We start from the raw sequence: 112,647 nt of genomic DNA on the forward strand, positions 1-112,647 counted from the left end.
CTGGCGGGACCAGGTGGCCTGGGTCCCGCAACGACCCCATCTCTTCGCCGGGACCATCGCCGAGAACGTCCGGCTGGCCCGGCCCGGCGCCACGGACGCACAGGTGCGGGAGGCACTGCGCGCGGCCGGGGCGCTCGAGTTCGTCTCCATGTTGCCGCAGGGCACTGACACTCGCCTCGGCGAGGACGGGAGCGGGCTGTCCGCCGGGCAGCGGCAACGCCTCGCGCTCGCCCGGGCGTTCCTGGCCGACCGGCCGGTACTGCTGCTCGACGAGCCCACGGCCGCGCTGGACGGCGAGACCGAGGCGGCGGTGGTCGAGGCGGTACGACGGCTGTCCGCCGGACGCACGGTCGTCCTGGTCGTCCACCGCCCGGCCCTGCTGGCGGTGGCGGACCGGGTGGTGCGGTTGGAGGCACAACGGTCTTCCGGACCGGATGTTGTCCCCGCCCACACGCCCGTTCGCCTGGAGACGCAGGCTGCGACAGACCTGCCCCATGAGGTTTCGGTCAACGGGCGTGCGGGTGGGCATGACCCCGCGCGCAGCGCGGGGGTTCTGACCCGAGTCCGGGCAGCCGGACGCCCGTACACGAGCCGGTTCGCGCTGGCCCTGCTGCTGGGCGCCCTGGCCCTTGGCAGTGCCGTCGGCCTGATGGCCGTCTCCGGATGGCTGATCTCCCGCGCCTCGGAACAACCCCCCGTGCTGTACCTGATGGTGGCCGTCACGGCGACGCGGGCCTTCGGCATCGGCCGTTCCGTCTTCCGCTACGCCGAGCGGCTGGTCTCCCACGACGCCGCCCTGCGCGTCCTCGCGGAGTTGCGCGTGTCGGTCTATCGGCGGCTGGAGCGGCTGGCTCCGGCGGGGCTGCGGGACACCCGGCGCGGTGACCTGCTCTCGCGGCTGGTCGCCGACGTGGACGCGTTGCAGGACTACTTCCTGCGCTGGCTGCTGCCGCTCGGCGGGGCCGTGCTCGTTAGCGCTGTGTCGGTCGGGTTCACCGCGTGGCTGCTGCCCGAGGCCGGGATGGCGCTGGCAGTGGGGCTGCTGGTGGCCGGTCCGGTCGCGGCCGCGCTGTCCGGGGCGGTCGCCCGGCGCGCGGAGCGCCGGCTGGCGCCCGCGCGCGGGGAGTTGTCCACCCATGTGGTCGAGGTGCTGAACGGCACCGCCGAGCTGACGGTCGCCGGTGCCCTGCCCGGCCGGCTGGAGCGGCTGCGGGGCGCCGACGCCGCGCTCACCCGGATCGCCCGGCGGGCCTCCGCCGCGACGGCCCTCGGCTCCGGCCTGTCGGCCCTGGCCTGTGGACTGACTGTGGCCGCCTCGGCGTGGGCGGGAGTGAACGCCGTGCACGAGGGCCGGCTCGGCGGGGTGTGGCTGGCCGTGGTGGTGCTCACTCCGCTGGCCGCCTTCGAGGCGGTCGCGGGGCTGCCGCTCGCGGTGCAGTACCGCCAGCGCGTCCGGCGCTCGGCGGAGCGGGTGTACGAGGTGCTGGACGCGCCCGTGCCCGTGCGGGACGGTTCGGGGGCGGCGCCGGAGTCGCCGTTCCCGCTGCGCGTGACGGGGCTGACGGCACGCCATCCGGGGCAGTCCGTCCCGGCCTTGGACGGCTTCGAGCTGGAGCTCACGGCGGGTCGTCGTGTCGCCGTGGTGGGGGAGTCCGGTTCGGGCAAGACCACGCTCGCGCGGGTGCTGCTGCGCTTCCTGGACGCGGAGGCCGGCTCGTACACCCTCGGCGGGCGGGAGGCGGCGGGGACGGACGGGGACGCGGTGCGACGGCTCGTGGGCATGTGCGAGCAGGACGCCCACATCTTCGACAGCTCGGTCCGTGAGAACCTGCGGCTCGCGCGGCCCGGCGCGGACGACGGAGAGCTCCGCGAGGCGCTGCGGGCGGCACGGCTCCTGGAGTGGATCGACGGTCTTCCCCAGGGGCTGGACACGCTGGTGGGCGAGCACGGCGCGCGGATGTCCGGAGGCCAGCGACAGCGGCTGGCCCTGGCCCGGGCCCTGCTGGCGGACTTCCCGGTCCTGGTGCTGGACGAGCCCGCCGAGCACCTCGACCTGGCGACCGCCGACGCCCTGACGGCCGACCTGCTGACGGCCACGGAAGGCCGGACGACGGTGCTGATCACGCACAGGCTCGCGGGGTTGGCGGCCGTCGACGAGATAGTCGTGCTGGAACGGGGGCGCGTGGTGCAGCGGGGGGCGTACGAAGAGCTCGCGGCGGCGCCCGGGCCGTTCCGCCGGGCGCTGGCAAGGGAAGCGGCGGCGGACACCAGCCTCACGGCGCTTTCTCCGGCAATTGGTGCTCATTAGGCTCGGCCCCATGGCAGCGACGGCGCACCCCTCCGACCCGCAGGACCGGGACCCGCGGGACGGTGTGCCCGAACGGGGGCCGATGGACTCGCTGGACGTCGCCACGGAGGCCACTCGCAGCCTCCAGGGCCTGTCCACGGCGCTCACCGGGCGCGTTCCGCAACTGCTGGAGGCCATGCGCTCGGTCGGCACCGGCATGGAGCTCCACACCACGCTCGACCGCATCTGCCGGACCGCCGCCGAACTCGCCGACGCCCGGTGCGCCGCCATCGGCGTGCTCGACGCCGGTGGCGAGGGGATGTCGGACTTCGTCACCTACGGGGTCGCCGAGGACGAGTACGAGCGCGTCGCGGCCCCTCCCGACGGCCGGCACGCCCTGGGCGTGCCGATCCGGGTCGGTGGCGAGATCTTCGGCAACCTCTACCTCACCGAGAAGCGCGACGGAGGCGAGTTCGGCGTCGCGGATCTGCACATGGTGAAGATCCTCGCGACCGAGGCGGGCATCGCGATCGGCAACGCGCGCGTGCACGAGGAGCGCGGTCAGCGCATGCGCTGGATCGACGGTTCGGTCGCGGTGACGACGGCCCTGCTGTCGGGCAGTGACGCCGAGGACGCGCTCGCGGTCGTCGCCGAACAGGCACGCAGACTCGCGGACTCGTCCGCCGGCATCGTGCTGCTGCCGGACGGCGAGGGCGGGCTGGAGATGGTGGTCGTCTCCGCCGAGGACCCCGCCGGCCTCCTGGGGACGGTGATACCGCCGCACAGCCCGGTCGTCTCCCAGCTCCTCGCCGGGGAGCCGGTGTTCGTCGACGACTCGGCCACCGACCCGCGCATGATCACGGAGGTCGCCCCGCGGTTCGGCCCGAGCATGCTGCTGCCGCTCAAGAGCGGCGACCGGGTGCTCGGCACGCTCGCCATCCCCCGGCGCCGCGGTGCCCGCAAGTACACGGCCACCGAGCGGGTCCTGGCCACCCAGTTCGCCGCGCAGGCCGCCCTCGCGCTCGTCCTGGCCGAGGCCCAGCGCGACCGCGAGAGGCTGGCCGTCTACGAGGACCGCGACCGTATCGCCCGCGATCTGCACGACCTGGTCATCCAGCGGCTGTTCGCCACCGGGCTGCTGCTGGAGGGCGCCCAGCGGCTCGCCGCCGAGGCCGAGGTGCGCAAGAAGGTCGGACAGGCCGTCGACGAGCTGGACGTGACCATCCAGGAGATCCGCACGGCCATCTTCGCGTTGCAGCAGGAGCCCACGGAGGCGCCCGCCGGGCTGCGGACGCGCGTGCTGCGCGAGCTGGGGACGGCGGCCGTGCCGCTCGGCTTCCAGCCCTCCGCGAACTTCGTCGGCCCGGTCGACGCGAAGGTCGGCGAGCTCACCGGCAAGAACCTCATCGCCGCGCTGCGCGAGGCGCTCTCCAACGCCTTCCGGCACGCCCAGGCGTCCCGCATCGAGGTGCTGGTCGATGCCACGATCACCTTGCCGGACGGCCGGGAAGGAGTCCGGCTGACCGTCTCCGACGACGGGGTGGGCATCCCGGAGGGCGGCCGCCGCAGCGGACTGCGCAACCTCGCCAAGCGCGCCGAGTCGCTGGGCGGGTCCAGCTCGTACGGGCCCGGTCTGGGCGAGGACGGGGGCGGTACGCGGGTGGTGTGGGAAGCGCCCCTATAGGACGCCGTCTGCGGCCCTGTGGGTGGCTGAGTTCCTCCGAACGGTCTTCCGCGGGCGCGCCCGGGCGGTACGCCAGTGAAGATCGCGAGCATGCTGCTGCGTTCATATCGCACATGTCGCACTCGCCGTTCGAGTCGTTCGAGCGGTTCGTACGGGTGGGCGCACAAGGGCGCGGCGCTGTGCGCGCTCTGCGTGCTGACCCTCCCGCTTGTCGCCGCCGAGCCGTCCTCCGCCGTCCACGCCCCCGAGCGGCTGGTGCGCGTCGGCACGGAGGTCGTCCGGCTGGCACGGGAGGCCGGGCGGCTCCGGCAGCGCTACGAGCTCCGGGTGCGCGCGGCGAAGGATCAGCGGGCCCGGGACGTGTGGCTCACCCGGCAGTGGGCGGGCCAGCGGTTCTTCACCGTCGCCCTGCGCCGGGACGCGGGGGCCGTGGCCCGGGCGCAGTACCGGACCGGGGGCTTCACCGCCCCGGGCAGCGCCGCGCTCGCCGAGGAGCCCCTGGAGCTGCTGGAGCTCCAGTACCAGGAGACCGACCGGCGCGAGAGGCTCGCGCGGATGCTCATCGAGGCCGACGGCAGGAGCCGCGCGCTGACGGCGGACCGGCTGTCGACGACGGCCTCCCTGCAGGCCCTCAACGAGGAGGCCGCCCGGCTGCGGGTGGAGAAGGCCGCCATGGAGGAGCGGCTGGCGAAGGCGCGGAGCGAGCTGAACACCATGGCGGACATGGCCATCCGCAGCGGCCGCTGCACGCCCGTCGACCTCGACGGGCTGCAGAGCGAGCAGGAGGACACCCAGGACGCCGCCAACCGCCCTCCTGAGGTCTCACGGAGCGGCTGGACGCGTCCCCTGGTCTCCTACGAGCTCACGGCGGGTTTCGGCGGCACCGGCGCCCACTGGGCCAACGGGCACACCGGGCAGGACTTCGCCGTCCCCACCGGCACCCCCGTCCGGGCGGTGGGCGGCGGGACGGTGGTCGCCACGGGGTGCGGGGGGTCGTTCGGGATCAGCGTGGTCATCCGGCACGACGGCGGCTGGTACTCGCAGTACGCGCATCTGTCGGCGCCGCTCATGACCCCGGGACGGCAGGTCCGCGCGGGCGAGTGGATCGGGCTGACCGGGACCACCGGGAACTCCACCGGGCCGCATCTGCACTTCGAGGTCCGTACGACGGCGAACTTCGGTTCGGCCGTCGACCCGGTGCGGTGGCTGCGGGCGCGCGGCGTCGAACTGTAGACGGGGCCCGTAGGCCGCGGTCCGTAGGCCGCGGTCCGGGGTTCAAACCCGCCGTCCGGGTGATCCGTCGGCCGGAACCGGAACCGGGTACCGACGAGGGTTACGGCAGGCCGTGCAGGATCTGCTCGATGACCGCCGCCACGCCGTCCTCGGTGTTGGCGGCCGTGCGGAGCGTGGTGGTGGCCAGCACCTCGGGGTGGGCGTTGGCCATGGCGTAGGCGGTGCCCGCCCAGCCGAGCATCTCCAGGTCGTTCGGCATGTCACCGAACGCCACGACCTCGTCGGGGGATATGCCGCGCTCCGCGCAGCACTGGGCCAGCGTGCTGGCCTTGCTCACGCCGGGGCCGCTGATCTCCAGCAGCGCCGTCGGGCTGGAGCGGGTGAACACACCGTGCTCGCCGGCCACGGCCCGGGCCAGCTCCAGGAACTCGTCCGGGGCCAGCTCGGGATGGAAGGCGAGCAGCTTGACGACGGGACCGTGGTCGTCGTCGCTGCTCAGCAGCTCCTCCGCCGGGGCGATCGACGCGTACGGGTCGGTCTGGAAGGGCGGGTAACGCGGCTCGTAGTGGATGCCCGAGGTGCGCTCGACCGCGAACGAGGCACCGGGGGCGGCGGCGCGCACCGCGTGGACGACCGCGAGGGCGGCGTCGGGCTCCAGCGGACGGACCTTGACGAACCGGCCGCCGTCGTGAAGATCGACGACCACCGCGCCGTTGGCGCAGATCGCCAGCCCGTGACCGTGCACGTGGTCCCGGACGACGTCCATCCAGCGGGCCGGGCGCCCGGTGACGAAGAAGACCTCGATGCCCGCCTCCTCGGCGGCCGCCAGGGCCGCCACCGTGCGGTCGGAGACCGTCTTGTCGTCCCGCAGCAGGGTGCCGTCCAGATCGGTGGCGATCAGCCGGGGCGTGGCGGTGGTCCGGCGCGTGGCCGGGGTCTCGGGCTGCTCGGTAGCGGAAGTCACATTCTCATTCTCGGGCACGTGCCGCCGACATGAGTACAAGCCTGCGCACGAGGTGCCCTCTTGAGCCGGGCGCCGGCGGCAGGTCTCCCCCGCGGTCCGGTTGTCGGACCCAGCGCCTACGCTCGGTGCCATGCGACTGAGCACCGTGATCCTTCCCGACCGCCGCTGGTCCGAGGGCGGCCGTGAGTCCTGGCAGCGAGCCGAGGAACTGGGCTTCCACACGGCGTACACCTACGACCACCTGTCGTGGCGGACCTTCCGCGACGGCCCGTGGTTCGGCGCGATACCGACCCTGACGGCGGCGGCGGGCGTCACGTCCAGGATGCGCCTGGGCACACTCGTCACCTCCCCGAACTTCCGGCACCCGGTCACGCTCGCCAAGGAGCTCATCTCCCTGGACGACATCTCGGGCGGGCGGATCACCCTCGGCGTCGGCGCGGGCGGCTCCGGCTTCGACGCCACGGCCCTGCTGCGGGACGGGCAGGCGCCGTGGACGCCGCGCGAGCGCGCCGACCGCTTCGCCGAGTTCGTACCGCTGCTGGACCGGCTGCTCACCGAGGACGTGGTCACCGCCGAGGGCGAGCACTACGCGGCGCACGAGGTCCGCAACATCCCGGGCTGTGTGCAGCGCCCCCGGCTGCCCTTCGCGGTCGCCGCGACCGGCCCGCGCGGGATGCGGCTCGCCGCGCGCCACGGTCAGGCCTGGGTGACCACGGGCGACCCGAAGATCTACGAGACGGGCACCCCGGAGCAGTCCCGGGCGGCCATCGCCGGGCAGATCGAGCGGCTGGGTGCGATCTGCGCCGAAGCCGGGCGGGACGTCGCCGAGCTGCCCAAGGTGATGCTCACCGGCTTCACCCCCGACCGGCCGCTGGACTCCTTCGACGCCTTCGTTGACTTCGCGGGCTCGCACGCGGAGCTGGGCATCGACGAGATCGTGGTGCACTGGCCCATCGCCGATTCGATCTTCGCGGCGGACGTCGCCGTCTTCGAGAAGATCGCGGCGGAGGGGCTCGCACAGCTCTCCTGATCTCCTGGCCGGTCTCGTGATCTCCTGGCCGGGGAGCCCCTTCATGACGCGGTGGAGCCTGTCCGGGACGCGGTGAAGAGGGAGAATCGGGTCAGAGGCACCTACTGGGGGGCATGCTCCACTACGGGGGCGTGCTCGCGGAGCCTTGGAGGTCTGCCGTGCAAGGGACCCGATTCGCCCCCGACCGGGGGCTGACCACCCGCATGGTCGGCACGATGTTCCTCATCGGGCTGCTCTACGTGGTCTTCGTGGGCGTGCTGGTGGCGCTGCTGCGCGGGGCCTGGCCGTTCGTCCTGGTCGTCGCGGGCGGCCTGTTCGTCGCCCAGTTCTGGTTCAGCGACCGGATCGCCGCCTTCGGCATGGGCGCCCGGGAGGTCTCCCCGCAGGAGGCGCCCGAGCTGCACGGCGCCGTCGACCGCCTCTGCGCGCTCGCCGACATGCCCAAGCCGCGCGTGGCGATAGCGGACAGCGACGTGCCGAACGCCTTCGCCACCGGACGCGATCAGCGCAACGCCCTGGTCTGCGCGACGACGGGGCTGCTGCGACGGCTGGAGCCGGAGGAGCTGGAAGGCGTCCTGGCCCATGAGCTCTCCCATGTCGCGCACCGCGACGTCGCCGTGATGACCATCGCGTCCTTCCTGGGCGTCCTGGCCGGGATCATCACGCGGATCGGGCTGTGGGGCGGCCTGCGCCGGGTGGGCGGCCGGGACGCCAACACGGCTCTGATCATGGTGTTGGTGCCGCTGGTCAGCGCTGTCGTCTACGCGATCAGCTTCCTCCTCACCCGGATGCTGTCGCGCTACCGCGAGCTCTCCGCCGACCGGGCGGGCGCCCTGCTCACGGGCCGGCCCTCGGCGCTGGCGTCCGCACTGACCAAGGTCACGGGGCAGATCGCCCGCATTCCGACGCGCGATCTGCGGCAGGCCGAGCCCTTCAACGCCTTCTACTTCGCGCCCGCTGTCAGCAGGGACAGCCTGAGCCGGCTGCTGTCCTCGCACCCGACGCTGGAACAGCGGCTCGATCAGCTGGGGCGGCTCTCGACCCAGCTCGGCCGCCCGTGACCTGCTTTCTGACTTGTCGGCATCCCTGCCCAGTGACCACTCGTGAACCGTGACCGTCCGACGCGGAGGGAGATGCCGCCCGTGGGCTTCCTGGATGTGATTCTCGGCCGCAGCAAACCGGTCCGCCCCGACCTCGACCAGCTCTTCGCCCTGCCCTCCGCCGCCGTGACACTGCGGGCAGGAGCCGGGTTCGTCCCGACCGGGCTGGGCTCGGTGTGCTTCGCGAGCGTCGAGGGAGGAGCGTTCGACCGGATCCGGCGGGACGTCGGGGAACTCCTGGACGCCGATACCGAACGGGGCGGCGCACCCGTGGAGTTCAGCAGGGACTCCTACGGGTACACCTGGCTGCTGGCGCGACGGCCCGTGGACGACACGGCCGCCCTGGTCAACGACCTGCACGCGGTGAACACCCTGCTCCAGGAGGGCGGGTTCGGCCCTCAGCTGCTCTGCTCGCTGATGGGCTTCCGCGATGAGGGGCGGCGCCCGCTCGCCCTGGTCTACCTCTACAAGCGGGGCACCTTCTACCCCTTCGCGCCGGTGGCCGGCGGGGGCGGGGCCGATGTGGCGGGCAAGCGGGACAACGAGCTGGAACTACAGGTCAGGGCTCTGCTCGCCGACGACCTCCGGATCGAGGAGGACCTGGGCCGCTGGTTCCCGGTGTGGGGCGCCCCCGGGCTCTGAGCGCGTCAGGTCCTGCCCGGAGCGGGCCTCGACCTGCGCCGCGGCCCAACGTGCCCACTCCTCGTACATGGCGGTGAAGCGCAGGCCGTACTCAAGGGCGAGGCGGCCGTTGACCGACAGCGGGCCCTCATCCCATTCGACGGACTTCTCCAGCCGCTCCAGGGCCTCGTGCCGGCCGGCGGCCCGCTCGGCCTCGGTGGAGAGATAGGTGAAGGCCTCCACCGGGGTGAGCTGGTCGAGGAAGAACACCCGCAGCATCGCCTCGCTGCGGCGCATCCGCTCCGGCTGGGTCTCGGTGAGCCAGCGGTGCAGCTCGACGAGGCCCTCGTCGGTGATGGCGTACTCCTTGCGGCCGCGCGGGCCCTCCGCCGCCACCTCGAGCAGCCCGCCCTTGGCGAGCTTGCCCAACTCGCCGTAGACCTGGCTCTGGGTGGCCGGCCACACGTTGGAGAGCGAGGTATCGAAGCGCCTCATCAGGTCGTACCCACTGGCGGGGCGGTCGGAGAGGAGTCCCAGCAGCGCGTGTCTCAGGCTCATGACCCCACCCTACATTCCACTCTTGACACGTCAAGGCAGGACCTTCTAGCTTTGACATGTCGAAGTTGGAATGTCGGTCGCCGGGGCCGACGCACGGGCGGGCCGGCCAAGGGCCTGGCCGGATCGTCTGAGGGAGATCTCCATGAACTATCTGCGCGGCTTCACCCCCTGGATCGCCTTCGCGGCCGTCTCCCCCTTCGGCTGGCAGTGGGCGGCGGTCACCGCTCTGGTGGTGGCGGTGGCGCTGCTGGTGGTGGAGCGCCGGTCGGGCGCCGCGGCCGACTCGCTGATCCTCGAGAGCAGCACGGCCGTCTTCTTCGTCGCCCTCGCCGCCGTGGCCTTCGCGCTCCCGCACAGCGGCCTGCGGCACTACGGCGGCGCCCTCGCGCTGGGCTGGCTCGCCGTGACCGCGTGGGCGACCCTGGCCGTCGGGCGCCCCTTCACCACGGGCATCGCCAAGCGCCAGACCCCGCCGGAGGTGTGGCACACCTCGGTCTTCCGCCGGATCAATGTGGTGGTCACGGCCGTCTGGGCGGTGGCGTTCACGCTGACCGCCGCCGCGCTGACCGCCGTGTACGCCGAGGGCCTCGGCTCCGGGGTGTCCATCGCGCTCCAGGTCGCCGGGTTCGTGCTGCCCGCGAAGTTCACCGCCCGCTACCCCGAGCGGGCCCGCGCCCGGATGGCCCCGCACGGCGCCGCCTGACGAGAACTCCAGAACTCCGAGCACACCGAGCACCCCGAGGAGACCGCACGATGACGAACACGCCCGCCCATCTCGCCGGCAACTTCGCGCCGGTGACCGAGGAGCTCACCGCCCACGACCTTCCGGTCACCGGGGCGATCCCGCCCGAGCTCAGCGGCTGGTATCTGCGCAACGGCCCCAATCCCCACGACGCCGCGTCCGGCCACTGGTTCTTCGGCGACGGCATGGTCCACGGGGTGCGCCTGGAAGGCGGCCGGGCCACCTCCTACCGCAACCGCTGGGTCCGTACCTCGGCCTTTGCGCACGGCGCCCCCCTCCGGGACGAGGAAGGCAACGTCGACCTCACCGCCGGACGGGCCAACACCCATGTGGTCCGCCACGCGGGCCGCACTCTCGCCCTGATCGAGTCGTCCTTCCCGTACGAGCTGGACCTGCGGAAGGGCCATGAGCTGGACACGGTCGGGCCTCATGACTTCGGCGGCCGCCTGGCCACGCCCATGACCGCGCACCCCAAGTCCTGCCCCGACACCGGGGAGCTGCACTTCTTCGGATACGGCGGACGCGAGGCGCCCTATCTCACCTACCACCGCGCGGATGCCGCAGGCGAGTTGACGATCAGCAGACCCGTCGACGTGCCGGCGCACACGATGATGCACGACTTCCACCTCACCGCCGCCCATGTCGTCTTCATGGACCTGCCGGTGGTGTTCGACGAGGAGCGGGCGAGATCCCGGCAGGGCATGCCCTACACATGGCGGCCGGACCATGGGGCCCGGCTGGGTGTGCTCCGCCGGGACGATCCGTACGGCGCGGTCCGCTGGCTGCCGATCGAGCCCTGCTATGTCTTCCACGCGCTCAACGCGTACGACGAGAGCGACGCCGACGGCGAGCGGATCGTGCTCCACGTCATCCGGTACCCGCGTCTCTTCACCGACGAGCGCGACGAGCGCGGCGAGCGGGCCCGGCCCGCGCTGTGGCGCTGGACCGTCGACCTGACCCGGGGCACGGTGCGCGAGGAGCAACTCGACGATCAGCCCTGCGAGTTCCCCAGGATCGACGACCGGCTGGCCGGGCACTCAGCCCGGTACGGGCACGTGACCGTCGCCGGGAGCCCGGAGGCGGGCCCGGCCGCCGGCGAGCTGCTCCGCTACGACCTGGGCACCGGATCCGTCGCCCGCCACACCTTCGGGCCCGGGCGCGTCCCGGCCGAGGCGGCCTTCGCGCCCGCGGACGACCGCCCCGGCGGGCCGGGCTGGCTGCTCACCTATGTGTACGACGCCGCCACCGACCGGAGCGACCTGGTCATACTCGACGCCGACGATCTCGCCGCGCCACCCGTCGCCGCGATACATCTGCCCCAGCGGGTGCCCTACGGCTTCCACGGCAACTGGCTCGCCGACCACTGACCGCTGACCGCCGCGACCGTTCACGGGACCCGGCGGGCGGGCTCCCTCGGGTCTCAGGGGCGGGGGAGGAGCCCGTCCATGACGCGGGCCTGTACTTCCCGCTCGGCGGCCGCGGCGATGAAGGCCGCGACGTTCTCGGCCCCGACGAGTGCCCGTACGGCCCGCACGGTCGCGGCGGGCAGCGTCACCTGCTCCAGGGCGGGTGGTTGCTCCCCGGTGGGCTGACGCTTCCCGGCGGCATCCGGACGGGCGGCTCGATGGCCGGTGTCCGGGGCCCACGCGTCCAGGTGCTGGTGGAGGTGGCGGGTGGCCAAGGCGCGCATGGCGCGGGCGAGTTCGGCGTCGACGGTCTGCTGGGCGAGGGGGCGCAGTCGGCGGACGAGGGAGGCGGCCTCGGCGGCCGCCTCGTCGGTGGGGGGATGGTCGAGGAACTGCTGGAAGACGTGTTCGGTGGTGAAGTCGAGGAAACGGGAGGCGATGTGTTCGACCTGAGTACGCAGTTCGCGCAGATGTCCCGAGATGGCGGGCAGGGGTACGCCGGCCGCGTGGAGCTCGGCGGCGACGGCGAGTTCCCGGAGGCTGGGCACCAGGAACTCGCCGGGCGAGGAGGGCAGCGGGAGCAGGATGCCGAGGTCGACGGCGTCCGCGACGGCCTCGTCGTCCTGGGTCCCGCCGAATCGCCCGTCGAGCTCGGCGCGGGTGATCCGGACGGGTTCCTCGTCCGACCACGGTCCGTCGATCTCGGCGACCAGCCCGAGCACCCCACCCAGGCCGCGCCCGGTGTCCCAGGCGTCCAGCAGTTCCTTGATGCTGGCGAGGGTGTAGCCGCGGTCGAGGAGTCCGCTGATCTGGCGGAGCCGGGCCAGGTGGGTGTCCCGGTAGACGTTGGCCCGGCCGCGCCGCTCCGGTTTGGGCAGCAGTCCGCGGTCCTGGTAGGCGCGGATGGTGCGGACGGTCGTTCCGCTGTGGTGGGCCAGGTCCTCGATCCGGTACTCCGCTTCCGGCACTGGGGTGCTCCTTACAGAAGGCCGCCGTCGGGGGACGGCTCAGGACAGGGCCGCCCGGCCCACCGCGCCTGCCGCGGCGCGGGCCGCGGGCGAGGTCGCCAGGTAGTCGAGGGCCTTGCGCAGCGAACCCTCCTGGGAGGGGTGGTACGAGCGCCGCGCGTAGCGGGGGACGGCCGAGCCCAGCTCCCGCCAGGTGGGCAGCAGGCCCTTGGCGACGGCCCGGTTGTGCTCGCGGAGGGAGTAGCGCAGCCGGCCCGCCAGCCAGGGGTCGTGGCGGATCAGATAGCCCGCGCCCCAGCCCCAGAGGTAGAAGAGCATCGGCGCGGTGATCGCCATGCCGAGCAGTCGGCGGGCGTAGCGGGCGGGGTCCGAGCCCCCGCAGTGCTGGTACATGTCGAAGGCCACCGACCGGTGTTCGACTTCTTCGGCGCCGTGCCAGCGCAGCAGGTCCAGCATCACGGGGTCCGGTTCGGCCTCGTCGAGGGAGTCGGCCCGGAGCACCCAGTCGCCGAGCACCGCGGTGAACTGCTCGACGGCGGCGATCACGGAGAGCCGGAAGCGCAGCCACTCCCGTTCGGAGAGTCGCAGGCCGAACGGGGGGTGGTCGCCGAGCAGGACGTCGAACAGGAAGTCGACGCGCCGGGTGTACGGGCTGGTGTCCAGGCCCTGTTCGGCGAGGTGCCGCAGCACATAGGAGTGCTGGACGCTGTGGGTGGACTCCTGTCCCATGAAGCCCTTCACGTCCTTGAGCAGCGCCTCGTCGCGCACCAGGGGGAGGGCTTCCTTGAAGACCTTGACGAACCACCGCTCACCGGCGGGCAGCAGGAGGTGGAGGACGTTGATGACATGGGTGGCCGTGGGCTCGTCCGGGATCCAGTGCAGGGGCGTGTGCTGCCAGTCGAACGACACACGCCGGGGGGCTATTCGGTATCTGTCTCTCATGAAGGCGCTCCTCCGGAACGGGAGATCACTTTCGGTGGGGGCGGGGATCGCACGCCGCGGGGATCCGCCCGGGGCGGGGGACCGCTCACAGGCGCGGGTCGATGCGGGCGATGCGGCGGCCCAGTCGTGGTGCGAAGCGGGAGATGAGACGCAGGCCGTGTGCCTCGGGGGCCACGGGCACGACGGGCCGGTCCTCGGCCACGGCCCGGAGGATCGCATCGGCGACCTTCTCCGGCGGGTAGTTGCGCTTGCCGTAGAGGCGGGTGGTCTTCTCCTGGAGGCGTCGCTGTTCTTCTTCCGGGACGCCCGCGAAGACCGCGCTCGCCGTGATGGCGGTGTTGACGATGCCGGGGCAGATCGCGCTGACCCCGATGCCCTGCCCGGCGAGCTCGGCCCGCAGGCATTCGCTGAGCATCAGCACGCCGGCCTTGGACGTGGCGTAGGCGGCGAGGGCCTTGGTCGGCTGGAAGACGGCCGCGGAGGCGGTGTTGACGATGTGGCCGCCCTGGCCGCGCTCGGCCATCTGTCTGCCGAAGGTCCGGCAGCCGTGGATGACGCCCCACAGATTGACGTCGAGGACCTTGCGCCAGTCCTCGGTGGAGGTGGCCATGAAGGAGCCGGAGAAGCCGATGCCGGCATTGTTGACCAGCACGTCCACCACGCCGTACTCGGCGGCGACCTTGGCGGCCAGTTTCTCCATGGCCTGTTCGTCCGAGACGTCGCAGCATTCGGCCCACGCGTCCCGGGCCCCGGTCAGCCGGGCCAGTTCGGCGGTGCGGACCGCGCCCTCCGCGTCCCGGTCGACCGCGACGACGCGGGCCCCGGCCTCCGCGAAGGCGAACGCGGTGGCCCGCCCGATACCGCTCGCCGCCCCCGTGATCAACACCAGCCGTCCGCCGAACCGGTGGGCGTACGGGCCCTTGCCCGTGGGCACCCGGGCGGGCAGGCCCTCGTGGCGGGCGGTCTCCTGGGCGGTGACGAATTCTCCTATCCAGGCGGCAAGTTGGTCGGGGCGGGTGCGGGGTACCCAGTGGCCGGCGGTGAGGGTGCGCCGCACCAGCCGGGGGGCCCAGCGCTCCAGGTCGTCGTAGAGGCGCTCGGAGAGATAGGGGTCGCCGGTCGGGGTGATCAGCTGCACGGGCACATGAGCGTGGGCGTCCGTGCGGGGGCGGCGCAGCCTGGTCCGTACGTTGTCGCGGTAGAGCCAGGCGCCGTGGGCGGCGTCGTCCGGGAGGGAGGGCGTGGGGTAGCCGGCCGGGGTCTGCGGCGGCAGGGTCTCCAGCCGCTCCAGGAGCTTGGGCCAGCGCTTGCCGAGGGGGCCGCGCCAGGCGGCCTCCGGCAGGGCGGGGGTGTGGAGGGCGTAGACGTACCAGGAGCGGGCCCCCTGGCCGAGAAGCTGGAGCGTACGGCGCGGGGTGGGCCGTGCGGCCCGTTCCTTGAGCCAGTGCCCGAAGTGGTCCAGGGACGGTCCAGAGATGGAGGTGAAGGAGGCGACGCGGCCCTCGGTGCGCTCGACGGTGACGAATTCCCAGCCCTGCACCGATCCCCAGTCGTGCCCGACCAGGTGCACGGGGGCGTCGGGGCTCACGGTGTCCACGACGGCCAGGAAGTCGTCGGTGAGCTTCTCCAGGGTGAAGCCGCCGCGCAGCGGTCGCGGCGCGGTGGAGCGGCCGTGGCCCCGCACGTCGTAGAGCACCACGTGGAAGCGGTCGCGCAGCCGCCGGGCGACCTCGGACCAGACCTCCTTGCTGTCGGGATAGCCGTGCAGCAGCACGACCGTGGGGTCGGTGGGGTCGCCCAGTTCCAGGACGCACAGCTCGATCCCGCCCGTGGTGATCCGGCGCTCGCGCGCGCCCTCGCTCTCCAGGCTCATACGGCCGTCCTCTCCTCCTGCCGGCGCCGCACATGCGGCAGATCGTCGTCCAGCCAGAACGCGCTCTCCTCGTGGTCCCGCGAGTCGGTGACCACCAGGAGTTCCTCGAACTTCACCCCCGTGCCCCGGAAGCCCAGGTGGGGTTCGACCGCCCACAGTCCGGGGTGCGGCGGGTGGTCGGAGCGGCGGTGGGGGCTCCACAGCGGTGACCAGCCCTCCCGGTGGCCGCGCAGGGCGTCGGAGGCCAGGCCCTTGAGGGCCTGGGTGCCGAAGCCGAACAGCCGTGGGGACCAGCGGCGCTCCCGCAGCCGGTCCACCTTGTGCGCGATCACACCGAAGGGATAGGCGCGATGCCGGTTGACGTAGCCCTGGCGCACCATGAGGCGCTCCACGTCCTCGTAGATCTCCCGCAGCGGGCGGCGCTCGCGCACCTCGCGGAGGATCAGCTCGCGATGGGCGGCGAGATCGGAGAGCAGCCGGTCGTGCAGGGGGTTCGCGCCCAGGCAGCCGGCGTAGCCGACGTCCGCCGTGTATCCGCCGCGCACCGGCGCCAGGTCGAGGATGAACGGCATCCCCGGCTCCAGCCGTCGCGCGGTGGGAAAGAAGTCCAGCGGTACCCGGAAGCCCGTGAAGGCCGTGCGGTCGCCGAACCAGGCGAAGGGCAGGTGGAACCAGTCGCGGACGCCGCGTTCGCGCAGCCAGTCCCGCTGCATCCGGGCCGCCTCGCGCTCGGTCACCCCGGGGACGAGTCGTGCGGCGATCGCCTCCGCGCAGTCGTACGCGAGCCGCTGCGTCTCCCGGAATCCGCGCAGCTCCGCGGTGTTCATCGAGCTCGTCATGCCGACCGCCACCCTCCGACCGGTTGCGCCGCCGGTTCCGTTTCCGGTTCCCGAAGTGCGAAGCCACATACGAAAGTTGCCAGTGTTGAATGTGACAATGGCTGGCGGCTGCGTCAAGGGACCCGGCCGATCCCGATCGATCCGGAAGAGTCCGGTGCCCCCTCCACGCGTACGGTCACGTCAGACCCGAGGAGTACGGACAACCAGCCGTCTGGTCTGACGACTGCCGCGAATTCCGCTACTACGGTCGAAGGCGTGACTGTGATCGCTACCGAAAGCCTCAGCAAGCGGTACCCCCGGGTGACCGCTCTGGACCGGCTCTCCGTCGACATCAATCCGGGGGTCACCGGTCTGGTGGGTGCCAACGGGGCCGGCAAGTCCACGCTGATCAAGATCTTGCTGGGTCTCTCGCCCGCCACCGAGGGGAGCGCCCGCGTGCTCGGCCTGGACGTGGCCACCCAGGGCGCCGAGATCCGCGAGCGGGTCGGCTACATGCCCGAGCACGACTGCCTGCCGCCCGACGTGTCGGCCACCGAGTTCGTCGTCCACATGGCGCGGATGTCGGGCCTGCCGCCCACCGCCGCCCGCGAGCGGACCGCGGACACCCTGCGCCACGTCGGGCTCTACGAGGAGCGGTACCGCCCCATGGGCGGTTACTCCACCGGTATGAAGCAGCGGGTCAAGCTCGCCCAGGCGCTGGTCCACGACCCGAAGCTGGTGCTGCTGGACGAGCCGACCAACGGTCTCGACCCGGTCGGCCGGGACGAGATGCTGGGCCTGATCCGCCGCGTCCACACCGACTTCGGCATCTCGGTCCTGGTCACCTCGCACCTCCTCGGCGAACTGGAGCGCACCTGCGACCACGTCGTCGTCATCGACGGCGGCACGCTGCTGCGCTCCTCGTCCACGGACGAGTTCACCCAGGCCACGGGCTCCCTCGCGGTGGAGGTCACCGACACCGACGCCTGCCCCGACGGCACCGGCGCGCTGCTGGCGTCCCTCGACAAGGCGGGGCTGACGACCAGGCCCGCGGGCCGGACGGCCGACGGTTCGGCCGTGTCCGGCCGGGTGCTGCTCGTCGATGTCGTCGACGAGGGGACGTACGACATCGTCCGGGACGCCGTCGCCGGTCTCGGGATCGGCCTGGTCCGCATGGAGCAGCGCCGCCACCGCATCGCGGAGCTCTTCCGGGACGACGACGCCCCCGCCCCCCACCCCGCCGCCCCCGGGACCCCGGGCACCCCCGGCGCGCCGGCCCAGGCGCCCGCGTGGGGCGCCGGCTGGCAGCAGAAGCAGAAGAAGAGCGACAAGCGCGCGCAGCAGAACGGAGGCACCGTCGATGCCGCCTGAGACCACGACGGCACCGGGGCGCGGCCACCGCTCCCAGGACGTCATCCACAACATCGGCTACCGCGACTACGGCGGCCCCCGCCTCGGCCGCGCCTACGCCCGGCGCTCGCTGTTCTCCCAGAGCCTGCGCGGCGCCTACGGCCTCGGCCGGTCGGCGAAGTCCAAGGTGCTGCCGATGACGCTCTTCGGCGTGATGTGCCTCCCGGCCGCGATCGTGGTGGCCGTCGCCGTCACCACGAAGATGAACCGGCTGCCCATGGAGTACACCCGCTACGCGATCTACCTCCAGGCCGTCATCGGCCTCTACCTGGCCGCGCAGGCCCCCCAGTCGGTCTCGCGGGACCTGCGGTTCAAGACCGTGCCGCTGTACTTCTCCCGACCGATCGAGCGCGTCGACTACGTCGTCGCGAAGTTCGCGGCGATGGCCTCGGCCCTGTTCGTCCTGACGGCCACCCCGCTGCTGGTCCTCTATGCGGGCGCCCTGCTCGCCAAGCTGGACTTCGTCGAACAGACGAAGGGCTTCGGCCAGGGGCTGGTCTCCGTGACCCTGCTCTCCCTCCTCTTCGCCGGCATCGGCCTGGTCGTCGCGGCGCTCACCCCGCGCCGGGGCTTCGGCGTCGCGGGCGTCATCGCCGTCCTGACGATCCCCTACGGCGCGGTCACCACCGTCCAGGGCATCGCCCTGGCCAGCGACAACCCCTCGCTCGTCAGCTGGCTCGGCCTCTTCTCCCCGATCACCCTCATCGACGGTGTCCAGACGGCGTTCCTCGGCGCCACCAGCGCCTTCCCCGAAACCCATGGCCCCGGCACGGGCGCGGGCGTCGTCTACCTCGCCGTCGTTCTCGGTGTGATCGCCGGCTCCTACGGTCTCCTCATGAGCCGCTACCGAAAGGCCGGGCTGTGACGACCATCCACATCGACAACGTCTCCCGCTGGTTCGGGAACGTCGTCGCCGTCAACGACGTGTCCATGTCCGTCGCCCCCGGTGTCACCGGGCTCCTCGGCCCCAACGGAGCGGGCAAGTCCACTCTCATCAACATGATGGGTGGTTTCCTCGCCCCCTCGACCGGAACGGTCACCCTCGACGGCGAGCCGATCTGGCGGAACGAGCGGATCTACCGGCACATCGGCGTCGTCCCCGAGCGCGAGGCGATGTACGACTTCCTGACCGGCAAGGAGTTCGTCCTGGCCAACGCCGAGCTCCACGGCCTGGGCGGGAAGGAGGCCCGGCGCGCCCTCGCCACGGTCGAGATGGAGTACGCGCAGGACCGCAGGATCGCCACCTACAGCAAGGGCATGCGGCAGCGCGTGAAGATGGCCTCCGCGCTCGTCCACGAGCCGTCCGTGCTCCTCCTCGACGAGCCCTTCAACGGCATGGACCCGCGCCAGCGGATGCAGCTGATGGACCTGCTGCGGGCCATGGGAGACGAGGGCCGGACCGTGCTGTTCTCCTCCCACATCCTGGAGGAGGTCGAGCAGCTCGCCGCCCACATCGAGGTCGTGGTCGCCGGCCGGCACGCCGCGTCGGGCGACTTCCGCAAGATCCGCCGCCTGATGACGGACCGCCCCCACCGCTACCTCGTACGGTCGAGCGACGACCGCGCCCTGGCCGCCGCGCTCATCGCCGACCCGTCGACCGCCGGGATCGAGGTGGACGTCCAGGAGGGCGCCCTGCGCGTCCAGGCCGTCGACTTCACCCGCTTCACCGAACTCCTGCCGCGCGTGGCCCACGCGCACGGCATCCGGCTCCTGACGGTCTCGCCCTCCGACGAGTCCCTGGAATCGGTCTTCTCCTACCTCGTCACGGCCTGAAAGGAGGCTCACGATGGCGCTCCACCAGCTCTACCACCCGACCGTCGCCCGGCTGACCTACCGGGGCCTCCTCGGCCGCCGCCGCGCCGCCGTCCTCTTCGCCCTGCCCGCCCTGCTGCTGGCCATCTCGATCGCCATCCGGGCGCTCAGCGGCGCGGACGACGAGACCGCCGCCAATGTCCTGGGCGGCTTCGCGCTGGCCACGATGGTGCCGCTGATCGGCGTGATCGCCGGCACGGGCGCGATCGGCCCGGAGATCGACGACGGCTCCGTCGTCTACCTCCTGTCCAAGCCCGTCAAGCGGCACGTCATCATCGTCACCAAGCTGACCGTCGCGATCGGCGTCGCCGTGGCCTTCTCGGCGGTCCCCACGCTCATCGCCGGGTTCGTGCTCAACGGCAACAGTCAGCAGATCGCCGTGGCCTACGCCGTGGCCGCGGCGGTCGCCTCCGTGGCCTACAGCGCCATATTCCTCTTCCTGGGGACGGTCACGCGGCACGCGGTCATCGCCGGTCTCGTCTACGCCCTCGTCTGGGAGTCGCTGTTCGGCAGCCTCATCCCGGGGGCGCGGACGCTCAGCGTTCAGCAGTGGGCGCTGGCCCTGGCCCAGCGGATCGCGGGGGACGGGGCGATCAACGCCCAGGTGTCGCTGCCGCTGGGGCTGACGCTGCTGGCCGTCGCGACCGTCGCCGGCACGTACTTCGCGGCGCGCAAGCTGCGAGCGCTGACGCTGGCCGGGGAGGAGTAGGAGAGGAATACGTTCCTCCCGCAGCGGGATTCACACCCGCAGCGCCCTCACGATGGCGATCTGCTCCGGCTGGAGGCGGGTCTCGCCGTCCTCGACGTCCCACAGGGAGTTCTGGAGGGCCCGGGCGAGCGTCCAGCGCGCCGCCCGTTCGCGGTCCAGGCCCAGCAGGTCCGTCATGAGGTCGAAGCGCCGGCGCACCGCACGGGTCACGTCGCCGGTGGCGACGATGTCCTCCCAGCGGTTGTCCAGGGCCGGCATCAGGTCGAACCCCGGGTCGCCCACCAGCGGCTTGGGGTCGATCGCCAGCCACGCGCCCCTGTCCGTACCGGGCAGGGGCGCGAGCACGTTCTCGTAGTGGAGATCCCAGTGCAGCAGCCGGTCGCCCGGCTCGCCGACGACCTCCCGGACGGCGGCCGCGCAGTCCAGCAGCAGGGCGCGCTCGGCCGCGTCGGAGAGGGCGGGCAGCGCCCGCGGCACGTCCTCCAGCATGGCCCCCGCCACCGCGCCCAGCGTCCGCAGCCCGGCCGGTGCGGGCGCCTCCAGCAGCCGCCCCAGCAGCGCCGTCAGTGACAGCAGCGCCGCCTCCGCGTCGGGGACGTCCTGGAGCGAACGGCCGGCGTCCAGCCGCTCCAGCAGCAGCGTGCCGGACTCCGGGTCGTGGTCGAGGAGTTCGACCGCCCCCGCGCCCGCCCAGGCCCGCAGCGCGGGCGCCTCACCAACGCTCTCCTCGGTGACCGGCTGCAGCTTCAGCGCGGCGGGGGAGCCGTCCGCGCGCCGTACGGGCAGGACGAGCGCCACCACGCCGTGCGCCGCGGGGCCGTCGACGCGCAGCCCCCAGCGGTCGAGGAAGTCCGCCGCCAGGTCCGGCAGCGCGGCGATCCACTCGGGGCCGCCCTCGCCCTCGGACGCGTCCTCGTGGTACTCGACGAGGCGGGCCGGGACGGTGATCCGGGACGCTGCGCGCATGACGGCGGATTCCTCCTGCGAACTACGGGAACTGAGCGAACTGAGCGAACCGAGCGAACCGAGCGAACGGTGAACTCCTCACTCCCCCAACGCCTCAGATCTTCCGATCGCGCCCGGCGCCCAGCCCCAGGAAGAGGAGCGCCGCGCAGGCGACGAGCAGCAGCGAGACCGGCAGCGTCCAGCTGTCCGTCGCCCCGTACACCCAGCCGATCGCGAACGGGCCGACGGAGGCGAGCAGATAGCCCCACGTCTGGGCCATGCCCGACAGCCGGGAGGCCGTGTGCGCGTCGCGGGTGCGCAGCACCATGAACGTCAGGGCCAGGCCCAGCAGACCGCCCTGGGCCACGCCCATGAGCGTCGCCCACACCCACGCGCCCGCCACGGGCGCGATCAGCAGGCCGGTGATGCCCGCCGCCATCAGGGCCACCACGGCGACCACCGGTACGCGCTGGTCGCGCATCCGGCCCGCGAGCAGCGGCACGAAGAACGAACCGGCCATCTGCACCAGCGTGTAGAACGCGTAGACCAGACCGGCCCCGCCCTTGCTCATCCCGTGGTCGGTGAAGATCGTCGGCATCCAGGCGATGCACACGTAGGCGATCAGCGACTGGGTGCCCATCATCAGCGTGACCTGCCAGGCCAGCGGCGAGCGGGTGAGCCGGGGACCATCCCCGTTCGTGGCCGCCGGCCCGGCGGCGGGTGCGTCCGGCCGGGCGGCGCCGCGCCGGGTGAGGACCGCCTGCGGCAGCCAGACGAGGGCCGCCACGGCGGCGAGCAGCGCCCAGGAGGCGAGCGAGCCCCGCCAGCCGCCCAGGGCGTTCTCCAGCGGCACGGAGAGCGCGGCCGAGCCCGTGGCGCCGAGGATCAGCGTGGTGGAGTAGAGCGCGGTCATGCTCGCGGCGCGGTCCGGGAAGTCACGCTTGACCAGGCCCGGCATCAGCACGTTCAGCAGGGCGATCGCGGTGCCGACGAGCGCGCAGCCCGCGAACAGCGCCACCACGGGCGGCGCGACGCGCAGCAGGATGCCCCCGCACAGCAGCAGAAGCGCCCCGCACAGCACGGCCTCCGTGCCGAAGCGCCGGGCGAGCCGGGGCGCGACGATCGAGCCGAGGCCCATGAAGACCAGCGGGATCGTGGTCACGAGGCTGCTCGTGGCCGCCGAGAGGTGGAAGTGGCCGCCTATCTCGCTCATGAGCGGCGAGACGCCTGCGAGCGCCGCCCGCATGTTCAGCGAGGCGAGCACGATGCCGAGCATCGCGAACGCGGGGTGGGCGAGGACGCCCCGCCGGGCGGGCGTGCCGACCGGCTCCGGAGGGGCCGGCTCCGAGCCGATCGACTCCGAGCCGACCGGCGCTATGTCGGTCGTGTCGGACCTCGCGTCGGACCTCGTTTCGGACAAGGGGGTGCCTCCAGGGATGGTGCGTGAAGAAGTGGGAACGGGCCGGTGGCGCGCGGTCAGCTCTCGGCGAGCAGGGAGTCGACGGCCTGCTTGGGGCGCTCGAGCAGGGTCCGGGCGGCGCGGTAGGCGGTGTCCGGGTCGCCGGAGGCGATGGCCTCCATGAGGGCGTGGTGGTCGCCGTGGACGATGCGCGGCATGTCGCGGTCGCCGAGCGCGGTGACCAGCGCCTCGCGCACCGAACTGCTGAACCAGGCGTACGTCGCCGTCAGCGCGCTGTTGTGCGCGGCCTCCACGACGGCCCGGTGGAACTCCACGTCGTGGTCCGCGTAGAGCTCCAGGCTGCCGGAGTCGGGCTGGCCGTCGGGGTCCTCGAAGGCCGTCTGGGCGTCGAGCGCGGCCCGCATCCGCTCCAGGTCGGCGGGCTCGTGGCGAAGCGCCGCGAGCCGGGCGGCCTCGGCCTCCAGCGCGATGCGCAGCTCCAGGACGTCGCGCACTCCGGCGCGCCGCAGCCCGCGCATGACCTCGGCGGGGTCGGCCGTGGACAGCACGAAGGTGCCCTCGCCCTGCCGGGAGCGCAGCATCCCGGCGTGCACGAGGACGCGGACGGCCTCGCGGACCGTGTTGCGGCCGACCTTCAGCTGCTCGGCGAGGGCGTGCTCGGTCGGGATGCGCTCCCCGACCCGCCACTCGCCGGCGGCCACCTGGGCGCGCAGTTGATCCACGACGGTGTCCACGAGGGACTGGCGTCCCGCCGCTCGCAGTGTCATGTGTGTCGTCCTCCGGGCAGACGCTTGATTCGACCGCTTGATTCAACCGGCTGATTCAACCGGTTGCCCAGTCATCCTACAACTGCGCGTCGGCGTCTCCCGGGCTACCTTCGAGGGGTGGTAGTCGACGGGATTCGCCGCTGGGTCCGTTCCTCGCCCGGTACGCACATCTGGCTGCTGATCATCGGCATCACCAGCCTCGTCATCGCGTCGGCGAGCGAGGGCCTGGAGGCCTTTCTCCTCCACCGCAACAGCAGCAATATCCACGAGCTCAACAAGCATCCGTTCGAGTCCCTGCTGATCAGCGGCTTCTGGATCGAGACGCCGTCGTCGTTCGCCCTCTACGCCGTGCTCTTCGAGGTCGTCCACGCCAACGTCGAGCGCTGGCTCGGCACGCTGCGCTGGCTGTGCGTGGTGGCGGTCGCCCATGTCGCGGCGACGCTGATCAGCCAGGAGATCCTGCTGAGGGCGATCGAGAGCCACTCGGCGCCGCGCTCGATGAAGCACGTCGTCGACATCGGCGTCTCCTACGGGCTCGCCGGGGCCGTCGGCGTGCTCACCTATCGCGTGCCACGGCCGTGGCGCTGGCTCTATCTGGTGGGGGCGGTGGCCTTCTTCGCCCTGCCGCTGCTGACCGGCGGCACGTTCACCGACGTCGGTCACGCGATCGCGCTGGGGCTGGGCCTGGCCTGCTGGTCGCTGACCCGGGACCGGCCGCCCTGGCGGTGGGACGCCGGACGGGCCCGCCACGCCGCGCTGGAGGCGGCGGGTGCGGCCAGACAAGCGGCCGATGCGGCCCGGCAGGCGGCCGGGGCCGCCAGGGAGGCGGCGCTCAGCCGGAGAGGGGACCCTCCGGGCGCTCCGGACCCTCCGGGCGCTCCGGACCCTCCGGGCCGAAGAGACGCTACGGGCCGAAGAGACGCTCCAGGACGACCGCGATCCCGTCCTCCTCGTTCGAGGCGGTGACCTCGTCCGCCACGGCCTTGAGCTCCGGGTGGGCGTTGGCCATGGCGACGCCGTGGGCGGCCCAGCCGAACATCGGGACGTCGTTGGGCATGTCGCCGAACGCGATCGTGTCGGCGGCCTTGACGCCCAGCCTGCGCGCGGCGAGCGACAGGCCCGTGGCCTTGCTCAGGCCCAGCGGCAGCAGCTCGACTATGCCCGAGCCGGCCATCGTCACGCCGACGAAACCACCCGCGACCGCCCGCGCGACCTCCGCCAGGGCGTCGTCGTCGAGCGTGGGGTGCTGGAGGTAGACCTTGTTGAGCGGAGCCGCCCACAGCTCGCTCGCCTCGTTGATCGGAACGACCGGGAGCGGCCCTTCCTGGAGGCGGTAGCCGGGGCCGACCAGGACGTCGCCGTCCATGCCGTCACGGCTGGCGGCCAGCCGCAGCGGACCGACCTCGGCCTCGATCTTGGCGAGCGCCAGGGCGGCGAGCCGCCGGTCGAGCGTCACGGACGTCAGCAGTCTGTGCTCGCCCGCGTGGTAAACCTGCGCGCCCTGACCGCAGACCGCGAGGCCCCGGTAGTCCAGCGCGTCCAGGATGTGCCTGGTCCAGGCGACGGTGCGCCCGGTGACGACGATGTGCGCGGCACCCGCCGCCGTGGCCGACGCGAGGGCGGCGCGGGTGCGCTCCGAGACGGTGTCGTCGGAGCGCAGCAGCGTGCCGTCGAGGTCGGTCGCGATCAGACGGAACGGCGGCGGGACCGGGGGCGTCACTTGGCGGTGGGCTCCAGGACCTCACGGCCGCCCAGGTAGGGGCGGAGGACCTCGGGCACGCGCACCGAGCCGTCGGCCTGCTGGTGGTTCTCCAGCAGCGCCACGATCGTGCGCGGGACGGCGCACAGGGTGCCGTTGAGCGTCGCCAGCGGACGGACGTTCTTGCCCTCGCGCACCCGGACGGACAGCCGGCGGGCCTGGAACTCGTCGCAGTTGGACGTGGACGTCAGCTCGCGGTACTTGCCCTGGGTCGGGATCCAGGCCTCGCAGTCGAACTTGCGGGAGGCCGAGGAGCCGAGGTCACCGGTGGCCGTGTCGATCACCTGGAAGGGCAGCTCCAGGCTGGTCAGCCACTGCTTCTCCCACTCCAGCAGGCGGGCGTGCTCGGCCTCCGCCTCCTCCGGCAGGACGTACGAGAACATCTCGACCTTGTCGAACTGGTGGACGCGGAAGATGCCCCGGGTGTCCTTGCCGTACGTACCGGCCTCGCGGCGGAAGCACGGGGAGAAGCCCGCGTAGCGCAGCGGCAGCTGGTCACCGTCGAGGATCTCGTCCATGTGGTACGCGGCGAGGGGGACCTCGGAGGTGCCCACCAGGTAGAAGTCGTCCTTCTCCAGGTGGTAGACGTCCTGCGCGGCCTGGCCGAGGAAGCCGGTGCCCTCCATGGCGCGCGGCTTGACCAGCGCGGGAGTGAGCATCGGCGTGAAGCCGGCGGCGGTGGCCTGGGCGATGGCGGCGTTGACGAGGGCGAGCTCCAGCAGCGCGCCGACACCCGTCAGGTAGTAGAAGCGGGAGCCGGACACCTTGGCGCCGCGCTCGACGTCGATGGCGCCCAGCAGCTGGCCGAGCTCCAGGTGGTCCTTGGGCTCGAAGCCCTCCGCGGCGAAGTCGCGGCGGGTGCCGACGGTCTCCAGGACGACGAAGTCGTCCTCGCCGCCGCGCGGGATGTCGGGGTGGACGATGTTGCCGATGCGGAGCAGCAGGCGCTGTGCCTCGGCGGCGGCCTCGTCCTGCTCGGCGTCGGCCGCCTTGACGGCGGCGGAGAGCTCGCCGGCCTTCTTCAGCAGCTCGGCCTTCTCGTCGCCGGTGGCCTTGGGGATGAGCTTGCCGAGCGCCTTCTGCTCGGAGCGGAGCTCGTCGAAGCGGACGCTGGACGACCTGCGCCGCTCGTCGGCGGAGAGCAGTGCGTCGACGATGTCGACGTCCTCTCCACGGGCGCGCTGGGACGCGCGCACACGGTCGGGGTCCTCACGGAGCAGGCGAAGGTCAATCACCCCTCCAGGCTACCGTTGTGCGCTGCGGTTGCTCGACGCGATATTCCCTTTGGTTGTGATTTGTCCAACTCTGGGAATTCCGGAAAGCGGTTGGCGGGCTCGCCGCCGGGCCGTGACGCCTTGTGGAAGGCGGCAGTTGAGGACTGCTGTTGTCCACAGGAGTGAGTGATTCCGCTTCTTTGTCCACAGGGTGTGCGGGAAATCTGTGGATGTCGGAAGCAGGGATTCCGTTTGGTCTGTCATTCGTCAGAGTTTCATGAGGCAAACCTCTTACGGCCACTCTTTGGGGTGGCGTTCACTCCCCCTAAAGGGTTGTTCGAGGCATTTCGACTGACGGACGGGTAGGAGTCACGGGAATCGGTGGCTGTGGACGGCCGCGCCGGGCCGACGGAGAGATTTGTCGACCATTGCCCGTTTTATACGGTTTCCCAGACTCTCGCTCTATCGACTTATCCCCAGGTCGAGAACCGCCTGTGGATAAGTCTGTGGGAAACCCTGTGGGAAACCCGGGACGGCCTGGGGGCGCGGGGAACCTGGGGGCGACCGCTCAGGCCCGGCCGTCCTGGCAGCGCGCCAGCCAGTCCGCCGCCGCCACGAAGTCGCCGTCCGTCGTCCCCGGACGTTCGTCCGACCGCTCACCCCGGCCGGCACCCGCGGCACTCGCACCCGCGGCACTCGTACCCGCACTCGCACGCGGGTACGAACCGAGGAACCGTACCTCGGCACACGTCCGCTTCAGCCCCATCAGCGCCTCCGCCACCCGGCGGTCCGTGATGTGCCCCTCGCAGTCGACGGAGAAGCAGTAGCGCCCCATGCCCTCGCCGGTCGGCCGCGACTCGATGCGCATGAGGTTCACACCCCGCACTGCGAACTCCTGGAGGTACTCCAGCAGCGCGCCCGGGTGGTCGTCCCGCTGCCACATCACCAGCGACGTCCGGTCCGCCCCCGTCCGCGCCGCCGGCCGCGCCGGGCGGCCGACCAGGACGAAGCGGGTCTCGGCGTTCTCCGCGTCGTGGATGCCGGTGACGAGCGGCTCCAGCCCGTACGTCGCCGCCGCGAACTCCCCGGCGAACGCCGCGTCGTAGCGGCCCTCGCGAACCAGCCGCGCGCCGTCCGCGTTGGACGCGGACGACTCCCACACCGCGTCCGGCAGGTTGGCCGCCAGCCACTTGCGCACCTGCGGCTGCGCCACCGGGTGGCCGGTCACCGTCTTGATGTCCGTCAGCCGGGTGCCCGGACGGACCAGGAGCGCGAAGGCGATCTCCAGCAGCACCTCGCGGTAGATCATCAGCGGTTCGCCGGTGGAGAGTTCGTCCAGGGTCGCGGTGACGCCGCCCTCGACCGAGTTCTCGATCGGCACGAGCGCGGCCGCGGCCTCGCCGGAGCGCACGGCGTCGAGCGCGGCGGGCACGGAGACCATGGGGACCAGCTCGCGGGTGGCCGCCTCGGGGAGGGTGCGCAGGGCGGCCTCGGTGAACGTGCCCTCGGGGCCGAGGTAGGTGTAGCGGGTTGCCGACCTCATGGTTTCCTCCGGATGGGGCACGGATGGCTCGGCCGCCCACCCTACCGATCCGGGGGAGCGGGGGTCCCGGAGCTCAGCCCCGGGGACCCCCGCCACCGCTTACCCCTCCAGCAGGTGCTGGCCCACGTAGCCGCCCTCGTCGCAGCCGCCCGGGACGGCGAAGAGGGCGCTGGCCTCGTGGCGGAGGAAACGGGAGAGGCCGTCGCCCCGGTCCAGCTTCCGCTGCACCGGGACGAAGCCCTTGAGCGGATCCGCCTGCCAGGCGATGAACAGCAGGCCCGCGTCCGGAGCGCCGTCGTCGAGGAAACCGTCGTGGTACGAGAACGCGCGCCGCAGCATCGCCGCGCCGCGGTTGTTGGCCGGGGACGCCACGCGGATGTGGGCGTCGCCGGGGATGGACAGCGCGCCGTCCGCGCCCATCTTGTCCAGGTCCACGCGCGTGGTCTCCGTACCGCCGGACAGCGGCGCGCCGTCGGACTTGCGGCGGCCGATCACCCGCTCCTGGCGCTCCAGCGACAGATTGTCCCAGCTGTCCAGCAGCATCCGGATGCGCCGGACGACCGCGTACGAGCCGCCTGCCATCCAGGAGTCGGTGCCCTGCTGGTCGTCCGGCACGAAGATCTTCTTGGCGAAGTCGGCGCTCGACGGCTTCGGGTTGTTCGTCCCGTCGATCTGGCCCATCAGATTGCGGCCGGTCATCGGCTGCGCGGTCGCGCCCGGCGTGCGGTTGAAGCCGGTCATCTGCCAGCGCACCCGGGCCGAGCCCGCCGCCTCCTTCTGGAGCAGCCGCAGGGCGTGGAAGGCGACCAGCGCGTCGTCGGCGCCGATCTGCACCCACAGATCGCCGTTGCTCCGCTTGCCGTCGATGGCGTCGGCGGTGAAGGCGGGCAGCGGCTCCAGCGCGTCGGGCCGCCGGTCCGTCAGCCCGACGCGGTCGAAGAACGTGCGGCCGAAGCCGAAGGTGACCGTCAGGGACGACGGGCCCGCGTCGAGGGCGACACCGGAGTCGTCCCCTTGCGGCGGCCGGCCGGCCATCAGCTCCGCCGCCGCCGCGGACCAGCGCCGCATCAGCGCGGCCGCGCCCCTGCGGTCGGTCCCGCCGGTGAGGTCGAAGGCGACGAGGTGGCCGTGCGCCTGCGCGGGCTGGACGATGCCCGACTGGTGCGTGCCGTGGAAGGGCACGACGCCCGAGCCGACGTCGGTCAGCGGCGTGGGCTTGCCGCGCACCGCCTCGGCCCCGGTGGCCCCCGCGACCCCGCCCACGATGAGCGATGCCGCGCCGGCGGCGCCCGCCGTGCCCAGCAGTCGCCGGCGGGAGACGCCGTCGACCGGTGCGCCGGGGGCCGGCGCGCCGGGGGCGGCGGTGGCCGCCTCCGGCTCGCCGGCGGTCCGGGCGTTCCCGGCACCGCCGCCGGTCTTGGCGGGGGCGTCCTTGGCGGGGCCGCCGGTGCTCTTGTCGGGCCGGGTGCGGCCCTTGGACGGGCCGCCCGGGCCGCCCGGTCCGGTGCTGCCGGAGCGTGCGGCGGTCGCGGCGGCGTTCTTCCCGGCGCGCTTGCCGCCGCTCGCCTTGCCGCCTGCCTTGGCGCCCGTCCTGCCGCTGATCGGGCGTGTGTCGTCCCCGGCGACTCCGCCGGCCGTGGTGTCAGTCGTGTCAGCCATCAGATGATCTTCACGTTCTCGATCTCGGTGACCTGGTCGATGTCCGAGGTCCGTACGGTCAGGGACAGCTGCCAGTCGCCGGCCATGGGCAGCCGGAAATCCTTGGCTTTCCACAGTCCGGCGGACTGACGCTCCAGCGCGGCCCGCAGGGGACCGATCTGTTTTTCCTTCTCGGTCATGGACAGTGTCAGCTCCGGTACGTCCACCGGGCGCCCGGACGCGTCCGTCAGAGTGACGGTGAGGGTGTTGGCCCCCGTGCGGGCGGGGTCGACGGTGACGCGCGCCGTGCCCCGCCCGTCGGTGCCGCCCGTGTCGTAGGCGATCCGCACGTCGGCGGGCCCGGCCGCCGACGGCGCGGCCGTCCGGCCCGCCGCCGCCCGGCGCTGCTCGGTCTCGGCCCGGCCGGGCTGGGTGCCGGTGAGCGCGGTGGTGACGGCCAGCACGACGACGGCGACGCCCGCCTCGGCGAGGACGGACCGGCGCAGCCCGGTGCGCCCGGTGTCCGCGTCCCGCACGCGCCGCCCGGCGGCCTTCTCCCGCGCCGCCCGCTGCCGCGCGAGCTGCGCGGCGCGGACGGAGTCGGCGGCGCTGACGGCGTTGTCGGCGCTGACGGCGTCAACGCCGTCGGCGGAGTCGTGTGAGGACTTGGAGTCGTGTGAGGTCTTCACACCGGCCCCCGGCTTCTTCCGGACCGTCGGCCGCCTGGACTCGGGCGCGTCCACGAGGCGGCCCGTCCAGCGCCGGGAGAGGAACGCGACGCCCACCATGATGACCACCAGCCCGGCCTTCACCAGCAGCCAGCGCCCGTACTCCGTGCCCGTCAGCGCGCCCCACGAACCGACCTGCCGCCAGGACTGGTAGAGCCCGGTCGCCACCAGCACGCAGACCGCGACGAACGCCATCCGCGAGAAGCGCGCGACCGCCGTCCGCCGGATACGTTCGCCCGACCACAGCGTGGCCAGCAGCGCCGCCAGCCCGCCCAGCCAAACCGCGACGCCCAGCAGGTGCGCCACGTCCACCGGCATCGCCAGCCACGGCTGGAGGCCCGCCGACGCGTGCTCGGCCAGTGCCCAGGTCGCCGCGAGGCCGCCCGCGACGAGCGTGCCCCCGACGCCGAGCCCCCAGGCGATGTCCCGGCGGCGGCCGAGCGTACGACCACCGGCAGCGGCAGCGGCGGCGGCACCGTCACCGGACCGGCCCCGCCCGTCGTCCTCCTGCGCGTACGTGCCGAACAGCACCGCCAGGAACACCGCCGCCGCGCTCAGCAGCAGCAGCCGCGACAGCAGCGCCGCCCCCGGCTTGGTGGACAACACGCCGCCCAGCAGCGACAGATCGATGACGGAGCCCATCCCCTTGCCGCTCGTGAAGGCACCCCGCAGCAGCAACAGCGCCACCGTCGAGACGAACAGCGCGATCCAGCCGCCCACCGCGACCCGCTGCACCGCCCGCGACGAGCGGCACACCCCGGCGAAGACGCAGCCGCCGACGAGCAGGACGAAGCCCGCGTACGCCGCGTACCGGCCGATCGCGTAGAAGGCGGCGACGGCCGGATCGGTGCGCGTGGCCGCCGAGTCGACGGTCACGGTCGTCTTCGACGGCGCGCCGACCGAGAACGTGAAGGCCCCGGCCACCGGGTGGCTGTCCGCCGAGACCGCCTGCCACGCCACCGTGTACGTGCCGTCGGCGATCCCGGCGCGCAGCGCGACGGTCGCGGTCCCGGACCGTCCGCCGTCGTGCTGCGGCCTGCCCTCGTCGACGCGTTCGCCGCGCGGGTCGAGGACCCGCACCGAGTCGGGGCTGAGCAGCACCCCTTCGGAGAAGGTGAGGGTGACCCGCGCGGGCGCGGCGGGCACCACCGACCCGTCGGCCGGGTCGGTGGCGGTGAGCGCCGCGTGCGCGGACGCGGTGCCCGCGCCGAGCGTCAGCGTGCACAACAGCGCGGCGAGGAAGGCGACGAGGAGCGCGCCGGGAAGCGGCACTCCACGTCGTACGGCGGTCCGGGTCCTCATCGTCGCGTCAGCCCTTGGGGCGGAACGACGCGCTCTCGACCGGCACCTTGACCTTGATCGGCGCCGAGGTGGCGAAGCGCAGGGTGAACTCGATCTTCTCCCCCACCTGCGGCTTGTGGTCGAGCTTGCCCAGCATCAGGTGCGTGCCGCCGCGCGACAGCGACAGCTTGCCCTTGGCGGGCACCTCCAGCTTCGCCGCGTGCTTCATCTGCGAGCCTTCGGTGGTGTGCATCGTGATGTCGGACGAGAGCGGGCTGGTGACCCCGACCAGCTGGTCGGCCTTGCCGCCGTCGTTCTCGACGGTGAAGTACGCGGCGGCCATGTCGGCCATCGCGGGCTGCGGCAGATAGGCGCCGCTGACGGTCAGTTCGGGCTTGCCGGAGGAGACGGAGAGCCGGTCCTTCTCCGACTGGCAGCCGGTGATCAGCAGCAGCCCGCCCGCGAGGACGAGCGGCAGGGCGGTGGCGGTGGCGACGGTGGCCTTGTTCATCTTCTTCGGGCGCATCACGGGTTCTCCCCCTTGACGATCTTCGGGAGATCCTGGGCGTACTGGTCGGACGTGGTGGAAGCGGTGTAGATCCAGTGGCCGGCGTCGTCCTTCGGCGAGAAGCCGACGACCTCGGCGCCGTGGCTGACGGTCACGGAGCCGTCCTTCTCCTTCTTGGCGGGCTCGACGAGGATGCCCAGCGGCTTGGCGGCCGCCTGGATCGTCGCGAAGTCGCCGGTCAGGCCGACTATGTCCTGGCCGCCCTGGGCGTCGAGCCACTCACGGATCCGCTTGGGGGTGTCCCGCTCGGGGTCGGTGGTGACGAAGACGACCTGGAGCTTCTCCTGGTCGGCCTTGGGCAGCTTCTTCTCGGCGGTGGCGATGTCGGAGACGACCGTCGAGCAGACGTCGGGGCAGTAGGTGTAGCCGAAGTAGAGCAGGACGGGGCGGCCCTTGGTCTCCTTGACCAGCTCGTACTTCTTCTCGGACGTGTCCGTCAGGACCAGGTCCGGCTTGGCCTTGGCGTTGTCGAGGGTGATCGCCCCGGCCTTCTTCTGCTCGCCGGAGACATCGGCGGCGGGCTTGTCGCCGCCGCCGTCGCCCGAGCCGCCGCAGGCCGTCAGGGTGAGCGCGGCCGTCGCGGCGAGGACCGCGCCGAGGATCTTGGTGCGCATGGAGTGCTTCTCCAGAGGTGGTCGGTGTCGCCGGGCCGGCGGGGCGTGCGCGCCCCGCCGGCCGCGGTACGGGTGTCAGGCGGCGGAGTCGCGGCGGCGGCGTCCGGCGAGCACGCCGAACGCGATGCCCGCCGCGCCGACGACGATGCCGACGACACCGAGGGTGCGGGCGGTGGTGTCGCTGCCGCCGTCGCTCTTCTTCTCCTCGGCGGTGGCGGTCACCTTGTCGCCCTTGTCGCTCTTCGCGTCCTTGTCGCCCTTGGCGTCGTCGTGGTGATCGCCGGCGCCGCCCGCGGCGCCCTTCGCGACGAGCTTGAGGACGGGAGCCGGGTGCTCGGGCTCCTCGCCGCCCGGCTTGGAGGGGTCGATCCAGCGGACGACGTCGTCGTCGGAGTACGTCTGGAGCGCCTTGAAGACCAGCTCGTCGGCGTCGGTCGGCAGCTGGCCGACGGACAGCGGGAACTGCTGGAACTGACCGGGCTCGATCTTGCCGCCGGTCCAGGTGACCTTGCTGACGGCCTCGTCGATCGACTTGCCGTGCATCTGCACCGGCTTGTCGAGCTTGGTCTTCTCGACCTTCACGTCCCAGCCCGGCACGGCCTGCGGCATCACCGAGACCAGCGGGTGCTTGGGGTCGAGGGTGAGCTCCAGCTTCACCGTCGAGGCGTTGTCCTTCTCGTTGGGCACCTTGAGGGCGATGGTGCTCCAGCCGCCCTTCTCGGCGGTGCCGGGCTGCACGCTCACGTGCGCGAAGGCGGGACCGGCGAACAGCAGCAGGCCACCGGCGGTCACACCGGCGACGAGGGAGGCACGGGCGGCGCGGATACGACGGAACGAGGTCATCGAGGTCATGGGAAAACTCTCCACTGGCAGGAGGGAACGGAAGGTGATGGCGCGCATGCGGTGACAGCGCGAAACACCCTTCCCCGCCCTGCCGGGTGGTGGAAAGCGATGCGTCGTCGTGCCGTCAGGCCGCGAGGGCGAGGCGCGGCGGCCCCCGCCTGATCACGACGTGCCGCCACTCGGCCTCCCGCGCCGGACGCGTCTCCCGCTCGGCCGTCCACCACCGGGGCACCGCGAGCGGCTCCGCGCCCAGCGCCCGGACGAACGGCAGCAGCGCGAGCGCCAGCGCCCGGACGAGCGCGGACTCCGCGACACCGCGCGCCGACTCGGCCGACAGCCGCACCAGACGCCACAGCGCGGCCTCACCGCGCCGCAGCAACCACCCCAGGGCCAGGGCCGCGAGGACGTGGCCCAACGCCATGGCGGGGGAGGGCAGGAGCGCGTGGACGAACGAACCGGCGCCCGAACCCGCGCCCCCGCTCGGCGGGGACGCGGCGGCCGGGACGTGGACGGCCGGGTCGAGCCCTGCGCCCGTGATCACTTCACGGGCCCGGTCGGCGGACATCGGCCGCTGGTCGCAGAGCAGCTGGCCCGCGAAGTTGATCAAGTGGCCGTCGGCGCCCGCCCGATGGGCGGCCGCGGCGTCCGCGCCCCGTGCCCCGTGCTGCCCGAGCGCGAAGAGCGTGTGCAGCGCGAGCTGGCCCACGGCCAGCGCGGCCGCGATGCCCGGCAGCGAGCGCTCCCGCCCGGCCAGCGGCGCGGCCACGGCGAAGACCGCCGCGCCCGCCGCGACCAGGGTCCACAGCGGCACCTTCGCGCAGGACGCCAGCACGTGCCCGCCCGCGGACAGCACGACACAGACCGCGGTGAACACCGCGGCCCGGATCAGTCGCAGATCGGCGCCGGCGCGCGCGACGGGGAGAGGCATGACGGCGCCATCATCCCACCGCCCTCACGCGATCCCTACGGCAGGGTGTCCGGCTCGTCCCCCCTGCCGCGCCCGGTTGCCACCGCCCCGTCCATACACGCCCCCACCCGCGTGGCGCGTCGGCCGAATGAGCGGTCTCACACAGCCGACAGGCTTATGCGGCGCGCCCCGTGGCTATAGGTATCGGTATGTCGAGCCGCAGCCAGGAGGCTGAGCATGAGCATTTGGTGGTCACTCCACTTGCGGCGCGAGGCCGCGAGCGTTCCGCTCGCCCGACGGCTGCTGATCGGTGCCATGGAGACGGCCGGCGTCGACCCCGATACCTCGTACGACCTGGCCGTGGCGCTCAGCGAGGCGTGTGCGAACGCCGTCGAGCACGGCGGTGACGCCTCCACCGGCTATCGCGTGACGGCCCTCATCGACGGCGACACCTGTCGCATCGAGGTGACCGATTCCGGCCCCGGATTCGCCGAACGCCCCCGGTCCCCGCGCCGCCACCCGGCCCGCGCGCACACCAGGACCCCGGCCGCCGTCCATGACGAGCACGGCCGGGGTCTTTTCCTTATCGCGTCCCTCACCGACCACGTCCGGGTCCGCAACCGCCCGGGCCGGGCCGGGGCGGTCGTCAGCTTCGACAAGATCCTCAAGTGGCGGGAGGGCGGCCCGGCGGCCGCGGCGCTGCTGCGGGCGTCCTGAACCGGTTGTACCGACCCGGACCCTGTGCCTGGGCTGGCTCCGGCCGCTCACTCTCCGTGTCCTGAGCCTTGCCTAGGGAAGCGGATGATCCGGTTAGCTACCTTTCGGTGCCGGTTTTTGCGGTCGATCCGTACGTTTTTTCCGGCCTCCTCCATTCGTTTCTTCCACAGCTCCTCCTTACGTTTCCTGAGCGCCTTGTGAAAGCCCTTACGTCTATCCCGGCTTCCCGCCTTGGCGGCCTCCGCGAAGGCCACCTGGTACCGATAGTCCCTCGCTGGCAGGGCCTCCAGAGCGAGGGCCATTTCGACGTTCTGCTCGACGGACGACCGCGCAGCGAATGAGCGGAGCATTCGTTCGACCAGTTCAGGCCCACCTAGTAGTTCATCGAGAGTGGACAGTAGAAGAAAGAACGGCGGGGCCTCGGGGGCGATAAGGCATGCCTGTGCATCTGCGCCCATGCCTGCGGAGTCCAGGGCGAGCGCCAAGGCCGCGACGTCGTGGACAGAGCGGGTCCGTACGTAATGCTGTAAGGCGTCACCTGATACATGGCGGGAGCGGGACGAGTGCAGGGAAGCGATGAGCAGCCCGGCGTGTCCCGTGGGGCGACTGCCGATGCTTTTCCAGAAAACTTTTTCTGCATACTCGAAGAGCGCACACCGGTCGAGCACTGTGATCAGGTGTGCCAGGTCGTTGTGCGGGCACACAGCACCCGAGTCGGAGAGCACCGCTTCGGCACCGCCTGTCGTTTCGGCGTCCAAGCAGCAGATAAGAGTTCGGAAGCTTTCCGGAGGCAGTACACGAGCTGTGTCACAGAGCGCGGTGACGGCTACGTGCCAATCGCTCGATGAGTGGAGGTCGGTGATCAGAGCAGCAATCTTTGGTACGGGCCATTCGTGTACTGCCCAGGACAGCAGTTTTGTCGCCAGATCCTGGATCTTCTCGATGTGCAGAGCCGTAACAAGGGCTGCCACGTGTCCGGTCGTACGGTCTTCCGCGCTGGCCCGTAGCACCTGCTCGGCACGGGCCGTTTGCCCGTGCCTGCGCAGCGCGTCGACGAGGTCGATGACGTCCTTCGCATCCCGGTGAGCTGCTGCGGTGTTCTGGGCGATGTCGGCAAGACGGACGAGTTCGGGATGGATAGGGCCCCAGAAATCGAGTACGTGGATGAGCTCGGCGACATCCCAGACGGAGCGCCGCCGCGCACAAACCGACACCGCTTGATCGGCGAGCCTGAGGGCACCTAGGCCCTCCAGTTCCTGCAATAACGTTGTCACATAGGAGAGTGGTTTGACCGTGAACGCCGGACCGAGTAGGGCGGTGACATGGCCTTCCAGGCCGTGCTTGTGGAGATCCGACGCGATTGCGGCGATGTCCTTGGGTTGGTGGATCTCCAGCGCGGTCCTCATTACTGCGGCCGCTGCAGGATCCAGCTCGGTCCGTGCGAATTCGGCGATCAACGACGCCGTGTCGTGTACGGACCGGAAGACGACCATAGCTGGCAGAGCGGCCTCGGCATGCAGGTGCTGTCGGGCGGCATACAGGGCCTCGATGAGAGCAGCCGCATCAGCCACTGGGCGCGCTTGGGCAGCCGCCTTCACTAGCTCGGTTGCCATGGGCATCCTGACAGGAGTGTTCAGGCGCTCCACAAGCTCGACCAATTGAGAAACTGAAGCTGTCCGGTCTGCGGACTCCAAAGCATCCACCAGGGAGTCACGTGCGCTTGCCGTACCCAACCGTTTCTCGGTGGACTCGAGCTCGGTCTCCAGCTCATCGCAGCGCTTCTCTGCCGCATACGCTGCCAGTCTGGCGGCGCCGAGGGCCTCGCGGAGCTCGCCGACTTCCTGGCTGAGTTGGTCTCGCTGCTCGCGAAGTTTCTCGTACTTGTCCTGCCAGACGACCAAGGCGGCCTCATAAGCGAGACGTCCTTCCTCCCGCTCACGTTCCAGGTGGTTCAGCTGCCGCTCAAGGTCGGCCAGTCGGTGCTGGCGATCCTGTAGCGCGTCGGTCAGAACCTGCTGGCGAAATTCAGCGCTGCGGACATCGTGATCGGCTTGTTCCAGCTGGGCCTGCAATTTTTGAAGCTCATGGGTGCGGAAGCCGGGAGCCGACGCCTTGAGCCTGAGCTCTCGCAGCATCTGTTCCACCTCTAGGGTGACCGGTTTCTCTTCCCTGTTCAGATCCGCTATGAGCCCCGAGATGAAGTCCCAAGGAGGCACGCGGGCGCCGTTGAGATAGCGGGAGACGGTGCCGGCGTCGAGGTGTTTACGTGCCGCGTAGCGCCGGATGCTGATGCCCATACCGGCGAACAGTTCCCGGAGGTTCTCCGCCAGAGCCCGTTTCTCGGCAGACAGCCCGTCTCCGAGCGGGGCCAATACCCCAGCCATGCCGTCCTTCACCACTCTCGCTCCTCGCAAGTCGCAGCGACCTGAACCGTGTTGGGCCTACCTGACCCACTATGACTGCTGCTGGACATGAGCGAGGTTCATACGGGTGTTGCCGTGAGAAATGGCGACACCCAGATGGCGTGCCCGGTGCCGCTGCGTTCGGCGACACTCGTGCCGATACGGGTGGCGACACTGTGACACCTTCCGCAACGGGGCGGGGCTGTCCGACGGTGAACCAGGGATCACGACCCGGTTCGACCGGGAGATCGCAAGCCATCTCTGTGAGGAGTCGCCATGAAGCCATACGAACCGAAATGCGGGCCGACACTAATCTCGCGCGTGGCTCCGCCTCCCCGTCGGCCTTCCAGATGGTGGCGGAGCTGTCGTCGACTGGGCCGACGGGTTGTGTATGGCGCCGCTGGGGCACTCGGCTCGCTCGCCGTTACGCTGATCGCAGACTGGACGCTGCGGCGCTGAGGCATGAGCGCGTCAGCCATGCCCGTCTCACCGCGAGACTTAAGACGGGCATGGCTGACGGGGAGAGAACTCAGCCCTTCAGGGCGGCCATCCACGCCTCGACGTCGGCGGACGTGCGCGGCAGGGCGGCGGAGAGGTTCCGGTTGCCGTCCTCGGTGACGAGGATGTCGTCCTCGATGCGGACGCCGACGCCCCGGTACTCCTCGGGCACGGTCAGGTCGTCGGCCTGGAAGTACAGGCCGGGCTCCACGGTCAGCACCATGCCGGGCTCCAGGACGCCGTCGACGTAGGTCTCCGTGCGGGCGACCGCGCAGTCGTGGACGTCCAGGCCGAGCATGTGGCCGGTGCCGTGGAGGGTCCAGCGGCGCTGGAGGCCGAGCTCCAGGACGCGCTCGACCGGCCCCTCGACGAGGCCCCACTCGACGAGCTTCTCGGCGAGGACGCGCTGGGCGGCGTCGTGGAAGTCGCGGTACTTGGCGCCCGGCTTCACCGCCGCGATGCCGGCCTCCTGGGCCTCGTACACCGCGTCGTAGATCTTGCGCTGGAGCTCGGTGTACGTGCCGTTGATCGGCAGCGTGCGGGTGACGTCGGCGGTGTAGAGGGTGTTCGTCTCCACGCCGGCGTCGAGCAGCAGCAGGTCGCCGGAGCGGACCGGGCCGTCGTTGCGCACCCAGTGGAGGGTGGTGGCGTGCGGGCCGGCGGCGCAGATGGAGCCGTAGCCGATGTCGTTGCCCTCGACGCGAGCCCTCAGGAAGAACGTTCCTTCGATGTACCGCTCGCTCGTGGCCTCGGCCTTGTCGAGAACCTTCACGACGTCCTCGAAACCGCGGACGGTGGAGTCGACGGCCTTCTGGAGCTCGGCTATCTCGAAGCCGTCCTTCACCAGGCGCTGCTCGCTGATGAAGACGCGCAGCTCCTCGTCGCGCTCGGCGGTGACCTTGTCGGTCAGGGCCGTCTCGACGCCGGCGTCGTGGCCGCGGACGACGCGGACCGGGCCGGTGGCCTCGGCGAGGGTACCGGCCAGCTCGCGGACGTCGCGGGCGGGCACGCCCAGCAGCCGCTCGGCCTCGGTCAGGCTGTGGCGGCGGCCGACCCAGAGCTCGCCCTGGCCGTCCAGCCAGAACTCGCCGTTCTCGCGGTTGGAGCGGGGCAGGAGGTGGATCGTGGCCTCGTGGCCCTGCTCGCCGGTGGGCTCCAGGACGAGGACGCCGTCCTGCGTCTGGTCGCCGGTGAGGTAGACATACTCGGTCGAGGCGCGGAAGCCGTACTCGGTGTCGTTCGAGCGGGTCTTCAGGTTGCCCGCCGGGATCACCAGGCGCTCGCCCGGGAAGCGGGCGGAGAGCTCGGCGCGGCGCCGCGCGGTCTCGGCGGCCTGGGGTATCGGCCGCAGATCGTGGAGCTCGGTGTCGGCCCAGCCGGACTTCATGTTGTCGGCGAGCTCGGCGGAGACGGCCGGGTAGAGGCCGTTCTTCCGCTGCTTGATCGGCTCGTCACCTTCAGGGTTTTCGGGTGCGGGCTGCTCGGTCACTGGCTTTCCTCCTCGAACGGGGCCGCTTTCCATCGTATGTGCGGTGGAATGCCCTCGAGAAGGTTGTGCGGACCGTCACTCGAGCGGACTGTCACTCGAGCGGACCGTCATTCGAAGTGGGCCACCAGGAGGACGACGTCCTCCGCCGGGTCCGCCGGGTCGCCGCCCTCCGGCTCGGGCAGGACCGTGCGCAGCACGTGGTCCGCGATGGCCTCCGGGTCGCGCCGGGCGGACCGGGGGACGGTCGCCGCCGCCGAGCGGAGCCGGGCGAAGGCCCGGTCCATGCTGTCGCCGGTGCGGTGGAGCAGGCCGTCGCTGTAGAAGAGGAGCGTTTCTCCGGGTTCCGGTTCGATTTCCACGCTGGGCGCCTCCCAGCAGGCCAGCATGCCGAGCGGGGCGGAGAGGGAGGTCTCCACGTACTCGACCCGGCCGGGGCCGACGATCAGCGGTGAGCAGTGGCCCGCCCCGGCGACGACGACCTTCCTGCCCCGGCCCTCGCCCGGGAGGGTCCCGGGCGGCTCGCAGTAGGCGAAGAGGGCCGTCGCCGTGCGGGCGGGCTCGGTCAGTCTGAGCAGCAGCTCCAGGTCGGAGAGGACGGCTACCGGATCCTCGCCCTCCATCACGGCGTACGCGCGCAGGGAGGCCCGCAGCCGCCCCGTCGCGGCGACCACTCCGGGGCCGGAATCGGTGATGCCGCCGATGGCGAGCCCCAGCGCGCCCTCGGGCAGCGGCAGCGCGTCGAACCAGTTCCCGCCGCCGCGGGGCCCGGTGCGGTGGCGGACGGCGAGACGGATGCCGGGGACCCGGGGGAGCCTGCTGGGCAGCAGCTCCTCGCGGAGGGCGGCCACGGTGTCGCGGGCGCCGGTGAGCTCGATGAGCCGGGCCAGGTGCTCGGCGGCGTAGCCGCAGTAGAGGCCGGCCAGGTGGCGCTGGCGCTCGTTCGGCTCGGCGGGCTCGTCGTAGAGCCATACGGCCGCGCCGACGCGGCCCGCGCCGGGCGGCGCGTCCGCGTCCGGGCCGGACGGCGGCCCCGCCGCCGACTCCAGGGGGAGGGCGTAGCTGGCGGCGTAGCCGAGCCGGGCGGCGACCTCGCGGTACCGGGGGTCGAGGCCGTCCTCGCCCGGGATGTCGGGGTGGATCCTGCCACTGCGGTCGCCCTCGGGCGGGAGGTCGTCGAGGAGACGTACGTACGGGCTGCCGAAGGGGCCTGCGTCGTCCGGGGCGAGGTACGGGCCGTCGTACTGGCCGTCGTACTGGCTGGGGGACCGTGGGTCGTGGGTGCGCGGGCTGTGGGCCGGCGGGCCATTGGTCGTGGGTCCGTGGGTCCGGGGGGCGTGGGCCGGGGGGATGGTCTCGATGTGGCCGATGTCGGCGTGGCCGAGGCCCAGACCGACGGTGACCGGGTGCCCGGTGCCGGAGTCCGGGTGGAGGGTGACGAGGCCGCGTCCGGCACCCACCAGGGAGGCCCCGGCGCGGAGCAGCTCGCGCAGGGCGGCGTCGAGGTCGGCGGTGCGGCTGAGCCGTTCGGTCAGCTCGTGGAGCGTCGTCAGGTCGGACACCCAGCCGGCGAGGCGGTCCTGGAAGAGGGTCCCCGAGGCGGGGGAGGACGCCTCGGGAGTGGTGGGGGGAGTGGGGACCGCGGGGGCGGAAGTGTGCGCGGGAGCCGGGACCGGTGGATTGATTCCGGCCACTTTCGGCGGGTGGGGGCTCGTCATGGCGAGCCGCCCGGGCGGGGGCGTGCGCGGCCGCTCCCGGGGCCCGTCCGGGAGCCGGCCCGGGGTGGCCCGCCGGGCCCGCACGACCAGTGGGTTGGCCTGGGTGTTCCGCTCAATAGCACCGCAAACCCCCTGTCGTGTTGCGCGCTATCAGTGCTCCACATGTACACGCCCGGGCAAGGGGATGTCCAGCATTGGACCAGTGGGATTCATGGTGTCTGATGAGGCTTCCGTCCTCCTCGGAGTTCCCCGAAGTTTGGCCGGAAAATAGTGCCGTGGCCCTGGAATTGCGATCGACTGGCCTCGCTCCAGCAGCGCGTCACATCCACCGTGGTGGGTACGTACTCGGAGAAGGGCAGCGGCAGTTGGGGCCGCCCCGCAACCCGGCGGCGGGCCCGAGCGTCTTATCGGTCAACGGCCACGCCCATCCCCGAGCGGCGTGGGGCAACCCATGCCGCAGGCGAGGGGCGCACCGGCTCAGCACGAAGCGCCATGCGCGCGCCACCCCCCGCCAGGTTTCACGCTCGGCCCGTGGCGTGATGCGCTGCGTCGTACGCGTAGTGACTTTGATCCACGTGGTGTGCCGGTCCGGGAGCCCGCGGCGCGGCGCGGTCCGCGCCGAGCAGTGCCCGTAGTGCCATGTAGTCCCCTCGGTTCGCGGGGGCTACGCGCAATTCCCGCAGTGCTTTCGCAGTTCCCGCAGTTCCAGCAGCACCCCTGCACCGCTCAGCGTCATGTACGTGCAATACGGCCCCTGCCGACGGGCAGGGGCCCACCTTCGGCGTTCACGGAAAGGAACGAGCGCTCATGCGCGAGATCCTCGGAAGGCGACGCAAGCTCTCCCTCCGGCGGGCCGGCCGCTCGGCCGTACTCACCGCGGCCCTGACCTACGCGACGGAGTGGCAGTGGCCCGTGCTCCCCGGTGTCGGCCTGCGGCCCGGCATCGGCCGCGTACGCGAGTGCGGCTGCCCCGACCCGGACTGCGCGGTCCCCGGCGCCCACCCCTTCGACCCGGGGCTGCTGGCGGCCACCACCGACGCCAGGATGGTCCGCTGGTGGTGGACCAATCGCCCGGAGGCGCCCGTGGTCCTCGCCACCGGCGGCCGGGCGCCGTGCGCCGTGAGCCTGCCGGCGGTGGCCGGTGCCCGCGCGCTGGCCGCGTTCGACAGGGCGGGCGTCCGGCTCGGCCCGGTGGTGGCCACCCCCACCCGCTGGTCCCTGCTGGTGGCCCCCTACTCCCTCGAAGTCCTCGGCGAACTCCTGCACAGCCAGGACTGGGTGCCCGGGGCGCTGCGCTTCCACGGTGAGGGCGGGTACGCCGTGCTGCCGCCCTCGCCCACGGGCGCGGGCCGGGTGCGCTGGGAGCGGGCCCCGAGGCCGGCGGGCGCCACCACCGGCCGAGGCGGACGCTCCGCTTCCAAGCGGCGGCTCGACGGTCTGGCCCGGCCCTGGCTGCCCGACGTGGCCACGGTCATCGACGTCCTGGTCGAGCAGACCGTCGGCGCCACGGGCAGCCAGGGCGGTGGCACGCGGCTCGCCCACTGAGGCGCTGGGGCACTGAGCCACCGGGGTACCGGGGCTGGGGCACTGAGCCCGTTCCCGGGCACACCCGGGGCCCGGCGGGGGCCTGGTCGGCTGCAGGAGCGCGTACGGACGGGAGACGCACGCGCTCGCACTCCTCGCTCTCTCCTCGGACTTCCCCCGGACTCACTCTTCCGGGTGTAAGCCGGGGAGAGAACCGCAGGAAACGGCCGCGCGAGGCCCCGAAGGGCCGGGTCGTGCCCGTATGTTCGGGATCCGGGCAGTGCCGGGCGCCGTGCCAAGGGCGCCGTCGGCCCGGCGGGGCGAGGGTTCGCGCGGGTCCGTACCGGGGTCATCGGTACGGGGCCCTTGAGGCGTACCGCGCCGCGAAATCCGTTCCGTGTCCCGCGGCCGCGCGCTCGAGCGCCCGTGGAGAGTTGCAGGTGGTCCCATGGTGCGTGCGTCCAGTGTTCCCGGCAGTGTTCCCGGCGCGGCCGGGCAGCGCGCGGCGAATCTCCGGATGATCGCCCTCGCGAGCGCGGTGGTGCTGGCGGTGGTGCTGCCGCTGGCCGTCGCCGCGGCGGGCCCGGCGGGGGTGGCGGGCCGGGAGAAGTCCCGGACGAAGCCGGATTCCGGAGCGGGCTCCGGCGCTTCGGGAGTGCCGGGGGCGTCCGGGGCCTCCGGGGCGGAATCCGGAAGGGGCGCCGGCCGGGAACGTGCCGGCGGGGACGCCGCGCGGGCCGGTGCCCGGGGCGTGGCGGGCGGTCCGCGCCCGGCCGGATTCGGTGCGCCGGGATCCACGCGCGGCCCCCTCGGACAGGGCGCCGCCGACGGCCGCGACCCTGCGGACCCGCTCGCTCCGGCCCTGGCCACCGGCCTCGCGGGCTCCACCCGGTGCGGTCCCGAACTCGGTTCGCCGGAGGGCGTGGAGGCCCAGACCTGCGTCCTCGAACGGGACCGGGACACCTGGGCCCGCACGTACTACCGCAACGCGACGGGCGCACCTCTGGTCGGCGTGCTCACCCTGATGGCCCCCGACGGCCGGACCGTGCAGGTGAACTGCGAGCTCGCCGCAACCGATGATCCGGACATGTGCGAGACCCCCCACGAACGGACCGTGCGCGGACATGGCTCGTATGCGGCGGTCTCGGAGATCGCCTCGATGGATGGGAAGCTCCTCCTCCGCTCCGGCGGCAACTCGGCGGCGCCCGAGGACGGTTAGTCCGGGATCGCGCGTCGGCGCCTACGGGGCATTCGTTTCCAGGTCTTGGGGAGTCCGCCCGCGGGGGTAGCGGGGGCTCGCTGTGGGCGCCCCCTGGGCCGGCTGTGAGCCCGTACGCGCACCACAGCGCCCCACGGCGTACGCGGTGGTGGGCGGGGCGAAGCGTCGGGGGTGGGCCCGGGGCCGGAGTGGCGGGGCGCCGGAGAGGTGCCGGAAGGCGGCGGCCGGAGCCCGGACGGAGTGTGTTCGGCGTCCGTTCGGCGTCCGGGCATGGAAACGCCCGGTCGCTGGCGACGGGGGATGCACCAGCGACCGGGCTCCTAGAACGGTAACAAGAGATCTGCGGTTCGCAAATTCGATCGTGGATTTCCGGACGCCGATTTCCGGTCTGACAGCGGGAGTTGTGACAGGAGTCACGCGGCTTGACCGGTCGTTTACCGTTCCGGGGCGCCGGAAGTGCCCCATCCGGCCCTGTTCGACGGTGCGGCCGATTCCGGGTGGGTTGCGGGGCGGACGGCGGGGCGTGACCGAATGACGATCACGGGAGTTCGCGTGATCGCCATCGGCCGGGCCGTCCCGCCGGCTGTCCCGCCGGCCGCCCCGTCGACCGTCCCAGGCGGCGTCAGTTCAGGGTGACCTGACGGCTCGTGAGACCGCTGCGGGCGCGACGCTCCTCGGGGGTCAGCGGGGTCTCGTCCGCCAGCGCCGCCGCCAGCCGCTCCGCGAAGGCCTCCGCCGGCTTCTGCACGTCCTCCGCGCGCATCGCGGACGGCAGGTCCCACACCGGCACGGTCAGCCCGTGCGCGCGGAACGAGCCGACGAGGCGGGTGCCCTCGCCGAGCGAGCTCGTACCGGCCGCGTGCAGCCGCGCGAGGGCGTCCAGCAGCCGCTCCTCCGGCTCGGTCATCACCCAGCGCAGGTGGTTCTTCTCCGGCGTCTCGCACCAGTAGGCGGAGCCGACGCCGGAGAGCCGGACGGTCGGGATCGCGGCGGCGTTGGCCCGCTCCAGCGACGCGGCGACCTCACCGGTGGCGCCCTCCGCGTTCTCCACCCAGAACTCGAAGCCCGTGTGGACGGCGGGCTCGAAGGGGGCGGCCGGGTCCAGCAGGTCCTGAAGGCGCGGCCCCTCGGCGTCGCCCCGCTCGGCGGCGACCGGGGTGCCGGGCTCGGCCTTCAGCGCGCGCAGCAGGGTGTCGGCCAGGTCGCGGCTGAGGTCACCGGTGGCGGTGTCGTTCTGCAGCCCCAGCAGCACGGCGCCGTTGTCGCGGCGCAGGGCCGGCCAGGCCATCGGCAGCACCGTCGCCAGGGTCACCGACGGCACGCCCTCCGGCAGCCCGTCCTTCAGCTTCAGCTCCACCGTCGCGGCGGGCACCAGCTCGCGCAGGGCGACCCAGTCGGCCTCGCCGGGCAGCCCCTCGAAGGGGCGCCGCACCAGCTCGACGGCGGCGTGGGTGGCGGCACGGCCGTGGCAGGCCTTGTAACGGCGGCCCGAGCCGCAGGGGCAGGGCTCACGGGCGCCGACTACGGGGACCACCACGTCACCGGCGTGCGGCTGGGCGGCCTTGGTCTGGGGGCGGCGCTTCTTGGCCATGGTGTGCGTGTCTCCCGATCGAATGCGTCCGGCCCGTCCGTGCCCGTCCGTCTGTCCGTCCGTCTGTGCGTCCGGCGGTGGTGCGGGGCGCGGGCCCGGCGCTGGTCGATTTCTCGTTCCCGAGGCAGGCCGTTTGCCTGCGGGCGCGAGCCTAGCGCCCGGCTGTGACGGCACGGCCGGGCACGCGGGAGAGGTCGCGCGGGCGGGCGCGTACGGGGGCGCGTCGCGCGGGCCGACGGGGCGACGGACGGGGCGACGGGGGTGGGCCGGCGCGGGGATCGGACGGGCGGGTGCCCCCCTCCCCGCGTCTACGTGCGTCAATGCGGGCGAGCGGGCGGGCCTGGTCGGCTACGGGCGACTACGTCAGATCGGACAGATCAGATAGATCGGACAGGCCGGTCAGATCCCCGAACTCGGTGAGGCCGGGGAAGCCCAGGGTGGTGGCCGGGCCGGGATCGACGCGCGTAGCGAAACCGGCGCGTGCGGAGAGCGCCGCCCAGACCGTCACCTCGCCCGTGGCGTCACGGACGCCCCAGTCCTGGGAGAGCGCGTTGATGATGTTCAGTCCGCGGCCGCCGCGCGCGGTGACCGAGGGAGTGGCCGGAAAGGGACGGGTGGGCCCGCCGCCGTCGGTCACCTCGACCGTGAGCCTGCCGCGCCCGTCCATCCGCCAGGCGGCCCTGACGAGACCGGGATCGTCCGCGCCCCGCTCGCCCTTGTCACGGCTCAGCGGGCGACCGTGGCGGTACGCGTTGCTGAGCAGCTCGGAAAGGATCAGTACCGCGTCGTCGATGACCGAATCCGGTACCCCGCCGGCGCGCAATTCCTTGCGCATCCGGTGTCTCGCCTCGCCCACACCGGCAGGACCATGGGGTACGGCCATGATCGACGACGTGGGCACCTCCTGTGCCACCACCAACGCCACCCCCGAGACCTCCTTTGCCCCACGTCAGGGGATGGATGCCCCAATGGACTGGACCGGAAACCGGCCAACCTCCGCCCGGTGGGGCACTCACGACGGCCGAATACGCACCGAACGCGCCGGTGCACTCCTTGTAATGGCGCCGGAGCCTCCGGATCAGCCGAACGGCCGATCAAGGCCCGCGCGTACGTCGACGGCTCGCGTACGTCGACGGCTGCTTACGGCCGCTTCCGGCTACTCCGCCTATTTCCGGCCGAGCTGGGTCAGGACGGCCTTGGGCCGGTTGGTGATGATGGCGTCCACGCCGAGGCGGACGCACAGCTCGACGTCCTCCGGCTCGTTGACCGTCCAGACGTGCACGGCGTTGCCCGCGCGGCGCAGCCGGGTCACGTAGTCGGGGTTGTTGCGGACGATGCGGATGCTGGGCCCGGCGATCCCCACGCCCTGGGGCAGCCGTCCGTCGCGGTAGCGGGGGTTGATGAACTGCATCAGATAGACGGTGGGCAGCGCGGGCGCCGCCGCCCGCACCCGGTGCAGGGACCGGGCCGAGAAGCTCATCACCCGTACGGGCGAGGGCTCGTCCGGCGGCGGCTCGGCCAGGCCGAAGCGGTCCAGCAGGGCCAGCAGCCGCTCCTCGACCTGGCCCGCCCAGCGGGTGGGGTGCTTGGTCTCGATGGCCAGCTCGACCCTGCGCCCGGAGTCGGCGACGAGCTCCAGCAGCCGCTCCAGGGTGAGCACGGAGGTGCTCTCGCGGTCGGCGGCGAGGCCGCTCACCCGCGCCGGATCGGGGTCGGTGTCGCGGTCCGGCGCCTCGGGCTCGCCCGCCGCGGCCTTCCACGAGCCGAAGTCCAGGGCCGCGAGGTCGGCCAGCTCCAGGGTGGACACGGCGCCCCGCCCGTTGGACGTGCGGTTGACCCGGCGGTCGTGGACGCAGACGAGATGCCCGTCGGCGGTCAGCCGCACATCGCACTCCAGGGCGTCCGCGCCGTCCTCGATCGCCTTGCGATAGGCGGCCAGGGTGTGTTCCGGAGCGTCCTCGGAGGCTCCGCGGTGGGCGACGACGTCGAGGAGGTGGCGCTCTTGGGTCACCGCGTTATGGTGCCACCGGCTGGCACAATCGCGCATGGGGGACGATTTGTCGGTAGTAAGGACCGGCGGCCGAGGTCACAGCCTCCGCTTACGGCGGCCTGACGTGCCATGGGAAAGGCTGGACGCGGACCCTGGTGATCGTGGCCGGGCATGAGCATGAGACAGAGGAGACAACAGTGAGCACCGAGAACGAGGGCGCCTCCGTTCCGTCCGCGGCGGAGCCGCGGCCGGAGTCTCCGACGTCACCGCCGGCCGACGCTCCGGCACCGGTGAACGCTCCCGCACCGGCGGGCACTCCCGCACCGGTGGACGCTCCCGCACTGGCGAACGCTCCCGCTCCGGCGGAGGAGCGGACGGCGCAGCTGCCTCCTGTGGCCCTGGAGAAGGAGGCACCGGCGCCCGCCGCCCCCTCCGCTCCTGCGGTGGATCCCGCCGCCGGGTCCGAGTACGGCCGGCAGACGCCCCCGACCACACCCCCGTCCGCTCCCGCGCCCGAGGCCCCGACCGCGCAGTTCCCGGCCGGCCCGCCGCAGCCCGCGTACAACGCCACCAACGCGACCGGCGTCCCCATGCCCGGCACTCCGGACGCCGGCCAGTGGTACGGCGGCGCGGCGGCGCCCCCGCCGTACGGCGCGGCGGCCGCGCCCTGGGGCGCCCCGACCCCGCCGCCGCGGCGCGGCCGGTCGGGCGGCCTGGTGGCGGCCGTGCTCGCCGCGGCCCTCGTCGCGGGCGGTGTCGGCGGCGGCATCGGCTTCTGGGCCGCCAAGGGGAGCGACGACAGCTCCACGACGGTCTCCTCCTCCGGTGACCCGAAGATCGAGAGCCGTACGCCGGGTTCGGTCGCGGACATCGCGAGCAAGGCGCTGCCGAGCGTCGTGACCATCGAGGCGCAGAGCAGCAACGGTGAGGGCGGTACGGGCACGGGCTTCGTCTACGACACCCAGGGCCACATCCTCACCAACAACCACGTGGTCGCCTCGGCCGCCGACAGCGGCAAGCTCTCGGTGACGTTCTCCGACGGCAAGAACTACGACGCGGAGGTGCTGGGCCGCGCCCAGGGCTACGACGTCGCCGTCATCAAGCTGAAGAACCCTTCCGGCGCCAAGCTCACCCCGCTTCCGCTCGGTGACTCCGACAAGGCGGCGGTGGGTGACGCGACGGTCGCCATCGGCGCGCCCTTCGGGCTGTCCGGCACGGTCACGACCGGCATCGTCAGCGCCAAGAAGCGCCCGGTCGCCTCCAGCGACGGCGGCAGCGGCGGCCAGGCCTCGTACATGAGCGCCCTCCAGACGGACGCGTCGATCAACCCGGGCAACTCCGGCGGCCCGCTGCTCAACGCCCAGGGCGCGGTCATCGGCATCAACTCCGCCATCCAGTCGGCGGGCAACGGCGGCGGTGGATTCGGCGGCGGCCAGGGCCAGTCCGGCAGCATCGGCCTGGGCTTCGCCATCCCGATCAACCAGGCGAAGAACGTCGCCCAGCAGCTGATGAAGGACCACACGCCGATCTACCCGGTCATCTCGGCGACGGTCAACATGAAGGACAACGTCAACGGCGCCCGGATCGCCTCGGGCGGCGACGGAAGCAGCCAGTCCGTCACCCCGGGCGGCCCGGCCGACAAGGCCGGCCTCAAGCCGGGCGACGTCATCACCAAGCTCGACGACACCACGATCGACAGCGGCCCCACCCTCATCAGCGAGATCTGGACCCACAAGCCGGGTGACAAGGTCACCGTCACCTACGTCCGCGATGGCAAGACGGCGACGACGGAGATCACGCTGGGCGAGCGCCGCGGCGACAAGGTGGGCTGACGCCCGTCGGGCCCGCCTCTGACATCCCACTTTCCAGATAAAAGTCGCATAATGGCCGCATAGCACCCATCCAGAGCTCTCCCCTGCCCGGGGAGGGCTCGCCCGACCTCCACCAGGAGGTGTGCTCATGGCCGGTGGCGACTTCTACACACACGACAGGCCGGACAACCCGCGACTGCCGGAGGACCGGCCGCGCGGAGGCGGACCGGGAAGCACCGCGCTGGCGCACCATCCCATGCGGATCGGTGTCGTCATCGTCATCGCCGTCCTCGTGGTGCTGGCCTTCGGGATCATGCTCTTCCCCTAGACCACCGGCCGGCCCCATGACCATCCAGTGGCGGCCGGGCCTCCACCCCCAATCCACGTACCCGGTAGGCTGTCCACGCGTCGCTCCCAGTGGGCGACGCGTGGAGACTTGCCCGAGCGGCCTAAGGGAACGGTCTTGAAAACCGTCGTGGCAGCGATGTCACCGTGGGTTCAAATCCCACAGTCTCCGCCAGTCCTGTGTTAGCGCAGGTCAGAAGGGGTGTCCCGGTTCGGGGCGCCCCTTTCGCGTTGGGGCCGTCTCACCTTAGTCCGCCTCTGTCACGCCGTTGATCAGCGCGTGTGGACCAGGCGTGGACCAGGGCCAGCGTCCACGCAGGGCTCTGTGGGCTGCCGGTTTGCGGTGTGACGGCCTGTTGGCTGCGTCATGGTTGTCAGTCCTCCTCCCTACGATGAGCACTCTTCAACGACAGCGGAGGGGGCTTGCTGTGGCCAAGGTGCTGCCTACGAAGAAGACCGAGCGCGCTGGGGTGAACGAGTTCCGGGCTCTCATGGAGTCCGCCGGCCACATCGTCCAGGAGATCGACGGTGGGAATGACTACGGGGAAGACTGCTACCTGAGCTTTACAGAGCATGGGGAGCGGACAGGTGACATCGTCGCCGTGCAGGTGAAGAGTGGCGGGAAGTATCGCCGGGCGGTTGGCTACGGGATCCCGTGTCGAGACCACGTGGGCGATTGGACGCGAAGCCGCATCCCTGTTATTGGGATCGTGTATGACCCAGAACTCAAGAAGCTTTTTTGGGTCAACATGACTCAGTACTTGCTTGAGCAGCTGAAGCAAGGGAAGCGACCGAAGAGCGTGCCGGTAAGTGAATCTGCGATTCTCGACGCCGATACGCTGGTCTCTATTGTGGCGAATGTCCGTCATTTTATCGCGAGAAATGACGGGTTACGACATGTGGAATCCCGGGGTGCTCGACATCCAATTCGGACCTTTCGGCGCTATCTGAACCGAGAATCGAATGAGATAGATCGGACGCCGGTTGGTCGAATCCCTTACGAGATGGCTACATCCGAAGTTGACTTCCATGAGCGTCATCCAGGATTCAATCCAGCCTTTCTCAAGTGGTCCGCTTGGCTCCTCACGACGGTCGTTCTCGCTGTACAAGGCCCCGCTCTTTACGTGGCAGCCGACAGTCAGCACCGTGACTGGTGGATCTGGAACGGGTGGACTTGGCTGGTGTGCTATTACGGGACAGTGCTATACCTGCTCCGAGTGAGTAAGCAGGATCCGCAAAAGCGGCGGGGGCGATTGCTGAGCTTCGTAAGTTGTTGCCTAATCGCATGCGGCATGTTTGTGACAGTGGGGCATCAGGGCTCCGGCTTTGTTGTCAATCGAGAGTTCGAACGATGGTTCATAGATCTGATGCCCGTGTTCGCGAAAATTGCCATAATGCACGTAAGTCACTACTACGTGGACCGTGAGCGCGAGCGGCGGAGACGATTGAAGGCCGCCTATCCTGATGGCATTCCGTCTAGGTGAAGATATCTCGTCTTCGATACGAAAAGGGATGCCGTCTTTTGGTGACATCCCTTTTCGTATCGGAAACTTGTCAGGTGAGGTCGGTGGCCGTAAGCGCTAGCTCGATCTTTTCGTTTGCTTCCTGCTGAAGGCCGTGGATGACCTTGGCGTAGAAGCGAAAGAGGACGGCGATGCTGTGGCCCGCGCGGCGGGCGACCTCGGCGGGAGCGACGCCGGACATTAGCCACAGGGAAACGCCCGCGCGCCGGAGGGAATATGGCTTCTCGGCGAGTGGCGTAGCCGCCTCGGCTTCCGTCAGTACGGTGAGCCGAGCGGCCTTCCAGATGTCGCCGTACTCCTTGGAAAGCAGGTGTCCGCCCTGAGTGGCGCGGAACAGTCGGCCGTCTGCGGCGACACCGAATGTGGCGATGTGCTCGCGGAGCATGCGGACTAGGACGGGTGGAATGGGAACCGAGCGGGTGGCGTTGCGGGCCCTGCGCTTCAGGCCCCGGGAGTCGAAGGACTCGCCCGTGTCGGTCCAGGCCGAGCCAACCCGGGGCGTACTGCGGGCGAGGACAAGTTCCCCCCAACCGGTCTCAGGCAGAACGCAGTCGGGCAGTGCGAGGGCGGTTGCCTCGGCCGGGCGAGCGGCGGCGTAGTACAGGCAGCCGAAGAACGCCTTCAGATGGGCGCCCCGCTCGCTCTGCTCAGCGACACCCATGACAGGCCGCTTCGCCAGATCCGCGCCGGGTACCTACCGGAAATCGATCTCGTCATCGACTTCCGGGGCCTTCCAGTCCACCTTGTCCAGAGGAACCTTCGCCAGCAGCTCGCATTCGACCGCGTACCGCAGGGCGTTGCTGAACACCGGCACTTTCCGGTTCACGGTGTTCGCGGCAGCGGCTTTACCGTCGAGCTTGAGCGACAACGCGTGCAGGGCGGAGCGTACGACCGAAGGGGCTTCCAAGTCCGTCACCTTGAGGGACTTTCGGGCTACCCAGTCGAGGGCGGCCCGGATGTCGTCGGGAATTGGTTCCACTTCGGTGCGCGGTTGCCATTTCTCCTCGGCGTCAAGGGCGGCCCGCTCACGCGTGCCGCCGCGCGCTGGCGGCCCGTGGCCGCCGCCGCTCCTGTCTACCGCCCCGCTCACGGCGGCCCCCCGCCACTCAGCGCGCAAAGCCCAACCGAGCGCGACGACCAGGCCCAGGAAGTACCTCGGACCGCCCGGCGGCGACACGCACCAGGCCGATACTGCCGAAGGCCACCGCGTAGTCGCCGCCTTAGGGGCGTGGGCCAGGCAGGCATGCGGCGCAGCGGCCGACGGGGGCGTCGGCCGTGACGGAATGGATAGCGTGGCTGATGCCGGTGGGTGGTTGCTGGAGCCACACGTGGCGGGCGGCCGTAGTAGTGCGGGTGCGTCGTGGCTGACTTTCTGTGGTCACCGTTGACTGGGGATTTCGAGAAGCAAAGCCTAGGGCGGCTCAACGGCGACAGACCAGCAGACCGCCGAGACACGTGATCTCGAACTGCCCGTGTTTCTCAATGTGTTGGGCGACGATCTCCTCGGCGTGTCGGATCGTTTCATCGAAGGGCACTTCGTGCTGATCGGCCCAGGCCCGGTAAGACGCCATGTGCGCGATGACCGGAGCGGGGTCGGTCACGGTGATGGTGCCGGGCAACTCGATCACGTCCACGGCGTCGAAGACGCGGCCGAGCAGTGACGGAGCCTCTTCGAGCGAGAACCGGGCGCTGAGCGAGATCCGTGACGGCCCTCGGTCCAGGCCGAGGATGTCGCCGGATGCGCGCTGCCATAGGTCGTCCAGCTCCGACTTGTCGCGGTCGCTGTTGGTTGACGCGATGACGGTTCCGCCATCGGCGAGTACCCGGCCGAGTTCGCCGACCGCTCCGGGGATGTCCTCGACGTGGTAGAGCATGTGCATGGCCAATGCCGCGTTCACGCCGCCGTCGTGCAGCGGCAGGCGGGAGGCGTCGGCCACGGCCACCGGGCCGGGCACTTCGGCGAGGATGCCGGCCGAGATGTCGAGTCCGAGCAGCCGAAGGTCGGGCCGGTCGTTTCGCAGGCGGCGGATGAACTTGCCGTTCCCGCAGCCGATGTCGACTACCGTCCCGCGAATTTCCCGTAGTTGCTCCGCAATGAGGCCGGGCAGGTCATAGCGCGGTGACTGCCACTGGTACAGCGACTGCCGGGCCGAGAGGTCCCGCCCGCTCTTGTAGGCGCTTTCGGACAAGAGCGAACGATCGGTGACGTCGGCGTTGTGCCGTATGGGGGTGTCGGTCACGTCAGTGGCTCCGGGGCTTCGTGGGGCGGGGACGCTGTGGACGTGGTCGTGCTGTGGATGCGTTCGCGCAGCTCGGCGACGCGTGGCGAACCACGGTACTGCTGGGCCCCGAGTTCGCCGGAGAGAGCGCTCAGACGGCGAAGGATGCTCGCCGAGAGCAGCCCGCCGGGGCTGTCGAGGACGAACGTCAGCATGCCCTCGGTGGCGTCCATATGCCCGGCGAGCATGTGCCCGCGTGCGAGGTCCAGGTGGGCGGCGAGCAGGTCTCCGGTCGAGCGGTCGTCGGCCGCTGCGTCGCGGTAGAGATCGATTGCAGCGGCGGCACTGTTGATCGCCTGCTGCACATTGCTGCGGTCGCCGATCGACAGGTGTGTGGTTCCGGCGTAGGTCAGCTGCTTGGGGTGCGGGAAGCTGAAGATTCCGGGTGCCGCGTCGTCCGACAAGGCGTCTCGCGCGTGCTCGGCGCGGCGCAGGGCGGCGGAGGCCCCTTGGCGATCCCCGGCGGCGGCGAGGGCTCTGGCTTCCAGACTCGCGAGCCGGACAACATCAGCTCCGGCCGCCGGGTAGGACTGGCCGGCGCGGGCGAGATCAGCGGCCTCTCGTGGGTCGCCGTCCCAGAAGGTGATCAGCGACTGCATGCCGCGCACCCAGGCGCGGAGCCCGTGGTGGTCCGCCTCTTCGGCGCAGGCCCATGCCGTGCGGGAGTGGGTCATGGCGGACGCGTAGTCGCCCAGGTCGAGACATACATGTGCTGATAGGCCGCACAGGCGTCCCGCCGCCGCGTAGAGGTCCAGCGTCTGTCGTGGTCGTTGCCGACCCCTCAGCAGGTCGAATGTCTCGTCCCGCAGGCTGCTGATCGTGTCGTGGAGCTCTGAGACAGGGCGGCTGACGTACTGGCGGGCCAGCGTGAAGACCTCGGCATCCAACTGTTCGACGGCGTAGGGGTCTGTGTTGCGTGAGGCTAGGAACCTCGAAAACCTGGCCGACGAGGTGGCGTCCGCAGCCAGGACTCGACGCGACGGTGCGGCAGGGACGGTGGCCTGCTGCTTTGGCAGGCCAATGCTTCGGCTTGCCGTCTTGCGTCGCCTGGATACGCCGGCCGCACGGTCGAGCGCCACTTGGTCGATGCCGAAGACGGTGGCGAGGAAGCCGAGCGTCCGGGACGTCGGCACGCGGGATTCGCGTTCGTACCGGCCGATCTCCTTGCCAGTCATGGCCGAGCGACCTTCGATCTTGTTGTACTCGTCGGCGACGCGCTGTTGAGACCAACCGAGGTCATCGCGTAACCGCGCGAGCAATGCCCCGATGCCCGTCTCGGCCATCCGTTGCCCTCCCCGGCAGTCGGTTGCTGGCCCCCATACTGGCCCCCCGACTGGCCCCCGCCCAGGCTCCCGCCTCGAACGGGTGATGGGAGTTGGCTGGAGCCATGCCGCCAGGAAGAACGGTCAGAGACCGCAGAACGCGCTACTTCGCCTTCATGCGCGCCGATCGGATTCGGGAAGGCGACGCCGTGCTGGACGAGGGAGTGTTCCGCACCGTGAGCAAGCCGCCGGTGGGAGAACGGTCACCGGGCGGCGGCCAGGTGATCAGCATCGAGTTGCAGAGCCGTGAGGCCCCCTGTGCACGCGGCCGCCCGCCCGTTTCGTGGTTCGCCGATCGGTCGTTCTGCTGGTCGTGAGGAAGGAGGCTTGACGGTGAGTGGCACGTTCGCGAGTCCGCCTGGCCACGCCTTGGACGTGACGCCCGGCCTCCTGTGCTCGGTGGTGGTGTCCACGTGGGTCGAAGGCACTGCTGCCGGGCCCGTGGCATTCCTGCTGATCGGGCACCCGCCTGCCCGTCGCCAGGGTGAGACGGCGGAGGGCATCGAACGGCAGATGCTCGGTCTGTCGGCCGCGCTCGACCTCACCGGGCTGTCCGAACCCATGCGCCATGTGGGGAGCCGCGTGATGCTGCTGGGCACCTCCGGGGCTCTGCTCTCCATCACGGGCGTCCCGTATTCGCTGCGTTTGCCACCGGTCGGCGCTGAATGGTCGCGCATGGTCAGTGAAGGTGCCCCGGTGTGCATCCTGCTGGGGCTCGATCCCATCCCGCCTTACAGCGATGAGAAGGCGACGCAGGAACATCTCCGCCTCTGGCTGTCGCACGATCGCATCCGCATGGGGGCGACCGCTGCCGTGGACCGGCGAGAGCCGGCGGGGTTGGCGCCATGACGCACACGCCACCACCTGGACACCCGATCACGGCTTCCGTGCTCATTACGGACCCGCAAGACCGAGTGCTCATCGTTCATCCCGCGAAGCCGGATGCGCCTTGGGCGTTGCCCGGTGGGGCTGTCGAGCTCGGAGAGTCGCCCCTTGACGCGGCCCGCCGGGAAGTCCGTGAAGAGCTCGGCCTGGTCCTCGATGTGCAGACGCACGACCTGTTCGCCGTCGAGTGGCTGCAAGCGACCAGGCCCGGGCGACGTGACCGGCTCGCGTTCGTTTTCGCCGGTCCCCAGCTGAGCCCCGCTGACCACGACCGCATCACCCTCCAATACGACGAGATCGACGCGTGGCGGTGGGAGCCGCCGACCAGCGCGTTGCAACTGCTTCACCCGCGAATCGCCGCACGCATCGTGGGGCCGCTCCAGCACCCACGTCCGACTACCTACTTTGAGACCAGGCCCCAGGAGAGGACACCATGACCGACTTCCCCGACCGTCCCCTGCGTATCGGCACCCGCAGTTCCCCCATGGCGCTCGCCCAGGTCGAGCAGGTCTCCGCCCTTCTCCGCAAGCACGAGCCCGACCTGAACATCGAGGTCGTACCCGTCACCACCGAGGCGGACAAGTGGCAGGGCGACCTGGCCCAGCTCGGGGGAAAGGGGCTGTACGTCAAGGAAATCGACCAGATGCTGCAACGCGGCACCGTCGACATGGCGGTGCACTGCGTGAAGGACGTGCCGGGGGACCGGCCGCTGCCGCAGGGGCTGATCTTCGCGGCGTACCTGCCCCGCGATGACGTGCGCGACGTCCTCCTCTTCCCGGAGGGGTCTGAGCGACAGACTCTGGGCGATCTTGGGCCTGGCGCCGTCGTTGGAACATCGGCCGTTCGCCGCAAGGCGCAGATCAACCGCGTACGCCCTGACCTCAGCGTCGTGCGGGTCCGTGGGGCCGTGGGATCCCGTGTCGAGAAGCTCGACGGGACCCGCAAGATCGACACCAAGCTCGACGCCATGGTGCTCGCCACGTCCGGACTGGAACGGCTGGGCATCGCCCACCGAGGCCGTCAGGTGTTCACCGTGGACGAGATGCTGCCTGCCGTCGGCGCCGGCACGCTCGGCCTTGAGTGCCGTCAGGACGACGGGGCCGTTGCCGGTCTGCTGTCCCAGCTCAACGACGAGCGGACCATGACCGAGATCACCGCCGAGCGCGTGATGCTGCACGGTCTGCGCGGCCACTGCAACAGCCCAATCGCCGGTCACTGCATCTCGGAACCCGATGGGCAGCTCTCACTGCGGGGTATGGTCTTTTCGCGGGACGGCTCCAAGTTCGTCCACGCCCACTACTGGGGCGAGAGCAGCAACGACCCCGCGACCCTCGGGACGCGCGTGTGCGCCGAGCTGCTGCGCCAGGGGGCGCGGGACATCATCGAGGGCATCCCGCACTGACGCTTCCAGAGCCGGTGGACCAGGTGTGGACCACCGGACCAGCCGGGGCCCGTCTGCGACGGTGTTTGCGCAGGTCATGGCGTGGATGGGCCCCTAACCCACAGCCCTCTTGAAAACCGTCGTGGCAGCGATGTCACCGTGGGTTCAAATCCCACAGTCTCCGCCAGCGCTGCGTTGACGCAGGACGGAAGGGGCACCCGAATGAATTCGGGTGCCCCTTTTGGTTTTTGGCGGTAGTGCGCCGCCGTGCCGGGTCGGCGTCGCCGATCCTGCCGTCCTTCAGGCCTCCGCCGGCCCTGACGCTTTCCTTTGGCGTGGCGGCCGGCTTGATCATCGGACGTAGCATGACGGGAGATTTATCCGTTTCTTATGACAAGCAGGTGCGTACATGAAGTTGGTTCGTGCGTCGGTCCTCGTCGCGGCCGTGGCGATCGCCCCGGCCGTGTTGCTCTCCTCGCCGGCGGTGGCCGCCGGTGGTGGGCAGCCCGCCGCTGTTTCGGTGGCGGAGAAGGCCGGTGACGCGAAGCCCGGCGGGGGTTCGAAGGCGGCCGCCTCGGACATGGACAACCGGGTCGCCATCACCAGGATCATCGGTGACAAGAACACGGGCCCGGGGGTCCGAGAGGCCGGGCTGAAGGCGCTCGACGGTACGCCCGAGGACCGGGTGCGGTTCCTGGAGGCCGGGCAGTATCAGGAGCGGCTGACCGACGACGAGGTGAAGGTCTCCCGGATCATCAACTCCGGTGGCCCCACGGTGAAGGAATACGGCAAGGCCGCCCTGAAGAAGGGCACCCCCGAGGCCATCAAGCGCTTCCTCGAGGAGGAGCTGCCCTTCGCCCGTAAGACGGACCTCCGGATCAAGGTCACGCAGGTCGGTGGCGCCGGTGGCCCCGCCGTGCACAAGGCTGCCTACGACGCGTTGAGGGCCGACACGGACGAGGCTCTCAACCACTTCCTCGAGGTGGGCCAGTACGAGGCCGCCAAGAAGGACAAGGCGGCCGGGGAAGCGGGCAAGGGCAAGGACGGCGGCAAGGACGACAAGGGCGCCAAGCCCTCCGCCTCCGCCGGCCAGACGAAGCCGGCCGGCGGGGCCGAGCAGCCCAAGCAGGGCGATGCCGCCGGTGCCACGGCGAAGCCGTCCGCCTCGGCGTCCGCGGCGACCCAGGGCTCCGGGACGTCCGCCAAGGGCGGTGGCACCGAGCTCGCCTCCACCGGCGCCGGTTCCGCCACCCCGTGGATCGTCGGCGGCACCGTCGTCGTCCTCGGCGCGGGCGCGGGTCTGGTCGTCGCCTCGCGGCGACGCGGTGCCACCCAGCGCTGACGCTCGCGCGGAAACGAGCGTTTGCGTGATCGCCGGGTAATGCCCGCGTAATGGCTGTGCAAAAACTCACGGCTCATGGCTGGAACGCCGCGGTCCTCACGCGCATCCCACAGGGCACATCCATCGCCATGTGCCCTGTGCTGCTCGTCGGGCAGCCGACCCTTGCGGAGCGACGCCATGACGCATTCACCTTCCGGTCTCCACGCTCCCCCGAGCCCCGTACCGCCACCGCCGCGGCGGCGTTCCTCGCGCGGCAAGCGGTGGGCCGTCGTGGTGGCCTGTGTGGTCGTCCTCGGGCTGATCGCGTGGCCCGTGATGGTCCACTACGAGATACCCCCCTTCACGGACAAGGGCGCCCCCGTCAGCTACGGCAAGATCGAGCAGCCGGAGCAGGGCAGCGCGAAGGGGAAGGGGAACGGGAAGGGCGGGGGCGCCTCCGCGGCGCCGGTGGACTCCAAGGTGCTCATGCCGACCGGTCCCGCCGCCGACTTCAAGAACGCGCGGACCCTGGACGACGGCACCCACGTCAGCCTCGTGACCCTCGAGGGCAAGAAGTCCGGCTTCAAGGGCAAGGTATGGGTGTGGGCGCCCAAGGAGTACACGGACGACCCGAAGTACGCGAAGAGCGGCTTCCCCGTGATGATCGCCCTGCCCGGCGGCCCCGGCTACGGCACCAACTACTGGTGGGCGGGCTTCAACTTCCAGGAGAACATGGCCAAGTGGTACAAGGAGGGCAAGGTCAAGCCCTTCCTGCTGGCCATGCCGGTGCTGAACCCCGGCCCGGACGACAAGGGGATCTACTGGGACGGCAGTGACATCCCCGGTCAGCCGAAGATGGGTACGTGGCTGACCGAGGACGTCCCGGACCTGATGCGCGCCAACTTCCGTACGCTCAAGTCGCGCGACGGCTGGGCGTTCATGGGCTCCTCGACCGGTGGATTCGCCGGCCTGAAGGCCGTGCTGAAGCACCCGGACAAGTTCAAGGCCGTCATCGCCAACGGCCCGGACGTCGTGCCCGACTCGCCGCTGTGGAACGGCCACGAGAAGGAGAAGGCCGAGAACAACCCCGAGGTCCTGGCCAAGCGCCTGATCGACACCAAGGGGCCGGACGTCTACCTCTCCTTCCAGGTCGGCACGCGGGAGAGCAACAAGCACACGCTGCCCGACGTCCGGAAGTTCATCGAGACCTACGGCAAGGGCCCCGTCCACACCAACCTCAAGGTGATCGAGGGCGGTCGGCACGACGGGGCCACGTACGCCCCGAACCTCGGCGACGGCCCGCTCCAGTGGATCAGCGAGCAGATCGAGGGGCCGACGCCTTCCAGCTGACGCCGGTCAGCGGGCGCTCGGGCCGAAGATGATCGTGTCGACGACCGCCTCCGCCATCGCCCGCTCACCGCCCGCGTTCGGGTGGAAGGCCACGGCGGGGCGGCTCGGGCGGGGGTAGAGGCCCTCGACGAAACGCTCCTCGAACGGTTGGCACGCGTCGTGGTCGGCCGTCGTGGCGTTGGTGTTGACGTAGAGGTCGCCCCGGTCGGTGGCCTGCTTGCGGAGCATGGCGTTGAGCCGGCGCAGCGTGCCGCGCAGGTAGGGGATGTCGCCGTCGGCGATGCGCACCGACTTCCGGCAGCCCTCGATGTCGTCGCCGAGCAGCGCCGGGTAGCCGACGACGGCCACGCGCGCGTGCGGCGCGCGTTCGTGGACGGCCTTGAGGACGGCGGCGACCTTCGGGGCCGTCTCGTTGACGCGCTTGTCGAGCTCGTCGACGCCGTTCCGCGTGAAGTAGCGCTGGCAGGGGTTGTCGCGCGGGATGCTCTCCACGGGCCCCAGCGGGTGGATGCAGCGGCCGATGATCTCGCCGAATCCGATGTCGTTGCCGCCGATGCCGAGGGTGACCAGGGAGGTGTCCCGGCTGATGGAGTCCAGCTGCGGGTCGTTGCCGGTGGCGCCCTGCCGGTTCCACATGTGATCGGTCGTGGCGCCGCCGCAACTGGCGTCCGTGAAGCTCGTACGGTCCGCGATGCCCAGCTCCTCGCGGACGATCGAGGGGTAGTTGGCGTCGGAGCGGCCGCACCGGGCGTTCACCTGGCGGGGGATGGACGGGCCGGACGTGAACGAGTCGCCGAGGGCGACGTAGCGCGGGACGCGCGGGCGCGGTTCCGCCGCCGTGGCGGGAGTCGCGGCGGTGCCTGCCGCGACCGCCGCCGCGGCGCCCAGCGCTGTCAGGGCGAGACGAAGTCTGCTGCGGGCCATGGGAGCCTCCTACGGGCGTACGGGTCTGGGCGTACGGGCCCGTGTACGACGGGTGCGTACGGCTGGTGTGTACGGCTTGGGGGGCGGCGCCAGCCTCGGGGGTGGCGCACGGGGACGTCAATGGACCGGCCGGTACGGCGGACACCTCTGACCGGATACCGGAGATCGCGCGTCCGGACCGGCGGGCTTGACTGGCGGGCTTGACTGGCGTTCCGGTTCTGTCACCACGCCTTCGGTGACCACGCCTTCGATCACGACGCCTTCGCGACGCCTTTTCGCCGGACCGGCGTGAGCAGCGTGAGGTGGGTGCCGTGCCGCAGAGGCCGTCCGTGGCCCGCGGTGGGGCGCTGGCCGGGGGCGGCTCCGGCGGGGCGCCAGTGGTCGCCGCACCGCTTCGCCGCGTACATGGCCTCGTCGGCGGCGCGCAGCAGTTCCGAGAGCCCGGCGCCGGGGCGGTGGGCGGGGCGGCACAGCCCGATGGAGGCGCGCGGCGACAGCGTCACCCGGCCCGTGTCGAGCGGGGCCGAGAGCCGGGCGGCGAGACAGGCCATCTCCGCGTCCGCGTCGGCCTCCGGCGCGAGGCGCACCAGCGCGGTGAACTCGTCGCCGCCCAGCCGCGCGGCGAAGCCGCCGCGCTCCCGGCACCAGAGGGCGAGCCGCCGTCCGACGGCCGCGATGACCTGGTCCCCGGCCTCGTGCCCGTGGGTGTCGTTGATCTTCTTGAAGCCGTTGAGGTCGAGCAGCAGCACGGCCGTGTGCGGATGCCGGAAGGCCCGCGTGGCGCGGGTGGTGAACTCCTCGCGACGCATGAGGCCGGTGAGGCGGTCGGTACGCGCGGTGCGGAGCCGGCGGGAGAGGAGGAGCGCGTGGGCGGCCCACCCGGCGGTCGGGACGGCGACGGGCAGGGCCTGGAGTATGAGGTTCATCGTGCACCTTCCTGTGCGGCGAGCTGAGTTGTGGGGTGTGCTCGGCGCGTGCGACTCCCGCCCTGGCTGCGGCTGTTGAGGGAAAACGTGAGCCCTGTGTCTCGTGTGCTTTATGAGGCCTGTGTGTGGCACGCGTCCCACGAGTACGTTGATCCGCAAGGGAATTCACGAGGGCGTCGCCCGAGCCGTCATGCAGGACGTCCCCGTTTCCGGCGGAGACCCGATGGGCTTCACCCCGTGAAGATGCCTGTCACTGTGTCGACTTATGGGCAATTCGGGGGAGATTCACGGTGGCTTGACGAAACGGTTCGCCACATGGGGCGCATGGGACTTGAGGGGGTCGAGAGGGGGCGGATGCGACGCTTTTCGCAATGATGTGGGTTTAAGTCGGACTCGTCATGCTTGCGAGGGAATGCGGACAGACGGGGGGTTCGGTGGAGATTCGGTGGGCAATTCTGGCGGTGCGACGTCGAACAAGCGCCGAGGCGGTCGGCCAACCTCCCGGCAAGATCGAGTAGTTCCGTTCCTTCAGGAGGAATCGAAATGGCAAGCACCCGCACCGCCGCCCGCATCTTCGCCGCCCTCACGGCCCTGCCGATGGCGGCCTTCCTCTTCGCCGGCGTGGCCACGGCCGACGACGGCGGCCAGCTCGCCAACCGGGGCTCGAACGTCGCCGCCGCAGGCATCGTGGGCAGCGGCGTCGGGGGGAGCAATCACGGCAACAGCACCACGACTCTCGCGCAGGCCACCGGAAACGGGGCCACGAATCAGACCAACACCGCGAGCATCCTCAGTCCCGGACAGCACGGTCACAACTTCATCCAGCAGGAGAACGTGAGGATCACGTTCACGGAGCTGTGGCGCCACTGAGCGCGCGCCTGCCACCCGGGTGACACGGGTGATGTGGTGAGGAAGTGGACTGGGTCGGTACGACACCGCGCGGCGGCACTCCGGTGCCGCCGCGCGGCGTTTCCGTACGCCTTGACAGTGGCGTAGAGCTGACGGACAGTCAGAAACTATGACCGTGGCCGACCTGTCCGCGCGGCTCACGGCGTACGAGGGGCGTCCCGCCGTCCTGGGAGGGCGGGGCAGGGACCCCGTCGACGCCGCGATGATCAGACACTGGTGCGAGGCCATGGGGATCCCGGGCCCGGGCCCCTCCGGCCCGGGTGTCGGCCCTGGCTCCGGCATCGGCCCTGGCCCTGGCCCCGGCCCCGGCCCCGTCCCCGGACCGGGTCCCGGGGAGGCGCCGCCCGCCATGCTCCAGGTCTGGATCATGAGCGGGCTCTCCGGTGCCGTCGGCCGTACCGCGGCGTACGAGGAGTTCGTCGCCCTCCTCGACCGCGCCGGCTGCACCGCCGTCGTCGCGACCGACTGCGAGCAGGAGTATCTACGGCCACTGCGGACCGGCGACGAGATCACCTTCGACGCGGTGATCGAGTCGGTCTCACCCCGCAAGACCACAGCGCTCGGCACGGGCCACTTCATCACCACGCGCACCGAGATCCGCGCCAACGGCGAGCTCGCCGGAATCCACCGCTTCCGGGTGCTGCGCTACGCGCCGGCCCGCACCAGGAGCGCTTCCCCCGCCGAACGCCCCCGCCCCGTGATCAATCGCGACAACGCCGGCTTCTGGGAGGGCGTCGCCCGGCACCGGTTGCTCATCCAGCGCTGCACAGCCTGCGGAAGGCAGCGTTTTCCCTGGCTGCCGGGGTGTGGCGAGTGCGGATCCCCACTGTGGGAAGCCGTCGAGGCCTCGGGGGAGGGCGTCGTCTTCTCGTACGTCGTCATGCACCACCCACCCGCGCCGGGCTTCGAGCCCCCGTACGCCGTCGGTCTGATCGAACTCGCCGAAGGCGTACGGATGATCAGCAACCTCGTGGGCGTCGAGCCGGGGCGGATCCGGATCGGGATGCCGGTGGCGCTGGAGTTCGTCCGGTCCGGCGAGCAGGAGCTGCCCGTCTTCCGGGCGTACGAGGAGGGCCTGTGAAGCCCGGCGACGAACTCCCCGTCCTCAGCGTCCCCGTCACCCGCACCCTGATCATCGCCGGGGCCCTCGCGACCAGGGACTTCACGGACGTGCACCACGACCCCGAGGCGGCCCGGGCCAAGGGCGCGCCGGACGTCTTCATGAACATCCTCACCACCCAGGGCCTCGTCAGCCGCTTCCTCACCGAGCGGCTCGGCCCCGGCGCCCGGCTCCGGAAGCTGTCCATCCGGCTCGGGGTGCCCAACTACCCCGGGGACACCCTCCATCTGTCCGGATCGATCACTTCCGTGAGTGACGACGAACGCGCTGTCGAAATCGCCATCACAGGCACCAACAGCCTCGGCCGTCACGTCGCCGGCATGGCATCCCTGACCATGGAGGCCGGCCGATGACGGGCGCCGCCGCGATCGCCGGCATCGGGGCCACCGCCTTCACCAAGGACTCCGGCCGCAGCGAACTCGCCCTGGCCGCCGAGGCCGTGCGCGCCGCCCTCGCGGACGCGGGCCTCGCGCCCGGCGACGTCGACGGCCTGGTGACCTTCACCATGGACACCAGCCCCGAGATCGCGGTCGCCCGCGCCACCGGCATCGGTGAGCTGGCCTTCTTCTCCCGGGTCCACTACGGCGGCGGCGCGGCCTGCGCCACCGTCCAGCAGGCGGCGCTCGCGGTGACGGCTGGGGTCGCCGACGTCGTCGTCTGCTACCGGGCCTTCAACGAGCGCTCCGGGCGGCGCTTCGGCGCCGGGGTGCGGGGGCGGGAGCCCTCCGCCGAGGGCGTGGCGCTGGGCTGGGGCCTGCCCTTCGGGCTGCTCACCCCCGCCTCCTGGGCGGCGATGCACGCCCGTCGTTATCTCCATATGTACGGCCTGACGACAGAGGTTTTCGGCCATGTCGCCGTCACCGACCGGCGTTACGCGGCCCGCAACCCCGCCGCGTACTTCCACGGCCGTCCCCTCACGCTCGCCGAGCACGCCGCCTCGCGCTGGATCGCCGAGCCGCTGCGGCTGCTGGACTGCTGCCAGGAGACCGACGGCGGCCAGGCGCTCGTCGTGACCTCCCTGGCGAGGGCCCGTACGCTCCGCCGCCCGCCCGTCGTCATCGCCGCCGCCGCGCAGGGCGCGGCGCGCGGCCAGGAGCAGATGACAGGCTTCTACGAGGGCGATCTGGGCGGGCTGCCGGAGACGGGCGTGGTGGCGCGCCGGCTGTGGCGGGACAGCGGGCTGCGCCCGGCGGACGTCGACGTGGCCGTCCTCTACGACCACTTCACGCCCTACGTCCTCATGCAGCTGGAGGAGTTCGGCTTCTGCGGGCCCGGCGAAGGGGGCGATCTCGTCGCCTCCGGGACGCTGCCGGTCAACACCCACGGCGGGCAGTTGGGGGAGGCGTATCTGCACGGCATGAACGGGATCGCCGAGGGTGTGCGCCAGGTGCGCGGCACGTCGGTGAACCAGGTGCCGGGTGCCGGACGGGTGCTCGTCACCGCCGGAAGCGGTGTTCCCACGTCGGGGCTCATTCTTGCGGCAGACGGATGAACCGAGGGCGTGTCACCGCCGGGGCGTCGCGTCCGGGCCCCTTGACTCGCGGTTATGCCACGACCGAGAAAGATCATCGGATATCTCGTCGCCCTGATGGCGGCGCTGGCCCAGGTGGCCGCCCAGGCCGTGCCGGTCACGGCCGCCCCGGGCGAACGGCCCTCCGTCTACCGGGGCCGGGGCTTCGACAGCTGCCAGGCGCCCCCGCTGACCACCCTCAACGCTTGGGGGGCGGCCACGTCGTACGGGGCCGTCGGCGTCTACTACGCCGGTCGCGGCCGGGCCTGCCCCCACCAGCGCTACCTCAGCCACCGCTGGCTCACCGGCGCCCGCGACCTGGGCTGGCGGGTGCTGCCCGTGTACGTCGGCTCGCAGTCGCCGTGTGTGCGCGCGGCCTCCAAGCGGGGCAACCCCATCGGCTACTACCCCTGGGACCAGGGCGAGGAGGAGGGCCTGGACGCCGTGCGCAGCGCCGATGACCTGGGCATCGCGGCCGGCAGCCCGCTCTACCTGGACATGGAGGCGTACGACTACGGGGACGAGGAGTGCGGCGGCACCACCCTCGACTTCGTCCGCTCCTGGAGCGGCACGGTCTCCCGCCACGGTTACATCCCCGGCTTCTACAGCAGCGCCGAGTCCGGGGTGCGCCACATGGAGCTGGCCCGGCGGGACGGGCTGGGCGACCTGCCGGAGGTGGTGTGGTTCGCCCGCTGGAAGGTTCCGGCCTCGACGGACAGCGAGCGCGTGCTGTCGGCGGCCTCCTGGCAGCCGCACCGGCGGATCCACCAGTACGCCGGGAATGTCACGGAAACGCACGGTGGCCGGAAACTGACCATCGACCGCAACGCCATCGACGCCCCCGTGGCGATCATCCACTGATCGTCCGCCGAGGACTACTAAGGCATTCCGTCTCTCCCCCTCCAGGAGGTGGGGACAACCCCACGCATACGACCTGAGGGGGAGCGGCCTTCGGCACCTCCGGCCGATCCGCCGGTGGTGTCCCCGCTCCTAGCGTTGAGGGCATGACAGTGACCTCGACGTCTGTGTGCACCAGCGCTTCCACCGCCGCCGTGTACCCGTCGTTCTCTTCGTACGTACGGGCCCGCGGGCAGGTGCTCCAGCGCACCGCCCGCTCGCTGACCTCGAACCCGTGCGACGCCGAGGATCTGCTTCAGACGGCCCTCACCAAGACCTATCTGGCCTGGGACCGCATCGAGGACCACCGGGCCCTCGACGGCTACGTCCGCCGGGCGCTGGTGAACACCCGCACCTCCCAGTGGCGCAAGCGCAGGGTCGACGAGTTCCCCTGCGAGGAGCTCCCCGAGCGCGAGTCGGCGCCCGTCGCCGACCCCGCCGAGCAGCAGGCCCTGCGCGACGCGATGTGGCGCGCGGTGCACCGGCTGCCCGACCGCCAGCGGGCCATGGTCGTCCTCAGGTATTACGAGGACATGACCGAGGTGCAGACCGCCGAGCTGCTAGGGGTGTCCGTCGGCACGGTCAAGAGCGCGGTGTCGCGTGCGCTCGGGAAGCTGCGGGAGGATCCGGAGCTCGCGCACGCGGCGTAGTCGCCGCGTTCTACGCGCGTCCGCGCACGCTGGCGATCAGCGCGCGGAAGCGGGGTGGGGTTGTGGTGACGACCACGGTCGGGATGTCGCTTTCGCGGATGGCGATCGTGTGGGGGTGGGCGGATATCTCGACGCATTGCTCGCCGCCACCGGAGTGGGAGGACTTCTGCCAGGGGACGGCGGATATCTCGACGCACTGTTCGCCGCCTCCGCCCGAGTAGGAGGACTTCTGCCATGCGATGTCAGATCTCATGATCGCTTCTCTCACAGTTCCTGCGCGATCTTGCCGATGAACGTGCGGGAATCGGCCGGACCGAGTGACGCTTGCTTCGCGGCGTCGAGGAGCATCCGGTACTTCTCGCGGTCCGCGACCGCGTCCAGGTAGCGGCCCCCGAAGGGCGTATCGAGCTGCACGGTGTCCAACTGCGGGACGACACCACCTGCATACAGCACGGTCTGGGTGACTTCAATGAAGTCCTCATGTGCGAAGGGAATGACCCGCAGGCTGGCGTACGGCCGCTCGGACATCTCCATGAGGTGGCCAAGCTGTTCACGTGCCACTTTCCGGCCGCCGACGCGCATCCGCAAGGCGGCTTCATGGACAAAGGCTTCGAACCGTGGTGGGTTCTCGCGCTCAAAGATGGCTCGCCGTTTCAGACGCTGCTCCACGCGCGCTTCCACCTCGCCGTCCGGCAGCTTGGGGAGCACGCCGGCGAACAAGGCACGTGCGTAGTCCTCGGTCTGGAGGACACCGGGAAAGTTCACAGGCTGCAGACAGCGGATGTACGCCGCATGGTGCTCCAGCTCCGCGATGTCCAGGAAACCGGGAGGAAGGATGTCGCGGTACGCGTCCCACCACCCCTGACCGCGATGCTCACGGCTGATCACGCACAAGGCGTCGATGAGGGCGCTGTCATCGCATGAGTAGAAGGCCGCGAGCCGGCGGATCCGTTCCTCGCTCACGCCTCGCCGCCCGGCCTCGATCATGCTGATCTTGGCCTGATCCGTCCCGACCGACTCGGCGGCCTCACGGGCGGTCTTGCGTGCGGCTTCGCGAAGCTTCCGCAGTTCGGCGCCCAGGCGGGCCTGTCGAACCGTTGGTCTGTCCCTCGGTGGCATTCCACCATCCTCATGCGACTCGGAGCCTGCCGTGCAGGTGTCCGACGGGTCCACTCGATCGCGTGAACCTTCGAGGGAACCTTCTCCCGGGGTATGTATGCCCCCGTAGTGTCCGACGCGTCGCGCGCCAGGCCGGGAAGATCCGAAGTGCAGTCGGCGGGCCGCCAGTTGGGGCGAGCTCGACGGCCGGGCCACGGACGGCGACCGCGTGCAGGTCAACGACGACCGCGTTGGGAGACCAAGCCATGACATCGGCAACGCTAGACAGCCAACTCCGCACCGCCACCTACCACCTGTCCGCCCCGGCGGACGCCACCACCCCCAGACTGGCCCGGAAGTTCGTGACCGGCGCGCTCGAAGCGACCCGTCACCCCGACCTCATCGAGAGTGCCCTCATCTGCGTCTCCGACGTCGTGACGAACGTCGTCCAGCACGCCCGCGTGAACGGCCTCTCCGTGGACGTGACCGCCTACGACCGGCACGTCGTCATCGCCGTGTGCGACGCCAACGCCGCCCGGCGGCCCTACCGGCGGCAGGCCGCCGACGCCGACGACGAGCATGGCCGGGGGCTCATGCTCGTGGAAGCCCTCTCCCACGCCTCCGGCGTTTCCCTCGTCTGGGACGCCCTGAACGTGATCGGCAAGAGCGTCTGGTTCGAGCTGCGCGAGGGCGGGGGCCTAGGCGAAGACGAGGGCGGCGACGAACAGCACGACGAGAATGGCGATCGTCTCCCACCGGGCCGCGCGCCCGAGTGTGCTCAGCGATACGGGTTTCCCGGACCGCGAGGTCGCTGACGGGTTCGGGTTGTAGTCATCGGACGTGGAGTCGCTCATTCCGCCATGCTAGCCGCGCCGCAAACCGGTGCCCCCGGACACAAACGCGCCGGGGGCGCCGGGCGGCGGCGTCGCGTCAGCCGAGCGTCGTGACGATCAGCTCGCCGTCCGCGTACTGCTTGCGCAGCACCTTCTTGTCGAACTTCCCCACCGACGTCTTCGGCACCGACTGGAGCAGCGCCCAGCGCTCGGGCAGCTGCCAGCGGGCGACGCGCTCGCCGAGGAAGGCGCGCAGCCCCTCGTAGTCGACGGCCGCGCCGTCCCGCAGGACGACGGCGGCCAGCGGCCGCTCGCCCCACTTCTCGTCGGGGACGGCCACGACGGCCGCCTCCGCGATCTCGGGGTGGGCCATCAGATGGTTCTCCAGCTCGACCGAGGAGATCCACTCGCCGCCCGACTTGATCACGTCCTTGGCCCGGTCGGTGAGGTTGAGGAAGCCGTCCGGGGTGATCGTGCCGACGTCGCCCGTGCGCAGCCAGCCGTCGGGGCTGAACTTGTCCTCCGGGCGGTACGGTTCGCCGTCGGCGCCGCCGTGGTAGGCGCCCGCGATCCACGGGCCGCGCACCTCCAGCTCACCGGCCGACTCGCCGTCCCACGGCAGCTCCTGCCCGCCGGGGCCGATCAGCCGGGCCTCGACCGACGCGGGCATCCGGCCCTGGGTGACGCGGTAGGGCCACGCCTCCTCGGCGTCCAGCCCGGCGGGCGGGAAGGCGACGGAGCCCAGCGGGGACGTCTCCGTCATGCCCCACGCCTGGACGAGCGTCAGGCCGTGCCGCTCCTCGAACGCCTTCATCAGCGCGGGCGGGCAGGCGCTGCCGCCGCTGATCACGGTGCGCAGGGAGGACATGTCGCGGGGGCGGGCGTCGAGTTCGCCCAGCAGGCCCTGCCAGATCGTCGGGACGCCGGCCGACACGGTCGGGCGCTCCTTCTCGATCATCTCGGCGAGCGGCGCGGGCTGGAGGAAGCGGTCGGGCATCAGCAGCGAGGTGCCGGCCATGAACGCGGCGTGCGGCAGGCCCCAGGCGTTGACGTGGAACATCGGCACGACGGGGAGACAGGTCTCGGCCGGGGTCAGCCCGAAGGAGGCCGCGGCGTTGACCTCCATGGCGTGGAGGTAGACGGAACGGTGGCTGTACACCACGCCCTTGGGCTCGCCCGTGGTGCCGGAGGTGTAGCAGAGGGCGGCGGCCTGGCGCTCGTCGATCTCGGGCCAGGGGTAGTGGTCGCCGGGCTGCCCGGCGATCAGCTCCTCGTAGAGGTGGACGCGGGGCTTCACGCCCTCCAGGACGGAGCGGTCGCCGGGGCCGGAGACGATCACGTGCTCGACGCTGTCGAGGTGCGGGAGGAGGGGCGCGAGCAGCGGCAGCAGGGAGCCGTTGACGATCACGACGCGGTCGGCGGCGTGCCGCACGATCCAGACGAGCTGCTCGGGGGGCAGCCGCAGGTTGAGGGTGTGGAGCACGGCGCCCATGGAGGGGATCGCGAGGTACGCCTCGACGTGGTCGCCGTTGTTCCACATCAGCGTCCCGACGGGCTCCCCCTCGGCGACACCGAGCGCGCGCAGCGCGTGCGCGAGCCGGGTGGCGCGCGTCCCGATCTCGGCGAAGGTGCGCCGCTCGGGCTCGCCTTCTCCCGTCCACGTCGTGACGCGGGCGCTGCCGTGGATCCTCGCCCCGTGGGCCAGGATCCGAGTAACGGTCAGCGGTACGTCCTGCATCGTGCTCTGCACCGGGAGCCTCCCCATTCTGCGCGCGCGTCGTTACGCGAGGGTCGTTCCCGGCGATTCTGCTGGCGTATCCGCCGGTAAGTCACTACCCGGAGGAAACGAGTCCGCCACATTGGGCGGAGTGGCGCCGTGGACGGCCCTCTTACTTCTTCCGCGCGACCAGCGCTCCGCCGACCCAGCCGGCCACGACCCACGCCGCCGCGATGGCGCAGACGCCCGGCCAGCCCCAGTGGTCGTGGGCCGGGCCCGCGAGGGCGGAGGCTGTGGCTCCGCCGATGAAGGCGGCGACGACGTAGGTGGTGTTGGCGGCGGCCGGCGTGGATGTCGCGCCCAGGGCGCGGGTCTGGTTGGCGACCTGGCCCGCCATGAGGCCCGCGTGAATGAGGACCGCGCCCGCGCACAGCGCCCACAGGGCGTGGCCGCCGAGCAGGAAGAGCGGCACGGAGACGGCCGTCAGCGCGTAGGCGAACGTGACGACGCGCGGGGCGCCGAAGCGGTCGACGAGCGAGCCGGAGACCGGGCCGGCGACGGTGGAGACGAGCCCGAAGAGGCCGAACAGCCCGGCCGTGCCCAGGGAGAGGCCGTAGGGGCCGTCCGCGTCGGTGAGCAGCAGCGTCAGCGTCGTCCACAGCGCGCTCCACGCGCCGAACAGGCCGCCCTGGCGCAGGCACGCGGCCCGCAGTTCGGCGGAGGAGGCGAAGAGGCCCGGCAGCCCGGCGATCGCCTTGAAGGGGTTGGCCGCCGTGCGCGGCCGGGTCTCGGCGGGGAGCATGACGGCGGTCAGCAGGCCGACGAGCACGGTCAGCCCCGCCGCGCCGAAGAACACCGCGCGCCAGCCGAACGCCTGCCCGGCGAGCCCGCCGAGCACCCGTGCCGCGACGATGCCGGTGAACAGTCCGGCCACGACCGTGGCCACGTGGCTCGCGCGCCGCTCGGCGGGCGCGCGCTCGGCGACGAGCGGGACGAGCAGCTGCGGTACGACCGTGGCGGCGCAGGCCACCAGAACGGCCGCGGCCAGCGCCGGCAGCCCCGGCGCCAGCCCGGCGGCGATCAGCGCCACACCGGCCACGGCCGAGAGGACGCCGACGAGCCGGCGCCGATTGGCCGTGTCGCCGAGCGGGGCGAAGAACAGCAGGCCGACGGCGTAGCCGAGCTGGGCCACGGAGGCGATCCAGCCGGCCCCGGAGGGGGAGGCGCCGAAGTCCCGGGCGATGAGGCCGATGAGCGGGGCGGCGAGGTAGATGTTCGCCGCCGTGACCGCCGTGCAGAGCGCGATGACGGCGAGCAGCGGGCCGCCGCCGGACGGGCGGGTTCTGGCGGCGGTCGGGCGTATGCGGGGCGGGGTGTCGGTGGTGGGTGACTTCGGCGACTGGGTGACGGTCATCGGTGCGGTTGCTCCCCCGGGGGCAGGTAACCAACTGGTTGGTTGAGGTGGCGGACGCACTGTCTCAAGCGCCCCACGGGGCTGTCAACCAAATAGTTGGTTACTCTGTTCCCCATGGCAGGAGTCAGGGATCCCGAGGCCACCAAGGCCCGCATCTTCGAGGCGGCCACCGCCGAGTTCGCCGCGTACGGCATCGCCGGTGCCCGCATCGACCGCATCGCCCGCGAGGCGCGGGCGAACAAGCAGCTGATCTACGCCTACTTCGGCAACAAGGCCGAGCTGTTCTCCCAGGTGCTGGAGCGGCGGCTGATCGAGCTCGCCGCCGCCAATCCCGTCGACACCGAGGACCTCGACGGCTGGATCGACCGTCAGATGGCGTACCACGCCGCCCACCCCGAGCTGGTCCGGCTCGTCTTCTGGGAGGGCCTGGAGTACGGCGCCGGCGGCATCCCGCACGAGAAGGAACGCGCCGACCACTACAGCCGCAAGGCCGCCGCCTTCGTGGAGGCCCAGGCCAGGGGCGAGATCGATGCGACGATCCCCGCCGCCGACCTGTTCTTCATGCTGATCGCGCTCGTCTCGTGGCCGACCGTGCAGCCGCAGATGCGGCGCATCCTCATCGGCGACACGGACGAGGACCGGGAGCGGCTGCGCGCATCCGTCCGCACGGCCGCGCGCCGCCTCATCGGCCGGGACCTCACCGGCGGGGAGGCCCCGCCCGCCGGCTAGTCCGTCCCGGCCTGTCGGCCAGTCCGTCCCGGCCCGTCGCCTAGTTCGTCCCGATCTTCGCCAGCAGGTCCACGATCCGGCCCTGCACCTCCGCGCTCGTCGAGCGCTCGGCGAGGAAGAGGACCGTCTCGCCGGAGGCGAGGCGCGGCAGCTGCGCCGGGTCGATGTCCGCCGAGGTGTAGACGACCAGCGGCGTGCGGTTGAGCGCGCCGTTGCCGCGCAGCCAGTCGACGATGCCGGCGCGGCGGCGCCGCACCTGCATCAGGTCCATCACGACCAGGTTCGGCCGGGTCTGCGCGGCGAGCGTCACCGCCTCCGAGTCCGTCGCCCCGCACACCACGTGCATGCCGCGCCGCTCCAGCGTCGCGGTCAGCGCGTTGGCGATGGGCTCGTGCTCCTCGATCAGCAGCACCCGCGGCGGGTGCATCTCGCTGTCGCGCGGCGCGAGCGCCTTGAGCAGCACGGCCGGGTCGGCCCCGTAGGCGGCCTCGCGCGTCGCGTGCCCCAGCCCCGCCGTCACCAGCACCGGCACCTCGGCCGCGACCGCCGCCTCGCGCAGCGACTGCAGCGCGGTACGGGTGATCGGGCCGGTCAGCGGGTCGACGAACAGCGCCGCCGGGTACGCGCTTATCTGCGCGTCCACCTCCTCGCGCGAGTGCACGATCACCGGGCGGTAGCCGCGCTCGGTCAGCGCCGCCTCCGTGGACTCGTCCGGGGCGGGCCACACCAGCAGCCGACGCGGATTGTCCAGCGGCTCCGGCGGCAGTTCGTCGTCCATCGGCGGCCGCACGGTCTCCACGACCTCGACGACCTCGACCGCGCCGTTGGGACCGTCGAGCGGCTCGGGGCCCTCGGCGCCCTCGTCCGGCGCCCCTATGGCGAACGCGCGCCCTTCCGGCAGCCCGAGCGACTGCGGGCGGGCCGCGCCCTTGGGGGCGGGTGCGGGGGCTTGCGCCTGGGCCTGTGCCTGCGCCTGGGCCTGGGCTTGCGCGGTCTGTGCCTGGGCCTCCCGCTCGCCCTCGGCGGGGTTCGCCAGCTTGCGGCGACGGCCGGAACCGGCGGAGGGCGTCCCGGCGGCCGGGGTGTCCCCCGCGCCCGGGCCCTGCCCCAGCGTCCGCACGCTGATCGGCCGTGCCCCGCCCGGCTCGCGCCCGGCCGCGCCGTGCTCCTCCGCGAGCGCCCGCCGCGCCCGGCGGCGCCCGGTGGGCGCGGGGGCCTCGGCGGCGGCGTCGAAGACGTACGGCCCCGCGGGGGCCTCGCCGCCCTGCGCGGGGCGCGGCGCGGGCGCACCCGCGAGGGCGAACGGGCCGGTGTTGCTCTGCGGACCGCCGGGCGCGGTGCCCTGGCGGGGCTGGTCCGCGCCGCCATTGCCGGCCGGCTCGCCCGCCTGGGCGGTACGGGGGCCGCCGCTCTGTTCGTCGGGGCCGGGGGCGCCGCCGTGCCGGGCGTGGCCGTTGTCGGGCGCGCCGCCGGGTACGACCTCTCGGCCGGGGGCCCCGGGCACGCCGTTGGGCACGCCGTCCTGCGGGGCACCGCCGGGCGCATCCGTCGGCTGACCGGGCCGGGCGTCGTGGCCGTACGGTCCGGGTGTGGCGGGGGCGCCGCCTCGGTTCTCGGGGTAGCCCGGTCCGGCCTGTCGGCCGGGGGACTCGGGACCACCATGACGTGCGGTGCCGGCAGGCGCGTCGCCCTGACCGTCGGGGTAGCCAGGCACGGCCTGCGGGCGGGGGATGACGGGGGCACCGCCGTGCGGGCCGGGGGCGCCGTGCCGCGCGTCGCCCCGATGGGGGCTGTCGGGCGTGCCCTGGCCGTTGAAACCGGGGGCTCCGTGCTGCGGAGCGTCGTTGGGCGTGCCGCCCTGGTCGTCGGTGCGGCCGGGTGCGACCTGGCGGCCGGGGGCTGCCGGTCGTCCGGGAACGTCGGGGGCGTCGCCTTGAACGTCGGGGTAGCCGGGCGCGGCCTGCATGCCGTGGTTGCCGCCGCCGTCGGGCGCTCCGCCGACCCGGCCGTCGGGGAACTGTGCGCTCGCCGCTCCGGGGCCGCTGTGGCGTGCGGGGTCGTTCGGCGTGCCGTTCTGGTTGTTGGCGAAGCCGGGCATGGCGTGCGGGCCGGGGATGCCGTGCCGTCCGGCGTCGTTCGGCGAGTCGTTCTGCCCCTTGGCGAAGCCGGGTGCGGCGGGCGTGCCCGTTGCCTCCGGGCTGCCGTGGTGTGCGGGGCTGTCGGGCGCGTCGCCCTGGACGTTCGGGTAGCCGGGGGCGTCGGGGCCTCCGGGCCGGGCGGTGCCGTCGGGCTGCGCGGCGTCCCGGGTGCCGGTCGGGGCGGTGACCCGGCCGTCGTGGAACCCGGGCCCGGCCTGGGCGTCAGGGGCGTCCTGCTGCGCGGCGCCCCGCCGCGCGCTCTCCGGCGTGCCGGCCTGACCGTCGGGGAACCCGGGCATGGCCTGCGGGCCGACGAGGCCGGGGGCCCCGGGGCCCCCGTGGCGGCGGGCGCCCGGAACGTCCGGCGCGTCGGCGCTGACGCGGCGGACGCCGTTGCCGGGCGCGCCGCCCTGGCCGTACGGCTCCGCGCCCTCGCGGGCGAAGCCCGCAGGGGTCTCCGGCGGGCCGGGGACGTCCTCCGGGCCCGGGCCCGGGGTCGGCGGCTTGCGGTCGGCGTCGGCCGGGGGGAGGGCGAAGGCCGGGCGGGGGACGGGGGGTTCGGTGGTGGTCTGGACGGGGACGCGGCCCTCCGGCGTCGCCTCCGCGACGGCGCGGCGGGCGCGGCGGCCCGTGGGGGCGGCGGCCGGGGCGCGGTCGGCGTCCGCCGGCGGCAGCGCGAAGGCCGCGCGCGGCGCCTCGCCCGCCTCGCGGCGTGCCCGGCGGCCCGTCGGCGTGCCCGTCGCCTGCGGCGGGACGAGCCCGGCACCGGCGGGCGCGCCCGCCGGCTCCTCCTCGGCCCGCGCCGGACCCCGGCGGCGCCCGGTCGGCGGGGGTGTGGAGCCCTCGCTCCCGGTCCCGGCCTCCGCCGGTTCCGTCGGTCCCGTCGGTTCCGCCGGTCCCGTCGGTCCCGTCGGTCCCGTCGGTTCCGCGTCGGGGCGGCGGGCGCGCCTGCCGGTGGCGGTCGGCTCGTCCCCGTCCCCGGAGGTGGAGTCCGGGCTCGTGCCCCGGCCCCGCTGCGTCGGCATCGGCATGACCGTCGTCAGATTCTCCGTGTCCGGCCCGCGCCGCTCCGCGCCCGGCGGGACCGGGCCCGCGTCGGCCGCGACCGGCACCTCCAGGACGTACGCCTTGCCACCCGACGAACCCGGCACGTCGTGCGTCTGCAGCACTCCGCCGTGGCGCCGGACGATGCCCCGCACCAGGGGCCCGTGCACCGGGTCGCCGCCCGGGAAGGGGCCGCGCACCTCGATGCGGACGACCTCCCCGCGCTGTGCCGCCGCGACGACGATCGTCGAATCGCCGGAGTTCGCGCCGGAGGCCGTCGTGGCGCCCGTGGAGTCGACGCCCGCGACGTCCGCGATCAGATGCGCCAGCGCCTGCGCGAACCGCGCCGCGTCCACCTCGGCCTCGATGGCCGGCGCGTGCACGGCGAACTGGGCGCGCCCCGGGCCGATCAGCTCGACCGCGCCCTCGACGCCCGCCGCGACGACCTCGTCGAGCGCGACCTTCTCCCGGACGAGCCTGTCCGTTCCCGAGTCCAGCCGCTGATAGGCGAGGACGTTGTCGACGAGGGTCCGCATCCGGGCGTAGCCGGCGGCGAGATGGTGGAGGATCTGGTTGGCCTCGGGCCACAGCTGGCCCGCCGGGTCGTCGGCCAGGGTGCCGAGTTCGGCGCGGAGGTGGTCGAGCGGGCCGCGCAGCGAGCCGTCGACCAGGTTCAGCAACTGGGCGTGGCGCGCGGCCAGCGCGTCGTAGGGGCGGCGGTCGGTGAAGGTCATCACCGCGCCCACGAGTTGGTCGCCGTCGCGCACCGGCGCGGTCGTGAGGTCGACGGGCACCGGGCGCCCGTCCTTGGCCCACAGCACCTGCCCGCGCACCCGGTGCTTCCGCCCGGAGCGCAGGGTGTCGGCGATGGGCGACTCCTCGTAGGGGAAGGGCGTGCCGTCCCCGCGCGAGTGGTGGATCAGGGGGTGCAACTCGCGGCCGCCGAGGTCGCTCGCGCGGTAGCCGAGGATCTGCGCGGCGGAGGGGTTGACGAGGACGACCTTGCCGGCGGTGTCGACGCCGACCACGCCCTCCGCCGCCGCGCGCAGGATCATCTCGGTCTGGCGCTGCGAACGGGCCAGTTCGGCCTCGGTGTCCATGGTGCCGGTCAGATCGCGGACGACCAGCATGAGGAGCTCGTCCTCATAGGAAGCGGAAGCGCTCGGCTCGGCGTAGGGGGTGCGGCCGTCGAGGTTGGCGCTGGTCACTTCGACGGGGAACTGGGTGCCGTCGGTGCGCCGGGCGATCATGCGGGTGGGCCGGGTGCGGCCGCCGTCCGGTTCGTTCCGGGGGGCCCGCAGACCGCCGGGGATGCGCCGGGAGTCGAACTCCGGGAGCAGATCGAGCAGACCGCGCCCGACGAGCCCGGTGCCGGGCACCTGGAAGGTCTCCAGCGCGATGTGGTTGGCGTTGACGACCGTGCCGTTGCAGTTGACGAGCAGCAGCGCGTCGGGGAGGGCGTCGAGTATGGCTGCGAGGCGAGCAGCGCCTCGGGATGGCCTGCTGCTCACGACGACGCTTCCTCCCTGGTTACCGCACCTTGCCGACCGCTCCGGGCGGTTTCGTACCGCCTGTGGGGCCTGTCATCGAGGGGAAGTCTACGGGCTGCCGTGGTGGGCGCTACTGCGGATGACGGGTGTGCCGGGAGGTTCCGGTAAGCCTCTCCGGGGCGTCTCGGGCAGGCCGGACATGCCCCTCGTGTCCCTCTTCGTGGGGACCTTCCGGTCAGCCCAGTCGACTTCCTACGGGGGTTTTCTTCGGCGAGCCCTTCGACTCCCCGAACACAGAGGAGAACCGGTTCCAGCGGGCGATCTCGCAGCCGTTCGCCTTGCTGAAGTCGGCGTTCACCGGCCGTCCCGCCCAGATTCCGCTTACGTGCGCGCGGTCCGGTCCGCCGTAGACCATCGTGCAGTCCGCGCCCTTGGGCACGGGGGAGAAGAGGTCCTTCCCCCAGGTCGTCTGCCCGTCCAGCTGGGCGCAGGCTTCCTTGGCGCGTGGATGGGTGCCGCCGGCCGGGTGGCAGTAGAGCTCGTAGTGGGCGTCGCTGCGGCCGGTGTCGGTCACGGTGACTGTGAGGTGGTCGGCGGAGCGGTCCAGCCCGTCCGGGGGGAGCGGTGCGGCCGAGGCGGCCGGCGCGAGCAGCGTGGGCGCCAGGGCGGCGGCGAGGGCGAGACGGCGGAGCGGCATTCGGGGGACTCCCGGGGTGTGAGCGAACGCGGGTCCGGGCGGCCGGATCGCCCGGCCGGACCCCTCACCCGCACTAACGCTCCGGAGCGCCCCGCGTTGCGCGCCGCGAACGCCTTTGCCCAAGACACCTGTCGCCCGGTACCGTAGGGGTGCGATTGGTGACCGGCCGCAATGTTGTGTCATCATCTGCACGCACCCCTGGCGCACGCGCGAGGGGGGTGGGAGGCGTCGCCTAGTCCGGTCTATGGCGCCGCACTGCTAATGCGGTTTGGGCCTTAAAGCCCATCGAGGGTTCAAATCCCTCCGCCTCCGCAGTAACGAAAGCCCCGGTCGTCCCAGACGGCCGGGGCTTTCGCATACCCGCGCCGGATCTCCCTCAGCCCTGCCCCCGACGATCTCGAAAAACGACGTTTTCGCAGGTCAGGGGGGTTGCGGCCAATGGATTTCGTCTGACGGCGAGGTTCATGTAATGTTGTCCACGCAACGCCGACCGGCAAGAAAACGCCGGGAAGCCGAGCGCTCGTAGCTTAACGGATAGAGCACTTGACTACGGATCAAGAGGTTGCAGGTTCGAATCCTGCCGAGCGCACTGTCGGAAGATTCGTCTTCCGTCCGTCGCGGGGTGGAGCAGCTCGGTAGCTCGCTGGGCTCATAACCCAGAGGTCGCAGGTTCAAATCCTGTCCCCGCTACTAAGACCGAAGGCCCGGTACGTTTCGTACCGGGCCTTCGGCGTTCCCTCAGCCCTTCAGCGGCAGGGCCTCGGCAAGCGTGCGCCACTCCGCGCGCGGGAGGGTGTCGCGCCGCGGGTCGCGCTCTGCGGCGAGGACGACCTGGACGGCCAGGTGGTCGGCGCCCGACGCCAGGAACTCGTCGACCCGGGCCCTGATCGCCTCGGCGTCGCCGAGGGCGAAGAGCGCGTCGACGAGCCGGTCGCTTCCCCCTCCCGCGAAGTCCTCCTCCGTGAAGCCGAGCCGCAGCAGATTGTTGGTGTAGTTGGGCATCGGTAGATAGAAGCCCAGATACGCGCGGGCGGTCTCCCGGGCGCGGGCCACGTCGGGGTCGAGGACGACCTTGAGCTCGGGCGCCAGGATCGCGCTCTCGCCCAGCCGCTCCCGGGCCCGGGCGGTGTGCTCGGCGGTGACGAGATAGGGAATGGCGCCCGCCGCGCGCTCCGCCGCCAGCGCCACCATCTTCGGGCCCAGCGCGGCCAGCAGCCGCTGCTCGGCCGGGACCGGGACGGGGGCGGTGTCGAGCCCGGTCAGATACTCCTTCATCGCCGAGTAGGGGCGGGCGTAGGCATCGGACTTGTGGGCGTGGCTGGCGCCCAGGCCCAGCCGGAAGCGCTCGCGCCGGCCCGGCTCCAGAGCGGCGTACGCGGCGGCGACCTCGGTGGCGGTGTGGTCCCAGATGCTGAGGATGCTGGTGCCGACGGTGACGCGCTCGGTCGCGTCCAGCAGGTACCCGGCCTGGGCCACGGACGGGTTGCCGCCGATCCAGAGCGTGCCGTAGCCCAGCTCGTCCAATTCGGCGGCCGCCTCCTGGACTTCGCCGAGCCGGGCGGGGTCGTCGACGCGCAGGCCGACGCTCCAGAGGCCGACGGTGCCGAGCGACTCGGCCGAGCCGTTGGTGCAATGATCATGAAGAGGTGCCATGCCGACGGGAACCGGAGGGCTCATCCGGATATTCCCGCGGAGTTCCTTCCGATTCCCTTCCGATTCTCAGACGATTCACAGAGTGCCGAAAGGGCGCTCTCACGCGGCCGTTCCACCATCGGCGATATGACCATCGCCTCGCCCATCGGGCGTACTCAGCCGCGGCTCGACGACGGAAGCCCCGTACGCGTCCTGGTCGTCGACGCCGAGTCCTCGCTCGCCGACCTGCTCTCCCTCGCGCTGCGCTACGAGGGCTGGGAGGTCCGGGCCGCCGCCGACGGCGCCGAAGCGGTCCGCCGCGCCCGGGAGTTCCGGCCGGACGCCGTGGTCCTGGACATGGCGCTCCCCGACATGGACGCGCTGACGCTGCTGGGCCTGCTGCGGCGCGAACGGCCCGGTGTGCCGGTGCTGTTCCTCACCGGCAGGGACACCGCCGAGGACCGCGTCGCGGGCCTCACCGCCGGCGGGGACGACCACGTGGCCAAGCCGTTCGGCCTGGAGGACGCCGTCGCCCGGCTGCGCGGCCTGCTGCGCCGCTCGCGCGCCGCCGCGCCGCGCGCGGAGTCCGTGCTGACGGTGGGGGACCTGGTCCTCGACGAGGACAGCCGCGAGGTCTCCCGGGGCGGTACGGAGATCCACCTCACCGCCACCGAGTTCGAGCTGCTGCGCTTCCTGATGCGCAACCCGCGCCGGGTGCTCAGCAAGCCGCAGATCCTCGACCGCGTCTGGTCGTACGACTTCGGCGGGCGGGCCAACGTCGTCGAGCTCTACATCTCCTATCTGCGCCGCAAGATCGACGCGGGCCGGCCGCCGATGATCCACACCCGGCGCGGCGCGGGGTACCTCATCAAGCCGGCGGTGGCGGCCTGAGCGCTCGGCTGCGGCGCCGTCGTGGCCGGTCGCGCAGTTCCCCGCGCCCCTTCGGGGCTCTCGAAAAAATCGCCTTGTACGGCGTATAGCGGCTCCTGTACGGTGTACGACGAAAGCCAGTCGTACACCGTACAAGGGGGAGCCCATATGACCGCGACCACAGCACGAACGCCGTCACCCGGCACCGGAGCCGACGAGAAGCCGCAGCGCCATCCCACGCGCTGGCTGGTGCTCGGCGTCATATGTCTCGCCCAGCTCACCGTGCTCCTCGACAACACCGTCCTCACGGTCGCGATCCCCTCCCTCACCGAGGAGATGGGCGCCTCGACCGCCGACATCCAGTGGATGATCAACGCCTATTCGCTGGTCCAGGCGGGCCTGCTGCTCACCGCGGGCAGCGCCGCCGACCGTTACGGGCGCAAGAAGCTCCTCGCCGCCGGCCTCGCCCTCTTCGGCCTCGGCTCGCTCGTCGCGTCGCTGTCCGAGAGCACGGGCCAGCTGATCGCCGCCCGCGCCGGCATGGGCATCGGCGGCGCGCTGCTGATGACGACCACCCTGGCCGTCGTCGTGCAGGTCTTCGAGGCGGACGAGCGGCCCAAGGCCATCGGCCTGTGGGGAGCGGTGAGTTCGCTCGGCTTCGCCGGCGGCCCGATCGTCGGCGGCGCGCTGCTCAACCACTTCTGGTGGGGCTCGATCTTCCTGATCAACCTGCCGGTCGCCGCGCTCGGCCTGCTGGCCGTGCTCAAGTGGGTGCCCGAGTCCAAGAACCCCTCGGGCGAGCGCCCCGACCTGCTCGGCGCGCTGCTGTCCACGATCGGCATGACCGGCGTCGTCTTCGCCATCATCTCCGGCCCCGCCCACGGCTGGACCTCCGCCCGGGTGCTCGCCTCGGCCCTCGTCGGCCTGGTCACCCTGGCCCTCTTCGCCGTGTGGGAGGCCCGCTGCCCGTACCCGATGCTCGACATGCACTTCTTCCGCGACAGCCGCTTCGTCGGCGCGGTCTCCGGCGGCATCCTCGTCGCCTTCGGTATGGGCGGCTCGTTCTTCCTGCTCGGCCAGCACCTGCAACTGGTCCTCCACTACGACCCGCTGGAGACCGGTCTGCGGATGACGCCGCTGGCACTCGTCATCGTCGTCCTCAACTTCACCGGCGTCGGCGCCCGGCTGCTGCCGAAGATCGGTACTCCGGCCGCCATCAGCGGCGGCATGGGCCTGCTGGCCGCCGGCCTCGCCTCCATCGCCATCCTGGGCGCGCACGGCTACGGCGGGATGCTGCTGGGCCTGATCCTCATGGGCGTCGGCATCGCGATCTCCATGCCCGCGATGGCCAACGCCATCATGTCCGCCATCCCGCCGGAGAAGGCCGGCATCGGCGCCGGCGTCAACGGCACGCTCCAGGAGACGGGCAACGGCCTCGGCGTCGCCGTGCTCGGCGCGGTGCTCAACTCCCGCTTCGCCGCCCTCGTCCCGGCCGTCGCCGCCGGCGCGGGCTCCCTGCCCGAGGCCCTCGGCCACGCCCGCACCACGGCGGACCGCACCGCCATCGAGGACGCCTTCGCCTCCGGCGTCCAGGCCAGCCAGCTCGTCGGCGCGAGCGCGGTGCTCGCGGGCGGCATCGTCGCGGCGGTCCTGCTGCGCCGGGCCGAGCGGCAGGCTCAGCGCCAGGCGGCGCAGTGAGAACCGGAACGGCGTGGACGTAGCATGCGAGATGTACTGACCAGTGGAAAAAGAGGGAGCCGGGATGGCTAGCGGAGGCCGTGCGGGCGGTTCCCGGGTCAGCGTGTGGCTGACCGACAAGCCCCGGCGCAAGGCCGACGGCCAGACCGCCGAGGGCGGGCTCGACCTCGAACGGATCGTCGCCACGACCGTGCGGATGCTCGACACCGACGGACTGGCGAAGTTCTCGATGCGCCGCCTCGCCGCGGAGCTGGGTGTGACCGCCATGTCGGTCTACTGGTACGTCGACACCAAGGACGACCTGCTGGAGCTCGCCGTCGACCACATCAGCGGCGAGCTGACCCTGCCCGACCTCACCGACGAGACCGCCGACTGGCGCGACCAGCTCCGCGACCTCGCCGTCCAGTACCGGCGGGTCCTCTCCGCCCACACCTGGGCGCCCCGGCTGCTCGGCCAGTACCTCAACGTCGGGCCCCGCGCCCTGGCCTTCTCCGAGGCCACGCTGACCGTCATGCGCCGCAGCGGCGTGGCCCCCCACGCCATGACCGGCGCGATCTCCGCCCTCTTCCAGTTCGTCTACGGCTTCGCGTCCGTCGAGGGCATGTACCGCGAGCGCTGCCGCGAGCAGGGACTGACCGAGGACGAGTACTACCGGCGGATCATCGAGGCGTTCTCGCAGCGCACGGCGACGATGGAGCCGCACCAGGAGGTGACCGAGATCGTGGAGAGGCGCACGGGGGAGACGGAGGGCGCGACGCAGATGTGGGAGCAGGATTTCTCTTTCGCGCTCGACACGGTTATCGCGGGCATCGAGGTCATGCGCGACCGCTCGCGCGGGGCGACCCAGTACTGAGGGGGTACGCACCCTCTGGCCCGTTCGGCTGCCCGCCGGTGGGGGTTTCCGCGCCTTCGGCGCGGTTCTACCCCACCCACCCGCCCGATTGCCCGGCACGGGTTGCCCGGGTACGGGGCCGGCCCGGCTGGGGTGACGTGAGGGGGCGGGGTGGGGTGGATGGGCCCTGGTAGGGGCGTGAAGAGCTCTTCGCCGCTAGGGACAGGGGCCGGGTGCCCCGACTGATACCAGGGGCCGCGAAGAGCTCAGCCCCGGAAGGGCCCGTCCGCCCCACCCCGCCCCCGACCCACCGAAAACCGTCGCGGCCCCGGCGAAGGCGCGCCAGGCCGTCCCCTGCCTGGTGTGCGCGCCCCCGCCGGGGCCGTGGGCCCGTGGACCGTAAATGCCGTTCCGGTCCGGCCGGGCAACCGGCTGACGGAAGGCGACGCGCCCCGCTCATGGCGCGTGCCCCCGTCGGCCGGGGTTCGTCAGCCGGCCTTCTCAGCCGGCTCGGGGGAGGAAGCCGCCGCCCCCGGCGTGCCCTTCAGCGCGACCTCCTTGATGAAGAGCGTCACGATGAACGCGATCAGCGCACACGGCGCCGCGTAGAGGAAGACATCCGCGATGCCGTGCCCATAGGCGCTCTCGAAGACCGTGCGGATCGGGGCCGGGAGGGCCTTGAGGTCGGGGATGCCGCCACCCGTACCACCGTGACCCATGGCCGCCGCGGCCTTCGGGCCGAGCGCGGTGAGCCCGTCCTTCACATAGTCCGGCACCCGGCTGGCGAGCACCGCCCCCAGCGCGGAGACACCGACCGCACCGCCCAGGGAGCGGAAGAAGGTGACGACGGAGCTGGCGGCGCCGAGATCCTTCGGCTCGACCTGGTTCTGCGCGGCGAGCACGAGGTTCTGCATCATCATGCCGATGCCGAGGCCCATGAGCACCATGTAGACGGCGAGGTGCCAGTACGGGGTGTCATAGCGCATCGTGCCGAGCAGACCGAGGCCCGCGGTGAGCAGCACACCACCCGTGAGCAGCCAGGCCTTCCAGCGACCGGTCTTGGTGATGATCTGACCGGAAACCGTCGACGAGACGAACAGACCGCCGATCATCGGGATCGTCAGCACACCGGACATCGTCGGCGACTCGCCGCGCGCCAGCTGGAAGTACTGCGAGAAGAAGACCGTGCCGGCGAACATCGCCACACCCACGAAGAGGCTCGCGAGCGAGGACAGGGCGATGGTCTTGTTGCGGAACAGCCGCAGCGGAATGATCGGTTCGCTGGCCTTCGACTCCGTGAGGAGGAAGAGCGCGGCGAGCAGGATCGAGCCGCCGACCATCGCGCCGGTCTGCCAGGAGATCCAGTCGTAGTCCTTGCCCTTGCCGGCCCGGGTGACCCAGATCAGCAGCAGGGTGACGGACGCGGTGATGAAGAAGGCGCCCAGCCAGTCGACCTTGACGTCACGCTTGACGACGGGCAGCTTCAGCGTCTTCTGCAGGACGATCAGCGCGATGATCGCGAACGGCACGCCCACGTAGAAGCACCAGCGCCAGCCGAGCCAGCTGGTGTCGGTGATGACACCGCCGAGCAGCGGGCCGCCGACCGTCGCCACGGCGAAGGTCGCGCCGAGGTAGCCGCTGTAACGGCCGCGCTCCCGGGGGGAGATCATCGCGGCCATGACGATCTGGGCCAGGGCGGACAGGCCGCCCACGCCTATGCCCTGGACGACACGGCAGGCGATGAGCATGCCGGTGTTCTGCGACAGACCGGCCACGACCGAGCCGGCCACATAGACCACCAGCGCCAGCTGGACCAGCAGCTTCTTGCTGAAGAGGTCGGAGAGCTTGCCCCAGAGCGGGGTGGACGCGGTCATCGCCAGGAGCGAGGCCGTGACGACCCAGGTGTAGGAGGACTGGCTGCCGTGGAGGTCGTGGATGATCTCGGGCAGCGCGTTGGAGACGATCGTCGAGGAGAGGATCGCGACGAACATGCCGAGCAGCAGCCCGGAGAGCGCTTCCATGATCTGGCGGTGCGTCATGGGCGCCGCGTCGGTGGCGGCGCCGGCCTGCGCCGGAGCTCCTGAGGCGTCCCGCACACCTGCCGGTGAGGACTTGGCCATGGACTTCCTTTCTCGCTTGGTGGTCAGACGGGTGTACGGGTGGTGGATTCGGCGCCCGGGTGGGGGCGGGTCCGGCAGTCGCCGAAGCTGTCGCGGAGCCGCTTCATCAGGCCGATGAGGTGGCCGACGTCGTCGTCGGACCAGTCCTGGAGGCAGTGGGCGAGCGCGTCGGTGTACCGCGCGGAGACGTCGTCCAGCAGCGCGGAGCCGCTGGCGGTGAGGCTCAGCAGCCTCGACCGCTTGTCGAGCGGGTCCGGGTGACGCTCGAGCCAGCCGCGCTCGGCGGCGTAGGCGACGTGCCGGCTGGTCACCGAGGCGTCGATGGACAGCAGCTCGCCGAGGCGGCTCATCCGCATCTCACCGTGCTGCTTCAGCAGGGTGAGCATGATGGCCGTGGCCGGGGAGCAGTCCTGCGGCAGGACGCGGCTCAGCCCGCGCTTGACCGCGCCGATGGCGCTCAGCTGGCGCGCCAGTTCCTCGTACTGCTCCTGTGCGGCCATGGGCCTCTGCTCCCGGGTGCCACTCGCTCGACGGTTAGGTTGCTCTGGGCAACCATAGGGAAGATTGGTTGCTGAAGGCAAATGAAAAAGGGGATTATCGGGTAAAAGGAGAACCAAGGGTTCTTCGGGCGGGCGTAAAGGGGCGGCCCGCCGGGCGCGGCGGCACGGGCTTTCGCTAGGGTCCCGCCCATGGCAGCCAACCCTCAGCAGAACCCCGGTGGCGAGTACGACCCCGCGGGCAGCACGCAGATGTTCCGAGCGTTCGTGGCGGACGAGGGTGGACCCGCCGCGACGCCGGGTGCGGCGCCCGTGGTGGGTGCGCCCGTCGGTGGGCGTGCGGCGCGGCGGGCGGCGGCGTCCTCGTCCGGGCCGAGCGCCGGGCTGATCATCGGCGTGATCGTCGCGATCGTGCTTGTTGCTGGGGCCGCCTGGCTCGCGCTGGGCTGAGCTGGCCCCGGTCCCGCCCTTTCTCCCCCAGCTACCGCTGGGAGGTGCCCCCAGTCCCGGGGGCTCCGCCCCCGGACCCCCGGTCCTCAAACGCCGGACGGGCTGTGATTTCGCGCGTCTCGATCCGCGCTCCCGGCGGGACCCGCCCCTCCTCGACGCACACCTTCCAGGTGTCCCGCCTCGTGCTGCCCGGCGCTATCGGGGCCAGGAGGGCGTGGGTGAAGGGGACCGTGCCGCGGTCGGCGCCGGTTTTCCCCAGGATGTGGACGAGCAGGGTGACCGTGCCCGAGGCGATCGGCGTGGGGCCGGTATTGGTGAAGGCGAGGGTGACGCGTTCACACCAGCGCTCGTCGGTGGGTTCGCGGTGCGGGATGCTCACGGTCAGTACGGGGAGCGGGATGAGTTCCACGCCGCCCTTGGGCGGCACGGGGTGATCGACCGCTCCTGTGGTGCCCGGTCCGGCGGCCCCCGTGGCGACGCGGACCTCGCGATCGCCGCCGCCGCAGCCCGCCGAGGCGAGCGTGCCCACCGCAACCAGGCAGACGAGGCAGACGAGCGTCTTCCGTCGCATCGGCCCAGTGTCACTGACCCGAAGTCAGCGTGTACACACCGCCGGTCAGTCGGCGATGAGACCTTCGCGCAACTGTGCCAGCGTGCGGGTCAGCAGCCGGGAGACGTGCATCTGGGAGATGCCGACCTCCTCGCCGATCTGCGACTGCGTCATATTGGCGAAGAACCGCAGCATGATGATCTGCCGTTCGCGCTGGGGCAGCTTCGCCAGCAGGGGCTTCAGTGACTCGCGGTACTCCACGCCCTCGAGCGCCGTGTCCTCGTAGCCGAGCCGGTCGGCAAGGGAGCCCTCGCCGCCGTCGTCCTCGGGGGAGGGGGAGTCCAGCGAGCTCGCCGTGTAGGCGTTGCCCACGGCCAGGCCGTCGACGACGTCCTCCTCGGAGACGCCGAGGCACACCGCCAACTCCGGGACGGTGGGCGAGCGGTCGAGCTTCTGGGCGAGCTCGTCGCTCGCCTTGGTGAGGGCGAGGCGCAGCTCCTGGAGGCGGCGCGGGACCCGCACGGACCAGCTGGTGTCCCGGAAGAAGCGTTTGATCTCACCGACCACCGTGGGCATCGCGAACGTCGGGAATTCGACACCCCGTTCGCAGTCGAAGCGGTCGATCGCCTTGATCAGCCCGATGGTGCCGACCTGGACGATGTCCTCCATGGGCTCGTTGCGGCTGCGGAAGCGGGCCGCGGCGTACCGCACGAGGGGGAGGTTGAGCTCGATGAGGGTGTCGCGGACATAGGTGCGCTCGACGCTGTCCCGGTCGAGCGCGGCCAGCCGCAGGAACAGGGAGCGGGAGAGGGTGCGGGTGTCGATGGCTTCACAGTCGTCGAGCACGGCGTGCGGTGCGTCGTTGGCGAGCACCTTCGCGCTGCCCAGGTCTACGGACATGCCACCCCCTTGAGGTCGCGGACGGATCACAGCGGCACCCTCGCGCGAGGGGTTCAGCCTCCACCTGAATACCGGAGGCTGCGCTGTGGCAAACGCAGTTCCAGCAGAATGTCACATGTCGGCAACGCGCTGTAGCGTCAAGTCGATATATCTTCCCCATGACATCGGGGGAGGGGTCACCCGTGAGGGTTAGGCGTCGATTCGATTTGCGGAACGGAGCCTGGCGAAGCTTCGTGAGAGTAGCCGGGACACATGCATCTGTGACACCCCCAGCTCCGCGCTGATCTGCGACTGCGTCAAATTGCTGTAGTAGCGCAGCAGGAGGATCCGCTGTTCCCGCTCAGGAAGCTGTACGAGCAGATGGCGGACGAGATCACGGTGTTCGACCCCGGCCAGCGCGGGGTCCTCGTAGCCGAGGCGATCCAGCAGGCCGGGCAGGCCGTCGCCCTCCTGGGCGGCCTCCAGGGAGGTGGCGTGATACGAACGGCCGGCCTCGATGCAGGCCAGCACCTCGTCCTCGGCGATCTTCAGCCGGTCGGCGATCTCGGCGGTGGTGGGGGAGCGGCCGTGGAGCACCGTCAGGTCCTCCGTGGCGCCGTTGACCTGCACCCACAGCTCGTGGAGGCGGCGCGGGACGTGGACGGTGCGGACGTTGTCGCGGAAGTACCGCTTGATCTCGCCGACGACGGTCGGCATCGCGAACGTGGGGAACTGGACACCGCGATCGGGGTCGAAGCGGTCGATGGCGTTGATGAGTCCGATGGTGCCGACCTGGACCACGTCCTCCATGGGCTCGTTGCGGCTGCGAAAACGCGCCGCGGCGTACCGGACGAGGGGGAGGTTGGCTTCGATCAGGGCGGCGCGCACGCGGGCGTGCTCGGGGGTGCCGGGCTCCAGGGTGACGAACTCCTTGAAGAGCACCTGGGTCAGCGCCCGGGCGTCGGCGCCCCGGCCCTCCCGCGAGCGGGGGCCGCGCACGGCGCCGGGTTCGCCGGGCCGGCCGTCCTCGCCGGGGTCGGTGGGCCCGAGGGTGTCGGGGAGGCTGTCGGCGTCGTCGACGGGCTCGGCGACACGGTCGACGACGGGGTCGATGACGGGGGTGACGACGGGCTCGGCGACGGGGTCGGTTTCGTCGGTGGACTTGTCGCGCCGGAGGGGGGCTTCGGGCGCTGTACGGGCCGGCACGGTCACCACCCCTTCACGGTCAAAATCGATCAACTCATCCGGCAAAAGCGGTCATAGCATCACAAGACATGTCCGTAGTGTGCAAGCACCGCATAGCGCCGTGTTGACGACAAAAAACGCCCCTCACCCGGGGGGTGAGGGGCGCCGGAAGGGTTCTCAGAACGGGTAGTCGGCGATCACCCAGGTCGCGAATTCGCGCCACTGGGCGACGCCCGCCTGGTGGGCGGGGTGGTCCAGATACCGCTGGAGCGCGTCCATGTCCTCGACCGAGCAGTTGATGGCGTAGTCGTAGGCGATCGGCCGGTCGGAGACGTTCCAGGCGCACTCCCAGGAGCGCAGCTCGGGGATGGCGCCGTCCAGCTTCTCGAACGCCTGCACACCGGCGACGACGCGCGGGTCGTCGCGCTCGACGCCCTCGTTGAGCTTGAACAGGACGAGATGACGGATCACGGGTGCCTTCTTTCAGCTGACGAGCTGGGTCATGAACTCGCCGATGTTCATGGCGGCGTCCGATATCCCCTGGAACCCTATCTGGACGAGCTCGGCCGACCGGGCGGGGGAGTGGATGATCGTGTACGCCACGAAGATGCCGAGACCCCAGAGCACGACCTTCTTTGTCTGCACGATGACGCCCTGCCTCCCTGCGGTCCCGCCTTGATCGCGAGAGTCTATCCGCGCAAACGTGCGAGGGAATGAATGGCCGAAAGTCATGGCGCGTCGCCTCGGGGGGCGCGAACCCGCGGTGTGGACGGATTCACACCCCTCACGCGGACTTTAAGGACTTTGGGCCCTGCGAACCGGGCCCTTCGGCAGACTCCCGCGCCCGCGCCGGGGCGGAGGATGGACGCGTAGTCCACGGATCTGGCAGGAATCCTGTGGACCAGGGACGCGACCTCACTGCGGGGTCCGGGCCGTGCGAATCCCCCCGACCGCGGCCCGTACTTGGAGGCCGTGTCCTCGTCGGGGGAAGCGGTTGTCCCCCCGATGCCGCTTCCCCCGTCCCGCGTTCGCCGGAAGCCCCGGCTCCGGGCCACGACGCGCACCGTGGCCCGGGGCCGGGGCTTCCGCGCTGCCGGCCCGGATCCCGCTCCGGAGCCCGCCGGATCACGGCTGGGCCTCAGAGGTGAAATCGGCCCACGGCCGGGGCACCAGAAAGGCACACGATGTGCCCGATGAGGGAGGGCGGTGAGGTTCGCCATGGGCGTGTACGAGCTCGCCTTCACCATGCGGGAACGCGTGGCGGGGGGAGCGGTGGTCATGGAACTGGTCGGCGAGATCGACATCCTGGCCGAGCAGACGCTGGGCCCGCGGATGGAGGGCGTCGCTTCGCGGTGCCGTGGGGAGCTGGTGCTCGATCTGCGCGCCGTGACCTTCCTGGACGCCAGCGGCGTACGGCTGTTGCTGCGGGTTCGCGCCCGCGCGGCGCGGTGCGGGGCGCGGTTGCGGGTTGTGCGGGGTGGGGCGATGGTTTCGAAGGTTGTTCGGATCGCCGGGGTTGAGGCGGCGTTCGTCTGGCTCGAGGAGTTCCCACCGACGGTGGTCGGCAGCGTCCCTGCCTGACGGCGGGTTCCGGCGACTTTCCGGGTGCCCCCGGTGGGGGTTTCCCGCGCCTTCGGCGCGGTTCTACCCCACCCCGCCCCCGGCCCACGACTCACCCCGCACCGAACTCCTCGTTCAGCAACGCCCCCACCTCCGCCGCCTCCGCCGCCCCCCGCCGCGTCAGCACCTCGTGCGCCTCCCGCAGCGCCCCCAGCGCCAGCCGTGGTTCGCCCAGCGCCAGCTGGGCCCGGCCGCGCGCGGCCAGGGCCAGCCCACGGACGTGGTCGTCCCCCGGCCCCGCCTCCAGCGCCAGCGCCCGGTCCGCCGCCGCCACCGCCTCGCGGTGCCGCAGCTGAGCGAGCCGGCAGCGCGCCAGCCACGCCCACACCAGGGCCTCCCGGCGCGGGTCCGTCCCCTCCGGCTCGACGGTCAGCGCCTCCCGCAGCCGGTCGGCCGCCGCCGACGTCCGGTCGGCCCGCAGGTGGGCGCGGCCCGCCTGGAGGAGCACCAGCGCGAGGGTCCGCCCCTGGCCCACCGACCGGGCCCGCTCGACCGCCGCGTCGGCGGCCGCCAGGGACTCCTCCGGCCGCCCCAGCGCGATGTACGCGCGCGCCGCGTGGGCCAGCGCCTCGGCGGCGCCACCCGCCGCACCCTCCCGGATGAGCCCCTCCTCGGCCCGCACGAGCAGCGACAGCGCCTCGTCGGCCCGGTCCAGCTCCAGCAGGACGACGCCGAGTTCGAACCCGGCGAGGAGCGGCGTGAGCGGATCGTGGACCTCCTCGGCCAGACGCAGAGCCGACCGCAGTTCCTCGGGTGACGGCGCGACCGGCAGCCGCAGCGTCCGGGCGGCGGCGATGTCGTCGCCCCGCTCACGGGCCCGGTCCAGCGCCTGCCGGACGGACGACTCCAGGTCGTGGCGGCGCGCGGTACCGGCGGTCAGGGCGGCCCAGACGGTCAGCAGGTCGACGGCGGGCCGCAGGGCGTCGGGGACGTCCTGCGCCAGGACCTGCCGCACGGTGGCGAGCACGTCCGGGTGGGCGTCGTGCGCCCAGGAACGGGCGGCCCCGGCGTCGGCCAGCGGACGGCCCGCCGTGGCGAGGTGGTGCAGAAGATGACGCGGCAGGGGGCTGTCGGGGATGAGGCGCAGGAGGGCGGTGACGGCGGTGGCCAGTTGGTGGTCCAGAAGCCGCAGCAGCGCCGCGTCGCGGACGGGCGGACTGTCCGAACGCTCGCTCTGCCGCCGTGCGAACAGCCGCACCAGCGCGTGCCGGCCGTACCGCCCCGGCGAGGCCGACTCCAGCAGCCCGGCACGGACCAGCCCCCCGACGACGGCCTCGGCGCGCGTGACGTCCGGGAGGTCGAGCACGGCGGCGGCCGAGGCGGCGTCGAGCGGCCCGGCGTCGGGAAGCGCCAGCAGCCGGAAGGCGCGGGCCGTCTCGGGCTCCAGGGCGTCGTGGGCGACGCGGCAGGCGGCCTCCAGGACGACGTCGCCGGCGCCGACGTCGGCGACGTCGTCGACGCCGACACCGGCATGCAGCGTGTCGAGCCGCTGCCGCTCCTCCGCCAGCCGCGCGGCGAGGTCGCCCGGGGTCCAGGCGGGCGGCGTGGTGAGGCGCGCGCCGGCGATGCGCAGGGCGAGCGGGAGCCGTTCGCAGGCGGCGACGACGGACCGGGCGGCGTCGCCCCCGGCGACGGCCGAGTCGGCGGCGCGGCCGCCGCCGACCGCCGTCAGCAGGGCCAGCGCCTCCTTCTCCTCCATGGCGTCGACGCCGACCGTCCGGGCGCCCGGCGGGGCGAGGTCCGGGGAGCGGGTGGTGACGAGCGCCGCGCAGCCGGGCACACCGGGCAGCAGGGGGCGGACGTGCGCGGTGTCGTGGGCGTCGTCGAGGACGACGAGCACGCGCCGGTCGGCGAGCAGGGAGCGGTAGAGCGCGGCCCGGCGCTCGACGTCGTCCGGCAGGGCGGCGTCGGTGACGCCGAGCGCGTGGAGCAGCTCGGCGAGGGCCGCGCCCGCGCCGACCGGTTCGGGGTCGGTGCCGCGCAGATCGACGTGGAGCAGGCCGTCGGGGTAGGCGGTGCGGGCGGCGCGGGCGGTGTGCGTGGCCAGCGCGGTCTTGCCGGTGCCGGCGGGGCCGGCGAGAACCACGACGTCCCCTTCGGCAAGGGCAGCGCGCACTTCGCCGGTAAGGGTCTCGCGCCCGGTGAAACCGACAGGCTCCGGCGGCAGCAGATCGAGGGCGGGGGACGCCCCGGGGGAGCCACAGCCGTCAGCAGTGACCGCCGCACCGGAGACGGCCGGCGCCGCGAGGGCGGGATCCCCCGCGAGGATCCGCTCGCGCAGCCGGACGAGCCCGGGCCCGGGCCCGTCGGGCAGCAGGCGCCCGGTCTCGCTGAACACGGCGAGGGCCTCGGCCTGCCGCCCGGCGCGGTGCAGGGCCAGCATCAGCAGGGCGCGCGGCTTCTCGCGCAGGGGCTGTTCGGCGGCCAGGGCGCGCAGCCCGGCCACCGATTCGGCGTGCCGGCCCAGCGCGAGGGCGCAGTCGTAGTGGTCCTCGCGGGCGGTGGCGCGCAGTTCGGTGAGCCGCTCGCGCTCCCGCTCGGCGTACGGGCCGGTCAGCCCGGCGAGCGCGGTGCCCTCCCACAGGGCCAGGGCGGTGGTGAGCCGCGCGTACGCCCCGGCGGCGTCGCCGCTCGCGCGGGCGTCGGCGGCGGCCGCGAGGTGCTCCTCGAACACGGTCGCGTCCAGGCTCCCGGGCGGTACCCGCACGGCGTAGCCGCCGCCGGTGGAGACGAGCACCTTCGCACGCCCCCGGAAGGGCCGGCCGGGTTCGAGGACGGCGCGCAGCCGGGTGACGTAGGCGCGCAGGGTGTCCATGGCGCGGTGGGGCGGGTCGGCGCCCCAGAGGGCGTCGACGAGTTCGGAGGCGGTGAGGGAGCGGCCGTCGCGCAGCAGCAGGATCGCGAGGGTGGCGCGCTCCTGCGGGGAGCCGAGCGGCAGCGGCTGCCCGTCACGGTCGGCCCGGACGGGGCCGAGCACGTGGAACCGGAGGCGGTGCGGAGGTTCGTCCTGATTGTTCACGTGCCGCCAGCTCCTTGCCGTCAGCCGTCATTCGAAACCGTAATATACGAAATAACAGTACTCACTGCGGAGTGCGGGGCGCGGCAATCCGGCGGGTGTGCCGTTTGAACTCCGGAAAGTGACGGTTATAGGTCATGTGAACAGTGGCCTGTTCCCCCGACTGGCTGACAAGCGCATATGTGTGTGTTCCATGACGGTCAGTTGTCGAAGTGCATCAGTTCGGCACGCTTACTCCGGCACATTTCGGCTGATTCGCCGAAGGTAAGCCTGGCTTGTACTCGTCGTTTGAGGAGGCCTAATATGCCCCCTGGTCAGTCCGGAGAGTGATATAGGGGGAAAGGATCGACCTGGGGGAATCCAACAGGCGTGGGCCTGTGCGCGGATTCGCGTGTGCGGCGTGGAGCCGGCACACGTCAAGACGGTCTGCCGTCGCGCTCGGTGAGTCTTGAGCGCGGCCGTACAGCCATCACGGAGGCGCCATGCGCGGGATCGACATGTGCCTGCGCCGGACGGCCTCCGCAGCAGTACAACTAGGGGGAAAACATGTCCATTCAGGTGAACCCGCGCTCCGATGCGCGGATCATTCGGCACACGCTGACCGACAACCCGTCCGACGGGGTGGCGGATCTCTCCGTACGGCTGAGATGGGCGCCGCCCCGGGTCATGGCCGCGCTCGACGAACTGGCGCGTCACATGCTTGTCGAATCGTTCCCGGAGGACGGGTCCGGTGCCGCTGTCACCGAAGTCCGCACTCCGGTGCTGAGTTGCGCGGCACCGGCTCCGGGCGTGGTGAGCCTCCGCCGCCGGGCAGTTCTGCGCGAACAGGTCGGGTGAGCCGCCCCGTCGGCCTGGGCGGCCGGCCCTCTCACCGAGGCGGGATGACCTGCAACTGCCCGGACACCGCCTCGGCTTCGATCGTGCGGTCGGCCGTTCCGGACTGCGGGACGGTGATACGGGCCGAGGACGGCACCGAGCCGCCGCTCCGCACGCGGTAGGGGCCGTCCGGCAGTTCGAGGGTCAGGTCGGCGCCCGTGGTCCGCGCCTTGACGGAGGTGGGAGCCGTCGCGAAGACGAGCCGGGTCTCTCCCGACGTGGACCGCGACACGACGTCGGCCGACCGCAGGGCGGTGCCGTTGATGCTCCCGCTGGCGGTCTTCACGTCCACGGAGCCCCGCAGGGCGTCCAGCCGCACGGAGCCCGAGGCGCCGCGCACCTTCACCGGGCCCGGCACGTCGGCGACGGAGACCGACGCGGCGGAGGCCTGAACGTCCACCTTGGCCACCCCTTGCACCTTGACCGTGCCGCCGCTGGTGTCGATCTTGACGTTCGTCGCGGCGGGCACGGTGAGGGTGTAGTCGACGAAGCAGTCGCTGCACCCCTGGTCGAAGCTGAGCACGCCGCCGTCGACGCTCTGGTCCGGATGCGGGCGGTCCCCGGAGTAGTGGACGGTCCGCTCGATCTTCACGCCCTTGTCGCGGCCCGGCCGTACGGTGATCACGCCCCCGCTGTCCTTGAGGTTGATCGCGGAGACGTCCCCGTTCACCTCGGCGGTGTCGGAGACGGTCCGGCTGACGCCGCTGTCGAGGGAGCAGCCGCAGAGCAGGAGACCGGCGATCGCGGCGAGCGCGGAACCCATGGCCGCCGTACGGGAGGTGTTCACCAAAACTCCTTGCTGAGTGAAGCGTGTCGGGTGGGGCGGCGGTTCGGCCGCCCCACCCTCCGGTGCTGTTTCGGCCGGTCCGGTATTCCGGTCAGTCCGACATGGCGACGAGCACGCGCCGGGGCCCGGTGAAGGACTGCCGGCCGTGGGCCACGGCCACGTTGTCGATCACCATGAGGTCGCCCGTCCGCCAGGGCACGTCGACCGCGAGCCGCCATGCCGTGTCCCGGACGTGGGTGATGTACTCCGCCGGGATCGGGGTGCCGTCCGCGAAGCTCACGGTCTGCGGGAGGTCGTCCTCCGGCAGGATCTGGGCCAGCGTCTGGGCCATGTCGCCGTCCAGGCCCGCGACATGCCACTGGTCGGACTGGTTGAACCAGACCTCGGCCCCGGTGACCGGGTGGCGGGTGGTGGACGGCCGGACCTGGCGGAGCTTCAGGCCGCCCGAGGCGTTCCACTCCCAGGTGGCGCCGGTCGAGGCCAGGTACGTCTCGACCTCGTCCCGGGAGTCCGTCTCGAAGGTCTCCTGCCAGCTCTTGCCGAACCCCCGGCCGCCGTGGAGGTTCTGTGTGTAGCGCACGCCGCCGGCGAAGGCCGCCCGGACCTCCGGGTCCAGCGCCTCCAGCACGGCCGCGCTGTCGACGATCGGGGTGCCGCCGCCGGTGGCCGCCGCCTGCTCGCAGAAGAAGACCAGCCGGGCGGGCCACTGATGGGCGTAGGACAGCTCGTTGTGCATCGAGATCGGGTACTCGGCCGGGTACTCGGTCGAGGTGTACACGTTCTTGCCGACCTTGGTACGGGGGGAGTTGCCCTGCACGTAGGCGAGGCGGTTCGGCAGCAGCAGGTCCAGGATCGGGTCGAGCGACGCCGGTTCCACTCCGAAGCCCCGGAAGACGAGCGCCTTCTCGTGCAGAAGCCCGTCCGCGACGTCGAACCGGCCGCCGAGGAGGTCCCGCAGCCCGTCCGCCGTCGGTTCGGCGCCGACCGCGTCCGGAGTGATTTCCTTCGGTGCCCAGTTCTGCTGCATGTCCTATCCGTTCTCTTCAACTTCGCGCACGGACCCACGACCCGGTGGGAACCCGCACATCATCGGACCGAACTCCATATTTCTGCCATGGACGTTCGGACCCGGTCCGTCGGTCAGCCCGGCCGGACGACGTCCCGCAGCTCGCCGGACCACGCCGAGACCCGGTGGAACCTGCCGGGCGCCTCGGCGAACCAGAAGACCTCGGCCAGCACGGACGGCTCGGTCCGGTGGGACGTACGGCCGCGGCCGGTGAACTCGACGTCCACGGTGCCGGCACCGGCGGGCAGCCGCCCCCACGCCATCGTCCAGGGCTCGCCGTCCGGGCCCGTTCCGTGCCAGGCGTCCCGGATCATTCCTTGGTCGATCGGTGTCTGTACCAGCACGTCGACGAACTCGTCGCGGTGGTACAGCGCGATGGCGTGGCGCCCGGGTCCGGCCTTCGCGGCCCGTATGGACCAGTGCGGGGACGACAGCGTGATCCGCTCGTCGTCGGCGAGTGCGGGGTAGCGGGTCTGCATGGCGACTCACTCTGCTGAAGGAGGCGGAGACCGCCGGGACGGCGGTGCCAGGGATGGCGGTGCCGGGGCGGGACGACCGCTCCGGCACCGCCAGGGGGAAGGCGGTGCCGGAGACGGCGGGGGTGACCGCCCCGGCACGCGCCGGTCAGCGGCGGCCGGAGCCCACGAGCGTGTCCGTGGGGCGTGCGGCCGACGGGGTGGTGCGGCGGGCGGAGAGCCTGCTGGGCGCCCAGAACTTCCGGCCGGTGTCCAGCGCGAGCGCCGGGACCAGGATCGAGCGGACCAGGAAGGTGTCCAGCAGGACACCGAGGGCCACCATGATGCCCAGCTCGGTCATGGAGACCAGGGGCAGCACCGCGAGGGCGGCGAAGGTGGCGGCCAGAACCGCGCCGGCGCTGGTGATGACACCGCCGGTGACGGAGACGGAGCGCAGGACACCGTCCCGGTGGCCGCGATCCGTGGGGTTCCCCGCGACCTCTTCCCGCATGCGGTGCACGAGGAAGATGTTGTAGTCGACGCCCAGGGTCACCAGGAAGATGAAGCCGTAGATGATCAGGGTGTCGTCCACCGCGGGGAAGCCCAGCACGTGCTTGAACAGCAGCCAGCTGGCGCCCAGGGAGGAGAAGTAGGAGACGACGACGGTGGCGATCAGCAGCAGCGGGGCGACCAGCGCCCGCAGCAGCAGACCGAGCAGGACGAAGACCACGGCCAGCGCGAGCGGGATGACGACCTTGCGGTCGTGGGCCTGGGCCCGGGCGATGTCGAGCGTGGCGGCGGCGCTGTTGCCCACCTTGGCGTCGGCGCCCGGTACGTCGCGGATGGCGTCCCGGATGCGGTCCACCGTGTCCTCGGCGGCCTGGCTGGTGGGGGCGTCGGTGAGGACCGTCGGGATGGCCGCCAGCTTGCCGTCCTTGGACAGCTGGGCCGGCTTGACCTCGCCGACGCCCTTGACGCCGCGCAGCGCCTTGGCGACCTCGTCCGCGGCACCGGCCTCGGAGACGACCCGCACGGGGTTGCCGCCGCCGCCGGAGAAGTGCTCGGAGAGGACCTTCTGGCCGGTGACGGAGTCGGGGGTGGTGCGGTAGGTGTGCTCGAAGTCCAGCCCGGACTTCACCCCGAAGGCACCGGTGGCCAGCGCGGCGAGGAGCAGGGTGGAGGCGATCCAGACGGTACGGGGGCGGCGGGAGACGCCGCTGCCGATCCGGTCCCAGATGGTGCGGCGGGTCCGTGCCCCGGTGCCCGGTTTCGGCACCAGCGGCCAGAAGACCCAGCGGCCGAGGATGGTGAGCAGCGCCGGCAGCAGGGTGAGCATGGCGATCAGGACGCAGACGATGCCGGCGGCGGCGACCGGGCCCAGGGACTGGTTGAGCTTGAGCTGGGCGGCCATCAGGCACAGCAGGCCGAAGCAGACGGTGCCGGCGGAGGCGATGATGGCGGGGCCGCCGCGGGCCAGGGCCACGGCCATGGCCTCGTGCCGGTCCGTGTGGTTCCTGAGCTCCTCGCGGTAGCGGGCGATGAGCAGCAGGGCGTAGTCGGTGCCGGCGCCGAAGACGAGGACGACGAGGATCGAGTCGAGCTTGCCGTTGACGACCAGGCCGGCGTGCTTGGCCAGGAGGTAGACCACGGAGTTGGCGAGCTCGCTGCCCACCACCGCGCCGATGAGGGGAAGCATCCACAGCACCGGGCTGCGGTAGGTGAAGAGCAGGAGCAGCGCCACGACGCCGGCGGCGACCAGCATCAGCGTGCCGTCCAGGCCCTTGAAGGAGTCGAGCGAGTCGAGCCGGTCACCGGCGGAGCCGGTCAGGTGGGCGTCGAGGCCCTGGGGCAGGCCGTCCTTGGCCTGGTCCTGGAGCTTCTGGAGGGGCTCCATCTCGACATCACCGGGGTAGGAGACGCCGAGGGCGAGGGCCTTGCCGTCCTTGGAGGTCCGGGCGGGCGCCACATCGGTGCCGGACAGGCGGGCGAACGCCTGGCGGTCGCGGTCGGCCTTGGCCCGGTCCTCGGCGGTGATGCCGCCGTCCCGGCTGTAGACGACGATGCCGGTGATCCGGTCACCGCCGGGGAAGCGGTCGGCGACCTCGGCGACCAGGGTGGACTGCGCCCCGGAGGGGAGGGAGGCGGTCGAGTCGGTGGTCTCGGCGCTCTTGAGCTTGCCGGCCAGCGGGAACGCCACGGCGAGGATGGCGGCCCAGGCGAGGACCACCAGCCATTTCGTGACGCGTCCGCAGGTGAGACCCGCTATGCGGGTCCCGAACTTGCTAGAGGGGAGCACGAGGTGCTCTCCTTTCTTGAGGAAGTGTGTGCTGTCGAAAGCGCGCCCATGGGCGCGATGCCACGGCTTCCACTGCCCGGGCCGTCGAGTTGCCGCTCGATGGCCCGGGGTTTTTCGTGGGTGCCGCCTTCGCTACTCGACTTCGCGAATGATCTTTTCGATCGTGGCCATGCGTGCCTTGATCTCACTGAGTTCGTCCGCGGTGCGGTTCTGCACGGCGAGCGCCTCTTCGAGGAGGGTTCGGTACTCGTCGGAAGTGGGCTGCTTGTTGCGGTGGGCCAGGATGACCTTGGTGACGCCGATGATCGCCGCTATGCACACGACGGCTATCGCGGTCAGGAGCCCCTTGCTCCAGCCCGGGCCGTCGACACCCCCGGCGAGGATGACGGTGGGGGTCAGGTTCATCGCTGAGATCCCTTCTCGTCTCCGGTGAGCGTCGGCACGGCCGCCGCGATCGCCTTGGGTGTCAGGTGCACGCCGAACGGCGCCACCTCGTAGTACTTCATCGCCTTACCGTCCTCAGAGAGCTCTAGGGAGCCGATCACCAGACCGACCGCTTCGAGTCGCTGGAGATGCAGATGCAGGAGTGGCCTACTCATGCCGAGCTCGCGAGCGAGCTGGCTTACGTAGTTCCGCTGTTCTGCCAACGCAGCCACAATCCGCAGCCGGTGCGGGTTGGCGAGTGCCGCGAGCGTCCGCAGCAGTTCATCCCCCGTCAAGACCGCATGACTCATAGCCACTTCCTCTTACGTGTGTAAGAAGAACCTTACAGGTGTCACCATGGCGCGGCAAGCGTTGGCGTGACCGCCGGGTCCCTGCCCGGCCGAGGGTGGGTTCAGGCGACCGCCTCCGTTCCGTCCTGCTCGTCCTGCCAGGCCCGCAGCACCCGCTCGAGGGCGGCGCCGCGCTCCTCGGGGTCGGCCTCCACCGCCCGTTCCCTGGCGAACGCCCGCACCACGCGGTGGAAGGAGAACCGGTCCTGCCCCGCTGAGGGGCCGGTGGTCACCTGGAGCAGCCGGGCGTCCAGCAGCCGCTCGACCAGCTCGCGGGCGACGGCCAGCGGGAGGTCGAGCAGCACCGCCGCGGTCCAGAGCGAGAAGCGGGGCTCCTCGGGGAGCGACAGCAGGCGCAGGGCCCGCCGGGCGCCGGGATCGAGCGCCCGGTAGCTGTCCTCCAGCCGGGGCCGCAGCTGAAGGCCGGGCAGCCGGAGGGCGTCGAGGAGCCGGTGGTCGTCGGCGAGCCGGTCCGCGAGGCGGTCCAGCGGCCGCTCGGGCCGGCTCGCCAGCAGGCCGCCCGCGATGCGCAGGGCCAGCGGGAGCCCCCCGCACAGCTCGGCGATGCGTCGGGCCGCCTCCTCCTCGGCGGCCGTGCGGTGGTGGCCGATGATCCGGCCGAGGAGTTCGGTCGACCGGTCGGGGGGCAGACATCCGGGGTGGACGGCGCGGGCGCCCGCCAGGGCGGCGAGCGGGGCCCGGCTGGTGACCAGCACGGCACAGCCGGGCGCGCCCGGGAGCAGCGGCCGCACCTGGTGGGCGTCGGCGGCGTCGTCGAGCAGCAGGAGCGTCCGGCGGCCGGTCAGTCTGCTCCGGTAGAGGGCGGAGAGCCGGTCGAGGCCGTCGGAGGGCCGCGCGGTGGGCACGCCCAGGCACTCCAGCAGGCGTACGAGCACGTCGACGGGCCGGGCGGGGCGCTCTCCGGTGCCGCGGAGGTCCGCGTAGAGCTGGCCGTCGGGGTACTGCGGGGCGAGGCCGTGGGCCGCGTGGACGGCGAGCGCGGTCTTGCCGATCCCGGCCATCCCGGTGATCACGCAGACCGGCCGCGGGCCGTCGCCGGGCCGCAGCGCCTCCGTGAGCCGGGCCACCTCCGGCTCCCGTCCGACGAAGTCGGCGAGGCCGGGCGGGAGCTGGCCGAGCGGTGCCCGGGTGGGGCGGGCCGGCTGCCGCGTGCCGACGAGGATCCGCTGATGGAGGCCGCGCAGCTCGTCACCGGGGTCGACGCCCAGCTCGGTGGCGAGGGTGCGGCGACAGCGGTGGTAGAGCTCCAGCGCCTCGGCCTGCCGCCCGCAGAGCCGGAGCGCCGTCATCAGCCGCGCGTAGAGCTGTTCGCGCAGCGGGTACTGGGCCACGAGGCCGGTCAGCTCGGAGACGATCTCGGCGTGCCGGCCGAGCGCCAGATCGGCGTCGAGGCGGTCCAGCGTCACGGCGAGCCGGGCTTCCTCGAGCCGGGGCCCCTCCAGATGGATCAGATGCTCCGTCACCCCGGACATCGCCGGGCCCCGCCAGAGGGCGAGGGCCGCGGTGAGCTTCTCGCGGGCGTCGTGGAAGGATCCGGCGGCCAGTGCGGCCCGGCCGTCCGCGGCGAGCCGTTCGAACTCCGTCAGGTCGAGCAGACCGGCCGGGAGGCGCATCAGATAGCCGGGGCGGCGACGGACGATCGGGGTGTCCTCGCCGAGCAGCCGGCGCAGCCGGGACACATAGGTCTGGATCTGCGTCGGGCTGGTGGCGGGCGGATTGTCGCCCCAGAGCATTTCGGAGAGCGTCGTGTCGGAGACGACGCGGCCTTCGGCGAGGAGCAGGGCGGCGAGGACGGTCCTGGACTTGGGCCCGCCGATGTCGAGGGTGTTTCCACCCGCGCGGACCTCGACGGGGCCGAGAAGATGGAATGTCATGTTGCCCCCAACAAGCAGGGTGCCTCGTGCCGAGTGCCCCTTACCGACGCCTTCTGGCCGTCCCCCCGGAACGGCTTCCCCGGGATGATTCTGCTGTCCGTGAGGGGGAGATTCGGTCCGGTGGGGTGTCAGGGTCCTGCGAGTGACAGATAGCTGTCAGCGTCCGTCAGCGCTGGTCGTCCGTCCCCCGGGGCAGCAGGCCCGCGCGGTGCGCGAGCCGCCAGTCGTGGAGGGCCTCGGCGTCCAGCATCCGGAGCAACAGCCGGTCCGCCGCCGCCGCCGCGGCGGCCGCGGTGGGCTGGAGCAGGAACAGCACGATGTCGGCGCCGCACGGGTCGACCTGGGTGTAGACGTGCTCGAGACCGTCCTCCGCGTCGGCGGAGTCGGTCGCGAGCCGGTTGAGGAAGGCGGCGCTGACCCGACACTGCGGGGTGTCGAGACGGCCATTGATCAAGTGCATGTCTGGACCATCCGGGAAAGTCTGACGTCGGCGTGAGGGGAAACGGGGCGGCGTGGGAGCGCTGCTGCGGCTCCCGACCTTAGTTGAACTGACGTGGATGCAGGGGGCATCGGGTAGCTTCTGTGGTCAATATCCACATCCGGGACTCGGGTTGATCTGCGGCGAGTCGCGAAGATTGTCAATGAAAGGGTGGTTTCTCTTTGTTTGCGGAGAAATGCCCGTACTTGCCAATCGTGTGGACGTGACGCAGACTGCCCCAAAGTTGATCAAGGTGCCTGTTGAGCGCATCCGCGAGGAGGGAGGCCAATTGGAACCGCTCGGGCTGAGCGCCAAGGCGCAGTCCGTCTACCGGGCCATGCTCCAGGCACCCGATGCCGGCCTGGGGGAACTCGCCGAGAGGATCGGCCTCGACGTACCGTCGGTGGCGGCCGCTCTCGACGAGCTGGCCAGGCTGGCGCTGGTGCGGCCGTCCTCCGAAGAATTGGGGGAGCTGCGGCCGATCAGCCCCGAGGTGGGGCTCTCGTCGCTGCTGGCCCGCCAGGAGGCCGAACTCCAAGAATACCAGCAGCGGGTGGCCACCAACCGCCTGATGATGGCACAGATAATCGCCGAATACCGCGAGACCCAGGAGTCCAGGGGCAACCCGGAGGCAGAATTCCTGGAGGGTGCCGACGCGATTCGGAACAGGGTCCTGGAGCTGTCGCACAACTGCCGTTCGGAGGTCCTTGTATTCGCGGCCGGAGGCGCGCTGACGAGCACTCCGGTCTGGGCGTCGGAGGAGACGGACCGCGAGATGCTGGCGCGCGGCGTGGACGTCCGCTGCCTGTGCATGGCCAGCATGCTCGGCAACCCGGCCGCCGCGCACCACGCCCGGGCGCTGGTGGACGCGGGCGGCCAGGTCAGGTCCATCGCCGTGCTCCCGCTCAGCATGGTCGTGTACGACGGCCAGGTCGCCGTCCTCCCCGCCGATGTCGACGGGGAGCTGAACCGCGCCCAGGTGCTGCGCGGCCGGGGGCCCGTGGCGGTGCTGAGCGCGTTCTTCGAACGGCTCTGGGAAGAGGCGGCTCCGCTCGGTGACCACCGGGGCCGGGACGAGTCGGGGCTGACGGGGCAGGAACGGGCCGTGCTCACCCTGCTGCTCAAGGGGCACACGGACGAGGCGGTCGCGCGCAGCCTCGGGGTGTCCGTCCGCACCGGTCGGCGGATCACCGCGAATCTGATGAACCGGCTCGGGGCCCGCAGCCGATTCCAGGCCGGCGCGCTGGCCGTCGAGTCCGGCTGGATCACCGTGTCCTGACCGGTACGGCCATATATTCCCCATACATTTTCCATGCCCGGCCGCCTGCCATGTCAGCGTCCGGCCGTTGCAAGATGCTGCCATCTCGTGGCACGGACACCCGTGTGCCGCACGGCTCAGAATGGGCGGTGCCGGAGACGGCCGACTGCGGGGGCGGAGAAGTCGAACCCGTATTTCGCGTCATCGAATTAACGGGTGGGGAATGTCTAGTTCGGAGTTCTTTCCTGATTTCATCGCGCGGCACGCCGAGGAATTCCCGGATCGGGTGGCGGTCGTGCTCGCGAAGGCGAACGGCGGGGAGATCGTCGAGGAGCCCCTCACCTTCGCCGAGCTCGACCGCGCCGCCCGGGCCGTCGCGGTCTGGCTGGGGGAACAGGGCATCGAGGCCGGCCGGCGGGCGTTGCTGCTGCACCCCACGGGCCTCGACTTCGTCAAGGCGTTCTTCGGGTGCATGTACGCGGGTGTCACCCCGGTCCCCGCGCCGCTGCCCGGCGGGCAGCGCCACCACCTGACCCGGGCGACCGGCATCGCGCTGGACGCGGACGTGTCGGTCGTCCTCACCGACAACGCCAACCTGCCGGCGATCGCCGACTGGCTCAGCCAGGACGGACTCGACCGGATCGTGTGCGCCGCCACCTCGATGGCGGAGCAGGCCGACCCCGGCGCCTGGACCCGGCCCGAGGGCGTCGGTGACGGGACGCTCGCCTTCCTCCAGTACACCTCGGGCTCGACCAGCGACCCGAAGGGGGTCATGGTCACCCAGGCCAACCTCTTCCACAACCTCCGGCTCATCGAGTCCAGCATCGGACTCCAGGGGTACAACACCTTCTGCAGCTGGCTGCCCCTGTACCACGACATGGGGCTCATCGGGCTGTTCCTGCTGCCGCTCTACCTCGGGTCCACGGCGATCCTGATGAGCCCGGTCGACTTCCTCAAGCGGCCGCACCTGTGGCTGCGGCTGATCGACCGGCACGACGTCCTGGTGACCTCGGCCCCGAACTTCGCCTACGACCTGTGTGCCCGGAAGGTCACCGACGAGCAGCTGGCCGGCCTCGACCTCTCGCGCTGGGAGGTCGCCTGCAACGGTGCCGAGCCGATCGACGCCACCGCGCTGGACCGGTTCGCCGAGCGGTTCGCCGGGGCGGGCTTCCGCCGCGAGGCGTTCCTGCCCTGCTACGGCATGGCCGAGACGACGCTCTACGTCTCCGGGACGCGCCGGGAGGACGCCCCGCTGGTGACCCGGATGGAGGCGCGGGCGCTGGAGAAGAACGTCCTGCGGCCCGTCGGCGAGGACGAGGACGGCCCCCTGGTCGTCAGCTGCGGCATCGTCAACGAGCTGGACGTCAGGATCGTCGACCCGGAGAGCCGCACGGTGCTGCCCGAGGGCGAGGTCGGCGAGATCTGGGTGCGCGGTGGCAGCGTGGCCGTCGGCTACTGGGGCAAGGAGCGCGAGACGCGCGAGACCTTCCAGGCCGAGACCACCGGCGGTGAGCGGGGCTTCCTGCGCACGGGAGACCTCGGCGCGTTCCTCGGCGACCAGCTGTACGTCACCGGGCGCATCAAGGAAATGGTCATCACCCACGGCCGCAACCTGTACCCGCAGGACGTCGAGCGCGAGGTACGGGCCGTCCACCCGGCCGTCGCCTCCGGGGCCACCAGCGTCTTCTCCGTCGTCGCGGCGCAGGAGGAGATCGTCGTGGTCCAGGAGATCCGTCCGCGCGACCTCGGTGGGACGACCCCCGAAGAGCTGGTGCGGAAGATCAGGTACGAGGTCGGCAACCGCCTCGGTGTCCACATCGGCAATGTGGTGCTCGTCCGCCCGGGCAAGGTGCGCAAGACCACCAGCGGCAAGATCCAGCGCCGGCTGATGCGCGAGCTCTTCCAGGCGAACGCCCTGGAGATCCTCCACGAGGAGCTCGCCCCCGGCACCCGGCAGCGCTTCCGCCCCACGCCCGCGCAGGACGGCGGCTCCGGCGGGGAGACGGCATGACCTATCCGCCCTACGCCCTCGCCGCCGGGTTCGACCGGCGGCTCGGGGATCCCGACGACCCCGGGGTGACCTTCTCCTACGCCCGGTGCGCCCGGCTCGACGAGCACGAGGAGTTCCCGGCGGAGATCTGCCGGGAGCTCGACGCCCTCGGCCTGCCCGGCTATTACGTTCCCGAGGAGCACGGCGGCTCGCTGCGCAGCTACGAGGACGTCCTCCAGCTGATGCGAGCCGTCGCCCGCCGCGACCTGACGGTCGCCATCGGGCACGGCAAGACCTACCTGGGCGCCGTGTGCGTCTGGGTGGCCGGCACCGAGGAGCAGGCCGCCCGGCTGGGCCGCGACATCGTCTCCGGAGCCGTGGTCTCCTGGGGCCTGACCGAGCGCGAGCACGGCAGCGACCTGCTGGCGAGCGAGGTCACGGCCACGCGCGAGGCCGACGGCTACCGCGTCGACGGTGAGAAGTGGCTCATCAACAACGCGACGCGGGGCCGGATCATCTCGCTTCTCGCCAACACCGACCCGGACGGGGGGCCGCGCGCCCTCAGCGTGCTGCTGGTCGACAAGGAGGAGATCGGCGAGGGCGGTTACCGCTGTCTGCCCGCGGCCCGTACGCACGGCATCCGCGGCGCGGACATCAGCGGCATCGCCTTCACGGGGGCGAAGGTGCCCGCCGGTGCCCTCGTCGGAGCCGAGGGCACCGGGCTGGAGACCGTGCTCAAGAGCCTCCAGATCACCCGGACGCTGTGCTCGGCGCTCTCCCTCGGCGCCGCCGACCACGCGCTGCGCCTGGGCGTGGACTTCGCCCTCGAGCACCGGCTCTACGGGCGGACGCTGGCCGAACTCCCCCAGGCCCGCCGGACGCTGGGCGAGAGCTGCGCCGACCTCTTCGTCGCCGAGGCCGTGGCCCTGGTGGCGAGCCGGTCCCTCCACCACCTCACCGGCGAGCTGAGCGTCGTCTCGGCGGCGGCCAAGTACCTGGTGCCCTCCGGAGTGGAGGTGATGATCGGCCGCCTCGGCCAGCTGCTGGGCGCCCGCGCCTTCCTGACGGGCACCTTCCGCGACGGCCGTTTCCAGAAGCTCGAACGGGACCACCGCATCGTCGGGATCTTCGACGGCAACTCGCTGGTCAACCTGAACATGCTGATCAACCAGTTCGGCACGCTGGCCCGGGCGTACCGGGCCGGCCGGACGGACCGCGACGGGCTCTCGGCCGCCCTCCGGCTGACCGAGGACACCCCCGCCCTCGACCGCGACCGGCTCGCCCTGCTCTCCCGCAACGGATGCAGCGTCGTGCAGAGCCTGCCCGCGGCCGTCGAGGAGCTCCGCGAACTGGCCGCCGCCGGCGAGGTGCCGGCCGCGCTCGCGGAGCGGGCCACGCTGCTGCGGGAGGTCGCGGACGAGCTCCACGAGCGGATGGCCGCCCATCGGCCGTCCTCCCGGGACGTCCCCGCGCACGCCTTCGAACTGGCCCAGCGGTACACCCTGGTGTTCGCCGCGGCGTGCTGCCTCCAGCTCTGGCTGCGCAACCGTGCCGACGGCACGGTCCGGAAGGACACCGACTGGCTGGACGCCTGCCTGAGCAGGCTCCTGCACCAGCTCCGGCCGGGGGACCGGGAGGACCACGAGGTCTACGACCGCCTCGTCCCCGGGCTCCTGGAGCGGCACCGGGACGGTGCCCTCCACTCGCTGCTGACCGACCGAACCAGTGGGGCCCGGACATGAACGACCGCATGACGGGGCTCGACCGGGCCGGCGCGCTCGAGGCGCTGCTCGGCGACCCCCACGACGACGCCAACCCGTACGGCTACCGCGCCGTTCTGGAGGCCGACGAGCGGAACGAGATCCTCGCCGAGGGCGAGCGGATGCTCGACGGGTTCGTCCTCAACGCGGAGTTCGTGCCGCGGGCGCTGGGCGGCAGGCTGACCCAGGCCGACGACATGGTGCGCGTCCTGCGCACGCTCTTCCGCCGGGACATCACCCTCGGACTGGGTTACGGCGTCACCAACTTCATCGCCTCGGCCGGGGTCTGGGCCGCCGGCAGCGCGGAACAGCGCCGCTGGACCGCCGATCTGCTGCTCTCCGGCGGCAAGATCGCCGCCGGGTACAACGAACTGGCGCACGGCAACGACTTCACCCGCGTGGAGCTCCGGGCGGTGCCGGGCGACGGCACGGTGCTGCTCAACGGCGGCAAGCAGGTGGTGAACAACCTCGCCCGCGCCGACGCGGCGATGTTCCTGGCGCGTACCGCCGACGAGGCGGGTGCCCGTAGTCACTCCCACGTCCTGGTGGACATGCGTGACCTCTCCGACGAGCAGCGGCGCTATCTGCCGAGGTTCGGTACGGCCGGGGTGCGGGGCTGCCGGATCGGTGGTGTCGAGTTCACCGACTGCGCGGTGCCCGACGGCGGCGGGGTCGGCGTCGTGGGCGGCGTGGGCCAGGCCATGGAGACCGTGCTCAAGGCGTTCCAGGTCACCCGGGGCGTGCTGCCCGGCATGGCCGTGGGCGGCGGCGACGCGCAGCTGCGCACGGTCCTGGGCTTCGCCCTCGGGCGCCGGCTCTACGGCCGGACCGTCGCCGACCTCCCGCACGCGCGGTCGGTGCTCACCGCCGCGTACGCCGATCTGCTGACCGCGGACTGCCTCGCCATGGCGGCCGCCCGTGCCCTGCACGTGCTGCCGGCCCAGACCAGCGTCTACACGGCGGCGGCCAAGTACCTGGTGCCGAAGATGCTCCAGGAGTCGAGCCACCGGCTGGCCACGGTGCTGGGCGCGCGCTCGTACCTCCGGGACGGCCCGCACGCGATCTTCCAGAAGGTGTTCCGGGACCTTCCGGCGGCGACCTTCGGGCACGCCAACAGCACGGTCTGCCTGGCCACGATCATTCCCCAGCTGCCCCAGCTGGCGAGGAAGAGCTGGGGCGGCGGTGCCGAAGAGGCCCCGGCGGAGCTGTTCCGCTTCGCCTCCGAGCTGCCCGAACTCGACTTCGGCGCGCTGGAGATGAACGCCAGGGGCGCCGACGGCCTGAGCGCCGTGCTGCGCTCGGCCGCCCGCGCCGCCGGCGGGCCGCTCGCGGCCCTGTGCGAGGCGTTCGTGGCGGAGCTGGCCGATCTCACGGTCCGGTGCGCGGACCTCCGGCCCAAGGACCGTACGGTCACCGCCGGGCCGGAGGCGTTCGCTCTCGCCGACCGCTTCACCGTCGTCCTCGCCGCCGCGTCCTGCCTCGGCCACTGGCTGCACGATCCGGCGCCGGAGAGCGACGGCCGGCCCCCGGCCTGGCTGGTCGTCGGCCTGAGCCGGCTGGCCGCGCGCCTGGGTCGCACGCCCGCCGCCGGTACCGGAGGCGCCGAGGAGCGGGCCTGGACGGAGCTGCTGGACCGGTACGAGGACCGGCGCGCCTTCGACCTGTCCGCCCTCCGGCTCGCCGGCTGACTTCCGCGGCCCGGCACCGCGGCCCCGCGTCCCGCGGGGCGATCCGCCCTCCCATCGACAACGGAGACCTTCGTCATGCCCGAAAACACCGACACCCTCACCATCGAGCAGATCCGCGACTGGTTCACCGAGCGCGTCGCCTTCTACCTGGAGCGGCCCCAGAGCGAGGTCGACCCCGACGCCAAACTCGTCGAGATCGGTCTGGACTCGGTCTACGCGCTGACCATCTGCGGCGACATCGAGGACCACTTCGGCTTCGACGTCGAGCCGACGGTCACCTGGGACCACCCCACCGTGAACGCGATGGCGCGCTACCTGCACACCGAGATCACGGCGGGCCGATGACCGGCACCCTTCCCCTGTCGGCCGGCCAGGAAGCCATGTGGTTCCTCAACCGGCTGGCTCCCGACAGCGCCGCGTACAACGTGGTGATGGCGCTGCGCGTACGGGGACCGCTCGACCTCGCCGAGCTGGGCCGGGCGCTGGACGCCGTCGTGGACCGGCATCCGATCCTGCGCGCCTGTTTCGCGGACGTCGCCGGCACGCCCCGGATGTTCCCCGGCGCGGCTCCCGCCGTGCGGCTCGAGGTGCGCGAGGCCGAGGGGGCCGGTGAGGCGCGGCTCCGCGAGCTCGTCGCCGAAGCAGGTTCCGCGCCCTTCGACATGGCGCGGGACGGCGTCTTCCGGCTCGTGGTCATCCGCACCGGTCCCGAGACCGCGGTGCTGGTGTGCGCGGCGCACCATCTGGTGACCGACGCCGTGGCCCAGGGGGTGGTCCTGAGGGAGCTGCTGGAGGCGTACCGGGCGTCCGGGTGCGGGGAGTCGCCGCAGTGGCCGGCGGAGCCCGTTCCCTTCGAGGAGTTCGTGTCGGGGGAAAGGGAGTTGCTCGCCTCCGCCAGGGCGGCCGAGTTCGAGGAGTACTGGCGAGGAGTGTGCGCGGGGGCGCCGTACGTCCTGGAGCTCCCGGCGGACCGGCCCCGGCCCGCGCGCGCCGACTACACCGGCGCCAGCCACGAGGTGACCGTTCCGCCCCAGGTGTGGGAGAAGGTTCGCTCCGGCGCGGCCGAGGCGGGGACGACCCCCTTCAGCCTGCTGCTGGCGGGTTTCCAGGCGTTGCTCCACCGGTACACCGGGGAGGGTGACTTCCTGATCGGCATGCCCACCACGACCCGGCTGTCCAGGCGGTCGCGTGCCGCGGTCGGCTGCTTCGTCAACACCGTCGTCGTGCGGGCCGGCGTGGGCGGTACGACCACGCTGCCGGAGCTCGCGGTCGAGGCGCAGCGCCAGGTGCGGGCGGGCATGGGCCGGGTGTCCTACCCGTTCTCCCATCTGACGAGGGCTCTGGGGGTGCCGCGGGACCCCAGCCGATCGCCGCTGGTGCAGGTCACGTTCACAATGGTCTCGGCCGGCCGGTCCGAGCCGCTGATGGAGCTGATCGCCGAGGGCGAGGAGGCCGGCCGGGAGCTGGAGCTGGCGGGGCTGCGGCTGGCCGCGTTCGATGTGCCCCAGCAGGAGGGCCAGTTCGACCTCGCCGTCGAACTGCTCCAGACCTCCCGCTCCGTGAAGGCCGTCTTCCGGTATCGCGCCGACCTTTACGACGCGGCGACGGTCGAGCGTCTCGCCGAGCACTATCTGCGGCTCGTCGAGGCCGGTGTGGACGAGCCCGGAACCCCTGTGCGCCGGCTGTCCCTCGTGAATCGTTCGGAGCGCGACCGGATTCTTTCGTTCGGACTCGGGGCGATGTCCTGAAAAGACCCTGCCAAATGGCTGTCTCATAGCGAACTTATAGGGCTCGCGCGGATCATCGAATTGCGCGTGACTGAAAGAGAAGGCATGACTGAGCAGGCTTTTCCGGGAATCCTGGCGACGATCGGCGACACCCCGCTCGTCCAGTTGCAGAGATACCTTCCGGATTCTCGTTTCCGGGTGTTCGCGAAGATGGAGCGATTCAACCCCGGCGGCAGCATCAAGGACCGTTCGGCGCTGAGCATGATTCTGGGGAAGCTCCGGACCGGTGAACTGGTCCCCGGCCGTTCGACCATCGTCGAGTCCAGTTCCGGGAACCTCGCCATCGGCATCGCCCAGATCTGCCGGTACTTCGGGCTGCGCTTCATCTGTGTGGTGGACGCGAGGACGACGAGCCAGAACCTCTCGATGCTGCGGGCCCTGCGGGCCGAGGTCGAGGTCGTGACCGAGGCGGACGCCCCCGACGGCAATTTCCTGCCCGTGCGAAAGCTCCGGGTCAAGGAGCTCGTCGAGCGGATCCCGGACGCGTACTCGCCCGACCAGTACTCGAACCCGCTGAACCCGCAGGCCCATGTGGAGACCATGCGGGAGATCGCCGAGGCCCTGGACGGCCGGGTGGACTACCTCTTCTGCGCGGCGAGCACCTGCGGAACGCTGCGCGGCTGCGCCGAGTACGTCCGGCGGACCGGCATGTCCACGGCCGTGGTGGCGGTGGACGCCGTCGGCAGCGCGATCTTCGGCGACACCCCCCGGCGCCGGCTGCTGCCCGGGCACGGGGCGTCCGTCCGGCCCGCCCTGTGGACTCCGGACGCCGCGGACGAGGTCATCCACGTGAACGACATGGAGTGCGTGGTCGCCTGCCGCAAGCTGGCCGACCGGGAGGCCATCCTGGCCGGCGGTTCCTCGGGGGCGGCGCTCGCCGCCCTGGAGTCGATGGCCGACCGCATTCCCGACGGCGCCAATGTCGCGCTCGTCCTCGCGGACGGCGGCGACCGCTATCTGGACACGATCTATTCCGATGAATGGGTCGCCCGGCACTTCGGTGAAATTTCCCATCTCTGGAAGGAACATCCGATCATGTCCGACGCCTGGCTGGAATCCACCGAGGCCACGGTTGGAGCGGGCCTGTGCTGATCATCCGCAATGGTGACGTCCGGCAGGTGCTGAACGGTAGCGAGACCGAGACGATCGATGTCGTCCGGGATTCCTACCGGCTGCACGACGAGAACCGCACCGCCGTGCCCCACTCCATCTTCCTGCGGTTCCCCGACAGTCCGCGGGACCGGATCATCGGCCTCCCGGCCTACCGGGGCGGTGACGAGCCGGTGGCGGGAATGAAGTGGATCGCTTCCTTCCCGAAGAACATCGAATCCGGTATCGAGCGCGCCAGCGCGACGGTCCTGCTCAACTCCATGGAGACGGGACGCCCCGTGGCCATGGTCGAGGGCTCCGTCATCTCCGCCCGGCGCACCGCGGCGAGCGCGGCGCTCGCCGCCACACTGATGGTGGGGGCGGCCCCGGCGGGTGTCACCCTCGTCGGCTGCGGCGTCATCAACTTCGAGGTGCTGCGCTTCCTGACGGTCGCCTTCCCCGGCCTCACCCGCGTGACCGTGTTCGACATGGACCCGGCACGCGCCGGGGAGTTCGTGGCGCGGTGCGCCGAACTCCTCCCGGACGGCGCTTTCGAGGTCGCCGACACCCTCGACTCGGCCATGGGCGCCCATGACCTGGTCTCGCTGGCCACGACGGCGGCCGAGCCGTACACGGACCTGAGCCACTGCCGCCCCGGGAGCGTCGTCCTCAACGTCTCCCTGCGCGACCTGACGCCCGAGTCGGTCCTCGCCGCCCAGAACGTGGTGGACGACCCGGACCACGTCTGCCGGGAGAAGACCTCTCTCCACCTCGCCCAGGAACTGGCCGGCGACCGTCGCTTCATCGACGCCACCATCGGTCAGCTCATCCGCGGCACCGTGTCGCTGGAGCGTGACCCGGACAAGGTGCGGGTCTTCTCGCCGTTCGGTCTGGGGGTCCTCGACATCGCCCTGGCGGAATTCGTCCGTACCCGCGCCGAGAGCGCCGGGCTGGGCCTGAAGGTCGAGGACTTCCTGCCCGGACCCGCGACCCCGGCCGACCGCTGACCCGCACCTCCACACGACACCGACCGCCGACAAGGAGCACACATGTCCGATGAGCAGCAGGACCGCCGGTACCAGGTGGTCCTCAACGACGAAGAGCAGTACTCGATCTGGGCGGCCGATCGTGATCTGCCCGCCGGCTGGCACGCCGAGGGTACCGAGGGCACTCGCGAGGAGTGCCTCGCCCGGATCAACGAGGTCTGGGTCGACATGCGCCCGCTGAGCCTGCGCTCGCGCGCGGACCAGTCCGCCGC

101 protein-coding genes and 4 tRNA genes (2 of these 105 running past the window's edge) are annotated in these 112,647 nt (G+C 71.8%); 52 read left to right on the plus strand and 53 right to left on the minus strand.

Translation table 11 applies throughout. The features are described 5' to 3' along the window. From cydD to EKH77_RS16265, 3 genes are all read left to right on the plus strand, one after another. Positions 1 to 2,308, plus strand: partial view of a thiol reductant ABC exporter subunit CydD gene (gene cydD, locus EKH77_RS16255; protein ID WP_126915084.1) — the 3' portion only. 1,223 nt of this gene lie to the left of the window's left edge; 2,308 of the gene's 3,531 nt are visible here — the last part of the coding sequence; its start codon lies off the left edge, out of view; its stop codon occupies positions 2,306 to 2,308. 82 nt (positions 2,309 to 2,390) lie between these two features. Then, a complete protein-coding gene (locus tag EKH77_RS16260; protein WP_206280022.1) occupies positions 2,391 to 3,971 on the plus strand; it encodes a GAF domain-containing protein in 1,581 nt (526 codons plus the stop codon). Positions 3,972 to 4,061: 90 nt separating this feature from the next. After that, positions 4,062 to 5,204, plus strand: coding sequence for a M23 family metallopeptidase (locus EKH77_RS16265; RefSeq protein ID WP_126915085.1), 1,143 nt, complete (start codon positions 4,062 to 4,064; stop codon positions 5,202 to 5,204). Between the two features lie 100 nt (positions 5,205 to 5,304). On the opposite strand, the gene EKH77_RS16270 is transcribed toward EKH77_RS16265, so the two are convergent. Further along, on the minus strand, positions 5,305 to 6,168 hold the full coding sequence (locus EKH77_RS16270) for an HAD family hydrolase (RefSeq protein ID WP_240667374.1): 864 nt from the start codon (positions 6,166 to 6,168) through the stop codon (positions 5,305 to 5,307). Between the two features lie 130 nt (positions 6,169 to 6,298). Between EKH77_RS16270 and EKH77_RS16275 the strand changes: the two genes are divergently transcribed. The 3 genes from EKH77_RS16275 (at position 6,299) to pspAB (ending at position 8,940) form a co-directional block, all read left to right on the plus strand. Continuing rightward, positions 6,299 to 7,198, plus strand: coding sequence for an LLM class flavin-dependent oxidoreductase (locus EKH77_RS16275; RefSeq protein ID WP_126915087.1), 900 nt, complete (start codon positions 6,299 to 6,301; stop codon positions 7,196 to 7,198). A gap of 158 nt (positions 7,199 to 7,356) precedes the next feature. Beyond that, a complete protein-coding gene (gene htpX / locus EKH77_RS16280) occupies positions 7,357 to 8,259 on the plus strand; it encodes a zinc metalloprotease HtpX (protein ID WP_126915088.1) in 903 nt (300 codons plus the stop codon). An 81-nt stretch (positions 8,260 to 8,340) separates the two neighbouring features. Next, complete coding sequence (gene pspAB / locus EKH77_RS16285; RefSeq protein ID WP_126915089.1) at positions 8,341 to 8,940, plus strand: PspA-associated protein PspAB; 600 nt, start codon at positions 8,341 to 8,343, stop codon at positions 8,938 to 8,940. Here pspAB and EKH77_RS16290 read toward each other — a convergent pair. Further along, the gene (locus EKH77_RS16290) at positions 8,851 to 9,477 is read right to left on the minus strand and encodes a PadR family transcriptional regulator (protein WP_126915090.1); all 627 of its coding nucleotides are present in this window, start codon (positions 9,475 to 9,477) and stop codon (positions 8,851 to 8,853) included. The two genes, pspAB and EKH77_RS16290, sit on opposite strands and share 90 nt — an antisense overlap. Before the next feature lie 142 nt (positions 9,478 to 9,619). Between EKH77_RS16290 and EKH77_RS16295 the strand changes: the two genes are divergently transcribed. Both EKH77_RS16295 and EKH77_RS16300 read left to right on the plus strand, forming a co-directional pair. After that, a complete protein-coding gene (locus tag EKH77_RS16295; protein WP_126915091.1) occupies positions 9,620 to 10,180 on the plus strand; it encodes a hypothetical protein in 561 nt (186 codons plus the stop codon). A gap of 50 nt (positions 10,181 to 10,230) precedes the next feature. Then, on the plus strand, positions 10,231 to 11,586 hold the full coding sequence (locus tag EKH77_RS16300; RefSeq protein ID WP_126915092.1) for a carotenoid oxygenase family protein: 1,356 nt from the start codon (positions 10,231 to 10,233) through the stop codon (positions 11,584 to 11,586). A 53-nt stretch (positions 11,587 to 11,639) separates the two neighbouring features. Here the strand turns inward: EKH77_RS16300 and EKH77_RS16305 are convergent, their stop codons facing one another. From EKH77_RS16305 to EKH77_RS16320, 4 genes are all read right to left on the minus strand, one after another. Then, positions 11,640 to 12,593, minus strand: a complete 954-nt coding sequence (locus EKH77_RS16305) for a MerR family transcriptional regulator (protein ID WP_126915093.1) — start codon at positions 12,591 to 12,593, stop codon at positions 11,640 to 11,642. 39 nt (positions 12,594 to 12,632) lie between these two features. Next, positions 12,633 to 13,535, minus strand: a complete 903-nt coding sequence (locus tag EKH77_RS16310) for a metal-dependent hydrolase (protein WP_126915094.1) — start codon at positions 13,533 to 13,535, stop codon at positions 12,633 to 12,635. A gap of 85 nt (positions 13,536 to 13,620) precedes the next feature. After that, positions 13,621 to 15,408: an SDR family oxidoreductase gene (locus EKH77_RS16315; protein WP_126915095.1), complete on the minus strand. Its 1,788-nt coding sequence runs from the start codon at positions 15,406 to 15,408 to the stop codon at positions 13,621 to 13,623. Continuing rightward, complete coding sequence (locus tag EKH77_RS16320) at positions 15,405 to 16,247, minus strand: M24 family metallopeptidase (RefSeq protein WP_164737801.1); 843 nt, start codon at positions 16,245 to 16,247, stop codon at positions 15,405 to 15,407. The genes EKH77_RS16315 and EKH77_RS16320 overlap by 4 nt, the downstream gene beginning before the upstream one ends. A gap of 261 nt (positions 16,248 to 16,508) precedes the next feature. Here EKH77_RS16320 and EKH77_RS16325 point away from each other — a divergent pair, with 261 nt between their 5' ends. The 4 genes from EKH77_RS16325 to EKH77_RS16340 are packed head-to-tail and all read left to right on the plus strand — an operon-like array spanning position 16,509 to position 20,157. Then, positions 16,509 to 17,597: an ABC transporter ATP-binding protein gene (locus EKH77_RS16325; protein ID WP_126918095.1), complete on the plus strand. Its 1,089-nt coding sequence runs from the start codon at positions 16,509 to 16,511 to the stop codon at positions 17,595 to 17,597. After that, positions 17,587 to 18,501: an ABC transporter permease subunit gene (locus EKH77_RS16330; protein WP_126915097.1), complete on the plus strand. Its 915-nt coding sequence runs from the start codon at positions 17,587 to 17,589 to the stop codon at positions 18,499 to 18,501. The genes EKH77_RS16325 and EKH77_RS16330 overlap by 11 nt, the downstream gene beginning before the upstream one ends. Continuing rightward, positions 18,498 to 19,409 (plus strand): ABC transporter ATP-binding protein, encoded by a 912-nt coding sequence (locus EKH77_RS16335; protein ID WP_126915098.1) that lies wholly within the window; start codon positions 18,498 to 18,500, stop codon positions 19,407 to 19,409. The genes EKH77_RS16330 and EKH77_RS16335 overlap by 4 nt, the downstream gene beginning before the upstream one ends. Positions 19,410 to 19,422: 13 nt before the next feature. Then, on the plus strand, positions 19,423 to 20,157 hold the full coding sequence (locus EKH77_RS16340) for an ABC transporter permease subunit (protein WP_126915099.1): 735 nt from the start codon (positions 19,423 to 19,425) through the stop codon (positions 20,155 to 20,157). A gap of 30 nt (positions 20,158 to 20,187) precedes the next feature. Here the strand turns inward: EKH77_RS16340 and EKH77_RS16345 are convergent, their stop codons facing one another. The 3 genes from EKH77_RS16345 to EKH77_RS16355 form a co-directional block, all read right to left on the minus strand. Continuing rightward, complete coding sequence (locus EKH77_RS16345; RefSeq protein WP_126915100.1) at positions 20,188 to 21,123, minus strand: aminoglycoside phosphotransferase family protein; 936 nt, start codon at positions 21,121 to 21,123, stop codon at positions 20,188 to 20,190. Between the two features lie 94 nt (positions 21,124 to 21,217). Next, on the minus strand, positions 21,218 to 22,378 hold the full coding sequence (locus tag EKH77_RS16350; protein ID WP_126918096.1) for a CynX/NimT family MFS transporter: 1,161 nt from the start codon (positions 22,376 to 22,378) through the stop codon (positions 21,218 to 21,220). 200 nt (positions 22,379 to 22,578) lie between these two features. Further along, positions 22,579 to 23,289, minus strand: a complete 711-nt coding sequence (locus EKH77_RS16355; RefSeq protein WP_126915101.1) for a FadR/GntR family transcriptional regulator — start codon at positions 23,287 to 23,289, stop codon at positions 22,579 to 22,581. Between the two features lie 117 nt (positions 23,290 to 23,406). On the opposite strand from EKH77_RS16355, the gene EKH77_RS16360 reads away from it, so the two are divergent. Continuing rightward, positions 23,407 to 24,255 (plus strand): rhomboid-like protein, encoded by an 849-nt coding sequence (locus EKH77_RS16360; protein ID WP_346429059.1) that lies wholly within the window; start codon positions 23,407 to 23,409, stop codon positions 24,253 to 24,255. Here EKH77_RS16360 and EKH77_RS16365 read toward each other — a convergent pair. The 9 genes from EKH77_RS16365 to EKH77_RS16405 all read right to left on the minus strand — a co-directional run bounded on the left by EKH77_RS16365 (position 24,194) and on the right by EKH77_RS16405 (position 34,405). Further along, positions 24,194 to 25,009, minus strand: a complete 816-nt coding sequence (locus EKH77_RS16365; protein ID WP_126915102.1) for an HAD family hydrolase — start codon at positions 25,007 to 25,009, stop codon at positions 24,194 to 24,196. The two genes, EKH77_RS16360 and EKH77_RS16365, sit on opposite strands and share 62 nt — an antisense overlap. Then, entirely contained in the window at positions 25,006 to 26,283 is a 1,278-nt protein-coding gene (serS, locus tag EKH77_RS16370) for a serine--tRNA ligase (protein WP_126915103.1), read from the minus strand. The genes EKH77_RS16365 and serS overlap by 4 nt, the downstream gene beginning before the upstream one ends. Before the next feature lie 547 nt (positions 26,284 to 26,830). Further along, complete coding sequence (gene pheA, locus EKH77_RS16375) at positions 26,831 to 27,805, minus strand: prephenate dehydratase (protein WP_126915104.1); 975 nt, start codon at positions 27,803 to 27,805, stop codon at positions 26,831 to 26,833. A 99-nt stretch (positions 27,806 to 27,904) separates the two neighbouring features. Beyond that, positions 27,905 to 29,464: an iron uptake transporter deferrochelatase/peroxidase subunit gene (efeB, locus tag EKH77_RS16380; protein ID WP_126915105.1), complete on the minus strand. Its 1,560-nt coding sequence runs from the start codon at positions 29,462 to 29,464 to the stop codon at positions 27,905 to 27,907. Next, complete coding sequence (locus EKH77_RS16385; protein WP_126915106.1) at positions 29,464 to 31,473, minus strand: FixH family protein; 2,010 nt, start codon at positions 31,471 to 31,473, stop codon at positions 29,464 to 29,466. The genes efeB and EKH77_RS16385 overlap by 1 nt, the downstream gene beginning before the upstream one ends. 7 nt (positions 31,474 to 31,480) lie before the next feature. After that, entirely contained in the window at positions 31,481 to 31,978 is a 498-nt protein-coding gene (locus EKH77_RS16390) for a copper chaperone PCu(A)C (RefSeq protein WP_240667375.1), read from the minus strand. After that, the gene (locus EKH77_RS16395; RefSeq protein WP_126915107.1) at positions 31,978 to 32,634 is read right to left on the minus strand and encodes an SCO family protein; all 657 of its coding nucleotides are present in this window, start codon (positions 32,632 to 32,634) and stop codon (positions 31,978 to 31,980) included. The genes EKH77_RS16390 and EKH77_RS16395 overlap by 1 nt, the downstream gene beginning before the upstream one ends. Positions 32,635 to 32,709: 75 nt before the next feature. Then, entirely contained in the window at positions 32,710 to 33,477 is a 768-nt protein-coding gene (locus EKH77_RS16400; protein WP_206280023.1) for a YcnI family copper-binding membrane protein, read from the minus strand. A 124-nt stretch (positions 33,478 to 33,601) separates the two neighbouring features. Continuing rightward, the gene (locus EKH77_RS16405) at positions 33,602 to 34,405 is read right to left on the minus strand and encodes a hypothetical protein (protein WP_126915108.1); all 804 of its coding nucleotides are present in this window, start codon (positions 34,403 to 34,405) and stop codon (positions 33,602 to 33,604) included. 216 nt (positions 34,406 to 34,621) lie between these two features. On the opposite strand from EKH77_RS16405, the gene EKH77_RS16410 reads away from it, so the two are divergent. Beyond that, positions 34,622 to 35,101, plus strand: coding sequence for an ATP-binding protein (locus tag EKH77_RS16410; RefSeq protein WP_126915109.1), 480 nt, complete (start codon positions 34,622 to 34,624; stop codon positions 35,099 to 35,101). Between the two features lie 47 nt (positions 35,102 to 35,148). Here EKH77_RS16410 and EKH77_RS16415 read toward each other — a convergent pair whose 3' ends face one another. From EKH77_RS16415 to EKH77_RS16425, 3 genes are all read right to left on the minus strand, one after another. Further along, complete coding sequence (locus EKH77_RS16415; protein ID WP_126915110.1) at positions 35,149 to 37,500, minus strand: hypothetical protein; 2,352 nt, start codon at positions 37,498 to 37,500, stop codon at positions 35,149 to 35,151. A 532-nt stretch (positions 37,501 to 38,032) separates the two neighbouring features. Continuing rightward, entirely contained in the window at positions 38,033 to 39,490 is a 1,458-nt protein-coding gene (locus EKH77_RS16420) for an aminopeptidase P family protein (protein WP_240667377.1), read from the minus strand. A gap of 107 nt (positions 39,491 to 39,597) precedes the next feature. After that, a complete protein-coding gene (locus EKH77_RS16425; protein ID WP_126915112.1) occupies positions 39,598 to 41,205 on the minus strand; it encodes a PP2C family protein-serine/threonine phosphatase in 1,608 nt (535 codons plus the stop codon). A gap of 807 nt (positions 41,206 to 42,012) precedes the next feature. On the opposite strand from EKH77_RS16425, the gene EKH77_RS16430 reads away from it, so the two are divergent. Both EKH77_RS16430 and EKH77_RS16435 read left to right on the plus strand, forming a co-directional pair. Further along, a complete protein-coding gene (locus EKH77_RS16430) occupies positions 42,013 to 42,750 on the plus strand; it encodes a bifunctional DNA primase/polymerase (RefSeq protein WP_126915113.1) in 738 nt (245 codons plus the stop codon). Positions 42,751 to 43,177: 427 nt separating this feature from the next. Next, positions 43,178 to 43,948, plus strand: coding sequence for a hypothetical protein (locus EKH77_RS16435; RefSeq protein ID WP_240667378.1), 771 nt, complete (start codon positions 43,178 to 43,180; stop codon positions 43,946 to 43,948). 622 nt (positions 43,949 to 44,570) lie between these two features. Here EKH77_RS16435 and EKH77_RS16440 read toward each other — a convergent pair. The 3 genes from EKH77_RS16440 to EKH77_RS16450 all read right to left on the minus strand — a co-directional run bounded on the left by EKH77_RS16440 (position 44,571) and on the right by EKH77_RS16450 (position 47,550). Next, positions 44,571 to 45,539: a DUF5926 family protein gene (locus tag EKH77_RS16440; protein WP_126915114.1), complete on the minus strand. Its 969-nt coding sequence runs from the start codon at positions 45,537 to 45,539 to the stop codon at positions 44,571 to 44,573. 358 nt (positions 45,540 to 45,897) lie between these two features. Beyond that, complete coding sequence (locus tag EKH77_RS16445) at positions 45,898 to 46,422, minus strand: ATP-binding protein (protein ID WP_240667750.1); 525 nt, start codon at positions 46,420 to 46,422, stop codon at positions 45,898 to 45,900. A gap of 282 nt (positions 46,423 to 46,704) precedes the next feature. After that, positions 46,705 to 47,550, minus strand: a complete 846-nt coding sequence (locus tag EKH77_RS16450; protein ID WP_126915115.1) for a glycerophosphodiester phosphodiesterase — start codon at positions 47,548 to 47,550, stop codon at positions 46,705 to 46,707. Positions 47,551 to 47,726: 176 nt separating this feature from the next. On the opposite strand from EKH77_RS16450, the gene EKH77_RS16455 reads away from it, so the two are divergent. The 4 genes from EKH77_RS16455 to EKH77_RS16470 all read left to right on the plus strand — a co-directional run bounded on the left by EKH77_RS16455 (position 47,727) and on the right by EKH77_RS16470 (position 51,169). After that, positions 47,727 to 49,361: a S1C family serine protease gene (locus tag EKH77_RS16455; RefSeq protein WP_126915116.1), complete on the plus strand. Its 1,635-nt coding sequence runs from the start codon at positions 47,727 to 47,729 to the stop codon at positions 49,359 to 49,361. Between the two features lie 127 nt (positions 49,362 to 49,488). Continuing rightward, positions 49,489 to 49,668, plus strand: coding sequence for a hypothetical protein (locus EKH77_RS16460; protein WP_126915117.1), 180 nt, complete (start codon positions 49,489 to 49,491; stop codon positions 49,666 to 49,668). Positions 49,669 to 49,770: 102 nt separating this feature from the next. Further along, positions 49,771 to 49,860 (plus strand) — tRNA-Ser (locus EKH77_RS16465). Positions 49,861 to 50,113: 253 nt separating this feature from the next. Continuing rightward, positions 50,114 to 51,169, plus strand: a complete 1,056-nt coding sequence (locus EKH77_RS16470) for a DUF4365 domain-containing protein (RefSeq protein WP_164737802.1) — start codon at positions 50,114 to 50,116, stop codon at positions 51,167 to 51,169. A gap of 70 nt (positions 51,170 to 51,239) precedes the next feature. On the opposite strand, the gene EKH77_RS16475 is transcribed toward EKH77_RS16470, so the two are convergent. The 4 genes from EKH77_RS16475 to EKH77_RS16485 form a co-directional block, all read right to left on the minus strand. Then, positions 51,240 to 51,869 (minus strand): hypothetical protein, encoded by a 630-nt coding sequence (locus EKH77_RS16475; RefSeq protein WP_206279858.1) that lies wholly within the window; start codon positions 51,867 to 51,869, stop codon positions 51,240 to 51,242. Between the two features lie 33 nt (positions 51,870 to 51,902). Beyond that, the gene (locus tag EKH77_RS33365; RefSeq protein ID WP_206279859.1) at positions 51,903 to 52,298 is read right to left on the minus strand and encodes a hypothetical protein; all 396 of its coding nucleotides are present in this window, start codon (positions 52,296 to 52,298) and stop codon (positions 51,903 to 51,905) included. Positions 52,299 to 52,629: 331 nt separating this feature from the next. After that, complete coding sequence (locus tag EKH77_RS16480) at positions 52,630 to 53,448, minus strand: class I SAM-dependent methyltransferase (RefSeq protein ID WP_126915119.1); 819 nt, start codon at positions 53,446 to 53,448, stop codon at positions 52,630 to 52,632. Next, a complete protein-coding gene (locus EKH77_RS16485; RefSeq protein WP_126915120.1) occupies positions 53,445 to 54,770 on the minus strand; it encodes a helix-turn-helix domain-containing protein in 1,326 nt (441 codons plus the stop codon). The genes EKH77_RS16480 and EKH77_RS16485 overlap by 4 nt, the downstream gene beginning before the upstream one ends. 155 nt (positions 54,771 to 54,925) lie before the next feature. Here EKH77_RS16485 and EKH77_RS33370 point away from each other — a divergent pair, with 155 nt between their 5' ends. The 6 genes from EKH77_RS33370 (at position 54,926) to EKH77_RS16515 (ending at position 59,746) form a co-directional block, all read left to right on the plus strand. Beyond that, positions 54,926 to 55,126 (plus strand): hypothetical protein, encoded by a 201-nt coding sequence (locus EKH77_RS33370; protein WP_126915121.1) that lies wholly within the window; start codon positions 54,926 to 54,928, stop codon positions 55,124 to 55,126. Positions 55,127 to 55,142: 16 nt separating this feature from the next. After that, a complete protein-coding gene (locus EKH77_RS16495) occupies positions 55,143 to 55,658 on the plus strand; it encodes a hypothetical protein (protein ID WP_126915122.1) in 516 nt (171 codons plus the stop codon). Next, positions 55,655 to 56,131, plus strand: a complete 477-nt coding sequence (locus EKH77_RS16500; protein ID WP_126915123.1) for an NUDIX domain-containing protein — start codon at positions 55,655 to 55,657, stop codon at positions 56,129 to 56,131. The genes EKH77_RS16495 and EKH77_RS16500 overlap by 4 nt, the downstream gene beginning before the upstream one ends. Then, a complete protein-coding gene (gene hemC / locus EKH77_RS16505; RefSeq protein WP_126915124.1) occupies positions 56,128 to 57,096 on the plus strand; it encodes a hydroxymethylbilane synthase in 969 nt (322 codons plus the stop codon). The genes EKH77_RS16500 and hemC overlap by 4 nt, the downstream gene beginning before the upstream one ends. Positions 57,097 to 57,484: 388 nt before the next feature. Continuing rightward, positions 57,485 to 58,417 carry an ALF repeat-containing protein gene (locus EKH77_RS16510; RefSeq protein WP_126915125.1) on the plus strand — a complete coding sequence of 311 codons (933 nt, stop codon included), beginning with the start codon at positions 57,485 to 57,487 and terminating at the stop codon, positions 58,415 to 58,417. Positions 58,418 to 58,594: 177 nt separating this feature from the next. Continuing rightward, entirely contained in the window at positions 58,595 to 59,746 is a 1,152-nt protein-coding gene (locus EKH77_RS16515; protein WP_240667379.1) for an alpha/beta hydrolase, read from the plus strand. A gap of 6 nt (positions 59,747 to 59,752) precedes the next feature. On the opposite strand, the gene EKH77_RS16520 is transcribed toward EKH77_RS16515, so the two are convergent. Further along, entirely contained in the window at positions 59,753 to 60,670 is a 918-nt protein-coding gene (locus EKH77_RS16520; protein WP_126915126.1) for an SGNH/GDSL hydrolase family protein, read from the minus strand. Between the two features lie 251 nt (positions 60,671 to 60,921). Continuing rightward, a complete protein-coding gene (locus EKH77_RS16525; protein WP_126915127.1) occupies positions 60,922 to 61,596 on the minus strand; it encodes a GGDEF domain-containing protein in 675 nt (224 codons plus the stop codon). 543 nt (positions 61,597 to 62,139) lie between these two features. Here EKH77_RS16525 and EKH77_RS16530 point away from each other — a divergent pair. From EKH77_RS16530 to EKH77_RS16555, 6 genes are all read left to right on the plus strand, one after another. Continuing rightward, a complete protein-coding gene (locus EKH77_RS16530) occupies positions 62,140 to 62,466 on the plus strand; it encodes a hypothetical protein (RefSeq protein ID WP_126915128.1) in 327 nt (108 codons plus the stop codon). 148 nt (positions 62,467 to 62,614) lie between these two features. After that, positions 62,615 to 63,586 carry a bifunctional MaoC family dehydratase N-terminal/OB-fold nucleic acid binding domain-containing protein gene (locus tag EKH77_RS16535; protein ID WP_126915129.1) on the plus strand — a complete coding sequence of 324 codons (972 nt, stop codon included), beginning with the start codon at positions 62,615 to 62,617 and terminating at the stop codon, positions 63,584 to 63,586. Further along, entirely contained in the window at positions 63,583 to 63,978 is a 396-nt protein-coding gene (locus EKH77_RS16540) for a MaoC family dehydratase (protein WP_126915130.1), read from the plus strand. The genes EKH77_RS16535 and EKH77_RS16540 overlap by 4 nt, the downstream gene beginning before the upstream one ends. Further along, the gene (locus EKH77_RS16545) at positions 63,975 to 65,117 is read left to right on the plus strand and encodes a lipid-transfer protein (RefSeq protein WP_126915131.1); all 1,143 of its coding nucleotides are present in this window, start codon (positions 63,975 to 63,977) and stop codon (positions 65,115 to 65,117) included. Before EKH77_RS16540 ends, EKH77_RS16545 begins: the two co-directional genes overlap by 4 nt. Positions 65,118 to 65,171: 54 nt before the next feature. Beyond that, positions 65,172 to 65,996 carry a DUF1906 domain-containing protein gene (locus tag EKH77_RS16550; RefSeq protein ID WP_126915132.1) on the plus strand — a complete coding sequence of 275 codons (825 nt, stop codon included), beginning with the start codon at positions 65,172 to 65,174 and terminating at the stop codon, positions 65,994 to 65,996. 143 nt (positions 65,997 to 66,139) lie between these two features. Then, entirely contained in the window at positions 66,140 to 66,682 is a 543-nt protein-coding gene (locus EKH77_RS16555) for a SigE family RNA polymerase sigma factor (protein WP_126915133.1), read from the plus strand. 10 nt (positions 66,683 to 66,692) lie between these two features. On the opposite strand, the gene EKH77_RS16560 is transcribed toward EKH77_RS16555, so the two are convergent. Continuing rightward, complete coding sequence (locus EKH77_RS16560; protein WP_126915134.1) at positions 66,693 to 66,935, minus strand: DUF397 domain-containing protein; 243 nt, start codon at positions 66,933 to 66,935, stop codon at positions 66,693 to 66,695. 11 nt (positions 66,936 to 66,946) lie between these two features. After that, positions 66,947 to 67,801, minus strand: a complete 855-nt coding sequence (locus tag EKH77_RS16565; protein WP_126915135.1) for a helix-turn-helix domain-containing protein — start codon at positions 67,799 to 67,801, stop codon at positions 66,947 to 66,949. A gap of 245 nt (positions 67,802 to 68,046) precedes the next feature. Between EKH77_RS16565 and EKH77_RS16570 the strand changes: the two genes are divergently transcribed. Beyond that, positions 68,047 to 68,595, plus strand: a complete 549-nt coding sequence (locus EKH77_RS16570) for an ATP-binding protein (protein ID WP_126915136.1) — start codon at positions 68,047 to 68,049, stop codon at positions 68,593 to 68,595. A gap of 115 nt (positions 68,596 to 68,710) precedes the next feature. On the opposite strand, the gene EKH77_RS16575 is transcribed toward EKH77_RS16570, so the two are convergent. After that, complete coding sequence (locus EKH77_RS16575) at positions 68,711 to 70,363, minus strand: long-chain fatty acid--CoA ligase (protein ID WP_126915137.1); 1,653 nt, start codon at positions 70,361 to 70,363, stop codon at positions 68,711 to 68,713. A 139-nt stretch (positions 70,364 to 70,502) separates the two neighbouring features. Then, on the minus strand, positions 70,503 to 71,744 hold the full coding sequence (locus EKH77_RS16580) for an MFS transporter (protein ID WP_126915138.1): 1,242 nt from the start codon (positions 71,742 to 71,744) through the stop codon (positions 70,503 to 70,505). 114 nt (positions 71,745 to 71,858) lie between these two features. Here EKH77_RS16580 and EKH77_RS16585 point away from each other — a divergent pair, with 114 nt between their 5' ends. Beyond that, on the plus strand, positions 71,859 to 72,473 hold the full coding sequence (locus EKH77_RS16585; protein ID WP_126915139.1) for a TetR family transcriptional regulator: 615 nt from the start codon (positions 71,859 to 71,861) through the stop codon (positions 72,471 to 72,473). Positions 72,474 to 72,513: 40 nt separating this feature from the next. Here the strand turns inward: EKH77_RS16585 and EKH77_RS16590 are convergent, their stop codons facing one another. Further along, positions 72,514 to 77,166: a PAS domain-containing protein gene (locus EKH77_RS16590; protein ID WP_126915140.1), complete on the minus strand. Its 4,653-nt coding sequence runs from the start codon at positions 77,164 to 77,166 to the stop codon at positions 72,514 to 72,516. A 214-nt stretch (positions 77,167 to 77,380) separates the two neighbouring features. Further along, positions 77,381 to 77,842: an SSI family serine proteinase inhibitor gene (locus EKH77_RS16595; RefSeq protein WP_126915141.1), complete on the minus strand. Its 462-nt coding sequence runs from the start codon at positions 77,840 to 77,842 to the stop codon at positions 77,381 to 77,383. Between the two features lie 221 nt (positions 77,843 to 78,063). Here EKH77_RS16595 and EKH77_RS16600 point away from each other — a divergent pair. From EKH77_RS16600 to EKH77_RS16610, 3 genes are all read left to right on the plus strand, one after another. Further along, positions 78,064 to 78,154 (plus strand) — tRNA-Ser (locus tag EKH77_RS16600). A gap of 204 nt (positions 78,155 to 78,358) precedes the next feature. After that, positions 78,359 to 78,431, plus strand: a tRNA-Arg gene (locus EKH77_RS16605). 27 nt (positions 78,432 to 78,458) lie between these two features. After that, a tRNA-Met gene (locus EKH77_RS16610) sits at positions 78,459 to 78,532 on the plus strand. A 48-nt stretch (positions 78,533 to 78,580) separates the two neighbouring features. Here EKH77_RS16610 and EKH77_RS16615 read toward each other — a convergent pair. Continuing rightward, positions 78,581 to 79,495, minus strand: a complete 915-nt coding sequence (locus EKH77_RS16615; protein ID WP_126915142.1) for a TIGR03620 family F420-dependent LLM class oxidoreductase — start codon at positions 79,493 to 79,495, stop codon at positions 78,581 to 78,583. A gap of 126 nt (positions 79,496 to 79,621) precedes the next feature. On the opposite strand from EKH77_RS16615, the gene EKH77_RS16620 reads away from it, so the two are divergent. The 3 genes from EKH77_RS16620 (at position 79,622) to EKH77_RS16630 (ending at position 82,895) form a co-directional block, all read left to right on the plus strand. Then, on the plus strand, positions 79,622 to 80,365 hold the full coding sequence (locus EKH77_RS16620; protein WP_206279860.1) for a response regulator transcription factor: 744 nt from the start codon (positions 79,622 to 79,624) through the stop codon (positions 80,363 to 80,365). Positions 80,366 to 80,512: 147 nt separating this feature from the next. Next, positions 80,513 to 82,042 carry an MFS transporter gene (locus EKH77_RS16625; RefSeq protein WP_126915144.1) on the plus strand — a complete coding sequence of 510 codons (1,530 nt, stop codon included), beginning with the start codon at positions 80,513 to 80,515 and terminating at the stop codon, positions 82,040 to 82,042. Positions 82,043 to 82,106: 64 nt separating this feature from the next. Next, the gene (locus tag EKH77_RS16630; RefSeq protein ID WP_126915145.1) at positions 82,107 to 82,895 is read left to right on the plus strand and encodes a TetR/AcrR family transcriptional regulator; all 789 of its coding nucleotides are present in this window, start codon (positions 82,107 to 82,109) and stop codon (positions 82,893 to 82,895) included. Between the two features lie 467 nt (positions 82,896 to 83,362). Here EKH77_RS16630 and EKH77_RS16635 read toward each other — a convergent pair whose 3' ends face one another. Beyond that, positions 83,363 to 84,994 (minus strand): MFS transporter, encoded by a 1,632-nt coding sequence (locus EKH77_RS16635; protein ID WP_126915146.1) that lies wholly within the window; start codon positions 84,992 to 84,994, stop codon positions 83,363 to 83,365. Between the two features lie 23 nt (positions 84,995 to 85,017). Then, complete coding sequence (locus tag EKH77_RS16640; RefSeq protein WP_126915147.1) at positions 85,018 to 85,494, minus strand: MarR family winged helix-turn-helix transcriptional regulator; 477 nt, start codon at positions 85,492 to 85,494, stop codon at positions 85,018 to 85,020. 189 nt (positions 85,495 to 85,683) lie between these two features. Here EKH77_RS16640 and EKH77_RS16645 point away from each other — a divergent pair, with 189 nt between their 5' ends. Beyond that, positions 85,684 to 85,941, plus strand: coding sequence for a hypothetical protein (locus tag EKH77_RS16645; RefSeq protein WP_126915148.1), 258 nt, complete (start codon positions 85,684 to 85,686; stop codon positions 85,939 to 85,941). 31 nt (positions 85,942 to 85,972) lie between these two features. Here the strand turns inward: EKH77_RS16645 and EKH77_RS16650 are convergent, their stop codons facing one another. The 5 genes from EKH77_RS16650 to EKH77_RS16670 form a co-directional block, all read right to left on the minus strand. Beyond that, positions 85,973 to 86,512 (minus strand): hypothetical protein, encoded by a 540-nt coding sequence (locus EKH77_RS16650; protein WP_126915149.1) that lies wholly within the window; start codon positions 86,510 to 86,512, stop codon positions 85,973 to 85,975. A 45-nt stretch (positions 86,513 to 86,557) separates the two neighbouring features. Continuing rightward, on the minus strand, positions 86,558 to 87,391 hold the full coding sequence (locus EKH77_RS16655) for an RNA polymerase sigma factor SigF (RefSeq protein ID WP_126915150.1): 834 nt from the start codon (positions 87,389 to 87,391) through the stop codon (positions 86,558 to 86,560). Positions 87,392 to 87,580: 189 nt separating this feature from the next. Further along, the gene (locus EKH77_RS16660; RefSeq protein WP_126918101.1) at positions 87,581 to 88,369 is read right to left on the minus strand and encodes an RNA polymerase sigma factor SigF; all 789 of its coding nucleotides are present in this window, start codon (positions 88,367 to 88,369) and stop codon (positions 87,581 to 87,583) included. A 363-nt stretch (positions 88,370 to 88,732) separates the two neighbouring features. Then, complete coding sequence (locus tag EKH77_RS16665; protein ID WP_126915151.1) at positions 88,733 to 89,026, minus strand: Dabb family protein; 294 nt, start codon at positions 89,024 to 89,026, stop codon at positions 88,733 to 88,735. Positions 89,027 to 89,038: 12 nt separating this feature from the next. Then, positions 89,039 to 89,200, minus strand: a complete 162-nt coding sequence (locus tag EKH77_RS16670) for a hypothetical protein (protein ID WP_164737664.1) — start codon at positions 89,198 to 89,200, stop codon at positions 89,039 to 89,041. 579 nt (positions 89,201 to 89,779) lie between these two features. Here EKH77_RS16670 and EKH77_RS16675 point away from each other — a divergent pair. Continuing rightward, the gene (locus EKH77_RS16675; RefSeq protein WP_164737804.1) at positions 89,780 to 90,136 is read left to right on the plus strand and encodes an STAS domain-containing protein; all 357 of its coding nucleotides are present in this window, start codon (positions 89,780 to 89,782) and stop codon (positions 90,134 to 90,136) included. A 91-nt stretch (positions 90,137 to 90,227) separates the two neighbouring features. On the opposite strand, the gene EKH77_RS16680 is transcribed toward EKH77_RS16675, so the two are convergent. After that, on the minus strand, positions 90,228 to 93,194 hold the full coding sequence (locus EKH77_RS16680; protein ID WP_126915154.1) for an AfsR/SARP family transcriptional regulator: 2,967 nt from the start codon (positions 93,192 to 93,194) through the stop codon (positions 90,228 to 90,230). Positions 93,195 to 93,737: 543 nt separating this feature from the next. On the opposite strand from EKH77_RS16680, the gene EKH77_RS16685 reads away from it, so the two are divergent. Continuing rightward, complete coding sequence (locus EKH77_RS16685; RefSeq protein ID WP_126915155.1) at positions 93,738 to 94,028, plus strand: hypothetical protein; 291 nt, start codon at positions 93,738 to 93,740, stop codon at positions 94,026 to 94,028. A 31-nt stretch (positions 94,029 to 94,059) separates the two neighbouring features. Here EKH77_RS16685 and EKH77_RS16690 read toward each other — a convergent pair whose 3' ends face one another. From EKH77_RS16690 to EKH77_RS16725, 8 genes are all read right to left on the minus strand, one after another. Continuing rightward, entirely contained in the window at positions 94,060 to 94,854 is a 795-nt protein-coding gene (locus EKH77_RS16690; protein ID WP_126915156.1) for a DUF4097 family beta strand repeat-containing protein, read from the minus strand. A 91-nt stretch (positions 94,855 to 94,945) separates the two neighbouring features. Beyond that, a complete protein-coding gene (locus EKH77_RS16695; RefSeq protein ID WP_126915157.1) occupies positions 94,946 to 95,881 on the minus strand; it encodes a TauD/TfdA family dioxygenase in 936 nt (311 codons plus the stop codon). A 113-nt stretch (positions 95,882 to 95,994) separates the two neighbouring features. Continuing rightward, positions 95,995 to 96,399, minus strand: coding sequence for a hypothetical protein (locus EKH77_RS16700; protein WP_126915158.1), 405 nt, complete (start codon positions 96,397 to 96,399; stop codon positions 95,995 to 95,997). Positions 96,400 to 96,544: 145 nt separating this feature from the next. Next, positions 96,545 to 98,671, minus strand: coding sequence for an MMPL family transporter (locus EKH77_RS16705; RefSeq protein WP_126915159.1), 2,127 nt, complete (start codon positions 98,669 to 98,671; stop codon positions 96,545 to 96,547). 132 nt (positions 98,672 to 98,803) lie between these two features. Further along, positions 98,804 to 99,076 carry a hypothetical protein gene (locus EKH77_RS16710; RefSeq protein ID WP_126915160.1) on the minus strand — a complete coding sequence of 91 codons (273 nt, stop codon included), beginning with the start codon at positions 99,074 to 99,076 and terminating at the stop codon, positions 98,804 to 98,806. Further along, the gene (locus tag EKH77_RS16715; protein ID WP_126915161.1) at positions 99,073 to 99,405 is read right to left on the minus strand and encodes an ArsR/SmtB family transcription factor; all 333 of its coding nucleotides are present in this window, start codon (positions 99,403 to 99,405) and stop codon (positions 99,073 to 99,075) included. The genes EKH77_RS16710 and EKH77_RS16715 overlap by 4 nt, the downstream gene beginning before the upstream one ends. A 101-nt stretch (positions 99,406 to 99,506) precedes the next feature. After that, on the minus strand, positions 99,507 to 101,339 hold the full coding sequence (locus EKH77_RS16720) for an AfsR/SARP family transcriptional regulator (RefSeq protein ID WP_126915162.1): 1,833 nt from the start codon (positions 101,337 to 101,339) through the stop codon (positions 99,507 to 99,509). 166 nt (positions 101,340 to 101,505) lie between these two features. Next, on the minus strand, positions 101,506 to 101,799 hold the full coding sequence (locus EKH77_RS16725) for a hypothetical protein (RefSeq protein ID WP_126915163.1): 294 nt from the start codon (positions 101,797 to 101,799) through the stop codon (positions 101,506 to 101,508). 307 nt (positions 101,800 to 102,106) lie between these two features. On the opposite strand from EKH77_RS16725, the gene EKH77_RS16730 reads away from it, so the two are divergent. From EKH77_RS16730 to EKH77_RS16770, 9 genes are all read left to right on the plus strand, one after another. Beyond that, complete coding sequence (locus EKH77_RS16730; RefSeq protein WP_126915164.1) at positions 102,107 to 103,096, plus strand: LuxR C-terminal-related transcriptional regulator; 990 nt, start codon at positions 102,107 to 102,109, stop codon at positions 103,094 to 103,096. Between the two features lie 202 nt (positions 103,097 to 103,298). Further along, positions 103,299 to 105,086, plus strand: a complete 1,788-nt coding sequence (locus tag EKH77_RS16735) for a fatty acyl-AMP ligase (RefSeq protein WP_164737805.1) — start codon at positions 103,299 to 103,301, stop codon at positions 105,084 to 105,086. Continuing rightward, positions 105,083 to 106,807, plus strand: a complete 1,725-nt coding sequence (locus tag EKH77_RS16740; RefSeq protein ID WP_126915166.1) for an acyl-CoA dehydrogenase family protein — start codon at positions 105,083 to 105,085, stop codon at positions 106,805 to 106,807. The genes EKH77_RS16735 and EKH77_RS16740 overlap by 4 nt, the downstream gene beginning before the upstream one ends. Further along, entirely contained in the window at positions 106,804 to 108,513 is a 1,710-nt protein-coding gene (locus tag EKH77_RS16745; RefSeq protein WP_126915167.1) for an acyl-CoA dehydrogenase, read from the plus strand. Before EKH77_RS16740 ends, EKH77_RS16745 begins: the two co-directional genes overlap by 4 nt. Positions 108,514 to 108,588: 75 nt before the next feature. Continuing rightward, the gene (locus EKH77_RS16750; RefSeq protein WP_126915168.1) at positions 108,589 to 108,858 is read left to right on the plus strand and encodes an acyl carrier protein; all 270 of its coding nucleotides are present in this window, start codon (positions 108,589 to 108,591) and stop codon (positions 108,856 to 108,858) included. After that, entirely contained in the window at positions 108,855 to 110,261 is a 1,407-nt protein-coding gene (locus tag EKH77_RS16755) for a condensation domain-containing protein (protein ID WP_126915169.1), read from the plus strand. Before EKH77_RS16750 ends, EKH77_RS16755 begins: the two co-directional genes overlap by 4 nt. A gap of 84 nt (positions 110,262 to 110,345) precedes the next feature. After that, on the plus strand, positions 110,346 to 111,392 hold the full coding sequence (gene sbnA / locus EKH77_RS16760; protein ID WP_126915170.1) for a 2,3-diaminopropionate biosynthesis protein SbnA: 1,047 nt from the start codon (positions 110,346 to 110,348) through the stop codon (positions 111,390 to 111,392). After that, the gene (gene sbnB, locus EKH77_RS16765; protein ID WP_126915171.1) at positions 111,386 to 112,396 is read left to right on the plus strand and encodes a 2,3-diaminopropionate biosynthesis protein SbnB; all 1,011 of its coding nucleotides are present in this window, start codon (positions 111,386 to 111,388) and stop codon (positions 112,394 to 112,396) included. Before sbnA ends, sbnB begins: the two co-directional genes overlap by 7 nt. Before the next feature lie 42 nt (positions 112,397 to 112,438). Then, positions 112,439 to 112,647 carry the 5' portion of an MbtH family protein gene (locus EKH77_RS16770; RefSeq protein ID WP_126915172.1) on the plus strand. The gene runs 4 nt beyond the window's last position, so the window shows 209 of its 213 coding nt (coding positions 1-209); it begins with the start codon at positions 112,439 to 112,441; its stop codon lies off the right edge, out of view.

Origin of the sequence: Streptomyces luteoverticillatus (genome assembly GCF_003970715.1) — a bacterium.
Lineage (GTDB): Bacteria > Actinomycetota > Actinomycetes > Streptomycetales > Streptomycetaceae > Streptomyces > Streptomyces abikoensis.

What these genes read in the sequence shown, in the direction of transcription:
- EKH77_RS16425 (WP_126915112.1), bottom strand. Translation starts at nt 41,205, where the DNA reads ATGACGAGCCCCCACCCGCCGAAAGTGGCCGGAATCAATCCACCGGTC.
- EKH77_RS16700 (WP_126915158.1), bottom strand. Translation starts at nt 96,399, where the DNA reads ATGCAGACCCGCTACCCCGCACTCGCCGACGACGAGCGGATCACGCTG.
- EKH77_RS16300 (WP_126915092.1), top strand. Translation starts at nt 10,231, where the DNA reads ATGACGAACACGCCCGCCCATCTCGCCGGCAACTTCGCGCCGGTGACC.
- pheA (WP_126915104.1), bottom strand. Translation starts at nt 27,805, where the DNA reads ATGAGGTCGGCAACCCGCTACACCTACCTCGGCCCCGAGGGCACGTTC.
- EKH77_RS16385 (WP_126915106.1), bottom strand. Translation starts at nt 31,473, where the DNA reads ATGAGGACCCGGACCGCCGTACGACGTGGAGTGCCGCTTCCCGGCGCG.
- EKH77_RS16500 (WP_126915123.1), top strand. Translation starts at nt 55,655, where the DNA reads ATGACGCACACGCCACCACCTGGACACCCGATCACGGCTTCCGTGCTC.
- EKH77_RS16460 (WP_126915117.1), top strand. Translation starts at nt 49,489, where the DNA reads ATGGCCGGTGGCGACTTCTACACACACGACAGGCCGGACAACCCGCGA.
- EKH77_RS16565 (WP_126915135.1), bottom strand. Translation starts at nt 67,801, where the DNA reads ATGCCACCGAGGGACAGACCAACGGTTCGACAGGCCCGCCTGGGCGCC.
- EKH77_RS16735 (WP_164737805.1), top strand. Translation starts at nt 103,299, where the DNA reads ATGTCTAGTTCGGAGTTCTTTCCTGATTTCATCGCGCGGCACGCCGAG.
- EKH77_RS16315 (WP_126915095.1), bottom strand. Translation starts at nt 15,408, where the DNA reads ATGAGCCTGGAGAGCGAGGGCGCGCGCGAGCGCCGGATCACCACGGGC.
- EKH77_RS16630 (WP_126915145.1), top strand. Translation starts at nt 82,107, where the DNA reads ATGGCTAGCGGAGGCCGTGCGGGCGGTTCCCGGGTCAGCGTGTGGCTG.
- EKH77_RS16395 (WP_126915107.1), bottom strand. Translation starts at nt 32,634, where the DNA reads ATGCGCACCAAGATCCTCGGCGCGGTCCTCGCCGCGACGGCCGCGCTC.
- EKH77_RS16750 (WP_126915168.1), top strand. Translation starts at nt 108,589, where the DNA reads ATGCCCGAAAACACCGACACCCTCACCATCGAGCAGATCCGCGACTGG.
- EKH77_RS16520 (WP_126915126.1), bottom strand. Translation starts at nt 60,670, where the DNA reads ATGGCCCGCAGCAGACTTCGTCTCGCCCTGACAGCGCTGGGCGCCGCG.
- EKH77_RS16405 (WP_126915108.1), bottom strand. Translation starts at nt 34,405, where the DNA reads ATGCCTCTCCCCGTCGCGCGCGCCGGCGCCGATCTGCGACTGATCCGG.
- EKH77_RS16355 (WP_126915101.1), bottom strand. Translation starts at nt 23,289, where the DNA reads ATGACACTGCGAGCGGCGGGACGCCAGTCCCTCGTGGACACCGTCGTG.
- EKH77_RS16510 (WP_126915125.1), top strand. Translation starts at nt 57,485, where the DNA reads ATGAAGTTGGTTCGTGCGTCGGTCCTCGTCGCGGCCGTGGCGATCGCC.
- EKH77_RS16555 (WP_126915133.1), top strand. Translation starts at nt 66,140, where the DNA reads ATGACAGTGACCTCGACGTCTGTGTGCACCAGCGCTTCCACCGCCGCC.
- EKH77_RS16290 (WP_126915090.1), bottom strand. Translation starts at nt 9,477, where the DNA reads ATGAGCCTGAGACACGCGCTGCTGGGACTCCTCTCCGACCGCCCCGCC.
- EKH77_RS16725 (WP_126915163.1), bottom strand. Translation starts at nt 101,799, where the DNA reads ATGCACTTGATCAATGGCCGTCTCGACACCCCGCAGTGTCGGGTCAGC.
- EKH77_RS16570 (WP_126915136.1), top strand. Translation starts at nt 68,047, where the DNA reads ATGACATCGGCAACGCTAGACAGCCAACTCCGCACCGCCACCTACCAC.
- EKH77_RS16625 (WP_126915144.1), top strand. Translation starts at nt 80,513, where the DNA reads ATGACCGCGACCACAGCACGAACGCCGTCACCCGGCACCGGAGCCGAC.
- EKH77_RS16320 (WP_164737801.1), bottom strand. Translation starts at nt 16,247, where the DNA reads ATGACGAGCTCGATGAACACCGCGGAGCTGCGCGGATTCCGGGAGACG.
- EKH77_RS16275 (WP_126915087.1), top strand. Translation starts at nt 6,299, where the DNA reads ATGCGACTGAGCACCGTGATCCTTCCCGACCGCCGCTGGTCCGAGGGC.
- EKH77_RS16745 (WP_126915167.1), top strand. Translation starts at nt 106,804, where the DNA reads ATGAACGACCGCATGACGGGGCTCGACCGGGCCGGCGCGCTCGAGGCG.
- EKH77_RS16530 (WP_126915128.1), top strand. Translation starts at nt 62,140, where the DNA reads ATGGCAAGCACCCGCACCGCCGCCCGCATCTTCGCCGCCCTCACGGCC.
- EKH77_RS16310 (WP_126915094.1), bottom strand. Translation starts at nt 13,535, where the DNA reads ATGAGAGACAGATACCGAATAGCCCCCCGGCGTGTGTCGTTCGACTGG.
- EKH77_RS16715 (WP_126915161.1), bottom strand. Translation starts at nt 99,405, where the DNA reads ATGAGTCATGCGGTCTTGACGGGGGATGAACTGCTGCGGACGCTCGCG.
- EKH77_RS16345 (WP_126915100.1), bottom strand. Translation starts at nt 21,123, where the DNA reads ATGCGCGCAGCGTCCCGGATCACCGTCCCGGCCCGCCTCGTCGAGTAC.
- EKH77_RS16350 (WP_126918096.1), bottom strand. Translation starts at nt 22,378, where the DNA reads ATGCTCGGCATCGTGCTCGCCTCGCTGAACATGCGGGCGGCGCTCGCA.
- EKH77_RS16525 (WP_126915127.1), bottom strand. Translation starts at nt 61,596, where the DNA reads ATGAACCTCATACTCCAGGCCCTGCCCGTCGCCGTCCCGACCGCCGGG.
- EKH77_RS16445 (WP_240667750.1), bottom strand. Translation starts at nt 46,422, where the DNA reads ATGGCCGTACCCCATGGTCCTGCCGGTGTGGGCGAGGCGAGACACCGG.
- EKH77_RS16580 (WP_126915138.1), bottom strand. Translation starts at nt 71,744, where the DNA reads ATGACCGTCACCCAGTCGCCGAAGTCACCCACCACCGACACCCCGCCC.
- EKH77_RS16560 (WP_126915134.1), bottom strand. Translation starts at nt 66,935, where the DNA reads ATGAGATCTGACATCGCATGGCAGAAGTCCTCCTACTCGGGCGGAGGC.
- EKH77_RS16485 (WP_126915120.1), bottom strand. Translation starts at nt 54,770, where the DNA reads ATGGCCGAGACGGGCATCGGGGCATTGCTCGCGCGGTTACGCGATGAC.
- EKH77_RS16710 (WP_126915160.1), bottom strand. Translation starts at nt 99,076, where the DNA reads ATGAACCTGACCCCCACCGTCATCCTCGCCGGGGGTGTCGACGGCCCG.
- EKH77_RS16655 (WP_126915150.1), bottom strand. Translation starts at nt 87,391, where the DNA reads ATGTCCGTAGACCTGGGCAGCGCGAAGGTGCTCGCCAACGACGCACCG.
- EKH77_RS16650 (WP_126915149.1), bottom strand. Translation starts at nt 86,512, where the DNA reads ATGCGACGGAAGACGCTCGTCTGCCTCGTCTGCCTGGTTGCGGTGGGC.
- EKH77_RS16635 (WP_126915146.1), bottom strand. Translation starts at nt 84,994, where the DNA reads ATGGCCAAGTCCTCACCGGCAGGTGTGCGGGACGCCTCAGGAGCTCCG.
- EKH77_RS16440 (WP_126915114.1), bottom strand. Translation starts at nt 45,539, where the DNA reads ATGGCCAAGAAGCGCCGCCCCCAGACCAAGGCCGCCCAGCCGCACGCC.
- EKH77_RS16340 (WP_126915099.1), top strand. Translation starts at nt 19,423, where the DNA reads ATGGCGCTCCACCAGCTCTACCACCCGACCGTCGCCCGGCTGACCTAC.
- EKH77_RS16685 (WP_126915155.1), top strand. Translation starts at nt 93,738, where the DNA reads ATGTCCATTCAGGTGAACCCGCGCTCCGATGCGCGGATCATTCGGCAC.
- EKH77_RS16720 (WP_126915162.1), bottom strand. Translation starts at nt 101,339, where the DNA reads ATGACATTCCATCTTCTCGGCCCCGTCGAGGTCCGCGCGGGTGGAAAC.
- EKH77_RS16620 (WP_206279860.1), top strand. Translation starts at nt 79,622, where the DNA reads ATGACCATCGCCTCGCCCATCGGGCGTACTCAGCCGCGGCTCGACGAC.
- EKH77_RS16740 (WP_126915166.1), top strand. Translation starts at nt 105,083, where the DNA reads ATGACCTATCCGCCCTACGCCCTCGCCGCCGGGTTCGACCGGCGGCTC.
- EKH77_RS16640 (WP_126915147.1), bottom strand. Translation starts at nt 85,494, where the DNA reads ATGGCCGCACAGGAGCAGTACGAGGAACTGGCGCGCCAGCTGAGCGCC.
- EKH77_RS16695 (WP_126915157.1), bottom strand. Translation starts at nt 95,881, where the DNA reads ATGCAGCAGAACTGGGCACCGAAGGAAATCACTCCGGACGCGGTCGGC.
- EKH77_RS16545 (WP_126915131.1), top strand. Translation starts at nt 63,975, where the DNA reads ATGACGGGCGCCGCCGCGATCGCCGGCATCGGGGCCACCGCCTTCACC.
- EKH77_RS16410 (WP_126915109.1), top strand. Translation starts at nt 34,622, where the DNA reads ATGAGCATTTGGTGGTCACTCCACTTGCGGCGCGAGGCCGCGAGCGTT.
- sbnA (WP_126915170.1), top strand. Translation starts at nt 110,346, where the DNA reads ATGACTGAGCAGGCTTTTCCGGGAATCCTGGCGACGATCGGCGACACC.
- EKH77_RS16260 (WP_206280022.1), top strand. Translation starts at nt 2,391, where the DNA reads ATGGACTCGCTGGACGTCGCCACGGAGGCCACTCGCAGCCTCCAGGGC.
- hemC (WP_126915124.1), top strand. Translation starts at nt 56,128, where the DNA reads ATGACCGACTTCCCCGACCGTCCCCTGCGTATCGGCACCCGCAGTTCC.
- EKH77_RS16550 (WP_126915132.1), top strand. Translation starts at nt 65,172, where the DNA reads ATGCCACGACCGAGAAAGATCATCGGATATCTCGTCGCCCTGATGGCG.
- EKH77_RS16330 (WP_126915097.1), top strand. Translation starts at nt 17,587, where the DNA reads ATGCCGCCTGAGACCACGACGGCACCGGGGCGCGGCCACCGCTCCCAG.
- EKH77_RS16755 (WP_126915169.1), top strand. Translation starts at nt 108,855, where the DNA reads ATGACCGGCACCCTTCCCCTGTCGGCCGGCCAGGAAGCCATGTGGTTC.
- EKH77_RS16390 (WP_240667375.1), bottom strand. Translation starts at nt 31,978, where the DNA reads ATGCGCCCGAAGAAGATGAACAAGGCCACCGTCGCCACCGCCACCGCC.
- EKH77_RS16430 (WP_126915113.1), top strand. Translation starts at nt 42,013, where the DNA reads ATGCGCGAGATCCTCGGAAGGCGACGCAAGCTCTCCCTCCGGCGGGCC.
- EKH77_RS16475 (WP_206279858.1), bottom strand. Translation starts at nt 51,869, where the DNA reads ATGGGTGTCGCTGAGCAGAGCGAGCGGGGCGCCCATCTGAAGGCGTTC.
- EKH77_RS16535 (WP_126915129.1), top strand. Translation starts at nt 62,615, where the DNA reads ATGACCGTGGCCGACCTGTCCGCGCGGCTCACGGCGTACGAGGGGCGT.
- EKH77_RS16585 (WP_126915139.1), top strand. Translation starts at nt 71,859, where the DNA reads ATGGCAGGAGTCAGGGATCCCGAGGCCACCAAGGCCCGCATCTTCGAG.
- EKH77_RS16265 (WP_126915085.1), top strand. Translation starts at nt 4,062, where the DNA reads ATGCTGCTGCGTTCATATCGCACATGTCGCACTCGCCGTTCGAGTCGT.
- EKH77_RS16645 (WP_126915148.1), top strand. Translation starts at nt 85,684, where the DNA reads ATGGCAGCCAACCCTCAGCAGAACCCCGGTGGCGAGTACGACCCCGCG.
- efeB (WP_126915105.1), bottom strand. Translation starts at nt 29,464, where the DNA reads ATGGCTGACACGACTGACACCACGGCCGGCGGAGTCGCCGGGGACGAC.
- EKH77_RS16595 (WP_126915141.1), bottom strand. Translation starts at nt 77,842, where the DNA reads ATGCCGCTCCGCCGTCTCGCCCTCGCCGCCGCCCTGGCGCCCACGCTG.
- EKH77_RS16435 (WP_240667378.1), top strand. Translation starts at nt 43,178, where the DNA reads ATGGTGCGTGCGTCCAGTGTTCCCGGCAGTGTTCCCGGCGCGGCCGGG.
- EKH77_RS16515 (WP_240667379.1), top strand. Translation starts at nt 58,595, where the DNA reads ATGACGCATTCACCTTCCGGTCTCCACGCTCCCCCGAGCCCCGTACCG.
- EKH77_RS16295 (WP_126915091.1), top strand. Translation starts at nt 9,620, where the DNA reads ATGAACTATCTGCGCGGCTTCACCCCCTGGATCGCCTTCGCGGCCGTC.
- EKH77_RS16615 (WP_126915142.1), bottom strand. Translation starts at nt 79,495, where the DNA reads ATGGCACCTCTTCATGATCATTGCACCAACGGCTCGGCCGAGTCGCTC.
- EKH77_RS33370 (WP_126915121.1), top strand. Translation starts at nt 54,926, where the DNA reads ATGCGCGCCGATCGGATTCGGGAAGGCGACGCCGTGCTGGACGAGGGA.
- EKH77_RS16400 (WP_206280023.1), bottom strand. Translation starts at nt 33,477, where the DNA reads ATGACCTCGTTCCGTCGTATCCGCGCCGCCCGTGCCTCCCTCGTCGCC.